The following is a 115,343-nucleotide window of genomic DNA, read 5'->3' as shown; positions in this document are numbered from 1 at the left end:
TACTAAGTAGTTACCTTCTGGGTTGCACGGTACTACATCGTCTTCTTCTTCAGACGAGATGGCTTTAACGTAGCCAGATTCCCTTAGCGTGTCTTTTAAAATGTGGTTAGAGATAACGTCGAGCTTTTTCTGTGTTTCGCCCTGTACGTTTTCTGAAAGAGTTGAACCGAGCACGCCAGCAAGTGCGCCTTGACTCACGCGGAAAGAAATTTCTTTACAGCCCGCTAGCAGTGTACGAATGAGTAGTATTAACTCAAGCGGTGCACCGTCTTGTTGCAATTGGGAATTTAAACGTTTCATTGAATGTAAGCCTTTTTTTATGTGTAGGGTGTTGTACTTGCAGTCGCTCAGCTTTCCTTACCGGCGTTTATCTGAAGCACACACAGGTTTTAAGCCTGTGGTTAGATTGTAACCGTGTTCTTTGCTAAGTGGAACATACTTACCAAAAGTCATACACACACCATACCAGTTTGTATACTTTGAATACCTGAATGTTTACGGTGCACAAAGGCTGACAGCAGCACTGCTTTGATAAAAATTGAATTATCTATCGGCCTTATGGTTCTGATACAGTACCCCAATAACATGATAATTCATTGAGAATGCGCTATGCATGTACATATTTTAGGCATTTGTGGAAGTTTTATGGGTGGTATCGCCGCCATTGCCAAATCACTAGGCCACAAAGTAACAGGGTCTGATAAAAACGTTTATCCCCCTATGAGTACTCAACTGGAGGCATTAGGCATCGAACTGACCGAAGGCTATTGCGAAAGCCAGTTTGATCCAGCACCAGATATGGTAGTTATCGGTAACGCCATGTCGCGCGGCAATCCCGCCGTGGAATACGTGCTAAACCGCAACTTACCTTACACCAGCGGTCCGCAATGGCTGCTAGATAACTTACTAAAAGATCGTTGGGTTATTGGACTTTCAGGTACCCACGGAAAAACCACCACCAGCAGCATGGTAGCGTGGATTTTAGAACACGCTGGGCTTAACCCTGGTTATTTGATTGGCGGCGTTCCAGAGAACTTTGGCGTATCGGCCCGCGTGGGTGAAAGCCCCTTTTTTGTCATAGAAGCCGACGAATACGACAGCGCATTTTTCGATAAACGTTCTAAGTTTGTGCACTATCGCCCGAAAACTTTGGTTATCAACAACCTTGAGTTCGATCATGCCGATATTTTTGCCGACCTTGCAGCTATACAAACCCAGTTTCACCATTTGGTTCGTATGGTGCCAGAAAATGGGCTTATTCTTACCCCAAACAACACCCCTGCCATTGAAGATATGTTAAAGAAAGGCTGCTGGTCTGCTCGCCAATCACTGGGCAAAGAGTGGCATGCTGAGCTACTAAAGAAAGACGGCAGTGAATTCAATGTACTACATAACGGTGTTAACGTGGGAACCGTAACCTGGTCACTTGTAGGTCAACACAATGTAGACAACGCTTTAATGGCAATAGCCGCCGCTCATCATGCAGGCGTTACCTTACCTGACGCGATTGCAGCGTTATCCTCTTTTAAAAATGTTAAGCGCCGCATGGAAGTGAAAGGTGAAGTAAATAACATCACCGTGTATGACGACTTTGCGCACCACCCTACCGCAATAGCAACTACACTGGATGGGCTGCGCAAAAAAGTGGGTAATGCACGTATATTGGCTGTGCTAGAGCCGCGCTCGAATACAATGAAAATGGGTGTACACAAAGACACGCTGGCAAATTCTTGGCAAAAAGCCGATGAGGTTTACCTTTATGAACCTGAAGGCATGGACTGGTCACTAGTCGATTCAGTAGCGCACAGCAGTGCGCCTACTCACTGTTTCAGAGATGTAGAGAAGATCGTTCAAGACGTTTGCAACGTAGCACAATCGGGCGATCATATTCTTGTAATGAGTAACGGCGGTTTCGAAGGCATTCACGGCCGTATTCTCGACGCTTTAAAAATGAAGTCCAAACTGTAAAAAATGAGAATAACGTTATATTCGATAGACAAGCCCGCTTTGCTTGTTATCAACAGAGGCTAAACCATGAAACACGATAAGCAAGTTACGCTTGCTATTACAGGTGCATCTGGCGCACCTTACGCCCTAACGCTGCTGAAATCTCTGGTTAATGCAGATTATCAAGTGTATGTACTTATCTCTTCAGCGGCCAAGGTGGTATTTGCCACTGAAGAGAACGTAAAAATACCGGGCCGCCCCGAAGACGCAGCGGCGTTTTTTACCGAGCACTGCAATGCTAAACCTGACCAAATCAAAGTGTTTGGTAAAGAAGAATGGTTTTCACCAGTGGCTTCAGGTTCGGCTGCCCCAGCAAAAATGGTGGTATGTCCGTGCTCTACAGGCACCTTATCTGCCATTAGTATCGGCGCTAGCGATAACCTTATTGAGCGCGCAGCAGATGTAGTACTAAAAGAACGTGGCCAACTCATTTTAGTGCCACGGGAGATGCCCCTTTCTTCTATCCATTTAGAAAATATGCTTAAACTTTCACAAATGGGCGCTACCATAATGCCCGCTGCGCCAGGCTTTTATCACAATCCTAAAACTATCGATGATTTGGTGGATTTTGTTGTGGCGCGCATATTAGACCACCTGGGTATTGAGCAGACACTCGTTGCAAGATGGGGCTATCAATCTTCAAAACATTCAGAGGATTAATCATGTTCGCGTTTGCAAACAGGATTTGCGCAGTAGCGCTGAGCACACTATTTACGTTGTGCATTGCATCACCCGCCTTCGGCTGGGGACAAACAGGCCATAGAGTAACTGGCGCTATTGCCCAGCAGTACTTAAGCCCTCTTTCACATGCGGCACTTATGGAGCTGCTACCACATGGTTCATTGGCTGAAGCGGCGACTCATGCTGACGAAATGCGTTCTAACCCCAGCGAATTTTGGCAAAAAACTGCTAGCCCTTGGCACTACGTATCTGTGCCTAAGGGTAAAACTTATGAAGAAGTAGGTGCACCAAAGCAAGGTGATGCAGTTACCGCGTTAAACCAATTTACCGAAACCTTAAAAAGCGACACATCCAGCATTGAAGAGAAGCGCTTAGCCCTTCAATTTATCGTGCATATTATTGGCGACTTGCATCAGCCACTGCACGCTGGAAACGGCACCGACCGCGGTGGAAACGATGTAAAAGTACGCTTTTTCTGGCAAGACTCTAACTTGCACCGCGTGTGGGATTCACAAATGCTAGATCAGCGCGACTTGTCCTATTCTGAATGGACTGAATGGCTTACACAAACCATTACCTCAGAAGACATTCGCAGTTGGGCTACTACCGACCCTATGGTATGGATTGAGGAAAGTACTGCTATTCGCGATACCATTTATCCAGATGACGCAAATAACATGAGCTACGACTACTTATACAATCATCTGCCTACTGCTAAAAAGCGTTTGCAGATGGCTGGTATTCGCATCGCTATGTATTTAAACCAGGTGTTTGAAGAAGCGAACAAGTAGTTTTAAGTAACACCGACTTCAATTCGAAGTGATCTTAGGGCTTATCAGTTCGTCTTATTGGTGCTATCGGAAACCCCGCAAATAATGAAAACACGAACGGAGGCCTTACGCCTCCGTTTTTTAATGTATTCTCAAAACAGGTAGCTTTTGGTTACTGTTTAACTTCAATCTAAATCTAGCGGTTCAGGAGAAAGAATAACGCCCGTGCTATCTGCATACAGGTGGTCTTCAGGTAAAAACGTAACGCCGCCAAAGTTAACCGGTACGTCAACTTCACCAATGCTTTCACACTCGGCATTTACAGGAATTGCAGCGACAGCCAAAACGCCAATATCTAATTCAGCAAGACTATCAACTTCACGTACGCTACCGTAAATCACAACCCCTTCCCAGTCGTTATCAATAGCGACTTGAGCAGATGATGCATCAAACAACGCGCGACGGCTTGAGCCCCCGCCATCTATCAGTAGTACTTTACCCGCACCAGGCTGAGCAAGCACACGGTCGATAAGACCTCGGTCTTCAAAGCATTTTACGGTGGTAATCTCACCACCGAAAGAATAACGGCCACCAAAGCTTGCGAAAATCGGATCTACTACGTCTACGCTGTCAGCAAACAAGTCGCATAATTCAGATGTGTTGTATTCCATTATTTTGCCTTACTAAAATTGAGAAGCGTTGAAGCTCTATGCTCGTTAGACCTAGCATAGCATTTATTCTGATGATGCAAATGGTTGATTTAGCGCGTTTCATCAAATTTTTATGTTTTGTTAAAAAAGCAGTGATTCAGCGCAGATGAGTCTTAATTGAGCACGTATTTTGCTTTACTAATCTAGCTAAAATTGTTCTGCTAAAAATTTTGTTTAATAACCACTTTCCCCGTATGTGCAAAGGGTGCATGGCAAAAAATAGAAATTGCGTTAGATGTCAAAAAAGTTTCTTTTTTCCGTCACCCACTGGTCACAGACACACTTTAGCCTGTGCAGTAATTAACCGATAGGGGACAAGGCGATGTTGATGAAATCCTTGACCAAGTACGACACTGACTTATTTTATCGCCTCTACAAGCTGACGCAAAAAAGAGACTGTAGAAGTATTGTATGGCTTTCAAAAACAGGTGACGGCTACTTATACTTTGTTATCGGTATGCTGCTTTGGGCATTTGAGCCAGAGCACGGTGAGCTTTTCCTTTACACAGCGCTGATGGCATATGCGCTGGAATTACCCATCTATGTGCTGCTTAAGAAAATGTTCAAGCGCCCTCGCCCTTGCGATTTTCTAATGAATTTAACAGCACATGTCACGCCTTCTGATAAGTTTTCCCTACCCTCAGGCCACACCGCTGCTGCAACACTAATGGCGTGTATAGTTGCGCACTATTACCCGCCCTTCGCTTTACTGGCCTACTGCTGGGCCGCGCTTATTGGGCTATCACGCGTGCTACTTGGTGTACATTATCCCTCTGACGTGGTCGCAGGCTCTCTACTAGGCGTAACTATTGCAACACTAAGTATTTCAATTCTGGGGTAGCATGAAATTATTGTATGGTGTGCAAGGCACCGGTAACGGACATATTGCCCGAGCTAGAATTATGGCGACGGCATTGGCTGAGCGTGACGACGTTAGCGTTGACTTTGTTTTTACTGGTCGCGCCCCTGAAAAATATTTTGATATGGAAGTGTTTGGCGAATACCGAACATACAAGGGGCTGAGCTTTATTACGAAAAGCGGGCGCGTAGACAAATGGTCTACCGTTAAAGATGCCAACATTCGACAGCTTAATAAAGATATAAAAGCATTCGATACCAGCGGTTACGATTTGTTGGTTAATGACTTTGAACCCGTAACGGCTTGGGCTGCAAAGAAACAGGGGCTACCTTCTATTTCTATCAGCCACCAAGCGGCGTTCACGTACGACGTGCCTAAAAGTGGTAATACTATTTTCGATAGTTTGATCATGAAGCTATTCGCACCTACCGAACTTCAACTAGGTGTACACTGGTATCATTTTAATCAGCCTATTATTCCGCCGTTCGTTTCGGAAAAACCCGTTGTGTCTTCTGGTAATGGCCACGTATTGGTTTACCTCCCTTTCGAAGATATCGAAGATATTCAACAAATGCTTGAGCCACTAAGCGACCAAGTATTCGAATGCTTCCACCCAAACATCGACGAAGCGAAAGAAATGGGTCACATCCACTGGCACCCAACCTCTAAAAAACACTTTCAAAAAGCGCTGCAGCATGCCAGTGGCGTGATTGCCAATGGCGGCTTTGAGCTATCCAGCGAAGCACTCCAGCTGGGCAAAAAATTGTTGATTAAACCGTTACACGGGCAGTTTGAGCAGCTATCCAATGTGTTAACCCTTAACAAATTGGATTTGTGCCAGACTCTGTTTCAACTTGATACCGATATTGTGGAAGAATGGCTCGAGGCGCCTGAAAACGAAGCCATTGCCTTTCCAGATAACCCGAATATCCTTATTGACTGGCTTAAAAATAAAGACTTTTCTGATACCAAAAGCCTCTGCGATACGCTTTGGAAAAACGTTCAATACGGCGATAAAACACAAGAACGTTTATTGGCTCTTGCAATTTAACACCGCAATGCGATGATAGCGGCATTTGTCGTATTCTTTGCGGGATTTTTCGTGCTTAAAAAGTCAGTTGTTTTCTTGCTAACACTCACAGCATTATGTGGCTGTGGTTATAAAGGGGCGCTTTATATTCCTGACGCGCCTGCACAAAACACCTCTACTGAACCAACGTCTTCCGAAAATGCAGAAGTCGATGCTTCGTCTAGCGCCAATACCCCATCCCCCGCAACTACTTCTGGAGAGCTGAACTAGTGGATTTTTTCGCCTACAGCCAAGGTCAGCTGCACGCTGAACAAGTGGCTGTTTCTGATATTGCAGCCCAGCACGGAACGCCGGTTTATATTTATTCACGCGCTACGTTAGAGCGTCATTGGCACGCTTTTAATGACGCTATCGGTGAACACCCTCACCTTGTGTGTTATGCAGTAAAAGCTAACTCAAACATTGGTGTGTTGAGTGTTTTAGCGAAGTTAGGATCAGGCTTTGATATCGTTTCTGCGGGTGAATTGGCCCGTGTAATTGAAGCCGGTGGTGACGCAAGCAAAGTGGTATTTTCAGGCGTAGGCAAAAAACACGACGAGATCCGCTATGCACTAGAACAAGGCATTATGTGCTTTAACGTCGAGTCAGAGCCAGAGCTTCATCGCATCAACCAAGTGGCTGGTGAAATGGGTGTACAAGCCCCTATTTCTCTTCGCATAAACCCTGATGTGGATGCTAAAACTCACCCTTACATCTCTACGGGGTTGAAGGCCAACAAATTTGGTATTGCTCGCGAACGCGCACTTGTTACTTATGAATTAGCTGCATCGCTACCTCATTTAAATGTGGTTGGCATGGACTGTCACATAGGCTCACAGCTTACCGAAATTGGACCTTTTGTTGATGCATTAGAGCGCTTACTTCTGCTCATCGATGAATTGGCCGAGCGCAACATTATTATCGAGCACTTAGATGTAGGTGGTGGTCTTGGCGTAACTTATAACGATGAGCAACCGCCTCATCCAAAAGCCTACGCACAAGCTATGGCTGAAAAAATGGTAGGTCGTGAAAACCTTAAGCTTATCCTTGAACCTGGTCGAGCTATTGCGGCTAACGCCGGTATTCTGGTCACCGAAGTTGAATTTATCAAAGAAGGTGAAGAGAAGAGCTTCGCCATTGTCGATGCCGCTATGAACGATTTATTGCGCCCAGCGCTCTACTCTGCATGGCAAAATATTATTCCTGTGAAAGAAGGAAGCACGGCAACGCCTCGCACTTATGATGTTGTAGGACCTGTCTGCGAAACCGGTGACTTTATAGGAAAAGATCGAGAGTTAGCTATCGAACCAACCGACTTACTTGCGGTTCGAAGTGCTGGCGCCTATGGTTTTGTAATGGCCTCAAACTACAATAGCCGCTGTCGCCCAGCGGAGATTATGGTAGACGGCGACAAAGCAATTGTGGTTCGCGAACGAGAAAAACAAAAAGATCTCTGGCAAGGTGAGTATAAACTTCCGTAAACTAGAGACAAACTAACAAGATAGATGCGCGTTTAATGCAGGTTCAATTTTCTAAAATGCACGGCTTGGGTAACGATTTCATGGTTATTGATAACGTTACTCAGAACGTCTTTTTCTCTAAAGAAAAAATTCAGCAATTAGCTAACCGAAACTTCGGTATTGGCTTCGACCAGCTGTTGATGGTGGAACCGCCTTACGATCCTGAGCAAGATTTCCATTATCGTATTTTCAATGCTGATGGCTCAGAAGTAGAGCAATGCGGTAATGGTGCACGTTGTTTTGCGCGCTTTGTTAAACAAAAAGGTCTCATTAATCGCAACAAAATTGTCGTAAGCACCAAAGCCGGAAAAATGGTGCTGTATCTTGAGAAAGATGGTCAGGTTACTGTAAACATGGGCAAGCCTGAGTTTGAACCTGCGAACATTCCGCTTACAGCCAACAAGCAAGAGAACACGTATATTTTGCGTGTGGGCGAACGCACCTTATTTATTGGGTCAGCGTCGATGGGCAACCCCCATTGTGTAATGGAAGTAGACGACGTTGATACCGCAAACGTTGCCGAAATTGGGCCGCTTGTTGAGAAACACGAACGCTTTCCTGAAGGCGTAAACGTGGGCTTTATGCAGATAATTAACGAGTCACACATTAAGCTTCGCGTATTTGAGCGTGGTTCAGGTGAAACCCTAGCCTGCGGTAGCGGTGCGTGTGCAGCGGTTGCAATTGGCCAAATTCAGGGTAAATTAGGAAAAGACGTACGGGTGGACCTACCCGGAGGCAGTTTACGTATACGCTGGCCTGGCCCAGATAACGTGTTAAAAATGACAGGGCCTGCCGAACACGTATATGACGGACATATAAATCTATGAGCGAATTATCAGGGCAGTCTAACGCCACGCAATTAATTGAGCCATTTAACGACACAACGGAATTGTCGAGTGCTGATGTGCGCGCGTTTTTGTTACAAAACCCTGAGTTTTTCGCCGAGCATCCCGACCTGCTTGAAAAGATTAAGCTGCCTCATGAACACAAAGGCAGTGTTTCACTTGTCGAAATTCAAAGTGATCAGCTAAGACAAAAAGTCAGGCAGCTAAATTTCAAGCTAAACCAACTGGTTACCATAGCTAAGCAAAACGAAAAAATATATCGCGTTTATACCGACTTAAACGTGCAGCTACTGCGTTGCGAAAGCGTTGCTGAAGTACAGTTTACGTTAGAAGACGTGCTGCAAGAACGTTTACAATTGTCATCAGCGGTCATTAAAAGCTTTAAGGGCCCCCACGCTATTCCTGAACTACAGCAACGTTTGTTCACAGAAAAGCGTTTTAAAAACACCAACTTTTTCTTTGGTCGTTTGTCACAGCACGAACGCCAACTTCTTTTCGGCGAAAACCCAGCGGAATCGGTCGCCTTAATGCTACTTGGTGACAACCGTGAATTAGGTATTTTGGGCATTAGCAGCAGCGACGCCAGCCACTTTACGCCAGATATGGATACCCTCTTGCTTCAACAGCTTCAGCAAGTGCTAAATATCATCCTGCCTGAAATGATGGGATATTAGGTGCTGTGTCTACGGACGCCTTAATCAGCGACTCCTGCCAACAATGGCTAGACAAGTTTCTCCTTCACTTACAGGTTGAGCGCGGGTTATCTCTTCACACCATTAAAAACTACCAGCGTCAGCTTACTGAAGTGGCAAAGCTACTCGGGCTTTACGAGTGGTCCGGACTTACACCAAGTGATATAAAGCGAGTTATGGCTGATGCAAAAATGTCTGGCCACAGTCCACGCAGCATTGCGCTGAGGCTTTCAGCATTAAGAACCTTCTGCCAATACCTTATCGACCATCATCAGCTATTCAGCAACCCCGTAGAAGGCATTCAAGCCCCTAAACAAGGAAAACCGTTACCTAAGCAGCTTAGCGTGGATGAGATGCAGCAGCTGCTTAATGCCTCACCTCGAAGCAGTGACGACGATGAAGGCATGCAGTTAAGAGATGTAGCCATGTTTGAGCTGCTTTATGGGTGCGGGCTGCGTTTGAGCGAACTTACCGGGCTTAATTTAGCCGACTGTTTAAAAGACGGTACGGTAAAGGTCATGGGTAAAGGCAGTAAACAGCGAATACTGCCACTGGGTCGACATGCGCAAAAAGCCCTTAATGCCTGGTTAAAAGTTCGGCCAGCTTACGCTTCCCCGTATGAAAGTGCGGTTTTTGTAAGTAAACGCAAAACCCGAATATCGAACAGGCAAGTCGCGAATCGCTTAGATAAAATGGCGCAAGAGCAGTCCCTATCACAAAAAGTAAGCCCTCACAAACTGCGCCATTCTTTCGCTACTCACGTATTAGAATCCAGTGGCGACTTACGTGCGGTTCAAGAATTGTTAGGGCACGCTAACTTGTCGACAACACAGGTTTATACCCATCTCGACTTCCAGCACCTCGCCAATGTATACGATGCGGCTCATCCGCGCGCGCGAAAAAAATAACGCTCACTTAAGGTTTTACCATGCAGTTTTTCCGGTCTATCAACAAAGTCGAGGCGATGACTTTCGACCTTGATGACACCCTTTATAATAACGAACCAATCATCCAAAGGGCTGAGCAGGCGCTGCAAGCGCATATTGCTAGGCATCATAAAGATGCTGCGGCACTGTCGTCACAAGATTGGCAGGCATTAAAGCGAGCAGCTATTAAAAAGGATTTGCGTTTGGCGTCTGACATGGGGCAGCTTCGCCGTGTAGTGCTTACCGCAGCACTTGCTAACACCACACCTGAAAAGTTAACAACAGAGTTGAAACACGATGGTGAACTTAGTGATGCAGTAGAAGCTTGCTTTAATTGCTTTTACGACGCAAGAAGCGACTTTGAATTGGCTGACGATGTACACGCAGCCCTTAAGGCAGTAAGTAGTCAATTACCGCTTATCGGCATTACTAATGGTAATGTAAACGCAGAAAAAATAGGGATTGATGGTTACTTTGAAACCATTCTTCACGCCAGTACAACACGCCCGATGAAACCAGCCCGCGATATGTTTGATGAAGCGGCAGCACGTTTACATATTGCGCCAAAGCACATTCTTCACGTAGGTGACAATATTATCAAGGATGTACAAGGCGCGGTTAACGCTGGCTATCAAGCCGCATGGTTTGCCTGTAACAGACCCATGACACTAGCCAACGAACCTGTAAGCGTGCTTCCCCACGTAGCACTAGACAACCTAAATGAGTTAACCCACTTCCTATGAATAATGGGGTCAGAGTACTTTAGTCGCTTAAAAGTGGGGGCAAAATGTGGGGGTCAGAGTACTTTAAACTTTTACTAAGTATAAAACGGGGAAATGTACTCTGACCCCATTATTAATGTACTCTGACCCCATATTTTAGTTGTCTTCTAGTACGTTTTGGCGCATGGATTCACAGGGGCTTTGACAAACCGGTCTCCCAACTACCTTGGCTGGAACGCCCACCACGGTAACGTGAGCTGGTACGCTATTAAGTACAACGCTGCCAGCGCCGACTTTCGAGCCTTCGCCGATTTCGATATTTCCTAAAATCTTAGCGCCTGCGCCAATTAACACGCCTTGGCGAATTTTGGGGTGACGGTCGCCCGACTCATTACCCGTACCGCCTAACGTAACGCTCTGCAAAATAGACACGTTATCTTCTACTACCGCAGTCTCACCCACCACAATACCGGTAGCGTGATCGAACATAACGCCCTTACCAATTCGCGCTGCTGGGTGGATGTCTACACCAAAGCTTGATGAGTTACGGCTTTGCAAGAATAAAGCTAACTGGTGGCGCCCGTGAAGCCAAAGATAATGCGCCATTCGGTGTACCTGCACGGCATGGAAACCTTTAAAGTGCAGTAAAGGAGTAAGGTAATCATTCACCGCGGCATCCCGCGCATTAATCGCCATAATATCGGCAATGGCTGCCTCGCTAATACCTGGCTCTAACAAGTAAGCTTCGTCAAATACCTCACGTATAGCAAGCGCAGGCATCACGTCATCTGCCATTTTGTTTGACAAAATGAAGCTTAGCGACGATTCGAAATTATGGTGCGCAAGAACACTGGCATGCACATAGCTAGATAGCAAAGGTTCGTTTTCAGCAACAATTTGCGCTTCTTGTTTGAGCGTCGACCAGAAATCGATGGGCGTGGAGAGTGCGGTCATGAGCATATCCCGTTAATGTGCTGTTAGTGAGCTGGTTGTGTGCCAATGTACGTCATTAAAAAATTGGGGCCGTGTACTTTTTCAGCTTGCCTAAAATGGCTTAACTTTTTGACTAACTCTCGCCTTGTATGAAAGTGCAGAGGTTGCCAAAGTAAAAGAGCAGAAAGTTTACCCGAGTTTGGCGTGATGCAATACCGATGTGATACCTGCCAAGCGCATAATTCGATCAATTTATCGTATTAATTCGTTATAGCTAATAACTGTATCTTTCATTTGTGAACCTTTGGGCCTGCCTTTGACGGCATTAGGCACTGTAACAATTTAATTAGAACGGTCGAAGCACCTATTTACTAAAAAGCCCGTATAACCGCATACCCTAAAATCGGTAAATAACCGCGCTTTTAATTAACGAGAAGGGCGAAAAACTGGACTGTATAAATTAACAGGCTGATGGCATAATAGCGTGCTGCTGAATGTGTAACAATATCAACTTACAGGTGCCAACTATGGATGTATCTCGACTGCTAGACGAGCTTAACGACAAACAGCGTGAAGCAGTAGCAGCCCCATTGTCTAATGCTCTAGTATTAGCTGGCGCAGGTAGTGGTAAAACCCGTGTATTAGTGCATCGCATTGCGTGGTTGATGGAAGTCGAAAACATCGCACCTTTTTCTATTCTCGCGGTTACCTTTACCAATAAGGCAGCGAAAGAGATGCGTGGCCGTATTGAATCATTAATGGGTCGCAGCCTACACAATATGTGGATTGGTACCTTCCACGGGCTTGCACATCGCCTATTACGCGCACACCACGCTGAAGCTAACTTGCCTGAAAACTTTCAGATTATCGATTCTGACGATCAGTACCGTTTGATTCGCCGCATTCTAAAAGCCATGAATTTAGATGAAAAGCATTGGGCCCCTCGCCAAATCCAGTGGTACATAAACGGTAATAAAGACGAAGGCCTGCGTCCTCAGCATATCGAGACCCATGGCGATCATATCCAAAAGACCATGCGGGAAGTCTACGCTGCATATCAAGACGCCTGCGACCGTTCAGGCTTAGTTGATTTTGCCGAGCTATTGCTACGCGCCCATGAGCTATGGGCAAAGAACCCTGAAGTGTTGGCTCACTATCAGCGCCGTTTCCGTGCTGTGTTAGTTGACGAGTTCCAAGATACCAACAATATTCAATATGCATGGCTTCGTATGCTGTGTAGCGGCGACAACAACAACATTATGATTGTTGGCGACGACGATCAGTCTATTTACGGCTGGCGCGGTGCAAACGTAGATAATATTCAGCATTTTTTAAAAGACTTTAATGAGCCTACCACTATTCGCCTTGAGCAGAATTATCGTTCTACCGGGAACATTCTGAAAGCAGCGAATACGGTTATCGACAATAATACAGGCCGTTTAGGGAAAGAACTGTGGACAGAAGATGCGCAGGGCGAGCTTATCTCTGTCTATGCTGGTTTTAACGAACTCGACGAAGCCCGCTTCATTGTTTCAAAAATTAAAGACTGGCTAAATCAAGGCAACGCCCTTAGCGACACCGCTATTCTTTACAGAAATAACGCCCAATCCCGTGTACTGGAAGAAGCTTTATTACACGAAGGGTTGGCCTATCGCATTTACGGCGGTTTGCGCTTCTTCGAACGCCAAGAGATTAAAGATGCCCTTGGCTATATGCGCATGGTGAGCCACCCCCACGATGACGCGGCTTTTGAACGTGTGGTAAACACCCCAAGCCGCGGTATTGGCGAGAAAACCCTTTCGCAAGTACGCGACACTGCACGTATGCATAACTGTTCTATGTGGCAAGCCAGCCAGCTGCTTATAAACGAAGGTGGCTTTAAAGGCCGTGCGTTAAACGCTATGCAAAGCTTTGTATTACTAATTACAGAGCTTGAACAAGCCACATTAGACGAGCCCCTTGACCAGCAGGCTGATAAAGCCATTCGCCAATCTGGTCTGTACGCCATGTACCAGGCTGAACGTGGTGAAAAGGCCCAAGCACGACTGGAAAACTTAGAAGAACTGGTCAGTGCTTGTAAAACCTTTATCGTCCCTGAAGAAGCGGAAGAAATGTCGCCTCTGGCCGCGTTTTTGGCTCACGCTTCCCTGGAAGCAGGCGAAACTCAGGCAGATAAAGACCAAGATGCTGTGCAGATGATGACTATCCACACTGCAAAAGGCCTTGAATTTCCATTGGTGTTCTTAGCTGGCGTGGAAGAAGGAATGTTCCCTAGCCAGATGACCAACGACGAACCCGGTCGAATGGAAGAAGAACGAAGACTTTGCTATGTTGGTATGACTCGCGCTATGCAAAAGTTGTATATCACTTACGCAGAAAGTCGTCGATTATATGGTCAAGATAAGTATCATACGGCTTCGCGCTTTATTCGCGAGATGCCAGCAGATTGTGTGGAAGAAGTCAGGCTTAAATCCACCATCTCGCGACCTGTACATAACCGCTTTAGCCAAGCAACCTCGCACGCCAGTTTTGAAGAAACAGGCTTTAGTTTAGGTGAGCGCGTAGTGCATCGTAAATTCGGGGAAGGCATTGTGCTTAACTACGAAGGTAGTGGTGAGCATGGCCGAGTTCAAGTAAACTTCGATGAGTTTGGCAGCAAATGGCTGGTACTTGCTTACGCAAAGCTGGAGAAAGCGTAACGTTATTAATTGGCAAGGTAGCCTAACTCTAAGTTGGAATGTATGCAGCAACACGTGCTGATCATCGAAAATGGTGAAGGCAACCTTGAACTTATCGCGAAATTAGTACGCCGTTCGAGCCTTACGCCCGTGGGCGCAACCTCGCTCACCGAAGGAAAGGCACGCTTTGCACAAGAAATTCCTGAAAGTTTTTTGTGCGCCATTGTTGCTTACTCATTACCCGATGCGCCAAAAGGTGAGGCCATCGACTTTGCCGTTGAATCTTTCATTCCTACCATAGCGACAACGGAAAACCTAGACAATGCTATTCGCGACAAGGTACTTGAGCGGGATGTTGTCGATTACATTCCCAAAGAAAATTCACAAAACTACGACTACCTGAACCGGCTGATAAGCCGCCTTGAAAAAAACAAATCTACCGGCGTTGTGGTAGTAAGCACCAATCGTGTTTTGCGCTCAAAAACGGTTTCATTACTTCAGCGACATAACTTTATTGCCTTCGAATGCTTAACTGCTACCGACGCAATGCAATGCCTCTCTGAGCATAAAAATGTGCGTCTTGTTATTACCGATAACACGCTACCCGACATGACGGGCACCCATTTTGTGGCAAGCTTGAGAAAAGCGTTCTCTAAAGAACAGCTAGCCATAATGGGCATTGCTGGTGGCAAAGGCATGTTAATGTCTGCGCACTTTATCAAAAGCGGCGCTAATGACTTCTTACGCGTACCTTACTGCCATGAAGAGTTTTTGTGTCGCGTAATGCAAAACGTGGAATATATCGAAAGTGTTGAAGAAATTCGTCGTGTAGCGAATACCGATTATTTAACCGGCCTACCCAACAGACGCCACTTCTTTTACATGGTTACGGTACAGCATCAAAATTTATCTGATGATCATGCCTTGGCACTTATCGACCTAGACTTCTTTAAGTCAATTAATGATACCCATGGCCATGACGCCGGAGACATAGTGCTAAAAGCCATGGCAGCACTTATTGAGTTTTACTTCCCAGATGAAATTATTTCGCGCTTTGGTGGTGAAGAATTTTGTATTTATATGCCTTCAACGCCTCTTGATGAAGCCTGCGAACGCTTGGAAAATTTCAGAAAAGTGGTAGAAGCTGAAGTTATCCAGCTTCCCAAAACCGATATAAAAGTTACTTGCAGTATTGGAGCAAGTGGCGCCCACACTCAGCGTGTAGATAAGCTACTAAGCCTTGCCGACAAGCAGCTGTACGCTGCCAAAAATAGTGGCCGCAACCAGGTGAAGTGCGAGCCGCCTGATGCACCTCACCAAGAGCAAGGGTCATTGCTTTAACTTTTGAGTTTTTCGTTGGCTGCGGTAATTAACCAACGAGTCGGCACTAAATAAAATAAGTGCAAGCCACACAAACCCGAACGTAACCAAACGCGACTCTTCAAGGGGTTCACCATAAAGGTAGACGGCCAGTATGAACATTAGCGTTGGCCCTATGTACTGAAAAAAGCCTAAGGTTGAATACATAATGCGTCGCGCTGCAGCGGTAAAACAAAGCAATGGCACTGTAGTAACAATGCCTGCCGCTAAAATAAGGGAGTTTAGGGTGGCATCGTTGTTAAATAGGTTACTGTATTCAGAACCAAAGAATACCCAGTAGACAATAGCTAATGGCGACAACATTAAGGTTTCAATGAAAAGACCTGGTAGCGAGTCTACCGCCACCTGCTTACGTAATAAGCCATACACGCTGAAGCTTCCAGCAAGCACTAAGGCAATCCAGGGCACGTGGCCGTAAGAGAAAATAAGAATTGCCACACCAATAACAGCAAGCCCAACCGCTACGCGCTGCAAATTGCGCAACCTTTCGCCCAAGAATAGCCGCCCCAAGAAAACGTTAATGAGAGGGTTAATGTAATAGCCCAAGCTTGCATCAAGAATATGGTCGTTATTAATCGCCCAGATGAATAAAAGCCAGTTTGCTCCTAGCAGCAGACCAGCTACGAACAAAATCTGCATAACCCGCTTGTTACGAAGCGCTGCCCCCACTTTTGGCCATTGTTTTAATGCAGCGATAAGCCCAACTAAAAGCACAACAGACCAAATTACTCTATGCATGAGTATTTCAGCGGCGGGTAATACCATTAACTGTTTAAAATAAACAGGTGCAACACCCCACATACTGTATGCGGCAATCGCGCAAATAACGCCGACTTGGGCGGCACTGGCTTGCTTGGACACGGCGGGCTCCAACGAGATTCAGGGTAAGAAGGCGCGTATTGTTTATCAGGTTAGATGAATACACAAGCCTTAGTACTTTCCAAAGGGGCAAAGGGTGTAAACTGCGCGAAATGTTCAACATAAAGACCACACTGAATATGATAAGCCATATCTTACATGTAAGCTGTGGCCTATGAGCACGCGGCCTTTACGCAATATTTAAGTATACTTCTGTAAACGAGTTAAAGAAGAAAGAGCGTTCCCAAACCCAAAAACGCCACAAAACCTACAATATCGGTGACAGTAGTCAGGATGACCGAGCCAGACAGTGCAGGGTCTATTTTTAGCTTGTCTAAAATGACAGGTACAAACACTCCGGCCAAAGCTGCAGCCACAATATTGAACAGTATGGCTAAACAAATCACCAAGCCGAGCATAGCGTCAGTGAACCAGAAATAAGCAACAACGCCTATTACCAGCGCCCAGATAACACCGTTCACCCCACCTACCTTCAGCTCTTTAACCATTAACGCCCGTAAATTGGCTGGGGTCACCTGTCCCAGTGCAAGACCGCGTACAATCAAGGTAAGCGTTTGGCTACCTGCAATGCCCCCCATACTTGCCACCACGGGCATTAACACCGCAAGTGCTACCACTTGCTGCAGCGTACCTTCAAACAGCCCAATAAACCAAGATGCCATAAACGCGGTAAGCAGGTTTATGCCAAGCCACAAGGCGCGGTTTTTCGCACTTTTTGCTACAGGCGAGAATAAATCTTCGTCCTCATCCATACCGGCCGACGCCATCACCTGGCGTTCGTAAAATTCATTGACCAGTTCGCTGGCCGAGGACACATCTAAACGACCTAAAAGTTTGTTGTTCTCATCAACCACCGGCAGCGACGCCAAACCTGAACGCTGTACGAGGAGCGACGCATTCATGGTGTCATCCGCTCCCTGAATAGTGGTCACGTTTTCTTCAGATAAATCAAATAGCGACACGTGATCTTGGGCATTAAACAGGTGACTTATTTTAACCAATGCTGAAAACTGCCCCGACCGATTCACAAGAAAGATACTGTCGCAGTGCTGAGGTATATCCCGTCTTAATAGGCGTAAACCCTCGCGCACTTTAGCGTTCGACGGCAGTACTAACTGTTCGTGGTTTACCCAGTGCCCTATTTGATTATCGGGAAATTGGGTGGCTTCTCTGAAGTACTTTCGCTCTTTGGAGTCGAGCGACTCATACGCCATATCCACAAGGCGCTTTGGCAGTGAATCAAGTAGTTCCAATAAATCTTCGGCGTCAATATCAGCAAATATCGACGCCCATTCATTGTGGGGCGTATTGTCGATAAGGATTTCACGAGGGTCGCTACGCATCTCAACAAGCACATCAAGCTTACGGTCGCGAGGAATGCCTTCCCACACCGCCAAACGTTTTTCTACGGGCAGCGATTCTAACAACGACGCAATGTACACCTCGTCTTGGCCCGCTAGGGTGGCCAACAAGGTCGCTGGATCATCACCCATACTCTCGGTAACAATCTCTTCGATTAAATCCGGTAATGGCTCTGCCATGCTACACCTCCTATTTTACCGACAACTTCCTTTACACGCATAAGCACTGAGGTTAATGGGTGGCGCAGACCTATCAATAAGAATGCTATCCCAGCATATAAGTACCTGTGCCGAAGGCGATATGATCGCTTTTTTCGTTGTGTAATTCCATTCTGCAAACCACTAGTTTACTACCCTTGCGTATAATCGACGCCGTTGCGATAAAGCGCTCGCCACGTCCTGGACGCAAATAGTCAACACGCATATCAACTGTGCCCATGGTCGGCAATCTAATCTGCAAATCTGCAAGGTGCTCTTCTGGGGTCTGCTTTATGGTCTCTAAAATTGAAACTAAACCACCGATGGTGTCTAGCATAGTCGCTGTTACGCCGCCGTGTAGAATTTTTTGCAAAGGATTGCCGGTAAGCGTAGGTTGCCAATCGAGGTGCAACGAAATCTGTGTATCTAGACCGGTACCTTGCGTAACAAATTCTAAGCCTAATAGCTGATTAAAGGGCATGTTATCACGAAAAAGCGCAATGACATGATCGATCATAATTTGGTGGTCCAATTTCTTATTATCCCTAGTCTCTTCATTGATTGGCATTGTGTAATCCACTTACTGTGACAGTACCCACAACATTACTATTGATCATAACTAGCAAGGAAATTCATCCAACCAATATTATTTAATCAGATTCGTTTATGTGACTTTACGCCCTTCGTTTGTTCCGCACCTTCACGCCACACAATTTGTTCAAAAAGCGCACGGCCCTGTTTATTTGAATGGTGATCACCCGTGTCATCGCTACATTTTAGTCTAGTTTTTTAAATTGCCCCGTGAAGCCGAGCCTAAAAACGCGTAAAATCCTGCGCCATGACAACTGCAATCGCGCCATCAGAATTAACGCCTGAAACCCAGCACGCAAAAACGCCAGAAACCGTCTTAAAAGAGGTATTTGGTTACGATGCTTTTCGCGATGGTCAGGGCGAAGTTATTCACCAAGTATGTGAAGGAAAAGATGCACTTGTTTTGCTACCTACAGGTGGCGGTAAATCGCTGTGCTATCAAATCCCTGCACTGGTGCGAAGCGGCACCGCTATTGTTGTTTCACCGCTTATTTCGTTAATGCAAGATCAGGTAGAGCAGCTAAAAGCTCTTGGCGTAAACGCCGCCTATCTTAATTCCACGCTGGAAGCCGATGAACAAGCGCGCATAAACGATGCACTCCAAGCTGGTAAGCTGGATTTGCTTTACGTTTCGCCTGAACGTTTAATGCAGTACTACTTTCAGCAGTCGCTAGCCCACGCCGACATCGCCTTATTTGCCATTGATGAAGCGCACTGCGTTTCCCATTGGGGTCATGACTTTAGGCAGGATTATCGCGCCTTGGGTCAAATAAAGTCTCGTTTTCCCACTATTCCTGTTATTGGCCTAACGGCTACAGCAGATTCAGCGACACAAGCAGACATACTAACGCAGCTAAACCTAAACGACCCGCTCGTTTACAAAGGCAGCTTCGACAGACCCAACATTCGCTACCGCGTAATGAGTAAGTACAAGGCTTTCGATCAGGTTGTCGCTTATGTTAAGCAACAAGAAGGTAGCGGCATTATTTATTGTAACAGTCGCGCTAAAGTCGATGACCTACACGCAAAGTTGTTCAGACAAGGATTTCGCTGCGCGGCGTATCACGCCGGTATGGATAACGACGAACGAGAATTGGTACAACGCCAGTTTCTTAACGACAAAATCGATATTGTGGTGGCCACTGTTGCCTTTGGTATGGGTATCAACAAGTCGAACGTGCGTTACGTTGTGCATCATGATGTACCGCGCAGTGTTGAAAGCTATTACCAAGAAACGGGGCGTGCCGGGCGAGATGGCCTAGAGTCTGAAGCTTTATTGTTGTTTGATGAAAAAGACGCAGCTCGTGTAAAGCAGTGGATAGAGCAAGGCGAAATAGCCGAACGCAATCAAATAGAGCTACAAAAATTTGCGGCTATGGAAGCCTTTTCCGAGGCTCAGACCTGCCGCAGGCAAGTACTGTTGAACTATTTTTCGCAATTTAGCGACAGCGCTTGTGGCAACTGTGATATCTGTCTAGATCCCCCTAAAATGATAGACGGTTTAGTGATAGCGCAAAAAGTACTGTCGTGCGTACTTAGGCTCTCACAACAGGCCTCTAGCCAGTACGTAATTGACGTATTGCGAGGCAAGCAGCTAAGGCGCCTCCAAGAGGCGGGCCACCATCAGCTTTCTACCTATGGTATAGGTAAGGATAAATCGGACAGCTACTGGCATAACATTATCAACCAGCTTGTGCATAAAGGGCTTATTCGCGTTGATATCACTGCTCACGCCGCATTGAGGTTAACGGAAGCCGCACGGCCCGTGCTAAAAGGCGAAGTTGCCGTTCAATTAGCGGTACCGCGACTTGAATTTAAGCCAGATAAGAAAAAGGCAAAGCAAGCGCCCGCTAACTACGACAGAACCTTATTCACACGCCTTAAGCACCTGCGCAAAGTGTTGGCTGAAGAAAACGAAGTGCCGCCGTATGTGGTATTTAGCGACGCCACTTTGGTTGATATGGCGTGTAAGCTGCCTACTACACGCAACACGTTATTAGAGGTAAGCGGTGTGGGCCAAACTAAATTGGAACGCTACGGTGAGGCCTTTATTCAGCTCATTGACGACTATATAAATCGCGACCACTAAAGGCTGTACAGCTAGCTGTAGGCTTACCCTCTCGCCGGCCGCAGGGCATGGCAGCTTATTGTGCCATTCACATTAAGCGTAAGCGTATTCACCACCTTTTTCTAACGCTGCTTTGTAAGCTTCTCTGGCATGAACACGCTTTACGTAACCTTGGATAGCGGTAAAGTCTTTAGCACGGCCGCTGGCCGCCAGCGATTCAAGTGGAAATATCATTTGTACATCAGCGCCGCTAGGCTTATCACCTGCAAACCATGTATTTTTCGCTAAATAAGACTCTACGTATCGCAAACTTTGAGCCAAGTTAGGACCATAGTAGGCATTGAGAATACCGTCTATTAGCTTATTAGTGATAGGTTTTATGAAAAAGGGTTTAGAACCTTTCTGCCGTGCTTTTTCTAGCACCAAATTGGCCACCAATGGCGGCATCAATGAACCTTCAGCGAAGTGAAGCCAGAACCAATATTGTTGAAGTGCTTCGGGATCTTGGGGAACAGCAAATGCGTCGGTAGCGTGATGGCGAACTAGATATTCCACAATAGCGCCAGATTCTGCAATTGCTCCGTGTGGCGTAGTAAGAACAGGCGAGCGACCCAAAGGATGAACAGCCCGCAGCGAGTCAGGCGCTAGATTCGTAGTGCTGTCTCGTTGATAAAATTCTATTTTATACTCTACGCCTAGCTCTTCTAAAAGCCACAAAATTCGCTGTGAGCGAGAGTTATTTAAATGGTGAAGTGTTAGCATACCTCGTCCTTAATACGCTTAGTTTAACGCTATTGTTTTTGTGTTTTACTATATACACTTTTTAGAGCAAGCGGGTTTACTAAAGCCAATAAATTGATAACTTCTATGCAAAACCTCACCAAAAAAGACATTCTACAACACGTCCTTGTTAACGAAGGCAGCGTAGAAATTCGCACTGCACTACCCGCTACCCCACTTAAAACTCAACAGTGGGCGGAACATTTTTGTACTCTTTTTAATTTCAAACTTTCAGAGACAGATTGGGGTGCGGACCGGTTTCAGGCAATTATCACCGCAAGTGCAAGCAACACAGATTTGCAGTGTATGCTTTGTATTGAATGGCTTTGCGAAGCGATATGGCTGGAACCTATAGGTACGCAGCAGTCGCCATCGGTAATTTTTAACTACCTTTTGCAAGCATAACGCGTAAATTATCACTGTACGTTGAGTTTGGCTTTTCGTTAAAACTAGTATTATTCTAAGGGTAGCATCCAAAGGATTAGAGGGCTTAACAACACATATTTCGCCTTTATAAACATCCTCTTACTATGTGGTTCAAGGAATTAACGAGTGGTAATAGCCCAGCTATTTAAGTACGTATCAGCTTTGCTCATCAGTTGGATGCTGCTAAGCCTAAACGTTTCGGCTAGCAGTCAACTTACTGTCAACGAGTCCTTTGAGCGGGAGATTATTAATCTCCATGCGCGCTTGTCTGTTGCCCCCACTAGCGCCACATATTTTGACGTTTTAAATGGCAACATAAAGGATACGTCAGCCAACGCCTCTTTTACTGATGAGCGCATATGGTATTCCACCGAACTCATTCATACTGGCTATAGCCCTATCCCATTAGTGCTTAATGTTGACCGCTTAAACGTTGACGATTTGCAGATATTTCTTCTTGATAGTAGCGAGCGAATCATCAAGTCTTATCGGTACCAAGCAGGAAAAGGTGATTATTCTTTAAAGCAGCCACTTCCCAACATCCGGCTTTCTTTTATTCTCCAGCCTTATCAAGACGCTCGCTTACTGATTGCGGTAAAAGACGAAGGGCTTAAGTACTTTCCTATCACCTTGTGGGAAAGAGACTTACTCGCACAGCATGACACCAATATGCTTACGTTACTGGGTGCGGTAACGGGGGTTATGGCATTAATTGCTCTCTATTTCCTGTTTTCTTATTTGTATCAGCGTATTGCAACACGGTTTTGGCTTACCATGTCATCGCTTGTACTTATAGCGTTGTTATTTATAACAGCAGGAGGGTTGGCAATTTGGCCAAGCCTAACTAACGGCAGCGAGCACTTCTATGCCGTCTGTTTTTGCATGTTGTTATTGTGCATCGCCAAAGTAACGCACCATCTTTTCACCCGTATTCCCGTTGCTTTGCGGTCCCTAAGTTATCTTGTACCTGTTGTGGCTACCGCTTACTGTTTTACTGTGAATACCTATATCGCGTCTATCACACTTCTGCTGTTGACCGCAGGCATGGGGCTTTATCATGTTTTACTAGCACTAGTATTTAAAGATAAAGGGAGTCGTGCAGTTAGTATCACCTATACCCTTGCCTGGCTTTCTTTTTTTGCTTTTTATGTGCTAGTAACGCAAAACCTGTTCAGTAACTTGGTTTATACCGTAGACGTTGCTATTGGAATGCTGTTCTTTCTCACTCTCGGCTTTCTGTGTTTTGGCTTTGCTGTCATTGCTAAAGAAGACGTGTTAAATCAGCGCCAGCTTTCAACGCAAGCAGAAACAATATCAAGCTTAAATCACTTCTATGACTTATTTAGGCACTCAGCGGAAGGGCACTACACCTCAACATTAGATGGAAAGCTTATTTCCGTTAATCCGGCCATGTGTAACGTATTCGGCTATGAAAACGAAGAGCAGATGCTTGCCGAAGCAGAGAACACAAAAGTGTTTTACGCCAGTGCGGAAGACAGACAGGTTTTACTCGGTGAAATATCACAAAACGGTCTTGTTACCGGTAAGGAAATTAGAGGTAGGCGACGTGATGGTAGCGAATTTTGGTTCTCCCTATCCTGTCAAATCCGAGAAAATAACGAAGGCGACTTTCTCTACGGCTCTATTGTAGATATCACCGAAAAGAAGCAGTCAGACTTGAGCCTCCAGTATTTAGCTACCCATGACTCGCTAACTGGCGTTTATAACCGACGCCAGTTTGAATCCATGTTTAAAGGTAAAGTCGTTAACGCAAACGACACACCTGTATGTTTACTGTTTTTAGATCTCGACAGGTTTAAAGTTGTTAACGATACCTGTGGCCATAAAGCTGGCGATGTACTTATTAAGGATATTGCCCGCTTAATTGAGAGCACCTTGCTTTCAAACGCACAATTGGGCCGCCTTGGTGGTGATGAGTTTGGCATTATCTATTCAGATATTGATACCGATGCCGTTTATGTAAATGCGGTAAAGATCCTTAACGCCGTGCAGGCTTATCGCTTTATGTGGGACAACCGCATTTTCAACTTAGGCGTGAGCATAGGTATGGTGGTATGCGACGATACCGACGTTGACCCAGGCCAGTATTTGAGTATGGCCGATGCAGCATGTTACTTCGCTAAAGAGCAAGGCAGAAATCAAGTTCATCGATATAATAAAGATGATGAAAGTATGCAGCGCTACCAGCGCGAGCTTGATTGGGTATCTTCTATCAACAACGCGTTAGAACAAGATCGTTTCGAGCTTTTTTATCAATCACTAAGACCGCTAAGTAAAACCAGTGATGGGCACTACTACGAAGTTCTGCTGCGCCTTAGGGAAAAAGACGGGAAACTTGTCGAGCCCGCCAACTTTTTACCCACGGCGGAGCGATTTGAGATGAATGTCAGCGTTGATAAATGGGTAGTAACGAATACCTTCAAATGGCTGTCGGAAAACCCTGAGCACCTTGCACAATTGAAACGATGCAGCATCAACCTTAACTGCCACTCACTGGCAGATAGAGATTTTACCTTGTTTATTCTCAATGCATTCGAAACCTTTAATATTCCGTACAACAAAATATGTTTTGAAGTTATTGAGTCGGTAGCCATCATTAAAATGGAAGTCACTCTTGCCTTTATGCGTACCTTTAATCGTCTTGGGTGTTCTTTTGCCCTTGACGACTTTGGCAGTGGCTTCTCTTCATACAATTATCTTAAGAGCTTACCCGTGAGCCAGGTAAAAATTGACGGTATGTTTATTAAAGATATGCTAAATGACAGTGTAGATACGGCTATGGTAGCCTCTATCAACGATGTGGCCAAAGCCATGGGTATGCAAACTGTTGGCGAATTTGTTGAAGATGAAGGCACCATGGCACAGCTAGGCAAAATGGGTGTTGATTTCGCCCAAGGCTACGGTGTTGCTAAGCCCGCGCCTTTACGAGAGTTTAAGCCCCTCTGATAACTAACCCTGATACACCCTTTGCGAAAAAAGTGATAGCACAAGCGTCAACTCGCGTATAATAAAATGGTAGACTTGCAAAAATAGAAGTCGTCCCCACTTATTGCCCACTGTCCAAAGTGTAGAAGTAACATGAGTAGCAAACAGCCTAAATACGAATATGTCAGTACCGCAAAATTACCCACAAGAATGGGTGATTTTAAAATACACGGCTTTGTTGAAGCCAGTGGTCAGGAGCACGTCGCCCTTTCTTACGGAGAGTGGAAAGAAGATAACGTAGTGCCTATTCGTATTCATTCAGAATGTTTAACCGGTGATTCTTTATTTAGTACCCGCTGCGACTGTGGTTTTCAGTTAGAAAAAGCCATGCAAAATATTGTAGATAACGGACACGGTGTATTGCTTTACTTGCGCCAAGAAGGCCGCGGCATTGGTCTTTTAAACAAAATTCGCGCTTATAACCTTCAAGATAGCGGCATGGACACCGTGGAAGCTAACGAACACCTTGGTTTCGATGCAGACCTTAGAAGTTACGACATTTGCAAGCTCATGTTAGACACACTCAATGTTAAACACGTTGAACTAATGACAAACAACCCTAAGAAGCTTGCTGCATTAAAAGCTCTGGGAATAGATGTTGTAGCAAGAAAGCCGATAGATCACGGTATTACGAAAGACAACAAACACTACCTTAAAACGAAGACAGAGAAGCTCGGTCACGCCTTCGACCCGCATGTTTTTAAATAGCTAGAGAAATTGGCGAAGCCCATAAAAACTAGCATTCATTATCTTCTAAAAGCGCCCACTGCAACAATGTGGGCGTTTTCTATTCAGCTTCGGTTAATTATCGTTCAAGCATAATGCATTCAGACTTACCACATTGTGCGCAAAAAGCAGCGGCTTTCAGCATAGCAATGTAAGGAGAATGTATGAAAAACATAACCTTATCGATAGTTATAGCGCTGTCCAGTGCGCAGGCGCTGCCTGCACTTGCTCAGTCGAATACGAACCTTGCCCAGGTTTCGTCTTCAGCTCAGCAATATTCTGATGCCGAATTAGATAGTGCACTTGCGCCCATTGCCCTTTACCCCGATACACTGCTTACCCATATTTTAATTGCTTCTACCTACCCTTTAGACGTAGTTGCAGCCGATCGATGGCGTCAAAGCAATAAGCATTTAACGCCTGAACAAGTAGAAAGTGTATTAGATGGCGTAAGTTGGGACCCGAGTGTAAAAGCACTCGCGCCATTCACCGAGCTACTTAATACCTTGGCCAGTGATCTCGAGTGGTTACAGCAGCTTGGCGACAATGTACTTATTGACCAAAGTCGAGTGTTAGATCGTGTTCAAGTACTTAGGCAGCATGCCCATAACACAGGCAACTTGGTAACTAACGACTACATTGAAGTTGAAAGAGAACGAGAAAGCAGTCGAGAAATTATATACATAGAGCCGCGCCAGAGAGAAGTGGTTTATGTGCCATATTACGACCCACATGTTGTCTACGGTAACTGGTGGCACCCAATCTCGCCAATTCGCTGGAGACACCATGTAAGCTACCATCACCATAGCAATGTATACTGGTCTCCAAGCGTTCGCCTTTCTGCCTTCTTTTTCTTTGGCAGCGTGCATTGGCACAACCGCCATGTGGTCATCCATCGCGAGCCAGTGCGCAGGTATTATCACGGCAGCCCCAGAAAACGTGTAGTAAGCCATGACTATCGCCGCTGGGAGCATAACACTGTGCATCGCCGGGCACGTTACTCTAACCGCGTAGTTCACAGTGCGCCTGCGCGCTATGAGCATGGTGGTGTAACGCGCGCAAAACATGTTTCCAATAAACATATTAGAACGACGAATCGTGCAACGCATAACGACAATAAGCGTTCGGTTAGATCTGTGGCACGTACCGATAATGCTAAACAAGCAAAGCGGACGATCGAGCCCAAGCGAGTAACGCCTCTTAGAGAAACTCGTTTGCCGAACAAGCAAAACTCTGTGAAGCGCAAACAATCGATAGAGCATGCGCTGAAACGAAATCAAACGGTGGCTAAAAGGGAAAAGCCAACGCGAGACAATACGCTTAAAGCGTTGAAACGTGACAAGCCAGCTAGAATAACGCCATCGCCACAATCTAGGAAGTATGCAAACAGAAATGGTGAAGTGCGAGGCATAGCGAAGCAAAACGTTAATCGTCAACGGATTGAAAGGACGAGTCCACAACACCGTTTAATTGCCCGTGAAAGTAGTAAACCTAAGCGTGTAGAACGAACATCTAGCCACAGATCGGTAAAACAGTCTCAGCGAGAAAGACCACAAAGGCAAATATCTCGTGTGGAGCGCAGCGTTTCGAAAGGAAATAGCTTAAACCGCTGATCTTAATAGCTAGTTTTAAACGCTCGCCTTTCAATAAACTCGTTCAAGAACGGTTAGTTAAATAGCGGCTTGCAAATTAAGAGTTTGCACGCCGCTTTTTTATTTTGTTCACTGCGCTGACGCGTGGAATCTCACTAAAGCCTCTACAAAGCGAAGAGGAGACTGGGGATCAAGGTTGAAATACAGCGAGGGTTCAATGAGCTCAAGCTCCATTATCGCCCAGTTATTACCCTGTCTAACCAAATCAACCCGCGCATACAATGCGTCACACGGCATAGCTGCCAGTGCTTTTTCAGCGATAGCCAATTGTTCACTGTCTACTGCGATAGAGTGTAAACTTCCGCCATGCTCTTCTTGTACGCGAAAGTCGCCTTTTTGTGGCACCTTCTTAATAGCATGGCTGAACTCCCCACCGAAATAAAATAACGAGTATTCACCCTCATCAACAACACTACTTAAGAACGGTTGGATCATAAAATCCCGCTGGCGAAATGTATCGTAAAGTACTCTCTGATTTACATGCCCCTCACGCCAGGCGGCAGCAGAAAGCTTGAAAGTATCATCAGCGTTAGCACTAAGCGTGGGTTTAATCACCACAGCGTCACAGCCAAATTGCGCAAACGCTTCCTCTATAACATTGTTATTGAACTCGCTTCCCCACATTGTTTCGACAATAGGAACCCCTTTACCCTGCAAGTCTTTAAGGTAGTGTTTTTCGATATTCCACTTCATCAAAGATATCGGGTTTAATAACACCGCACTCGACGCCTCAATGCTTTCTAAACAAGCTAGAAATTCTTCAGCATGCTGTTGATAATCCCACGTACTGCGAACAATAACATAGTCAAACTTATCCCAATTCGGTGAGGTGCTATGCCAAGATACCGTTTTTACAGTCCACCCGCGTTGTTCGAAAAACGGTATTAATAATTCATCATAGACGAAAAAATCTTCAAGATTATCGGTCGATAAAAAAGCGATAGCAGGCATAACTGAATCCTTAATTTACACGGGCTTCGGCGCATTAAAGTTTTGTAATAATTCAAGTATCTATACCAAAGTCAAATGGCGTAGACACCGCAATCTGCGTAGACTGGGGCGAAATTAGCACACCTATCATTTTTAACCTACACTTATTCCAAAACAACCATCGGAGATTGGCATGCAGTACCCTTGGCTCCTTGAAGGTCATAAAATTTTTCGCGTCGTAATTGCTGTTCAATTACTCATTGCTATCGCTATTGGTGTGTTTACAGGTGAACTTTTACCTGCGTTTATTTTTGGTGTCCCAATTGCAGCTTTACCGCTCGTGCTCAGTCTTCAAAACCCCTACTCGGCTATAAGTCGTCACGCAATGGCAATGGGTGTTCAGCTCCTTACTGCACTGCATATTCACCAATCTTTTGGATTAATTGAAGTCCACTTTGAAATTTTTGTACTTCTTGCCTTTCTTTCTTATTTCAGAGATTGGAAAGTAGTAGCAACAGGAACTGCGGTTGTAGCCGTTCATCATATTTCATTCTTCTTTTTACAGTCTGGCGGAGCGCCGTTGATGATTTTTGAGGAAGGTCACGTAACTTTCCCTATCCTGCTTATGCATGCTGCTTTTGCATTGTCCGAGGGTGGTGTATTGATGTACATGGCGAAGCAGGCTCACCAAGAAGGAGCAGGCGCCGCCGAACTACGCCTAGCCATTGAAAACATGCAGCAGACTGATGGCAAGCTCGATTTGTCCGTCGAGCTAAATCGCGAAAATAAAATAGTAAGGCCTTTCGCTGAACTTATTGATCAAGTGAAATCCCTCATTGAACTTGCTTCTAATTTAACTGATGAAGTAGTTAAAGGGGCTTCAAATATGGAGTTAGCAGCTAATAACATGTTTGAAATTAGTAGGAATACTGATCAAGAACTTGCCATGGTGTCGGCGTCGTCAGAAGAAATCGCACAAACCATGCAGCTATCAACAGAGCAAACTACCCTTGCTAGTGATAAAGCGTCGGCAGCGCAAAACGCGTCTCAGTCTACGCGGGACTCTATTTCTAAATCCAGTCATACTATTGACTCGTTGCGCAATACACTTAATGCGGCTGCGCAAACTAATACAGCGCTAAATGAACAATGTTCCCATATCTCTGATGCCATGCGCTCAATCACTGCTGTGGCTGAACAAACTAATTTGCTGGCACTAAACGCTGCTATAGAATCGGCCCGCGCTGGTGAACACGGCCGTGGCTTCGCCGTGGTAGCCGACGAAGTTCGCACACTTGCAATTCGCTCAAAAGAAAGTGCAGACCAAATTACTAGTATTACCGAACAGCTTGTTGCGCAAACGGCAAGCTCGGTTGATCAAATGCAAACCTGTATAGAGCTGGTCGATGATGCCGTTGTTTCAAGTGATAGCGCCACTTCGGCTATGTCTGAAATAATGCAGCAAATTCGCGAAGCCAGCGAAAGTATGACCGAAATTGCCACCTCTGCTGTGGAACAAGAAACCGCGTCAGCTTCCATTGCGCAAAGCACCGCGCGTTTAAGTGAGCTTACTTCTGAAGAGCTTGCTACGGCTGAATCCCTTGCAGGTGAAGTTGAAGTCTTGTCACAAATATCTCAGCGCATGCGCGGCGCTATTGAACGCTTTAAGCTTTAAGCCCAACACTTAAAGTACAGGCGAAGGCGTTTAGTCGCATGCATAAAAAGGCAAGTTGGATGCTACTAATATTATGGGCGGTGGGTTTACTCACCGCCTTATTAGTATATGGGCAGCGTCAACTATCAGAGTTCGATCCCAACGGCGAATTGCTGCACCGCACTACTGCGCCAGACTTTGACGCATCCCTCGTTGCAATACTAGAAAAACAGAATATCCAACCAGGCTCTATCATTCATGTGGGAACGCAGTCCCGCTGCTATTGCGATACCCTTACAACACCCCACCAATCTCAGCTTCTCTCAAAACTCGGCGACGACTTTCATCAAGTCAGGCTGAATGTGGAAGATGTGCCTGAACTGTCGGCTATGCTTCAGGCCGTGCCTGCTCTTATTGTGTTAGATAAACAAAAGCAACCTCGCTATCTAGGCCCTTACGCTACAGGCTATGGGTGCTTTACTGGCAAAAACCTCGTCGAACAAGTGGTAAGCTATACCAGGCAACTTCCCTACAGCGGTGCAGTTATCAATACTGATGCTACGGGTTGTTTCTGCTAAAACGCTGGCATAAATTATGTAACCCTCTTTGTATCTCGTAACATCAGTTGAGATAGCGCAAAAAACGGGCAAATCTTGCACGCTCATTGCTATCTCGTGAAAGCTTTACAAGGAGTCCACTATGTCTAAGCACGCCATCCTCTATCGCATGGTTACCCCAGAGCATATTTGTCCTTTTGGACTCAAATCAAAAGACCTGCTTGAGAGAAAAGGCTATAAGGTTGATGATCATCATTTAACTAACCGAAGTGAAACCGACGCATTTAAAGAAAAGCATAGTGTGAAAACAACCCCGCAAACGTTCATAGATAATAAACGTATTGGCGGTTATGACGACTTGAGAGATTACTTCAATTTAAAGCAAGAAAGTGAATTTGGATCGCGCTACACACCTATTATCGTAATTTTTTCCTTAGCGGCACTCATGGTGCTTGCCCTTATGATAAAAGGTGGCCTACCAGCAGGATTAGAGCCTTTTATATTGAATTTTATTGGAGTGGCTATGGTGATACTTGCCCTCCAAAAGCTGCAAGACTTAGTGGCTTTCTCAAACCAGTTTATCACCTATGACTTATTAGCAATGAAGCAGGTACGATACGCGTATATTTATCCTTTCGCGGAGGCGTTTGCCGGGCTTGGCATGCTTGCAGGGTTCCCTGCACTATTGGTTTCACCTGTCTCAATTTTTATCGGCGCTATTGGTGCAGTTTCAGTTATCAAGGCGGTTTATATCGATAAGCGCGAGCTTAAATGTGCCTGTGTTGGCGGAAATTCAGACCTACCCCTTGGCTTTATTTCACTGACAGAAAACCTTGCTATGCTAGGTGCGGGTATTTATATGTTTGCAAGATGGCTAGCCTAGTCTGAAAGATTGTTGAGGCTAGATAGCCCTTCGTCCTATTGAGTGTCTTCGATAGGACGACTCATGCCTTTTAGGTGTGACACTACGCTGCGGCCCAAAGCACTTAAATCATAGCCGCCTTCTAGCATACTTACGATACGGCCTTCGCAACATGTATCAGCAACGGCGCGAAGCTGTTGGCTTACCCAGAAATAGTCATCCTCTACTAGGCGTAGATGAGCCATCGGGTCTTCAGCGTGGGCATCGAAGCCTGCAGAAATAAAAATCAGTTCAGGTTGAAAGTTGCGTAATGCATCGAACCAATGCTGCACTTTTTCCCTAAAAACGTCTCCAGTAGCACCAGCCTCAAGTGGTACCGAGAGAATATTACTTGCTGAAACCGGCGAGCCACTGTGTGGATAGAAGGGATGCTGAAAACTACTGCACAACATTATGCGCTGGTCGCCGGCTACAATTTGCTCGGTACCATTTCCGTGGTGCACGTCAAAGTCGACAATGGCAACCCGTTTTAGCTCATAGTTTTGAAGCGCGTAGCGAGCAGCTATAACAATGTTATTAAAAATACAAAACCCCATAGCACTGTCGTATGTTGCATGGTGTCCGGGAGGCCTAGTGGCACAAAAGGCTTGCCGATCATTGCCTTCCATTACCCAATCGACAGCATTACACCCTGCTCCCGCCGACTCTAGCGCAGCGTTTAAGCTGTGGCGCATTAAGCCTGTGTCTTCATCTAACCAAGCCACGTTGTCTTTATTTTCTGAATAGAGCGTTTTTTCGTGATCGTTAAAAATAGATTGAGCTGCATGCTCAAACACACTTTTCACATAATATGGGTCGTGGGCTAGTTTCAAGTAGGCTTCAGCAATGGGAGTGGCGTCAGCATGCTCACACACCATATCTAATCCTGAAGAAAGCAATTGATCGTCAATAGCAAATAAACGGTCTGGCGATTCGGGATGATCCTTGCCTAAATCGTGTTTGGTGCCGTGCTTGCCGCGAAATATTTTAATTGTCATGCAGTGATGCCACGTCTAGTACTAACTCTATATCACTGGGGTCGCCAGTAAATTTCCGTTTAAATTTAGCTTGCTCGAAAATAGTGATCATGGGGCTATTATCGCCACGCACATAGGCCATCATTTTCGCAATGCCTCTTATTTTTGCTACCGTGATAAGCTCGTTTAACAAACGGCTTGCCATGCCTTTACCTTGCTGGGTTTCCCGAGTAACAAAAGCAGCTTCGCAGGTATTGTCGTTTGGGTTGTAGTAGAAACGGCCCACTGCGTGAATAGTAATGCGCGAGCCCTCTTGCCTCACAATACACAGCGCCGCATCAGAGCTTTGATCTACCGACACCAAATTACACGACTTCTCGCGAGACATTTTTTTGGGGTCGTAGTTGTAGCGCAACCTTAATGTCTCTTTTGTGTGGGAATAGAAGAATTCTTGTAGGCGCCTTTCGTCCGCCGGATTCAGCGGGCGCATATAAAACGTCTCGCCCTGAATATTGAGTTTTTTAAGCTGAATAGCTCCGAGCTCTGGGATATCTGTGGGGTACTTTTCTTGATAATGGGGCACCCAATAATGCTGACGCACTTCTTCTAACAGTGCTGCACGGAACTTGGGATGAGCCACGCGAATAAGCTCTAGGGCACGCTCTCGAATACTCTTACCTTTAAGTGACGCTATTCCGTATTCGGTTACCACATACTGTACATTACCGCGGGAGGTTACCACGCCTGCGCCTTCGCTTATACGCGGCGTAATACGTGAAATAGTTTCATTTTTTGCGGTAGAAGGAAGCGCGATAATGGCTTTACCGCCTTTGCTAATCGACGCGCCAGTGACGAAATCAACCTGCCCTCCTATGCCACTATAAAAGTCGTAGCCCAGTGAGTCCGCTACCACCTGCCCGGTTAGGTCCACTTCAAGGGCACTATTTATGGCAACCATATTGTCGTTTTTGGCAATATTAGTCGGCTTGTTGACGTAGCTACTCGGGTAAAGTTCAATATGAGGGTTGCTGTCGATTAAATCGTATAGCTGGCGGGTACCAATGGCAAAGCTGGTAACAATTTTACCGGGGTGAAACGTTTTTTTCTTGTTGGTAATAGCGCCAGATTCCAACAGTTCGATAATACTATCGGTAAGCATTTCGCTATGAATACCTAAATCTTTGTGATTACACAGGTATTTCAGCGTGGCGCTGGGTATTTTTCCGATACCAAATTGGAGCGTTGCGCCATCATCCACCAGCATAGATACATACTGGCCTATACGTTCTGCGACTGAGTCTATTGGCGGCGGCGTCACTTCTACTAGTGGCTCCTCCGCTTCTATACACGCCGTTATCTCACTTATATGAATATAAGAGTGCCCAGAGGTTCTCGGCACCTGAGGGTTAATTTGAGCAATGACTTTTTTACTTTGCCTGATAGCCGACATTGCAATATCTACAGCTGGGCCTAGTGAGCAGTAGCCGAATTCATCAGGAGGGCTTACATTGACAAGGGCTGCATCGAGCGCCAGCGTGCCATCGCTAAACAAACTTGAAATTTCAGAAAGGAATACGGGGGTATAGTCGGCGCGACCTTCATCGACAGCTTTTCTCATGGCTTCACCGCCAATAAAAAACGTATTCGCTTTAAAAAGGTTTCTATACTCTTCTTTTACCCAACGAGTATCGCCTAAGGCCAGCATATGCACCAGTTCGATGTCGCTGAACCCTTCGCTATTATCAATAAGGTGCTGAACCAACGCGTGCGGTACCGCCGCGTTCCCGCCAACAAAGACACGACAACCCGACTTTATCAGCGACGACCACTGCGGCGCTTGAGGTAAGTTAAATGCCATTTCCACCTGCCCTGTTTTAAGCAATACCCCATCATGCCATAAATACAGGCAATTTCATGTATTAACCCAACGCAGCGCTATAAGCGATTAGTCTTACCCTTACAAACTAATACGCAGATACAAAAAAGCCTACATAATCGATAGCGCGACCATGCGGTTATCAATAAGTAGGCTTATAACAGTGTTTTTAGCTTTTAATGTTTAGACATTACTTTTTTAAAGATTGCCCAACATAGATTTTTAACGAAGCGCGATGGCATAATTTAAAAAGGCTGTAACCCAGAAGCCGTTGCGCCAGCATTTAATGGCCTAGTAGCGGAATTTCTCCAACCAATTTCTGAAGAAAGGTGAAATAACGGACTTACTGTTCGCAAGGCGGTGACCATCATTTAGAAGCAGCAACTGCGCCTTTTGATGGCGGGCATACTTAAGGCTGTTCTCAATTGGCACGATATCATCGTTCCAGCCGTGCACTAGGCTAACATAGCCGTCATACGGAAAGCGCTGAACTTTATAGTTGGGCAAATAAAGCGCAGGCGCCATTAAAAATACGCCTCTTGCAGAGATCTGACTGGCAGCGGCAAGTGATACATATCCGCCCATGCTCGAGCCCACCAATACAACGTCATTGCACTTTTCAGCGATAGTTTCTTTTAAACGCTCTAGGCGGGCTTCGGGGCAGTCGAGATCTTGATAATCGATACTCTCAACACCAAAGCCCATATCGTTTGCTACATTCGAAAGCGTGGTTATCTTACTGCCCCATGGCCCGCTTTCTTTACCGTGAGAAAAAACAACGGTGGTCATTACAATATCCCTATTCAAAAAATTGAAAAGTTTTTACTCACTCTAGCGTACTTGCTTATTGCTTGTCTTCCTTATGAAATAGTTTTTCTACCATAACGTAGAACATAGGTACGAAGAATATTGCTAAGAAAGTCGCTGCAAACATGCCGCCCATTACCGCAATACCAATAGCATTTTGGCTTGCAGCTCCTGCACCACTGGCAAGTGCTAGAGGCGTAACCCCTAAAATAAATGCCATTGACGTCATCAATATTGGGCGGAAGCGCTGAGCAGCCGCGTTAGATACAGCAGTCATCAGGTCTTCACCTTTTTCGTACTGCTCTTTAGCAAACTCTACGATCAGAATGGCGTTTTTCGCTGCTAAGCCCACTGTTGTTAAGAACGCTACCTGCAAATACACATCATTCGGTAAATTAAAGATGAAAGCTGCGGTAACCGAGCCCAATATTCCTAACGGCACCACTAGCATTACCGCAAACGGTACCGACCAGCTTTCGTATAGTGCAGCTAAGCAAAGGAATACGACTAAAATTGAAAGCGCATACAGCATAGGCGCCTGAGACCCGGCCTCTTGTTCTTCATAAGATAAGCCTGACCATTCAATGGCAAAACCAGCAGGCAATTGTTCAACCAACTTCTTCATTTCAGCCATCGCTTCACCTGAAGAGATTCCTGGTGCCGCACTACCTTGTATATTTACCGACGATATACCGTTAAAGCGCTCTAACTTAGGTGAGCCATATACCCACTCAGTTGTAGAGAAGGTGCTGAAAGCTACCATCTCACCGTCGCTATTGCGCACAAACCACTTATCAAGGTCTTCTGGCGTCATACGATGAGGAAGGTCCGCCTGCATGTAAACCCGCTTAATTCGCCCTTTATCAATGAAGTCGTTTACATAGCTTGAACCCCAGGCAATTTGCAGCGCACTATTGATATCACTTAGATTTAAGCCAAGCGCAGACGCCTTTTCACTATCAATATTAATTTTGAATTGGGGAACATCACTTAAACCGTTAGGACGGACACCCGCCAATTTCGGGTTTTGCGCAGCCATACCTAACAGCTGATTACGGGCATTCATAAGGGCTTCATGGCCGTTACCACCGCGGTCTACCAGCTGCATATCAAAGCCCGTGGCATTACCTAATTCCATAATAGGTGGCGGCACAATGGGAAATGCTGATGCATCTTGAATCTGACCAAACGCGCCAAAAGCTCGCTTCATCACTGCGAAGGCCGAGTTACTTTCATCGCGTACACTCCAGTCATTGAAGTTTAAGAACGCCATACCCGCATTTTGCGCTTGTCCTGCAAAGCTAAAGCCCACTACCGCGAACATACCGTTAACCGCTTCGCTCTCTTCTTCAAGAATGTAGTCTTCCACTTGCTTAATGGATTCGAGCGTACGACCCGCGGTAGCGCCTGGAGGTGTGCTGACCAATACCATCATTCGACCTTGGTCTTCATCTGGAAGGAAGGCACCAGGAAGCTGACTGAAGATAAACACCATCCCGCCAACAAGTAAGCCGTATACAACAAAGTAACGCTTAAAACGCTTCGCCATGTGGTTAGTCGTTTTCTGGTAGCGGTCACGCCCTTTGTTAAACGTGCGGTTGAACCACCCAAAGAAACCTTTATTTTTATCGTGATCCTCTGAGTGCTGCTTCAATAACGTGGCACATAAAGAAGGCGAGAGCACGATAGCTACCAGCACAGAGAACGCCATCGCTGAAACGATAGTTACTGAAAACTGACGATAAATAGCCCCGGCTGATCCGCTAAAGAAGGCCATAGGAATAAAGACCGTTGAAAGTACCGCGGCAATGCCCACAAGCGCGCCAGTGATTTGCGACATAGACTTCTTAGTCGCTTCAGCAGGCGGCAAGCCTTCTTCTTCCATAATACGCTCAACGTTTTCTACAACAACGATAGCGTCATCAACAAGAAGACCGATAGCCAGCACCATGGCAAACATGGTCAATACGTTGATACTAAAACCAAAGGCCAATAGCACCGAGAAAGTCCCCAGTAGTACAACAGGTACGGCAATGGTGGGTATAAGCGTTGCGCGCCAGTTTTGAAGAAACAGCAACATTACTAAGAAAACCAACACAACCGCTTCGATAAGCGTATGTACTACTGACTCTATAGAAAGCTCGATGAAAGGCGAACTGTCTACCGGGTAAACCACTTTCACTGTATCAGGCAGGTTTGAGCGCAGCTCTTCAACGCGAGCTTTTACTGCTTTGATAGTGTCTAACGCATTAGCACCAGACGCTAGGCTTATCGCCATGCCCGATGCGGGTTTACGATCGTAACGAACAATAACATCGTAACTTTGCGCACCCAGCTCTACTCGGGCCACATCACGCACACGTACCTGAGAACCATCTGTGTTCACACGTAGCACGATATTTTCAAAATCTTCGACGGTTTGAAGGCGGCTTTGCGCTTGAATAGTCGCGTTAATTTGCTGATTTTCGATAGCAGGTAACCCGCCCAACTGACCTGCTGAGACATCGGTATTTTGGACCTGAACTGCGGCCTGTACGTCAGTCGGCGTTAGGTTGAAGCTGTACAGCTTGTCTGGGTCTAGCCAAATACGCATAGAGCGCTGCGCACCAAAAACTCGTACGTTACCTACACCGTTTACCCGGGAAATAGGGTCCTGAAAGTTTGAGACGAGCATGTCACTCAGGTCATACTGTGTCATCGAATCGTCTTCAGAATAGAAGCCTACGGCTAGTGCAAATGCACTGTTTGCCTTGGTAACGGTAACCCCTTGCTGCTGAACCTGCGTTGGCAGTAAAGGTAACGCGCCCTGCACCTTATTCTGAGTCTGTACTTGGGCAATATCAGGGTCTGCACCTGGCTCAAACGTCAGGGTAATTGACATGCTGCTGTTAGAACTACTTGCCGAAAAATAACGGAGATTATCGATACCCGTTAAGCTTTGCTCAATGACCTGCGTTACCGAGTTTTCAACGGTTTCTGCTGAAGCACCTGGATAAGTTGCCGAGATAGTAACCGACGGTGGTGCTACCTTAGGGTATTGTTCAATGGGGAGTGAGGTTATCGCCAACACACCCGCCATCATTGTGATAATTGCCAGCACCCATGCAAACACGGGCCTGTCTATGAAAAAACGAGCCATATTACTTAAATCCCTTGTTTGCTATCGTGAGCCACGTGAAGAGGGTTGCCATTCTGACGGGTTAACTTTCGCCCCAGGCTTTACCTTTTGATAACCAGTTACGATGACTTTTTCGCCTTCATTTACGCCGCTTATTACCACGTACTGATCACGGTATATCTTGCCGATTTCTAAGGTTCGGCCTTCGACCTCGTTGTTCTGGTTCACTACGTAAACCGAAAGCGAACCGTCTGGCTGGCGAGTCGTCGCACGCTGAGGAATCAAAAGCGCGTTTTCACGTCCAGTAATAACATGGCCCTTTACAAATAAGCCGGGAAGCAACACGCCATCAGGGTTTGGCATTTCGGCGCGAAGGGTAACCGAGCCCGTAGATTCATCTACGGTCACTTCTGAAAACTTCACGCTGCCTGTTTTTTCGTAACGCTTGCCAGTGACTTCATCTACAGTCAGCTCAACATCCATTGAGCCCTGCTTACGCATAGACTGACGAAGTGTAATGATAGATGCGCCAGATTCCTGCATATCAATATAAACAGGGTCTAACTGAGTAATAGTGGCTAACTGCTGAGCTTGGTTCGTGGTAACCAATGTGCCTTCGGTAACATATGAACGGCTAATTCGACCGCTTATGGGCGCGTACACCTTGGTGTAGCCCATGTTTACCTTTGCTACATCTACTGCCGCTTCCGCCACACTGATAGCGGCTTGGGCCTGATCTTTTTGCGCAATTACGTCATCGTATTCCTGTTTACTTACTGCATTTTGTGCAACAAGGTCATCATAACGTCGCGCCTTAGCTTCCAAGGTCTTTAAGTTTGCTTGAACACTTTTCAGATCCGCTTTTGCACTGTTTAACTGGGCTAGGTAACGTGCCTCATCAATTTGATACAGCTGCTGCCCTTTTTCCACATGTGCGCCTTCTTCAAACAAGCGCTCAGTGATAACACCATCCACCTGAGGTCGCACTTGCGATTGGCGCGACGGACTTACTCGCCCTGGCAACACCATTTCATGTACTACAGGTTGCTGTTTCAGCGTAACTACCGACACCGATGGCGCCGGCATACCTTGCTGAGCACCTTGCTGTGCTTGCTCGCCTTCATTCGAACACCCAGTAACACCTAATAGTGTTATTAGTGCTGCAGTAACATAAAAAATGCGACTCATAAATTTTCTATTTCCCAATAACTTTCACATAGAACGCGATTTGCGTTCTATACGGATAAATTAAACGTAAGTTTTGCTTCCAATGCGTCGATTCATCCTAATCCTATAACTTGGACATGAGGACAATCGGAAAAGACGTGGCATAGTTAAGCGATCATTGATACGAATCTACGCTCTTATAGGTCATATTGTGCGCATTTATCACATACAAGAAAAGTCAATGAAGCTGAAATTACCGATGTTGTCGGTCAATTACCGAAGCCTGTATACATTATGCGAATAATACGAAGCTGAAGGTCAATACACATTCTATTTAAACGAATAATAACGGCTAAGAGTCTGATAGGCGTGGATGACTGCTTGAGCATCTTGCTGTGTTCCACCTTTATCAGGGTGGGCCGATTGCAGCGAGCGTTTGTAGACACGTTTTAACTGCAGCAGCGTGACAGGCTGGTTCAGGGAAAGACCAAGCAAAGCATGCGCTTTTTCAATATCACCTTGCGTATAGCTGACAGTATCTCCCTTCAGCATTCTTTCCCAAAACGCGTTTAGCAGGTTATCGACCGTATCGCGATCAGCCTCTTCAAAATTTCCCCAGTCGAGATAATACGTTGCAAGTGGGTCAGGGCTTTCCAGCGTCGTCACACCTAAACCATTATTGCCTTGTGTCAAATGACGCTCGTTAAACTGGTTTAGCTTTATGCCAAGTGCGTGAATCTCTAACACACCTTCGTTTTGTTCTATCCAATACCGCCTCAATTGATACAGTGCATTAAACAGAATAAAGTGCGTTTTAAAAAGCATGAGCGGGTCTCGCAAAGCATCTTCTTCGAAAAGCTGATAAGGCGGCTTTTTTAATATTTCAATAAGCGCATATTCAGTAATACCCTTAGTGAACTGGCTTTTTTGCGTCGATAAGATATCAACGAGGAGTTCAGCTTGCATTGCGTACGTGTGACTGGCGTCCGGTTGTGTATACAAAACCTTAGTACCTATAACTTGATGCCGATAAAAAGACCAGTGTACAAATATGTTGTACGCGGGCCTAGTCGAATTTTTCTTTAACGAAAGTAAACCAAATTGCCGCTTTCGCTGTTAAAGTATGTTGGTCAAACTAAAAAGAATAACTTTGGAGTTCCCTTGAAAGCACTCATTGCCCTTACCAGTATTGTTGGTTTTTTGATGGTTGTGTTACCCGGACCACTATATCAGTATGCTGGTGTTAGTTTAGGCACCGCATTTACGTCACTTCGCTTTGGTGTATACGTAGGTGGTGCAGCGCTAATACTCATTATTTTACAAGTATTGATTAATCGTAAGAACGTAAGTTGGGGTAGTACATTTGTATGTGCTGTTCTTGCTTTAGTAGCCGTTGGCATGCCCGTTAGCATGATGAGTAAAGCTAGCGCCGTACCGCCAATTCACGACATTACAACCGATGTTACAAACCCACCTGAATTTGTAGCTATTGCTCCGCTAAGAGAGGGCGCTCCTAACTCTGTCGCCTATGAAGGCGGTGATGTAACGAAGCAACAGCTTGAAGCGTACCCTGAGATTAAAACTCAGCTGCTTCCTCAACCTATAAATCAAGTTTATATGGCTGCCGAAAAAGCCATAGAGGTTCTGGGTTGGGAGCGTGTTAATGAGGGCGCACTGCCAAACACACTAGAAGCCACAGATACAACGGCGTGGTTTGGCTTTAAGGACGATGTGGTTATTCGCTTAACAGTTAAAAGCGACGATACCCTTGTTGATATTCGCAGTAAGTCGCGCGTAGGTAAAAGTGACTTAGGCAAAAATGCTGAACGCATCGAAACCTTTATGGCCGAGCTCAGAAATCAGCTGGGTTATCACTAAACCAACCTGAAAAGCTCAGCAGATATATAAAAGCCTGACAGTGAATCACTGTCGGGCTATTTATTTTTATCAATCTATTAAACGGGCTAAACACAGCCGTTAAAACCAGAGCTCGGTTTTGTAGTACTAGTGCGCGAGTTTGAGTACCACAACGCCGGCCACAATAAGCGCCACGCCAAAGTAACGCGCTAAGGACGACGGGTCGCCGTAAAACATTACGCCTACTAAAAACGTGCCCGCGGCACCTATCCCCGTCCATACAGCATACGCTGTACCTATGGGTATTTGCTTTTGTGCCATCCAAAGGCAAAAACCACTGGCAGCCATGAAACCTATGGCTAGCAGAATTCCCATAATGCGGGTTTCCGCCTCTTGCGACATCTTAAGTCCTACGGGCCATCCAATTTCCAGTAAGCCCGCAACAATCAAATAAATCCAGCTCACTTATATATCCTTAAAAACAGCAGGTTTGGCTTGTCTGTAAAAGTATACTTATTCATCGAAAGCAAGATACTCAACGCACCGTAGTATTTTGCTATTCAGCGTTTTTCTTACTAAAGGCTCGCCAGCTGGATACTTACCATACCCAAAACCGCAGCATTTAAACGGTTAAACCAACGCCAAAAATTGGGCCGCTGCATATGATGGGCAAAACGTGCTGTAAGCGTACTTAAACCGATAAACCAAACGATAGATGCACCTATCGCACCACCCACAAACCACCATTTATTTTCCTGCCACTGGCTCGCCAGATTACCCATTAGCAGCAATGTATCTAAATAAAAGTGTGGATTTAACCAAGTTACTGCTAGCGCAATAAGTAGCGCTTTTTTAAACGACAGCTGCTTTTGTGCCATTTCTAAAACAAGGGCATCATTTGCCAGCGAAGACTTTATTTTGTTAAACGCGATCCACAACAAAAAAGCTACGCCAGCCCACTTGGTTACCGTAACTAGCATCGGGTACTCTTGCAGCAATAAGCCAAAGCCCATAGCACCCAAACTAATAGAGATGGCATCGCTTAGAATAAACAGTAAGACAAATAGTGTGGTCCACTGTTTTTTCATCGACTGCTCAATCAGAAAGCTGTTTTGCGCACCTACTGCGATAATAAGGGTGCCGCCCATTACGAAACCACTCGTTGCTGCCGCTAACATGCTAAATGCCTCTTAAAATAATAAATTGAATGTACGGTTCTATTGTTCGGTCTTTCGTTGCTTGGTCTTTCATTACGTGGCTTTATGCCGCCTGATATGCAGACCATTTCTGGATAGTTCTAGCCAAGCAAGAATTCAAAGTGGCGCTATTTTATACACCTTGCGTAACTTAATTAAATTAATGATACTTGTATTGAATTAGTAAAATTAATAGCTTTAACTTTCCTTTCACAGGTTTTAAAAAATGCTCGATTACGATGCGCTACGATGCTTTCATGAAGTACTGCGCTATGGTGGCTTTGAAAAAGGCGCTCAAGCGTTAAACCTTACGCAGTCTGCGGTGTCGCAAAAAATCAAACGTCTTGAACAAAGCGTTGGTGGGCCTGTTATGGTGCGAACTAAGCCTCTTCGCGCAACACCATTGGGCCAAGAACTGCTTTCGCATATACAAAAAGTGAGTGTGCTGGAAGAAGCGCTGAACATAAAAAGTGGTTTAGAAGCCTCGGCGGTACCTATCAGCGTAGCGGTGAATAACGATGTGCTTGCTACTTGGTTTTCGCAAGTTATGGCAGTATTTAGTGGTAAGCGGGCCAATCCTGTTCACATTGTTAACGCGGATCAAACTCAAACCCGAGACATTCTTCAGCAAGGCCGCGTTATGGCGTGTATTAGTCAAACAGGTACACCGGTTACTGGCGGGCAATCAATGAGACTGGGCACCATGCGCTATCAGCTTTATGCGTCACCACGGTTTGTTGAGCGATACCTTCACAAGGGCATAACGCCTGACAGCGTGATGAATACGCCTGGCCTTTTGTATGATGAGTACGATGTTACCTTACTTACTGACTATCAAAGGGAATGTTTGAATATTTCGCCTACCTTTACCACGTGTCACTGGTATCCCTCGTCTCATGGCTTTGTAAAAATGGCGCTAGATGGCGTGGTGTGGGCCCTACTCCCGACTCTCCAAGTGGCACAAGAAGTGAAAGAAGGCGAGCTTATTGCGCTTTTTCCAGACAAAGCGCTAGCGGTTCCTCTTTTTTGGCATTATGCAACGCTTGAGTCGGCTGCGCTTGCCGACCTTACTAAGGCTGTTAAGCAAGTCGCAAAGGCACAATTAAAATAACGCTACATTAAGAGCTAGTAGCATATTCGGCGTTTTTACGCTTTTCCTTGACGCTATACATCAATTTGTCGGCTTTGTTTAATAAGGTCGGCAAGTCTTTGTAGCGCTCTTTTGTGATGTAAGCTCCTACACTCGCCGTGGTGTTTATCACTACGTTTTCTGTTCTGATATCGCGCTCGGCTAAGCTTTCCTCAATGCGGGCGGCCAATCGCTCAGACTGACCTTCGCTATAGCAGTGACTCAATACCACAAACTCATCGCCACCTAAGCGCCCTACGGCGTCTTGCTCGCGACAGCGACTCATTAAAATTTTTGCAACCACCTGCAAGACCTTATCTCCTGCGTGATGTCCGTATTGGTCATTAATCTCTTTAAACTTATCAATATCAATGAAAAGCAGTGTTAAGTAGCCACCCTCTTTGTTGAAATTATTCAGCAGCGACTGCGCCACGCCTTCCCAACCGCTGCGGTTTAACACATTACATAATGAGTCTGTCGATGCGCGTTTAAATGCACTAAGCCTGTCGTCATTAAGCTTTTTAACTTTTCTCGACGTAGCGATAGCAAAAATAAAAGCCTCAATAGTTATCCCTAATACAAGAGAATATCGATATAAAAACGGCGATACTTCTGTAAAAACTAAACGGAAAAGCATGGACAAAACCATCACTGCAATCCCAAGCATTACCAAATTTGCACAATGCACTTTGCGATAGGCAGCATAAACACAACTTGATAGCGTGCACGTCATAGTAATAAGTGTAATTAGACTCAACATGCTGTTAATTTTCATGGCATCTGAGACTGGAAGAATAAGCTGAACTACAGCAAACGCGAGTGCTGCACATGCCATTCCAAGCATAAACTGGCGCTGCCAACCTTTCAGTAGCGCTTTAAAATCCAGTAGCTGATCTAAAAATTTCACGCCTGCAAAAAGGGTAATTCCAGCAAAGAGTAAATGCAGTTGGAAATTCGCAAGCAAAGCAACTTGCGGAAATACAATGTTCAACAGCCCTTCTTGGAGCAAAAAGAATACGCCAGCACTGAAAACGTAGAAGCTATACGAATACAGGCCATAGTTGCGCATACTTGCCCCCAGCATGCCTACGTATAGAGTAAGTGCCAAACAGAAGCCAATAAATAAGCTCATTGTGAGAGTGTGAATAGAAGCAAATTTATGAAAATCACCAAGCGGCGTCACCTTGACCGATACGCGGCGTTCCACCTGTCCGTTGATATCTAAATAAAAGCGGTTGTTTGAATTGTTGATTATGTATGCTTCAAAGGCACTAGGTAATCTTTCAACTTTGCGCATTTTGCTATCGTATAGCTGGTTGTAATTAATATAATTACGCGGGAAATAAAGAACATACTGCGCATCGACATTACAGGTTAGCGCAAGTCGCTGATCACCCGCTTTAAGAAGAAAGCTTGTTGAAGGGGATGCATCAATTTCGTTTTCGAAGTTACATTTAGCAAGCGAGTGGGAGCTTGCTGCACATAAAACAAGCCCTATTAATAAGCGAATAAAATTACCTGACACACGCCATGTCATAGATTTGCTTCCTACTGATACCGCAGCCAAATCCATGTAGCAAAAATATCCCTGTACGGCTATTACACTAAGATAAGTTATGCTTGGTTATATTTAGGTATAAAAACCAACACACATTAAGTTTAGTTTATAAATTTCAGTTCGCTCAAAAAAAATAATTTTATTTAACGCCGCTCAACGGCTGGTATTGCAAAGTAAGCATCTAAGTCTGATTCTTTTAACGCTTCGAGTTTGCGCTTTCTCTGAGCTCTTTCGTTAATAGTTTCTCCAAATACTTCCATGTGCAAATCGGCTATAAGGGCCTTACCTTCTTCTTTGCTGATTAAGCCCATTACTTCACCGGCGTGCATGAATCCTTGCACTCGATACTTTTCCGCCTCCACCTTTTTCCCATCTTTACTTGCCTTGTAAAGGCTCACCAGTTGCGTTTTACAGGCGTCTAAAAATAGTTGTTTTTCACTCTTGTTTTGCATTTTCGCATCCCTTTTTATTTGCCCGTATACCTTAGCGGCATTTGCTAGCTTTAGATAGCGCGTTTAGAACCAGCTTAGTGTCGCGTTGCCCTCGCTCTTAGTGCTATCGATAACTGCAACTAAAGTTCATTGGTGAGAACGCCATATACCACCTACGCTTTATCAAGTGCTGGAAGTTTAACTTTCAGGAAGTCACAGACAAACGTAAGCGAGCATCACTATGCGAGTAAAAATAGCCTTGGGAATGGTCACAGCCATGGCGTTTGCTCCCCTTGTTACAGCTAAGGGGGCGGCAAAAGGAAATGCTCATCACTTATCGGCACTAGTAGGTACCACTTACACAAAAGAGTGTGGCAACGCATTCACTTTGGGCATCGATTATGAGTACCGGCTAAGCGATTTCTTAGGTGTGGGATTTGTTGCTGAATATGCCTTTGAAGATCTAGACGCTTACACTTATTTACTCGTCGCCGACCTTCACATTACCAACAATTTTATCGCACAAATTGGCCCTGGCGTTGAATTTCACGGCAGCCATAAAATGGAAGTAGCCCGGTTAGGCTTTTTATATGAGTTCGAAGTGTCAGGCTTTACCATCTCGCCACAGCTTCATTACGACTATCACCGAAACCACAAAAGTGCGGTTGTTGCTGGATTAGCAATTGGTATGTCGTTTGATTTGAGTTAATTAAAACGAAGACAATTGAAATTGCATCGAAGACAATCTCATTGCGATTTTATAACAAAAAAGGCTTAACTCATTGAAAGTTAAGCCTTAAAGATTGTCTTCGTTTTTGGCAACTACAACCCTATTGAATTTTGCAAGCTCTGAGTCCAAGCCGCCTTAAACGCTGAGTCATTGGCGAATAGCTTGTAAAGCTCCAACTCATCTTTACGTCTTGTCAGCATGACTTCTTTGAGCATTTTCTCAAACGCTAACGCTCGATTGTGAGGATCGGGGTTATCTCGATACTTAGCTTCAAAGTCTGGGTGCTTTTTGATGCCTTCGGCAATATTAATAAACTTTACTTTTTGCTCTTCAGGTGTTGCGCTCCAACCTTGGAACCAGCGCTCATTAAAGTTTTTAATAATGTCATCAAGCGGATCGGTTTCTTGGTCGCCATCATGACCGCCACGAGGATTAGGGTTCTGAGGATCAAGCTCGGTTTCCGAATCGTCCAAGCCAATACCGTAATTAAGTCTTACACGCTCTAAACCATAAGTGCTTAAATCCACTGAATTTAAAAGTTCGTCAAGCTCATCTGAGTTCGGGTCACGAACAATGAGTTTTGGTATTAGGAATTTCAAGAACCAGAACAGCTTTTCCCATGCGACAATCTCGAAAGGCATGATAGAAGCCATTTGACTGTATATTTTCACAAACTGTTTGGCTTTTACTTTAAAGTCGATCTTATCGTTATCATCAAGTTCTAACTCTGCATTAAAACGATTAGCTGCAACGTCGATGATGGGGCTTAGCACTTGTGCATCCTCATCGTTAAAGTATCGAGTTACAAACTCTTCTACTTCGGGCCATTCATATACCGCCATATCATCCATTTCATCTTTGAGCTCATGCAATACATTGACATCGGTCGCTTCAGACAAGGTAGTTGAGGTATAGAAGGGGTCAAATGCCGCTTTGATGTCATCAACGGTATTGAAGAAATCAAGCACAAACAAGTCTTCAGTTTTTTTACCCAGTTTAGGTGCTGAGCGATTTAAGCGAGACAGGGTTTGCACACACAACACGCTGGTCAGCTTTTTATCAACATACATAGCACTGAGTTTTGGCTGATCAAAACCGGTTAGATACTTGTTTGCAACGATAAGTAAGCGGTATTCGTCGGTATCGAACTTGTCCTTGGTTTCAGTATCAGCAAAACCGTTCATCTGTGCTTCAGTATATTCAATACCATCCACTTCTTTTGTGCCAGAGAAGGCAATAATCGCTTTAAATGGATTCCCTTGTTTTTCAAGCAAACGAGTGATGGCTTTGTAATAACGAATAGCCGTTTCAATGTTTTGCGTTACCACCATACCTTTAGCTTTGCCTTTTAGCTTTTTAGTATTCACTACCTGCGGAATAAAATGTTCCAACATGATCTCAGCTTTGGTATCTATCGTTTGCTGGCTGGTTTCTACATAGGCTCGTAAGCGTTTTTGTGCTTTTTTGCTATTAAATTCAGGGTTTTCTTGGATCGATTTCTCAATCTCGTAATAGCTTTTATAGGTTGTGTAGTTGGCAATAACATCAAGAATAAATCCTTCCTCAATCGCCTGTTTCATTGAGTACAAGTGAAATGGCTTAAAAGAACCATCCGCTTGTTGTTGACCAAATTTCTCCAAAGTGGTGTTTTTGGGCGTTGCAGTAAAGGCTAAGTAAGATGCATTGCCACGCATTTTACGTGAGCGCATGGCCGCTAAGATCTTATCCTGTGCATCTTCGGCTTCTTCTACCTTAGATTTGCCCATAGCACGGTTCATATTGTCGTGGGCTGAGCCAGATTGTGAGCTGTGAGCTTCATCAATAATGACGGCAAAACGCTTATCACTTAAATCCGCTATACCATCAATAATGTAAGGGAATTTTTGGATAGTGGTAATAATGATCTTCTTACCATTCTCCAATGCTGATTTTAGCTCTGATGATTTAAACGCAGGTGCAATGATATTCTTAATTTCAGAAAACTCTTTAATATTATCCCTAAGTTGTTTATCCAGTAGCTTTCTGTCTGTTACCACAATAACCGAATCAAATAGCGGTTGGTCAATACCTTTGCTACCTGGGATATTAGCCGCTAACGGGTAAGTCTCTATTAGCTGATACGCAGCCCAAGTGATCGAGTTAGACTTACCAGAGCCTGCCGAATGTTGAATCAAGTAAGTTTGGCCAACACCATGAGTTGCCGCATGGTTAATCAGTTTGCGAACCACATCCATTTGATGATAACGAGGGAAAAACAGCGTTCGTTTTTTTAAATCGTCTTTGCTTGAGCCATCTAATCGAACAAAATGTTGAATGATATTGGCTAGGCTCTCTTTAGTGAATACTTCTTCCCACAGGTAACTGGTTTTATGGCCAAACATGTTGGGCGGATTGCCTTGGCCATGGTTATTACCTTTGTTGAAAGGTAAAAAGAAGGTGCTTTTACCAGCAAGCTTAGTGGTCATATACACTTCGTCGGTATCGACGGCCATATGCACTAAACAACGGCCAAACTGTAATAACGGCTGACTAATATCTCTGTCGTTACGATATTGCTTTTGGCCATGATAACGGGCGGTTTGTCCCGTCCAATGGTTTTTAAGCTCTAAAGTGACTAATGGGATACCGTTAATGAACAGCACCATATCAATCTCTTGAAGTGGATTAGCTATCGAGTAACGCAACTGACGAGTCACGCTAAAAATATTAGCAGCAAAGTTTTCCTTCACTTTCTCGCTGCTACTGGCTAGAGGCGCTGGGTACATTAGGTTGAAAAAGGCATCATCGACATTTAAGCCTTTTTTCAATAAATGTAATACGCCGTGTTTTTTGATCAGCCTATCAAAACGTTCGAGCACCTTACGCTGCCAGTCATGAGGGCTAGTTCGTTTAAGCTTTTCTAACTCTTGCTCTTGTGTAGTTTCTAAAAACTGCCAGAACAGCTTGGTATCTAGAGCATAATGCATGTCAAAATCAGACGGCTGACCGATTTTGTAGAACTTATTGCCAAAATCAGGTATTGCTTCGCCTACACCGCCTTTTAGTTCTTCTAAACAGGTTCCTGTAAGCGCTTTTTCAATTGCTGCTTCTAATGCTTGTTCGTTAGTTTTACTGACCATAAATCCTCCCTGTTAAGCCACGCCTGGTACTTTGATTTTGCCAGTGACAGCACTGTTAATCAGTGTAGTTTTGTATTCTTTAAGTTTGTTGATTTGTTCCTTAAACATAAATTCCGAGCGTTCTAATTTTTGAGTCTCCTCGTGAATATGTTTTACTATTTTTGCTTGCTCGTTTGGAGATGGATAAGGAACGTAAATAGCTCCAAATTTGTCGAAATATAGCCTAAGCCTAACATCCATAATCCCTCTAGAATGTTTCTTGAGCTCTCCTGAACATTGCTTAGTTCTAAACAAATAATGATAAAAGTATGGAGCCATCTCTACAGATGGACGCAATATGTCATATGCTGGGCTTGTCACACCGTCATATTCGGATATTCCTATCGCCCCCATCCACGCAAGCAACTTATTAACGATAAAGTCTCCTTTTTTAACCAACCAATACCCATCCGTAGTTGAAGCTTTATTGCCTTTTTCTTCTAATTCCTTTCTTGGCTTAACTCCAATAGCTGCATATATAGATAGAAGCTCATGGTTATTATTCTTTTCAGATGCTTCCATCACTAGCTCGAATAAATATTTAACTTTTCTTACTTCCCAATGCTCAGGAATTTCGCCAACCCAATCGACACCTGAATCTTTCATCGGTACATTGGGGTTTAGACCTCGGGTGACAGCTTGCTGGATAATGATTTGCTTGCGCTCTTTTAGTAGCTCAATTTGCTTTTCTTTGATAGCAATGGCTTCATCAATTTGTGCTGTTTTCTTATCAAGGAAGTTGGCAATAGCAGTTTGTAAATCCTTGGGTATATCAAACACTGGAAGCCTGTAGAAATCTTGAAAACTTAAATTTTGTCGTAGCCCAGTGCCAAATTTATAGAGCACTTTTGTTGTATCAAGACTATGTAAGTAGTAATACAAAAACTTAGAATCAAAGCGTTCATTAATTTTTAAATTCAAATATGCACTTGTAATAATGCCGTGATTCTCGGCTAAACCTGTTCTAAGGCTTGTTTTATCATTCTGTAAATCCATACAACGAATGATCAGGTCACCCGGTTCAACAATTTGATAGGTTTCAAAAGACTCCGGTACTAAACCAACTAACTTTTCTTTAGGCTTAACAATAATCTTACCGTAGCTTAAAGATAAAACTCGGTCTTCTTTCATACCTTTATTGTCACGCTTATTTTCGCTATAAGCATTGAGCCCGGGAGTTAGATTCCACTCGCTAGGTATTTCACCTAGCCACTCGACACCGGAATTTTTGTAAGACTCATATTTTTCCATTAAGGTTAATCCAGCCATCCTTACTCTCCTTGTACTTCGGCTACATCAACACCTAAGATATCCGCTATCAAGCCTTCAGCCTTTTGCTCTAAGGCAATAATGTCACTTGCAACTTCATCCATTGAACGCAATGCTTTGTGTTGATAAAAGTACTTGTTAAAGCTGATCTCGTAACCTATTTTGGTGCTATCAAGATTTATCCACGCTTCTTCAACATGTGGTTTCACTTCGTCTAGGAAATACTGGTGAATTTCACTGTTGTCGGTGTCTTTATCTTGGTTGTAAGTTAGAGCTACGGATTCGGCATCACGTAAATCTGAGCTGGATTCATAGGTGATAAATTCAAGCTTTTTACCATCGACTGCATAATATCCAAAATCCGCTAAATCCGATTCGTCACACCCTAAGTGGTGAAGTAATTCATCTAGCTTTTCTTGCTTAAACTTAACAACCTTTTTAATCACTTTTTCAGCGCTTTCATCGTACCAGCTTACGGCATTTACGATGGTGGTGAAGAAGCCTTTGCGTTTACCTTGTGGAATTGAAGCTAACACGACTGGAGCAAGCTTTTTGAACTCGATTTCGGCATCGGCTTTAAATTGATTAAAGTCGTTATATTCGTCGGTAATGACTTCTGCTAACTCTTTGGCTAGTTCAACTAAGAGGCGACCATTTTCCCAGGTATTTTGTGCAAACAATTTGGTTTTAGCTTTTGCGTTTAAGCTAATGTCGTTATCTTCACACCAACTTAGAATGGCTTTTTCATTGGCCTTTAAGTAGCCTTTTTCATATACCGAGTTGCCATGTACATCGTATATATGCTCCATCACTTCACGTAGTGATTTTTCAAAACGAAGTGGCGCAATCAATTCTGGTTTGAATTGCGCTGATCGTCTATCTGGCCGTTCGATGTTGACTTTGTAATAACCAAAATCAGCGTTATCGAATACTTTAGCAGCAATACCCATTGGGTCGTTGTTATCATTAAGCTTACGCTCAACATTGGCTGCATCTAGATAGGTTTGGGTAATCTCTTCAATGTGCTCTGGGGCGAATTCACAGTTTTTATTGCCCAAGTTTTTACGCAGTTTTCTAAACAGTAAGCTGGCATCAATTAATTGCACTTTGCCTCGACGTTCAGCTGGTTTGTTATTGCTCAATAACCAGATATAAGTGGTGATATCAGTGTTATAAAACAGGTTATTTGGTAACTGCACGACGGCATCGAGCATATCGTTTTCGATGATGTAACGACGAATGTTACTTTCACCAGAGCCAGCATCTCCAGTAAATAAACTCGACCCATTGTGAACAGAGGCTATACGAGAACCTAGCGGACTGTCGGTTCTCGATTTCATTTTGCTGATCATTTCCATCAAGAACAGCAACTGACCATCCTTTGAGCGTGGTGTAGCATCGACAGATGAGCTTGTGCCCCAATAATCTTTCAGTTCAACGATAAAGCGAGTATCGATAACATCTGAGCCATCTTTGATGTACTTTTGGTCAGTAGACCAACTCTTTCCGTATGGTGGGTTAGATAAGCAAAAATCAAAACGTTTATCGGCAAATTCATCGATTTCTAACGTTGAACCGACTTTGATGTTCTCTGGGTTTTTACCCTTGATCATCATATCTGATTTACAGATAGCGTAGGTTTCATCGTTAACCTCTTTACCGTATAAATAAATATCTCGGTTTACCCCCTCAGTAGGGTATTTTTCTAAGATGAAGTTTTCCGCCTCGGTTAACATACCACCACTACCACAGGCAGGGTCGTAACAGGTAATGGTTAGTGGCAAGTCTGACTGAATTGGGTCGAACACCAAGTGGGTCATTAGCTCAATTACTTCACGAGGAGTAAAGTGCTCACCAGCTTCTTCGTTGTTTTCTTCGTTGAACTTTCGGATCAGCTCTTCAAACACGTAACCCATGCCCAGGTTCGATAAACCTGGCATTTTGTTACCATCTGGATCTTCTTTGTCATCTGGCGTTAGGTTGATGTATGGCGATACCAATTTTTCTAACACATCAAGCAACACGTCTTTGTTGGCCATGTGCTGAATTTTGTTTTTAAGCTCAAAGCGCTCGATAATTTCTTTTACATTTGCGCTGAAGCCGTTTAAGTAATCTTCGAAGTTAGCCAACAGAATTTGACGGTTGTTAGTAGCAGTTTCTTTAAGACTAGTAAGGGTCCACTTTGAGACGTTGTAAAATGGATATTTTGTGATCCTAGTAATTGGGTCGTCATCTAGCTCAGTGGCTTCCATATCTTCAATTTGGAATTTAACCTCGGCTAATACCGCTTCTTTTGAAGGTTCTAATAAGGTATCTAAGCGACGAAGTACCACCATAGGTAAAATAACGTCACGGTATTTACCACGAACATAAACGTCACGAAGGCAGTCGTCTGCAATAGACCAGATAAATGAAACTTTTTTATTGTGTACGCTGTGATCCATAAAGGGTGCTCCTTGTTCTTTTTATAGGTGAGTTCCCTTTTAAGAACTCACTTTATCAATTCGTTTTAAATTAGTTAACCCAGTTTTTATGGTTTAACTGTTTGATTTCATGTTCTATTTCAAACAACTGGTTATGAAGCTGTTTGACTTTATTTCTGCGTTGGTATGCTTCCTCGGTTTGCTGCTGAGAAAACACTGGAATGCGCATATTTTTTAAGTCTTTAGTGCCAATCATGGTTACAGTAACGCCTGTTGCCATTGATTCGAGCTGCAATTGTCCCATCGGGGAAAGTAAGTATTGGAATAGCGCCACCGGCTCAATATCTGATACACGCTTATTAATTCTCACTATGGTAAAGGCCTGACTTGGCATCGCGTTTTCTGACGGTAATTCTTCGACAAAGGCAATTTTTCCCACCGAGCCTTTGTTGACAATCAATATGTCATTTTTTTGCAGTATTTGATTTTGAGCTCGTTTGACGTGAGTGTTGGTTGCGACCTTTTTCCCCTCACCAAGCAATTCGCCAATGTCGTTAAGGTTGGTCAAGCCATATTCATAAAATGTGGCATCCCCATCCATTTCATCCTTTATCGCCTGGGTACTGATTAACTCCGCAAAGTCACTCAGCGCTATCGTGTCGTGGTTATCTAAAAACTGATTTAGCTGTTTTTGCTCAGAGGAGAGCACATAGCGAGACGGCAACAAATTGAAGTCATTATTACTAATCTCTTCTGGGCTAACGTGTACCGCCAAGTCTAGTAGGCTAGATGGATTAGCGTACCCTAGGAAAGCGTCTTTCTCGCTCCGGTATAGACATATAATATCCGAAATGTTGTTAAGGACATTTTGCCTGCCGTCTTTTTTAAAGAAATGCTCACTTGATGCGTCAATAAATAACACGTGTTTAGCTTTTTTACGCTTATCAAAAACTAAGATATTGACTGGTATTGCGGTGGTGTTAAAAAGCTTATCAGGTAATGCGATAACTGCATGTAGCATTCCTTGTTTAATCATGTCTTGCTTGAACTGTTTCTCGCCAGCGGCAGTTCTTGATAAAAAGCCACTTATTACAAACGTGACCAATTGTTCGCTTGTTTGGGAAAGCATGTGACGAAGCTGCAATACTTCACCCATCAATGACTGTTCAGGAAAACGCCCAAACATATCAGAACTTGCTGTATCTTTTGGGTATTTCAGGCCAAATGGCGGTAAAGCAATAGTATGACTAAATTGCCGCAGTCCATTTTTGCCGATATAAATTGGGAAGGTAACAGGATTCGAATCTAACCATTCCTGATGATAGTTAGCATCTTTTAGGTCTGCGCTCAATTTAGGGAACGCAATATCATTGATAGTCGATGGTTCGTAATAAACGTCATTACCACTAATAGATAACTGCTCTGCAAAACGGTAAGAAGCAGTGAATGGGCAGTATATGTCTTTCATTTCCCCTGTTAGCAAATCACAGGCAAGAGCCACCAATTCATTTGGTAACTGCGTTCCAAAATTATCGTTATTTAGCGAGAGCTCGAAAGCAATTTCAGCGACATCGTAGTAGGTAATTAACTTTCTATCTAATGCGCCTGATATTTTGTCTACTAAAGCGTTTAAGGCGTCATCAGTAAGCTTTAGCTGTTTCCTAAGAGTATATTTGTATCCATCGCAAAACTTATAGATGAATTGCTCAAACCGCTCCGAAATATCTTCGAAGCCCAGATAGAGTTCCTCTTCACCTAGCTTTTCTTCTTTAGTCATTTTGAGCCAAAGGAACAAGCCTTGGGATACAAGGGAAGCATCCCGACTGTCTAGTCCTGATTTTTTTCGAAAGAACTCTATGACTGAGTGAAAGATTTGTTGTTTCACGATGATTCCTTAGACTATTAGTGAGTACGGCTTTTTGAACGCTTGTAGCTATTCAGGTCATATGTGGTAATTTCATGACCATCTTCTTCAACAAGAACAAGACCACCTTTGTTTTCCATTTTCTGCATAAGCTTTTCGATTCTCTTGCATTCCGCTATAGCATCACGCAGTGCCTTTTGATTAAGAATGGTTTTATCACCACTATCAATTCCGAACTGCTTCACTACCTCCAGCATTGCCTGCTTAATACCGCGCTGGTTCATTCGCTGATGTATATGTCTTGTCTTCGCCATGCTCTCACCTCCGTACTGTTGATGTTGTAAATATTATCACCAGAAACCCAAATTACAACAAAAATAAAATAATTTTTTTCTGATTATTTTATTTTTGTTTGTCTTAAGTTGGTAAGAGGGGGGACCATTCGGCCTATGTGTCGTACGTAGTTAGGGATGCTGCAACGCAATTTTTTAGGACCAAGAATGACAAAAAACGACTGATAGCAGTTAACTCGATATATTAAGTTACTGGCTAGTCCTTTCTAATCAAAGTGTTACATTTTTTGCTATTTTAGAAATTCATCTTTTATTAAAAATTACGATTTTTGACAGGAAGTTAAATAACCGTATATTATTGTTTTATAAAGATAAAATTGATCTCTCGGTTGGTTTTAGCTACGCTATTTATGATTCAATAACGGATAGCTAGAATGCAAAATCAATTCTCAAAACACGCTTTAATCTTTTCCCTATGTATTCACTTTTCGAGATAAATTCATGGGAAAGAAATTCAAAGGTTGCACGTTAGCGCGGCAAGACGGTTGGTATAAAGCGCATCGCGAGAGCTTCAACCCAGGGCGAGTGTATGAGCCTTTTTTACGCACTGATGATGTGCCGAGTCACGGTGTTAAAAGCAAGGTGCCGCATTTTCGCGATACCACGCGGTTAGTACATGTACTCTCACTCAACGAGCTGTGGATGTACCTGCATCTGGCCAATAACCCCTTCGTGATTGATGTCTATGAGCAATACGCCATTCCGCTCGATACATCGTTAGCTATTGCTGACATGCTTGAAGTAAAGCATCCCGTCTACGCTGATACGCGTGTACCTATCATCCAAACCATTGATTTCATAGCGCGAATAATAAATCCGGAAACCGGTGAAGAGTCATTGAAAGCGTTTCCGGTGAAGCAGCCGGAGGACGCTCAAAAGCTGAGAACCGCTGAGAAGCTTGCCTTGCAAGAGGGGTATTGTCGTCTCGAAGACATTGAATACGAATTAATCACAAGCGACGTCCTTCGCACCGTGCATAGCCAAAATTTAGATACCTTGTACCGCCATCGCGAGTTGTCCGTGTTTCTTGGGCGTGTGGCCAAGCGCTGGCTGCCGAACTTTTTCGGTGCGCTGTCTGATGATCGACATGCGCGAACGGCCCACCTGGTTGAACGAGCGAGCACTGCAACAGGGGTGAATTACGACACCGGCATATCGATTTTTTATAACGCGCTGTGGCACAAGCAAATCCGCTTCAATTGGTCGCAGTACTTACGCTTGGAAAAAGCCGCATCGGATTTGGGGCTGGGTGCACATGCTGCCTAGTACCACATCGGCTGCATCGATGCTCGAAGTGAATCGCGTTGTGGTGCGTGAAGATGACAGTCTCCCTTTTACATTAGGGGATAAGACCCTTGCGGAAGATATGCTCCTCGTACAAGTCGATGTAGGCCTTGATGAAGCGTTTGTCATCAACATCGAGTCGACGCCCAAAATGCCAATTCGACTGCCATACCAGGCCCTTTTACATGCCATTAATGAAGGAGGCTTGGATGTCGTAGATATGGCGTGGGATGACAAGGTCATGCGAGCGTTCGACCAGCTTACCCAAAACGAGCAAGCGAGAGCGCAATCCCGCTACGCCTTAATTGCCTCGCTCATTGATGATTTAGAGGCCGTGATCCGAAACAGTCACGGGGACGGCGCGTTTCAAAGAGTGATTGAGCAAAGCGGTCGTTCGAAGCAATACGTGTATGACTGCTTTTGCGGCTATCTATTTTACGGTCAACGCCGAACGGCGTTGGCTTTGCCCATCGGCAAAAATATCTTTCATAAAGCCAAAGCGTCCCGAGATATCAGAGTAAAACAAGGGCGACCCAATCAGTTCGTGGCACGAGGAAAAATCCTTGATGAGCACGATTTCAAAGCCTTTGCATGGGCACTTAAAAAATACCAAAGTCGTAATGGTCCCTCCTTGGAGCGTGTGTTTCTCGACATGCAAGGCAAGTTCTACTTTGCGTCACGTACTCGCACTGCAACGGGTGTTGCTACGACTAACAACAGTCGCTTTCATGTCGAACTCAAACCACGTACTGAGCGCCCTACCATCGCGCAATTTACGTATTGGGTAAAGAAGCAGTGCGGCGGTAACTTACCGAAGCGTGACCGCAGGCGACGTAACCCGATTGAACACAGTAAGGACCTAGCAGGGCGTACTGGTGACGCGTTTGGTACGGATGATGGTTTTGGCAAAACCTTTGAGCTGGATGAAACCCCATTCGATGAAGAAGCGGTATCGCAATTTGATGAAACCCGTCAAACCAAGATAGGCAAACCTACCTTTTATTTTGTCGTTGACCGCTTCTCGCGATACATCACCGGGCTCTATATCACTACAGAAGCGCCATCGTTCAAGACCGTGCGCCAAGCTGTGTTTAATGCCGCGATAAACAAAGCGAAATTTTTAGAAGAGTATGGTTTTGAGCCCGGTGAAGTGAAGTGGGAATTCCACGGCATTCCGACGACTCTGTTTGTGGATAACGCGGAATTTCGTAATCGCAAATCAGAAGCGGCGGTGAGCGATTTGGCGATGAAAGTGCAGTTTGCTAGGCGTGGACGTGGCGATGATAAACCCCATGTGGAGCAACTTTTTCGTGTGTTTGCATTGTGGTTTAAAGGCTTAAGTAAAGGCCAGCAATCTAAATCGTTGGCCGATATCGCAGCACAATTAGCGCGTAAGCATGCGTCGCTCAATCTCACTGAGCTCTACATCATCGCCATTATTTACATTAACTATCACAACAATCATAGGCGACTCAAAGACTATCAATATTGCAAAGAAATGTTGATGGATGACGTAGCACCGATCCCCGCCAAACTGTGTGAATGGGGGCAGCGGTATCGCCCCGGACATACGATGAAATATGACGAACGGGATCTCTATCGAGCGTTGCTGCCGGTGGCCGTGGTATCGGTACATCAGCGCGGTATTTATTTTGCTGATGTGGGGCTCTGGTACAACTGCGAGTATGTGCTCGAAAGTGGGCTGCAAGACAAGCTCGTCAGTCGTAATCGCGTCGTAAAGTTGCGTGCCCGCTACAACGAGAACTTAGTCGATGTCATCTTTCTTGAAACTGATAATGGACTTAAGCCAGCAACGCTTGATGTGCGCTGTCAGGCTTTTCAAGGGCTCTCATGTTATGAGGCGACACTACAGCGTAAATCCATGGCACGAGATGATGAACTAGCAAAAGATGATGAAATAGAGTTTGCATTGGGCGTGTCGCAGGCTATGCAACGCATCTTAAAAAATGCTCAGAAAGAAAAGCAGCCGGGCGTCATGCCCACTACAGCCACGCTCAAAGACAACCGAAAACTAGAAGCCATCTTGAATCGCTATGCCGACATCAACAAGTTTCTCGCTGCTGTACAGCTAGATCACGTGCAGATTGAGCCTAACGCGCTGCCTGAGAAACCGGATGGCAAAAATATTTACGATGAATTCGAGGAAGATGATGATGCCTAAGCGTCGCCCTGTTACAGTTGCAAAAGCGCATTATACCCCGACTGATGTGGCGATGTATGCGGGTAATCCGCTGATTGAAGCATTGCCACCCCGGCTAGGCTCTAAACTGTTACGCCAACGTTTGACAGTGAAGCCCAACAGCCCGCATGTGGGGCACTTGAGTTTAAGCGAGCGCGAAGAGTCTATACACACGCTGTTCGACATCCGTTTGTTATCGCAGCAGCATTTAGACTTGTACTACGACATGTATTCCATGATCCGCTATGGCTATGTGCATCGCAACCCCGTGCGGGCGGAAGTCGTCGCGTGGAGTTATGATATCGCCGACCCCAGCGTTGAGCAGAAAGAGGTGACGCAGCCATTGCTAAACGATGCGTCGGCACCGACGGTGGCAGATGCGCTATTCTTGACGGGCTTCTCCGGCAATGGCAAGTCAACCATGACCGAACATCTGCTGCTCAACCTGTTTCCACAGGTGATTGAACATACTGTCGCTGACTTTGATGAGCCACAAGTGGTGTACCTAAAGGTGGATATGCCCCACAACGCGTCGCGGGGCGGATTGATCTCGCGTGTACTTACCGAGTTAGATCGGGTGCTTGCAGCAACGTCCTATGGCGATCCGCGTTATCGGGACGTGATCAAAAAGAAAAATGGCGACCACATTAAGCTCGATGCGATGGTGGAAGTGCTTATCACAGCGTGTAATCGCCACCATCTCGGGCTTATTGTCATCGATGAGTTTCAGAACGTGAAAGTCGCGTCATTGCGCTACCGCAACGAAATGCTGCAACTATTCGATGAGCTAGCGAATCAGCTTTTCATTCCCAGCATCAAAATTGGCACACCTGATACATTAATGATATTTGATAACGCCCGGCATAAGCGTCGCCTGGGCAAACCCTTTGAGTTAAACCGGTTAAACGAGCCTAAAACCTGGGAGCGCTTATTGACGATGCTGTATGACTTTCAGCCGCTGGCCCACCCCATTACGCGAGATGACAAGATTGACGCCGCCTTATTGCACTTAACCGCAGCGGTCCCTGCGTTTGTTCTGGGCTTGTGGGAAGCGACGCTGATCAAAGCCATACGCACCGGTAAAGAGAAAATTACGCTGACACTGATTAAACAAGCGTGCCGTGAACGTTTTCCGCTATTAAGTACTGCCACACGCAATATCCATCATAACCGTAGGGGCGGTTATGCCGATTTACTGACCGTGCAACAGTACTTAGCGGAAGATAACAACGCGTTGGCGCTCAAGCATTTAAATCAGTTTGCTGAAAAAGCGGAGGTAAAAGGCGAAGCGGCCAGTGATGTGATTAAGAACATTGATAGTTCGTTTAATGCTGCTGAGCTCAATGCGAAGGAGCGCAACAAGCTCCTGGATATTAAGAAAAAGCTGGTTGAAAAAAGTCAGGCGGTATTAGGCCCACAGACTATTGAGCATAAAGCCACATGAGGTGGTTATCGCTTTACCCGGGTGAACATATCTACAGTGGCCTCATACGCTATCGCATGCGTATGGGGCAAGGTGTCATGAGTGATAAGCGATTCTTCGCACACAATCATTTGCCGTATCAGTGGTTTCGCTCGCAAGTGCCGCTTAATCACCTCATGCGCGAGACGCTGGAGAGCATTGCACCGAAGTCTGATGAGCAGTTCACTTTGAGGCTGAATCACACGCCGTTTGCGCCGTGGTTATTGTCATTGCCCGACGGCATGGCCCCGCAAGAGCTAAAAGAGGCCAATCATCGCCCCAACACCGAAGAAAACCCGTTTCAAGTGGACCGGCGCTGGAAGTATTGTCCTAAGTGCACACAGGCGCAAAAAGCCAAATGGGGGGTGAGCTACTGGCGTGCTGCTCATCAATTACCTGGAGCACTTGTCTGCGATGAACATGGCTCGCCACTGCATAGCCACGATGCACTGCGTTATCTTAATTTCACGTTGCCCGACAAATGGACTGGCACCAGCACCCCCGTCCCAATGACAGATGAGTGGCAAGTCAGTTGGCAGCCGTTTATTTACGCTATCGCACGTCGCCTTCAATGCCAGCCGACGTGGGGCGTTGAACTACGCGACAGTATCTACGAAGTCTTGAAACTATCGAAACCTCTTCGGCGAGGTGATCGCACGGTCGTGAATGCCCTGTTTGCGCAAATGCGCAATGATTTAGGCGAGGGGTGCCTGGCCGGGCTATTTACCGCGTATGCCCGGCAGTTAACCCGTCCGACGAACGTATTGTGGATCACGCTCTCGCCTTTCGGGCAGGCTAAGGGGCTTCGCCATCCCTTGTATTGGCTGGCTATTGTGTTTTGGCTAAGGGAACAGCTACCCGCACTCAAGGATGAGTATGAAAACGGTGTTACTACAACCTTATGAAACGCTGTTTAGCTGGCTAAGCCGCTCGCACATCCGCTACGGTGCGGGGCCCGTGGCTCGCACGTATCACGCATTGCTAGGCAAAACTAAGGTGCGGCTGCATCCTTATCTCCCTCAGGGGCTTAGGGATTTTTCAGCGCTCACCGATAAAGGCACGGACACATTACTCTCACAGCATACGCTGTATCCGCTGTTTCGCTTTTTTCATGCCGATGAGCAAGGGCGTCTTAAACATACGTTACTGACTGGCGAGGGCTCTTCGACCCATGCGGCAAACATCCCTCATGCCCGGCTGCATATCCCGTTACATCACAAATATTGTCCGCTGTGCGCCCGAGAACAGCGTCAGAGGCTGGGCTTTGCCTATTTTGATACCAGGCACCAGCTTCCCGGCCTTATCGCTTGTGAGCGCCACCAGATCACTTTGACCGGTGTGCTGTGCGGAGATGGGGCGCTAGACAGTGCCATTGCCCTACCACAAGAAAAGCGCCCAGTATCTGCGGTGTCCGTTATCACATCTGCCTTCAGTCAATTTTGCATCGCGGTTAGCGAGCAGTGCAGTACCTCCGTGATGCAGCCTTACCAGATGGATAACTATCGTCACCTCCTCGACAGAAAAGGCTATATCACACGTCACCACCAACTGCGCTTACAGCAAGTCAAGCAGGCCTTAGGGGCGCGTTATGAGATGTTGCAACTCGATAGGGGCACCGAGTCTCTGCGTGATTATGCGTTTTTAGGGCCGCTGCTGCGCCAGCGGACAGGGTATCCAGCGCATCCTTTGAAACACCTTCTTCTCGGGTTTTGGCTCTTTGATGGTGCGTCAACAGGGTATCTAAAGACTATTACACCGGTTGAGCAACAGGTGCTGCCGCTGGCGGATACCGCCAGTCTCGAGGCTAAAACGCTGGCGTTACTCAAACAGCAAGTGAGTTTTGCCACGATTGCGAAACGCCTGGGTAAATCACGGTGTTATGTACGGCGTATCGCGCAGCTCAACCAGGTAAGCTATCAGCACAATGCCCTCATGTTCGATGCCCGCGTGCGGCATCGTGTGATCATTCAAGCCTTATTAGGGCGTCATCGACGTACCATCGCCAACAACCTTGGTGTGGGAATGGGTTATGTGGAGCAAATGATTGCAAATACCCGGGGGCTTCGTCAATGGCGACAAGTCCTCACCCACAAGCATAAACGCGTAAAGGCGATCTATGCAATTGAGCGGGCACGAATAGCCCATCCTGATTGGCTACAAAAGGATATCAAGCAACAGGAAAGCCAGGCTTTTTTCTATCTGTATCACCATGATCGGGAAGCGCTCAAACAGTGCCTGCCACCCCGTCAAGCGCCGACACCACCGCCTTTTGATTGGGCCAAAGAAGATATGCGGCTTCTCGCAGCGCTCCAGCAGCTTACTGCGCCGTACCCGCAGTCGCTCAGTGCCGCAGGCAGAGCGATAGGCGACAAGGGGCACTTACGGAAAAACCTGACCAAGTTGCCGCGTACCCATGCGCAACTCGTTGCATATCAAATCATTGATAAATAATGACTTTGTGGTCAAACCAGTCACTCTCTGATGCCGGAATCAATGACTTAGCTTTTTTTTTAAAATTGTTACTGTAAAAAAACAAAAAAGGGTCCTACAGATATAAATAAGGTAATACGAAAGAGATAACGCCCCTTAAATTGATAAGCAATCGGTGTGATAGGGCTTTTATTGGCTAATGAGTAGGAGGGATTTTTATCCATTTTGCATGAGATAGATAAGTGAAAACAGCACATGGTGTAAAGCAGGCGACCAACTGGAACACGGCCAAGCGAAGCTTGAGAAAATAAGAAAGGGTTGAAACCAATAAACCGCCCCCAAACCCATTTTTTTGAGGGGGGACTACCTCAGGATGAAAAGCATGACACGTTGGACAACCACGCGTATTGATAACCACAGCCTCGCCCGTTTTATCGGTCCCCATCCCTATGTGGTGCTGTCGTGTCACGCTGCTATTCCCGCGCCTCATTTATTTCTTTTTTTACGCCTGATGCGTGAGCTCAATACACTCGGCGCAGATGATTGTGAATTTCACGTCTTTTACATTGATGTTGATGAGAGAACTGGCATTCCTACACCACAGGTGGAAATCATAGGGAGTCAGAGTAAACAGGGCTTATTCGAGGCGTTAGCATCACGTTATGAGAAAAATTACAGGCAGACTTAATTCTTGCCGAGATGATCGGGAGCAAACTGCTTTACTCCCGCGCTATAGTCTTCGATTAAACCGCTTCAGCATTTAATTGCGCCTGATATTCTCTTGCTAACAATGGCAAATCAAGCATGCTATACCTAACATTCGAAGAGACTGGGTAAGTGGAGTAAACAAAATCTATAAATTCATTGAAATACATTTTGCTGGTTTTCTTGATAATCGCATCAAGAATATCAATCTCACCTGAAGCTAAGTGTTGGTCAACGTCGTTGCCATGGTAAGAAATAACAAATTTATCTGAACCATAGACAGTTTCTTCTCGTTCGATAAGAAAATCATCATCAAACTTGGCAATATCAGTAATATTATCAACGTAGGGCCCGTAATGATTGAAAAGCCATTTTATGTCAGTCATTTGGGCGTCATTGATTAAGGACGAATACCAATCAGCCAGATATACTAGCTTGGTTAATCGCGCTTTAGATAACTCACTTTTATGAGGATAGTTAGAACAAAAGTAAGCCATAATTGCTTTTATCTTATTCACTCTTTCCTCCCACAGTCCTTTTCAGTTCGTTAAGTAACTCAAGCTCTATGTCTTGACGATGTGGTGCTCTCGCTGACTTATCTAAACGGATCGCACTCTTAATAAAATCAACCATGTAGCTTTGATATGTTGAACAATAGCTTGTAATTTGATTAACCTTTTGAGAACTAAACGCTTTCTTCCGTTCAGACTCTATGACTATTACCCCGATGGGCTTATCAGCCTCCGAAATAGCAATGGCAACAAAACTACAACTTTTTAGACATAACGCGTCGACTTTTGTTTCATCATAGCCGTAAACTCTGTGCATGTAACTCTTATATTCATCACTGTCTTCACTATAGGGTGTACATTTATCAATATCAACATGGACACCGTGTTGCCAAGCTTTACTAATAACACCTTGGTTTCGAGGGAATTTCTGTCTGTGAACTTCGGCGTATAAGGGATTCTTAGAGTGCCGAGCCAGTAGATAAAATTCTTTGTTCACATAGTAGTAAATGGTCGCACGTTCGTGAGTTTCCAGCTTCAGTTGCCTCGAGCTTCCTTTGAGCCATGTTTCCACCAGTTTAATCTGCAATTCTAATAGTTTATTTTGTAAGTCATTCGTGTCTTCTGAGGCGCTTTCGAGTTTCTGCTCCAGTTCACTTACCTGTGCATTTTCTTCTTTCAACCTCTTATTTTCTTTATCGAGATTAGACAAATCTTCAAATGTGCCTTTCCCCCCATAGAGGATCAATCCAATACCCAAAGTAATGGCATAGCTCCATGGGTTACAGTAAACGGGGTCATATCCCTCATACCCAGCATAAAAAGATGCTGCCACACTTATAATCGCTGAGCCGATGGCAGCAAACGCGATATACCACCATTGCCCTACTTTGACAGAAACATCTTTGATTGTTCTGGAGTTTCCACTAAAGCCAAATCTTAAATTAGATGGGCTTTTGTCGAACTGACGCTGATTTTTGCGATTTTCCTTCATCATTAATACAGAATTGCCTCTCACTAGGTTAAAAGTATCATTTTTAGCTCTCAAGCCGAAGTACAATGAATCCAAAGTTGGAGAATTCGAGAAGCTCAATGAGTATTTTGATAAAAACTACCTCAACGTGCGAAAAGAGAATAGAACCGTCAAATACATCACTTACCCCCTCGAAAAATGTCCTTATTTGCGAAGTTTAGTCATTAAACATAATGTCTTCTTATGCGCCATTAGGCCCAAAATCGCGGTTGGCGGTCCATTTCCCCTGAACGTGTCATTTATCGCACTTTTCTAATCAATTCTCGGGATAAACGAACGCTAACCATCATGGAGTAATCGGCTCGTCAAGAATGCCAGCGCTGCTTGTTGATTGAGATACTGTGACGGCAAGTCCACCGAGCGGGCAATGAAACCGGTAGGCACATGCAGAACTTCTACCCCGACATGGGTGGCAGCCAAGCGGGTGGTTGGCGATGGGATGATCGTAAAGACCAAATCAGCGGCAAACGACGACGGCATCGGCATGTCCTTACTTTCGCATGCGCTCGACCGTCAGGCCGTGGGCCTGGGCGAAGGCTAGGACTTTGCCTTCAGTCGCGACCACATCATGCTGATAGCGACAGCAGAAAGCGATCCAATGTTGTTCCGGTTTGAAGACTGCTCGCACATCATTCAAGCCATGATCAATGCCATATTGAGTGGTATCGATGGGCACAGCCTCATGGGCGTGAAAGTGTTCCTGCGCAAACTGGGTCAGCAGAGGGTGAGGCTCCGTGTCTGCATCCACCTTCCATACATAATTACAATACACTGTCATGGTGTCTCCTTTATGCTGGGTCGAGGGGAAACCTCACTGACCCGGATACGTTGCACGATCACGTGTGCCGCACGCCACTTTGCCAGCTCGCTGTCCAATAACACCCGTTGTAATGAGCGCACGCAGCCCTCTTTGAGTGGATGCAGTATCGAGATCTCCCCATTTGAGGCCGTCCAATGATAGCTACTTTCTTTCGTGTGGATAGGTACAGCACCTTGTCTTGCGCAGTGAACGCTAATCGAATTGTCATTGAAGAACGTCACGAGACAAACCTGGATAGCGTCATTGTCAGCGGTTAGTGTGTAAAGTAGCCAGCCATCGGGGTAAGTGAGCATGTCATACTATCGTGTCAGTGGTATCTCTCTTTACGCTAGTATAAGGTAAGGATTAGATCAATAGTCTTTTATAAACAATGAGTTAGTATCACTTTGATACTAACTCCCGCACGGGCTGTGGTCTGCTGCTATGTGCTTGTAATTACGCTAGAACTTCACATAGATTCGGATAATCGGCTGGTCAATAGGCCCATTTTGAGGTCACGACTGACGCGTTGTAAGAGGAGAGAGAAGGTGGAACCACAAGAGCATGGTGTGATCGGGACGGTGTTGTGTTTGCAGGTGCGACCGTTGTATCAAGATGAATTTGAGTCTCGCCAAGGGATGACCATGCATTACAAACCGTTGTTCTGCCGCGTGTTGTTATCGAAGGCATTGCTCGATGCCTTTTCTCACGTGCGCGAACTGCTAGACTCTCATAAATTACTCGATGCCAGTGTGGCTGTGCAGGACATTGTATGGTTTTTTGATCACACACAGCGTTATCACATGGAGATAGCAAGCACACTGCATGTGACTGCGAATACTGTTTACTTCACAGGTCGGTTACCGGGACAACAATCAGCCTTCTTTCGTTCTTCATCGGTATTACATCATGACCTTATCGGCCCACCGCATGCGCTTAAGCCGATTTTGCCTACTGCCTTGAACGGAGAGCGGGCGCAATCGTTGATCTCGCAAATAAAGGCGAACGAGATTTTGCTGCATGAGACCTATGAGGCACAGAGTTCGAAAGATGCATTGTTCGAGGCACTGTATGACGTACATAGTAAACCTGTACTACATGATCCAGAAGCCATGACGAGCATGTTGACGACACTCTCTGAGCAGGAAGCGCTGTTAACGCAAAGGGTGAGCGAGTTAGAAGATGAAATCCAGCGTCTATCAACATTACTTCTGAGAGACTGCTTAGGTGTATCACTGGGTGACTGGATCTATTGTGATACCGGGGCATATTTGGGACGCCCGATCAAGTTAGTGATCAACCGGGTCGACTATTATCAGGGACGGTTACAATTATCCGGCACGCTGATCACCAAGAAGAATGAACGGGGTAAAAGGGAGGAATGCATTGTGCTGGAGATCAGTGCCGATGAACATTGAATATAAGATGAGAGCTCTGCGTCGAGCCAAGAAGAAACGGCCGATGTTGGTTTACCACTCGCGCCAGGTAGGAGGCATTGATGTCCCAGCGAGCCAGGCAGACAACGTCTTCAAGCTAATAAAAACGCTCTTCAAACAATTCAAAATGGCTGGATTTGACATCCAAATTAGCCACTGGGGAGAGATTTTTATCGTGGAGCCGACAACCTACATCCCGATAACTGTATCAGTGAATTTAACCCACGACGATAAGGCATTGGCGACGCTTAAACAGGCGATGGATGCAGGCGTAACACTGAAACATTGCCCGGCTCCGGCATTATTATTATCTTTTCGGGCGTTGCGTCGTGGCACCCGATATCGTCGCTACCCGATTGAGCAGGCAAAGGGGGCTGAAACAGAGTGGAGCCTTACCTGTGTTGAGCGCATTAAAGATGCCGTAATGGGCTTAACGCGCAATATTCCCAGTGAGCCTTATGAACAATACTTGTCTATCACCAGTGAGGACGTCGTTTGCTTGATTAACTACGGGGCACAAGTCTTCGGGCCGCATGCCCAACTTGGTCATTTAGCCAGGAGTAAGGCGTTACGTCTGTACAAAACGATTGTACTCGAACAAAACAAGCTCATCATCGAAGGCTATGGACTGCACAAAGATGTGTTTTATCTCGATAAACGAAGTCAGTCCTTTTTAGCGAAGTACATTAGTCAAGATGAGCGCTTAGTCCTAGAAAACTGAAGCAATGTTGTCTGGGAACCATCATTAAGTTTGATGAGCTCTAACCGCGGGCCGTTTCTAAGCGCCCCATCTTGTTGGAATAGGCTTAGACTGCTGGGGCAAATATGAACCAGCTAATACCGTTGAAGCCTCCATCGTATTCGAAAAGTAGCGCGTCAGGAATATTGATCGCCGCTGCTATTTCGGCTGGCGTCAGTGACTCAGGATTAGCAACGTTTTGTCGGTTAAGCACGTCTAGGATACGTTCTGAGATATATCCTTCCCCTTCACTTTCAAAGTATGTGTATAACACAGTGTCATCTGCTTCAATATTAGTAAGTTCTTCTTCACCGTAAATACAAGCGCCTGAAAAGGGGGAGTACAAGTTTATATCTTGTGTTTTCAGTTTGATAAAAGCCAATGGTTTGCCCTAAAGAAAATGTAAAACCGATTTATAACACAGGCTTTCCGTCAAAATTGTATGAATCACTTACTTCCACGTGCAAGTGAATAAAGTTTGGGCGCGAGTGATTAATGAGTGAGCACCTGAGGCTTATTTACAATTTGCTATTAGGTTAGTTTCTTTACAGTATTAATATTGCTCATTACAAGGAGGAAGCAGTATGGAAATACTTTCGAATATTTCTGGAACACATCATGAGCGTATCAAAACGCTAATTCAACAAGGAGGCGACCGGCTTCTTATTACGTCTCCTTTTTTGGCATCAGATATGTTGGGTTTCTTGGATGGATTTGATTTTCATTCCTTAAAAAGTGTTGAGTTCGTCACGACTTTCAAACCACAAGATCCTGAACAGCTTACCAAACCTAAACAATTGCTCGACATTCACGAATATTTCAGCGCAAATCACCCAACCGTGAAAGTAAAGATCCATGTGGATAACAGTCTCCATGGTAAAACTTATGTGCTGACAAATCAGAATGAGCACAGCGCAATCATCACGTCTGCTAATTTTACTAATAATGGGTTGAAAAATAACCATGAGTGGGGTGTGTCTCTATCTCATTCAGAGCAACTAGACAATCTGGTTGATGAGATTTTTGATGCTATAGAATATAGAGAGCTGACCGTCACACAGCTAAGAAAAGCCTTGCAATTTGCAGAGCAATATCAATCGCAAAAAGCATGGAAAGTGAACATACCTGAGGCCAATATCGACATTCTTCCAATCGTCTATTCTTCAGAAGCTACTTCTGACAAAGAGCCGCTTTATTTTTTGAAACCAATCGGGACAAGTGACTATCCAGTTTTGCTGGAAGAGCGAACTGACTATTCCGACCTACATCAGAACCTGCATTTTTCCAAGAAGAAGCCGAAAGGAGTGACTAAAGGTGATGTAGTGATTACGACAGGCGTCGGGTGTGGGGCACTATTAAGCTACTTCAAAGTTACAGGAAGCTTATTTTATGTCACTGATGAAGAAGTCGCTAACGAGCCCTGGAAAGAACGTTGGCCGTGGTATATGGAAGGTCAGAATCGAAGCCCTCATTTTGGTGCCACTTGGTGGAAGCATAATATCAAGCGTAAAGATGCACTAGAGGAGTTCCGTCAACGCTATCCTAAGACACCGGTAACGAGCTCTGGCAACTTTTCTTTGGGAACGCTAAATTTTGGCAATGATAAGGTTCAGATAACCAAAGAGTTTGGCGAATTTCTTATAAGTAAAATAGAAAACTGCATAGAATAGATTTCAGCCATCAGAAGTGAATAAGAAGGAGAATCAAGTTTATGGAGACGGCACAGCTTTCTGATACCTTTTGGGGTGATAAACTTTATCAACAACGTGCTCGTGAAGCTCTACCACTGTTAGTGCGACAAGCAATTGTCGGGGAAACAATCTTTTATTCTCAGCTGGCTTTCGAAATGAATATGGCTAACGCGAGAAACTTAAACTTTGTATTGGGCTGTATTGGCAATACCCTAATTAAATTAGGGAAAACGCATGATTTAGAAATACCGCCGATACAATGTCTAGTGGTCAATAAAGATACGGGAATGCCGGGTGAAGGTGTTGGTTTATTTATCTCTGGAGGTGATTTTCGTGCATTAAATACAAAACAGAAGAAGGTTGTTGTTCAAAGCCAACTAGCCAAAATATATGCATTTCCGGATTGGTTCCAAATTTTAAAGTTACTAGGTTTGCGGGTCCCGGAATTTCTTGAAATACCCTTAACGAATATCAGAAACGGGGGCGGTGAAGGGGAACGTCACAAAGCGTTAAAGCGATACGTGGCTGAAAATCCAACTATCATTGGTTTGTCGCACGCTTGGCCTGTAGGCCGAGAAGAGTTTTTTCTACCATCGGGGGACTCAGTTGATGTGATGTTCACTTGGAAAAAGCAACTCGTTGCGGTGGAGGTTAAATCTAAGATTTCGAATACCGAGGATTTAATCCGAGGAATGTTTCAATGCATAAAATATCAGTCGGTAACAGAAGCGATGCTCAGCGTCCAAGGTCAGCCGCAAAATGTACGAACAATTTTGGTACTCGAGTCAAAATTGCCTCCCAGTCTCAGAAAGGTTCAGCACATGTTGGGAATCGAGATTATAGATGACGTTGGACTACCTTAAAGTTCGTTTAAATACGTCTTCGTTTTAATTTGAGATTTGAGCAAGTTTTTAAGGCTGTTCCAAGGCAGCTACGTAGCAGCTTTGCCTTCGTTTTGGTTAGCTTCATTCACGTTTTAAACCACCTGCCCTGCTGCCCAGCCGCTGCTCCAAGCCCACTGAAAGTTAAAGCCGCCGAGCCAGCCGGTAACGTCAACCACTTCACCTATGAAGTAAAGGCCTTCGACGTTCTTGGCCATCATGGTTTTTGACGAAAGTTCGTTGGTGTCTACGCCGCCAATGGTGACTTCCGCTGTTCGATAGCCTTCAGTGCCGTTTGGCTTTATTTGCCAATTTTCTAGCGTGTCAGCAATAGCATCGCATTCGCCGTGGGTGAGCTGTTTTACCGGAACATTGCGCCAGTTATGATATTCGATAAAGCTTTGCACCATGCGCTTAGGGAATACTTTATTTAAACACGTAGCAAGTAAGGCATCGGGGGTTTCAGTGCGCGCTGTTTGCAAAAGCGCCGTGGCGTCGTCATTGGGTAGCGTATTGATGCTTAAGCTGTCACCCGCCTCCCAATAACTTGAAATTTGCAGCATAGCAGGGCCGCTTAACCCACGGTGGGTAAACAACATTGCCTCTTTAAACGTAGTGTCGTTGCAGCTGGCATATACATCAACTGCGATACCGCTAAGCTCTGCCAGTGTGTCTTTGTCTTTATCGTGTAAGGTAAAGGGCACAAGTGCGGCCCGTGTGGGTAACACGTTGAGGCCAAATTGCTCGGCAATTTTGTAACCAAATGGCGTCGCCCCCAGCTTTGGCATACTTAAACCACCGGTCGCGATAACTAAAGACTCACAGCTATATTCGCCGTTCGAAGTAGTTAGTAAGTACCCACCTTCAACCTTTTCTACGCTTGTAATTTCACAGCGAGTAGTTATGGTAACGCCTGCTTTTTTACATTCGTTAAGCAATAAATCGACGATATCTTTGGCGCTGTCATCACAAAACAATTGGCCTAAGGTTTTTTCGTGATAGGCAATACCATGCTCGGCAACCAAACCTATAAAGTCCCACTGGGTATAGCGGCTTAATGCCGACTTACAAAAATGTGGGTTTTGCGAAAGGAAGTTTTCTGGCCCCGCGTACATATTAGTGAAATTGCAGCGCCCACCGCCAGACATAAGGATCTTACGGCCAACTTTTTTGGCATGGTCAAGTACTTCTACACTGCGACCTCGCGCGCCTGCCTGTGCCGCGCAGAACAGCCCTGCTGCACCTGCTCCAATAACAATAACATCGCGCTTAATCACTCTGTATTCACCTTACATCAAGCTAAAAATACTCACGCCCATTCAAGCGTAGGTTAAGAGTTCGGGATTATACGTAATAAGCCTTGCTGCACAACGCAAAGCCTAATCTTACTGTAAATTTAATCTAATTCTTTAGTAGAAAATTATGGGTTTTAATACTTTTTAACAATACTAAAAGATTTTTAATTCACCTATAACTACGCACCAGAATTGAGGTGCAACTCAATTTGAACGAACAAACAAACGAACAAAACAAGCAGTAACTACTTCACAAATTACAGAGGATTGTATCCATGGAAGAGTTCTTAGCATCACTCGATATTAACGAGTACCTGCCTGCAGCATTAGCTTGGGCAACGAACATATTACTTGCTTTGGCAATTTTAATAATTGGCTTATGGGTAGCGAGTAAGGTGTATAACGCTATTGTCGCTATTGCTAATAGCCACCCTCAACTTGATGACACACTATTTAAGTTTTTTGGTAGCGTAGCACGCTATACCATTCTTGCTTTTGTTGGCATAGCGGTACTTAATCGCTTTGGCGTTCAAACAGCATCTATTATTGCTCTGTTAGGTGCTGCCGGTCTTGCTATTGGTTTAGCACTCCAAGGCACGCTTTCCAACTTGGCTGCAGGTGTTATGTTGCTTATCTTCCGCCCCTATAAAGTTAATGACTTTGTCGATGCGGCGGGCAAGTTCGGTAAAGTAACTGAAATCGACTTATTTACTACTATTTTGCAAACCTTCGATAATAAGCAAATCATTATTCCAAATAGCCAAATTTGGGGTGAGCAAATTGTTAACCACTCTCACCATGAAATTCGCGGTGTAGATATGACCTTTGGTATTGCCTACAACGAAAACATTGATGCCGCTCGTGCTGTTATCGATAAAGTGTTGGCAGACCACCCGCACATACTTAAAGACCCAGCACCATTTGTTGAGGTATCTACCCTTAACGATAGTTCAGTCGACTTTATTGTGCGTCCATTCTGTCACGGCGAGCATTACTTCGACATCCTGTTCTCAGTGCCAGAGCAGATTAAGAAAGCGCTAGATGAAGCTAACATTGAAATTCCGTTCCCTCACCGTAAAGTGATTGTGGTAAACGAAAACGCATAGCGCGCAGGTAAAAAATAACGTCCTAGTAAGCAAAAGGGCAGCCGATTGGCTGCCCTTTTTATGTTCTGATTTTAAGTCAGCTAAAAACGAATTACGCTCTATCTTTTTTAGGAAACACGGCCAAAGGGTGCGTAGTAATTAACTGAACAAACGCACGAGTATTTGGCTTAATGGCATTCTCGTGACTTACGCGCACTTTCAGTTCATCACCGCTATCTAGCACAACAGCATAAAGGCGGCTTTCGCCCTCATAACGCACCCACTTCACCGTACAGTTAGTTTTGCTATGGGCTGCATCTAAACTTAAATCATCAGGGCGTACGAGCAAATCTACATTGCCGTTAGCACCTTGAAGCGGTGTGCCTGGCACCTTGCCGATTTCTGTCACGACCGTTTTGTCTGTATTTACTTCATTAGCATCAAATGAGGCACTTAAGAAGCTTGCCTCGCCCATAAACCGCGCTACAAAGCGGCTTGCTGGCGAAGAATAACAGGCTTCAGGGGTGTCTAATTGCTCCAACACACCTTTATTTAATATGCCCACTCTATCACCAACACTTAACGCTTCCTCTTGGTCATGGGTTACCCAAATTGCGGGCACGCCGGCCTTTTTAAGCGCGTCGCGAATTTCCCAACGCAAGCTGTCTTTTAACGCTGCATCTAAGTTTGAAAGGGGTTCGTCTAGCAGTACAAAAGAAGGTTCATGCGCTAGGGTACGGGCTAGCGCAACACGCTGCTTCTGCCCGCCTGAAAGACGTGCAGGTTTAGCATCGCGGAAATTATCTAGACCTAACAGTTTCAGCCAATGATCGGCAAGCTTAGTGTCTTTTAAACGAAAACATACGTTTTGCTGAACGGTAAGATGGGGGAATAGCGCAAAATCTTGGAACACCATGCCAACGTTACGCTTTTCAGGTGGCACGTGTTTGTTTGCTGTACTTTCCCAATTACCTAGGCTCATAGCGCCTTCTGAAATAGGGATAAGCCCTGCCAATGCCTGCAAAATAGTAGTTTTACCGCAGCCAGTTGGCCCCACCAACATCAGGATTTCGTCTTGCCCAAGCTCAAGATTTAACTTGTCGACAACGCGGGTAGACCCATAATTCACTGACAAATTACTTACACTAAGCATTACGAACGATCATCCTCGGTAACAGTAAACTGGGCTTTTCTTTCGCCCGACAGCATGAGAACCAGTCCCACGCCAGATAATAAAACCAGTAGAAGCCCTGGTACGGCAGCGCGGCCAAAATAACCCGCTTCGTACACACGCCACATGTAAGTGGCTAAGGTTTCAAAGCCTGTAGGCCCCAACATTAATGTAGCGGGCAGTTCACGCATGGCTTCCAAAAACACTAATGCAGCCCCTGCAATCATACCACGAAGGGTTAAGGGCAGCGTAACTCGTATAAAGGCCTCTCTTGGGCTAGCGCCAAGTACGCGTGCAGCTTTCACTAGGCCCGAATCTATATTCTCGGCGGTACTTCTAACACTTCCCACCGCTAAAGGAATAAAACGCAGCACATAGGCCATAACCAATAAACTTAAGGTTTGATACAACGCAGGCAAGTACTTAAGGCCCACGTACACCAGCGCTGTTCCCATAACTATACCTGGTACACCAAAGCCGAAATAAGTAATACGCTCCATAAAGCGACCAGCTTTGCCTGCAATAGCCGCGTGAGCAACCGGAATGGCAAGCAGCACGGCTACAATAGCGGCGATAAAAGAGGCATGTGCTGAATTCCATGCATAGCTTAATTCAAAGCCACCTGTGCCCTCTCGCACTAACCACAGCGTGAAAATAGCTAGGGGAAGTACAATAGCCATAAATACAACAGGCATGGTCGCAAGCAACATTAGGTTGCGCTGCCAGCGTGCAGGAAATAAGGATAAGTGCTTTCCTGGGCGTTCTTGCGCCCCACCTATTCGGCTTTCTATAAACAGAATAAGCCCAACAATGACCATAAGCTGCAGGCTAAGCATGGCTGCCTGGCTTAAACCAAAAGCGTTGTATTCAACAAAGATAACGCGAGTAAAGGTGTCAAAGCCCATTATTGCGGGTGTGCCAAAATCAGATAACGCGTAAAGCGCAGCAAGGAGTGCCCCCGCAGCAACGCTGTTTACTACGCGCGGTAGCACCACACGCCATAAGCTAGCACCTAACGACAGACCTAGCGTACGCGCCGCGTTAACCAAGCTGGCATCTAAACTCAGCAAGCTTGAACGGGTTGTCATCATCACAAAAGGATAGGTGTATAGGCTCATGACCAGAGCCGAGCCCCACAAACCGCTAATTGGCGGCGTGCTAATACCTAAAACGTTCTCTATCTCTCCGCCAATACCAAATGAGAAGTACATGGCGAATGCGCCAATATAACTAGGCAACGCCAGTGGCGCAGCCAATAAGATAAGCCAGAAGCGCTTAAATGGCATTTGCACATAGGCAGTTAAAAAAGCAAGGGGGACACCTATAAGCACCGAACCAATGATAGTAAGCACTACCAATGAAATAGTATTGCCTAGTACACGAAGGTTATGGGTATCGAAAAGCTGGGCACTGTCTTGAGCTAAAGAAAATAAAACGCCGACGGGCAATAAAGCCATCAGCGCAATAAGTAGTGCCAGTGGATACGACTTTGGCCAGTTTGTCACAGTACGCCAACTTCCCTCATAAGGTTAAGTGTTGGGCGTAAATCAGCCAGTTTACGAAGGTCCATTTCGGGTGGCGATAGCGTACTTAGTTCCGCTAAGCCTTGTGGTGGTTCAACTCCTTGAACCAAAGGTATTTCGTATGCTTCGCGAGCAAGATAAGACTGCACTTCGTGCGACAGCAGATATCGAATAAAGTTAACCGGCAAATCACCGTCGCTCAACGCAACGATACCTGATGCGTTAACTAAGCAGCCTGCATCACCTTTGCTATAAGCAAGGGCCACATTCGCGTTTGGCTTACCTGATTTAAGTCGAAGGGTGTAGTAGTGATTTGCAAAGCCAATATCTACTTCGCCACGTTCAACGCCCATCACTACACCGAGTTCGCCAGCGTACTTTTTCGAGTGCTTATTAATGCCTTTAAGCCACGCTTTGGTCGCTTTATCGCCTTCCAAAATACGCATAGCGGTAACAAAAGACTGGAACGACGAATAAGCCGGCGCCCAGCCAATTTTTAAATCGCTATCGGCTAACGCCATTACGCTTTCTGGGATTTGTTCGGGCTTAACACGCTCGGTGTTATACGGCAGTGTGCGCACACGACCTGTTACCGGTGACCAGCTCGGGTATTGAAAATCTTCGCGAAGCTGTGAACGTAAATCATCAGGCAGCGACTTTGCAGCGCCTGCGTCAGTCACAACGCCAATAGACCCTGTATCTACAGCCCAAAACAAATCAGCGCGTTTCACGCCCGCTTTTGTTTCAGCAACAATGGTGTTTGCCAATGCTGCTGACCCGCCGCGCCGAACCTTCAGGTTCAGCTTGGGATTGCGCTTTTCAATTGCTTTTAGAACATTTTCGTACAGACCGCCTTCACCACGCCCTAAATAAAGGGTGAGATCGCCTTCTAATTTAGGCAAAGACTCTACTGACACGCTGCCAGTTTGGGTCATAGCGTGGGCAAAACTAAACGGCAAGCCAGTTAACGCACCAGCTGCGGCTAGCCCTTGCAAAAATGTTCTACGTTGCATACCCCTTCCTTAAAATACGTCTTTACGACTTTTCTCTACTTCAACTAACAGTGTACGAGCGCGATCAAGTTTAGCCTGCATAGATTCTACAACTTTGCGTACCGCATCTACGCCATTATCTTTCGAAATAGCTTGCGGAAGCGTTACGTTAAAATCTTTTTCTAGGTCTTCAACCAAGGCTGCGTCTTTCGCAATCAAGTCACCCTCTACACCTTCAAAACGTTGAAGATAGGTGTCGTGCACTAGTGTTGTTGCAACCTCGTGAAGCTGCTCTGCATATTTAGCAACAACGCGATCAAGACGTGTTTTAATATCGTCGATAACTGCAGGGCCTGTGGTAGGTTCTTTCTCAGTGGTTTGAACTTTTCCAACCAGACCTTTCTTCTGATATTGAGACGCAAGTTTAACTGCGCCTAGCGCCTGCCACAAGGCATGATTTAGCTTCTCTTGTTCTACGCGCACATCAGCAATAGGCTTACCTTCATCAATAGCTACCTTTACACCATAAATACCTTGCCAAATAGAGGCATAAATAGGCACGTATTGGGTTTCAATGGCAGAGTGAAAGTCTACTTCTTCCCAGTACTCGATTAGCGCGTCTGTTTTAAGCGATTTATCTTTTGCTTCATACGCATCAACAACACTGCCAAACTTACTTTCTAACCAATGTACTTCTTCGGTGTACTCACCAATATGTGCATGTAAATTGTTTACGTGATCACCAATTGCACCGTTTGCAAGCGCATATGAAGAAAACATCGAGAAAGTAACGGCCGAAGCCAGTACTAAGGCGCTTATTTTTTTCAGTGTTATTGTCATAATTTTTTCCTAAAACGTTTGTCTTTTCGCGCAAATGATACTTATTATCATTAAGCAAGTAAAGGTAACTAAACGAGGCTACACGCTAAGTAACGCAGTGCATCGGCCTTACGTTAGCCTTTAGTTTCTCTACGTTTTTGATCCACAATAATGCAGGTTAAATGATTAACCCTCGCTGAACATATTGATATTCAACGCAATTAGCAAACTGCTAGATCATAGTTGCGTTACATTTTAATGAAAATGACCGCCAAGTATACGCATATCTAAATTAATGAATATTCACAAAAAACTAAACGAAAAAAGCCCGCAACCTCTGTTGCGGGCTCTCAGTATTTACAGCGCCTTTCGTGAAATTAAAGGCTATCTAACATGGTTTGGGCATCGCTTACGTCAAAACGACCAGGGTCTTCAACGTTTAGCTTTTTAACTTCGCCATCTTCTACAAGCATAGAATAACGTAGTGAACGTAAACCGCCGAAATTGCCCGTGCTCATGTCTAGGCCAATTTGCTTGGTAAAGAAACCATTACCATCGGCCAGCATAGTGATTTCTTCGGCATTATTCGCTTTGCCCCACGCGTCCATTACAAATGCATCATTAACACTTAAACAAATAATGCTATCAATACCTTTGGCTTTAAGCTTATCAGCAAGCGCTACATAGCCTGGCAAATGCGCTTGAGAACAGGTCGGTGTGAATGCACCGGGTACCGCAAACAATACAACGCGCTTATCTGAAAACAACTCGTTAGTTCCTGGGTTGGTTATCTCGCCATTTACTAAAAGGCTAAAATCTACTTCAGGCAAAGTGCCCCCAACTTGTATCATGCTACTCTCCTAGATTTTTTTGACACAAATACACATCAAATCTGTGCTTTTTGCTTTCAATAGCCATTGATGCTTTTATTCCTGCCAGCACGTCTGCACTGTTTGGGCGTTTTACCACTACCCGGTGCGTGGCTAGCTCTAGTGCTGGCGGTAACAGCGCATCTGCGTCTGGGTCATGACCAAGCAGTTGCTGAAACAGCCGCATTTCCTTTTTCACCAAGGCTGACTTCTTTTTATGTGGGAACATGGGATCTAGATAAATAGCGTTCACATTCTCACCAGTGAAGTATTGCATTACCTCAGCGCTATTTCCATGTTGAAGCGACATTTTAGCTGCAAGTTCTGGAAAACTAAGTGCTAATCTGCGAATACCGTCTTCAAGTAAGGCGGCAACCACAGGCGAGCGTTCAATCATAGTGACTTTGCAGCCCACGCTAACCAACACAAAGGCATCACGCCCAAGTCCTGGCGTTGCATCTACCACATGCCACGCTTCATTACCTTTAAGGCCAATGGCTTTAACAATAGGCTCTTTGCGCCCACCGCCGTGCTGTTTACGGTACAAACTAGCTGGCGAAGCAAAATCTACCTCTACCGGGTTTACTTTTTTCTCGCCTGCGTCAGCAAGGCCCAACACACCATTTTGTACCTGTAAGTACAAGCCTTCGACAGGCTTTTCACTGCTACTAACAACAGGAAAACCCCATTTTTCGCTAATTGCGCTAATTAGCCTAGCGTCTTCGCTATTTGCGTTAGCGCTGACGCCGTTATCGCAATCAATCAAAGGCACACTCTTAAGCATGACCGTATTGCTCCTTATGCCCTATCCATCTATTAATGATGGCTTGGGCGTGAGACGGGTATTTATCCCAAAGGGTATAGGCAATTTCTTGAACTTTTGGAATAAGTGCAGCATCGCGAACCAAATCTGCTATTTTAAGCTCTGCCATTCCGGTTTGTTTCGTCCCCATAAATTCACCTGGGCCACGAATTTCTAAATCGCGCTGTGCAATATAAAATCCGTCATTAGACTCTCGCAATACGCCTAGTCGCTGAGTAGCGGTTTTCGATAGCGGGCTTTGGTACATAAGTACACACTGACTTTCTACCGCCCCCCTACCAACTCGGCCTCTAAGTTGGTGAAGCTGTGCTAACCCCAATCGTTCTGGATTTTCAATAATCATAATACTGGCGTTAGGTACGTCTACGCCAACTTCAATAACCGTAGTCGCTACTAGTAAATCCAGTTTACCGTCTTTAAAGTCGGCCATAACCTGCGCTTTTTCAGCGGGCTTTAACCGCCCGTGTACCAAACCAACTTGTAAGTCTGGCAATGCGGTACGCAGGGTAACTGCGGCATCTTCAGCGGCCTGACACTCCAATACTTCCGACTCATCAATAAGCGTACATACCCAATAAGCCTGTCTGCCATTATCTTTACAAGCCTGACGCACGCGTTCTATCACATCGGCCCTGCGCGTGTCTGGTAGCACAACGGTTTGTACCGGCGTTCTGCCCGGTGGCAATTCGTCTATGACCGAGGTATCTAGGTCGGCATAGGCTGTCATGGCCAGCGTTCTTGGAATAGGCGTTGCCGTCATGATCAACTGGTGAGGGTAGCGACCTTGCTGTTCGCCCTTATCTCGAAGGGCCAAGCGCTGATGCACGCCAAAACGGTGCTGCTCATCTACGATAACCAGTGCTAGCTGCTGGTAGTTCACACTTTCCTGGAAAATAGCGTGAGTACCCACCAACATTTGAATATCGCCAGCTTCTAAGCGCACCATAACTTCATTACGGGCTTTACCCTTAAGTTTTCCTGCTAGCCAGCCTACTTCAATACCCAGTGGTTCTAACCAGCCACGAAAGTTGTTCGCGTGTTGTTCAGCCAATAGCTCAGTGGGGGCCATTAACGCCACCTGGTGGCCAGCCCCAATGGCTGATAGTGCAGCCAATGCCGCAACTAGGGTTTTGCCCGACCCTACATCGCCTTGTACAAGGCGCATCATAGGCCGCGCATGCTGCATATCTTTTTGTATATCTTCGACTACCCTTGCTTGCGCGCCGGTAGGTGAAAACGGCAGCTGAGCGAGCATTTTATCGATAAGCGGCTGATTTACACTAATTGGAATACCGGGCTGTGCGTCAGATAGCTTGCGTACTTTCAACACACTTAGGTGGTGTGACAATAACTCTTCCAAAATTAACCTATACTGAGCAGGGTGCAGCCCCTCTTCCATTTCGTGTACGTCTACATCTGGTGGCGGGCGATGCACCAAATGAAGCGCTTCATTAAGGCTAATTTGGTCATCGTAAATGCCGTCGGGCAGTAGGTCGGCCAGCGCGCCTTTATCTAGAAGTTTTAAGGCCTGGTCGGTTAGATTACGTAGGGTTAACTGCTTAACACCGTCTGTGGTGGGGTAAACTGGTGTCAATGATTCTTCTGTAGGTGGCGCGTCTTCATCCACTAGCTTAAATTCGGGGTGCATCATTTCAATGCCCCACTTGCCAGTACGTACTTCACCGAAACAGCGCACCGTGTTTCCCGGCGTCATAATTGAACGCTGCACGGCACCAAAATGGAAAAATCTAAGGGTTATAGTACCTGTGCCATCACTTAGCTTTACCACCAGCATGCGTTTTTTGCCGTACTGAATGTCGGCGCTCATCACCTCGCCCTGCACGCTTACATGGGTAAACGGTCGGCACTCAGCCACGCTGTAAATACGGGTTCTGTCTTCGTAGCGATGAGGAAGGTGAAACAGTATATCTTGAAGGGTAAACAAGCCTATTTTATTAAGTTTTTCTGCCACCTTTGCGCCCACGCCTTTAAGCGCAGTTATGGGTGTAGTGGCCAGTGCTTGCATCAAGCGACATCCTTCTTTTGAAACATAAATGACTTAACCTTTGAAAAGGCACAAGCTGGTGTTATTCAACATGTTATAGGAAAAGAAGTGTAAAGGATTGTTGAGGGGTTGGCGAGTACGCTTTAGGCCAGTTTTTTACGCTGGCCTATACAAAAGTGACAGTAAAAGCAAAACTCGTACATTAGTTCTTAGTCGGCTTCTAGCGCGCTAGCTTCTGCTTTAGTAATTTGCATTTCTCGCCACCAGCTATCGTCAGCATCCACTTCACCTATAGCGTTAATAGCAGGCAGTGGCAAACCTTTGCGCTGGCATAGTTTGTACAAGCGAGGATAACCGTTTTGAAATGCCAAAGCCTGACACTCTTCTTCCGGCAACTGCTGTGTATTGTACATACCCGCAATAGTGCGTTGGCGCTGTGCTTCATAAAGAACCAAAGCTGCGGCTACCGATACATTTAGCGATTGCACCATGCCCATCATGGGAATAACGATGTCTTGATCGGCAATGGCTTTCGCCTCATCAGAAGCACCATACTTTTCCTGACCAAACAAAATTGCGGTAGGTTTGGTGTAATCGACATCACGAAAATCTACCGCGGTGTCAGATAAATGGGTAACCAACACCTGCATGCCTTGGCCTTTTAACTCAGCCATCGCATCGCTAATACCATCGTGGTTGGTTTGACGCACCCATTGCTGGCTGCCCATAGCCGTACCACGGCGAAACTGGTATTTCTTTTCCCACACGGTGTGAACGCGATGAATGCCTACTGCGTCACAAGTTCTTACTATTGCCGAAACATTATGAGGCTTGTGCACATTTTCAAGGCATACCGTTAAATCGGTTTGTCTTTTTTCCAACACATCTCTAATGCGCTGGTAACGCTCAGGTGACATGGCTTACTCCGGCAATTCCATTACACCATCAATTTCAATTTGTGCACCTTTAGGCAATGCAGACACCTGAACGGCAGCGCGCGCTGGGTAAGGCTTATTGAAGTAACGGCTCATAATTTCATTAACCGTTGCAAAGTGACCTAGGTCAATAAGAAAGATGTTCACTTTCACTAAGTCGTTTGTGGTGCCGCCAGCAGCGTCACACACCGCTTTGATGTTTTCAAAAACTTGTACCGCCTGGGCTTCAAAGTCATCAGAAACCATTTCCATTGTTTCAGCAACAAGTGGAATTTGACCCGAAAGATAAACAGTAGTACCAGCTTTTACCGCTTGGCTGTAAGTACCAATAGCAGCAGGTGCCTTATCGGTCTGAATAATAGACTTAGACATAGTAGTTCCTAAATTTTGTAGTAATTAGTGTCGTGATTGACTATGACGAGACACTTTTTGAACTTCCGGCATGGTGCGAATCTTCTTCATTACGCGCGCCAAGTGCACACGGTTGTGCGTGGTAAGTTCTAGGTCGATAAAGTAGATATTACTCTCTTTTTCTTCAGTTTGCAGACCAATGATGTTGGAATCGCACCCTGAAATAGTGTTCGTTAATGTTGCCAGCGTGCCCTGATGGTTTATCAGTTCTATACGCAGAGACGCTTTGAACTCACCTTGCGGATTGTCGTCCCATTGCATAGGCAAGACGCGCTGCGGCTCTTCACGGGTAAGCTTACGAATATTGTTACAGCCAATTTGGTGAATGGTCATACCGCGGCCGGGGCTCAATACCGCTACAATTTCATCGTCAGGAATGGGGTGGCAACAGCGAGAATAGTGAACAAGAAGCCCTTCTGTGCCGCGAATAGCTACATTACCTTTCTTATCTGATAAGTCTGTTGTGCTCTCACCTAATAAACGGCGCGCTACAATTGCACTTAGCTCGTTACCAAGGCCAATATCTACTAACAAATCATCAAAATTAGCGTGCTTGGTTTCGGCCACCACACGTTCGATATCTTCGTTTGGAATATCGTCTAGTTTTACGCTACCTAAGGCATGACGCAGTAGACGGTTACCCATGTTCACCGCTTCTTGAGAATGCTGCTTACGCAGATACTGGCGAATTCGGGTACGCGCGCGGGCACTCACTACAAAGTTTAGCCAGTTCGCATTCGGCTTCGCTTTCGGCGAGGTAATAATTTCCACGGTTTGACCGTTTTCAAGGGGCTTACTTAAGCTGAAGTTTCTGCGCTCAACCCGCACACCTACACAGGTATTACCTACATCAGAGTGTACCGCGTAGGCAAAGTCCACAGCGGTTGCGCCCATTGGCAGTTCAATGATTCGGCCATCTGGGGTGAATACATAAATTTCGTCAGGAAACAGGTCAGTCTTAACCGACTCGATAAATTCAAACGATGAACTGGCCGATTGTTGTAGCTCGAGCAAGCTTTGCATCCACTTGCGCGCACGTAGCTGTGCAGTAGTGCCGTTATCACCAGGCTCTTTATAAAGCCAGTGGGCCGCTACCCCTTTATCCGCCATTTGGTCCATTTCCTGAGTACGAATTTGAATTTCAACAGGAATACCATGAGGACCAATTAATGACGTGTGCAACGACTGATAGCCGTTAGTACGAGGTATAGCGATATAATCTTTAAAGCGGTTTTCAATTGGCTTGTATAAACCATGCATAGCGCCAAGCGCGCGATAGCAGCTGTCCACCGATTTAACGACTATACGAAAAGCATAGATATCCATTACCTCGTTGAACATGAGTTCTTTATTTTTCATTTTTCGGTAAATGGAATACAGGTGCTTCTCGCGGCCTAATACATCAGATTCTATCTCGTAGGCATCAAGGCGCGTGTTAAGCTCTTCGCGAATATTTTCGATGATTTCTTTACGATTGCCACGTGCCTGACGCACGGCAGATTTCAATGCGCGATGACGCATGGGGTACATGGCCTGGAAACCTAAGTCTTCAAGCTCATTTTTAATATCGTGAATACCCAAACGGTGGGCAATAGGTGCATATATTTCTAGCGTTTCGCGAGCTATGCGACGGCGCTTATCTGGTCGAAGCGAGCCCAGCGTGCGCATATTGTGCGTGCGGTCGGCAAGTTTAATAAGAATAACCCTGATGTCTTGCACCATGGCCATCATCATTTTGCGGAAGTTTTCCGCTTGCGCTTCTTGTTTAGTGCTAAAGGCAAGCTTATCTAGCTTACTAACCCCTTCTACCAATTCGGCAACGGTCTCACCAAACGCTTCAGCTAAATCTTCTTTGCTGTAATGGGTATCTTCAATAACATCGTGAAGAAGCGCCGCCATAATCGTTTCGTGATCAAGGTGCATGTCGGCAAGAATACCCGCAACCGCGACAGGGTGAGTAATGTACGGGTCGCCACTTGAGCGCATTTGTCCATCGTGCGCTTCTTGGGCTAGCACAAAAGATTCCTGGACCAGCTGTACGCGCTCTGCTGGCAAATACTCTAAAACTTTCTGCTTTAAACCTTCAAACAAATACACAGTGAAGCGTGACCCTTATCTAACGTTACAACCCTAAGAATACGTTTAATTGTGCAATAAGCCAATACACCAAAAGTAAAGCGCCAGTGCTTTTTTCAAAGCACTGGCGCCAAAATATCGATAAAACCGTTAAAAAGAGGTCTTATTGATCAGATAGAATATTTGCTACTGATGCAAATTCAGCGTGTTCTTGCTGCTCTTGTGCTTGAAGTTCTGCTTGTTCAAGTGTCGATGCAGTTACAAGACCTTCTTCGATTTCACGAAGTGCTGTAACAGTTGGCTTGTCGTTTTGAACGTCAACCATAGGATCTTTGCCTTCAGTGGCAATTTGACGTGCACGGCGTGCAGCAACAAGCACTAGGTCAAAGCGGTTACCAATTTTATCTACGGCATCTTCTACAGTTACGCGAGCCATGTATTTCTCCGAAAATTAGGTTGAGCAAGTTATTCAAAAAACGGCCGCGTAGTATACACAGATACGTAGCGCGATCCTAGCATTTTGTTTGAATTTGAAGCAGTCAGATCGTACGAAATATGCAGCGATCGCTGTAAATTAAAACAAAACACTTATTGTTTGGTTAAGCTTACGCGCTACCGAGCAGTTCGTCCAATAGCACTTGATGACGCATCTGCTGTTTTACTGTACGCAAACGCTGCGCTGTCACAATGGCTTCTAAGTCACTCAATGCAGTCGCAAAATCATCGTTAATGATCACGCTATCAAATTCACTAAAGTGAGACATCTCTGCTACTGCTTGTGCCATACGCCCTGCAATCACTTCTTCACTGTCTTGGCCGCGGTTATTTAAACGCTGCTCTAATACATCGAGTGACGGTGGAAGAATGAAAATACCACATGTGTCTGGCATAAGCTTTTTGACTTGGCGAGCGCCCTGCCAATCAATATCTAAAAACACATCAATACCACGATGCAATGTTTGCTCGATAGTCACACGAGATGTGCCGTAATAATTGCCAAACACTTCCGCATACTCAAAGAATACACCCTGTTCGATAAGCGCTTCAAACTGCTCTCGGCTTACAAAATGATAATGTACTCCGTCTACTTCACCCGGACGCGGTTGACGCGTGGTATGAGATACAGACACCTGCATAGGCGTGGCTGCATTGCCTTCATACTTTTCCATTAGTGCCTTGATAAGGCTTGATTTTCCTGCTCCTGAAGGAGCAGCAAGAATAAATAAATTGCCGAGTAGTGAAGCCATAGGATATTAAAATTCTATCAAAATGTGGTTATTTCAAGTGGCAATGATAGCATATGAAGCCATTGCGCCGTAACTGCGATTATCTGGTTTATCCATTGATGGTGCATACTCTTTAGTCGCAGACCGGTGTTAGCAAAATAAATAACAATAATAATTTTCTAAAGATGATGGTGGTAGAAAAAGTACTCTGACCCCACGCTTTTTTGGAAAAGACAGAGATTGCCCGTGAGAAAGGATAACCATTGGTAATAGGGTAACAACAAAATTAGGAAACAAAGAATGACTCAGCAACTTCTGCCGTGCGTAGAGATAAACCCATCCACTACGCCTGATGCCTGCGTTATCTGGCTACACGGTCTAGGCGATTCAGGCCACGGTTTTGCGCCTATCGTGCCTGAACTAAAGCTTCCTGAATCAATGGCCGTCAAATTTCTATTCCCCCATGCACCTGAACGCCCCGTAACCATTAACGGTGGAATGCGTATGCGTGCATGGTACGACATAAAATCACTGGACTTTGAAAGCCGTGCCGATTTAGAAGGCGTAAAAGAATCAGCTGCCCAAGTAGAAGCACTTATTGAAGCGCAAATTGAAAGTGGTATTCCTAGCGAACGCATAGTACTTGCTGGGTTTTCTCAAGGCGGGGTAATTGCACTTCACCTAGCACCTCGATATGCCCGTAAGTTTGCTGGCGTTATTGCACTATCAACCTATATGAGTGAGCCATCGCTACTTGCAAGTGAGGCAACAGACACAAATCGTGAAACGCCTATTATGATGGCGCATGGCGAGCAGGATGAAGTGGTACCCGTATTCATGGGCAATGCGGCATTTAAAACGTTAAACGAAAACGGTTTTAAAGCCACATGGCAAACCTACAACATGCAGCATAATGTATGTATGGATGAGCTAAGCGATATCAGTGATTGGCTTCAGAAAGTTCTAAACTAAGTTTCACGAAGCATTATTCAGTGTGATAGTTAGCTATAAAAAAGCGAATTATCACACTTATCTAATTACCACACTATGTCGAGCGCCTTTGCGGCTATTCCCTTATATTCACGCGTTGCGTTCATACTTTGCATTAAGATTCCAAACAGGACGTTTCAAACATCCCTCTATTCTGCAACGCGGTTTCTCCCCCCATTTTTAGCTTTATAGAGATTATCATCAGCGTGCTTTAAGCTAGCGTGCAGTTTGTCGTCAGTAAGCGCGGTAGCCACGCCAAAACTGGCGGTAATGTTGTGATTGATATCCCCTTCTATAAATGGATTTTCTTCAACAACCTTTCTCATTTTTTCCGCAAGTTTTACGCCTTGGCTCAAAGGCGCTAGTGGAAAGAGTACTAAGAACTCTTCTCCGCCGGTACGCGCAACAATGTCAGATGCTCTAACAGCACCTTTGATAATGCTAGTGAAGTGGATTAGCACCTCATCACCAATATCATGACCATAGGTGTCGTTAATCTTCTTGAAATGGTCTATATCGACAACCACTGCGGTAAGAGGGAAATAGGCGCCAGGGTCTTTCATGGCACGTTCAAAAAAGACGGTTTCTAAAAAGCGTCTATTTGGCAATTTGGTTAGCGGGTCTGTGTTAGCTTGCTTCATGCGCTCTAAGTTTTCACGCAGCATTTCTTTTCGGCTTTTGTGCCAGAAATTTTCGCCAATAAAGGCAACGCAAATAAAACAGAATGTCGCAATTAAAAATCGTGAAACATGCTCATCAGGGTATTTTGCAACAATAGCGTCTTGGTTATACAGCATATAAATCGACAACCCTATGGTGACTGCAACATAGAGCATAGCGGGTTTAAATCGCACCACTATTATTTGAATAAAAAGTAGTGGAAATATGAAGTACAAGCCCGTGTTGTTCAGCCCGCCGGTATAAACCAAGGCATTGATGGTAAAAAGAACAATAAGCCCTGCGAAATAATAAAACACATCACTTTTCGGGAAAATATGTGAAAGCGCAACGTTGAGGTAAATAACGGTGGCAGATGTAGCTAATACACTAACCAACAATGGGTTATTGGTACCAAAATTGAGCCATGCCATAAATGCGATTATGGTGCCACCAACATAGGAAATGAAATACAACGTCAGTTTGCGTCTTTTTACTTCAGCTTCGTCTTGTTGCGCGTTTCTTAGTAATTGTCCAATTGGCGTGTTGTCCATCTAACAACTCTACTCCCCAAATTTATAAGCAGACACTTCGTCCAACTACAGCATAGACGTATATTTGCACAAAAACCAAGTAGAAAACTGCGCCTAATTTCAAACATTAACCCAGAAAATGCGTATACTACGAAGTATCTCGTATAACGTTGTGTTACAGCGTTTAAGTTTCTTTTTTTACAGAGTTTGGAATAGCCATGAGTCACCTCAACACTACCCGCACCGTTCGAATTGCTACTAGAAAAAGCGCGCTAGCGCTTTGGCAAGCAGAGTATGTGAAGGCAAAATTAATGGAGCACTATCCATCAATGACCGTTGAGCTTGTGCCTATGAGTACGCAGGGCGATAAAATTTTAGATACGCCATTGGCGAAAATTGGCGGTAAAGGACTGTTCATTAAAGAACTTGAAATAGCCATGTTGGAAGGCCGTGCTGATATCGCGGTTCACTCAATGAAAGACGTCCCAGTAGAGTTTCCTGAAGGTTTTGGTTTACACGCTATTTGTGAACGCGAAAACCCGTTTGATGCCTTTGTTTCTAATGACCACGATAGCCTAGATGCGTTGCCACAAGGTGCAGTTGTCGGCACATCTAGCCTTCGCAGACAGTGCCAAATTCGCAAATATCGTCCAGATCTCATCATTAAAGATTTACGCGGTAATGTGAACACGCGATTAGCAAAGCTAGATGCGGGTGAATACGACGCCATTATCCTAGCTTCCGCTGGCCTTATTCGTCTTGAAATGGAATCTCGTATTCGTATGCCGTTGCCTGCCGACATTTCGCTGCCGGCTGTAGGCCAAGGTGCAGTAGGTATTGAATGCCGTAACAACGACGAAGAGCTAATTAACTTGCTACAAGCGTTAAATCATACCGATACCAATACCCGTGTTACCGCAGAGCGCGCCATGAATGAGAGATTGGAAGGCGGCTGCCAAGTACCTATTGGTAGTTTTGCTACCCTAGACGGCGACGTACTAACCTTAACTGGTATGGTTGGAAGACCAGATGGCTCTGAGCTGCTGTTTGCGTCTGCTACTGCGTCACGCGAAAAAGCCGCAGACATAGGTATTGAAGTAGCAGAAGCGCTATTAGAGCAAGGTGCCGGGGAAATTCTTAAAGCACTTTATAACTAAGTTATACGTAAAAGAAGCGCGCATTTCTGCGCACATAGAAATGCGCAGCAAACTTAAAAGGATGAGAGTTCGATAATATGCTTCTGTTCACGCGCCCACTGCCAAAATTAAAAGCGAGTGCTTCGGCTTTCGAGCAAGCGGGCATTAAAGCGGTAGGGGTAGCCACCTCTGACATTATTGATATCTCGTCTGAACGAAAAGCCGCAGCAGAATATTTAGCTTCAAATACAGTAAACGCAATTATTGTTACCAGCGTATACGCTGTGAATAGTGTTATTTCGGGGCTGCGTGACATAGCCTCCCCACTCCCTTTAATTATTGCTGTTGGCGATGCCACTGCGCGCAAACTGCAGGCAGGCCTTGAAACGTTTTCTTCGGCGAACGTTGTTACTCCAAAGGTCCATACATCCGAAGGTATACTGGCAATGCATCAGCTTAATGAGGCAAACTGTAAGCATGTCGTTATTATTAAAGGTGAAGGTGGACGAGAAGCCATAGCAAAAGGATTAGACGAAAAAGGTATTTTAGTAAATAGCTTTTGCGTTTATAAAAGGGAGCAACTTACACGCCCAGTTTACACAAAACGTTGGAAAATGGGCGAAGTTAGCGGCATTATCGCTACAAGCGAAGCAATGGCACTGCAACTGATAGAACAATTTGGTAACGCTTTGTTAGCCTTTAAATGGTTAACAGTGAGTGACCGAGTCGCCCAAACCCTTAACAGTAAAGGTGTTAAAGAGGTAGCGGTTTGTCAGCGAGCCACCGATCAGGCACTCATCGCCTGGGTAAAGGATAACTGGGAGTATTGAATGGCCAACAATAATGAAAATAGCCCACAAAAAGAGGAACTCGTAAAAGTGGAAGCTGAAAAAGAAGTAATTGAGTCTTCTGCCACGCAGAGTGAATCGACTGAATCTGGAGCTAAGAAAAAGAAATCATCAGGCAATGGCCTGCTATGGTTCGTTGTAATCATTTTGTTCTTAGCCGTAATAGGCATGGCTGGCGCGGGCTATTGGTATTATATGCAGCAACAGTCAGCTAGCGCAGATTCCGCCAACACACAGCAAAGCAACACGGCAAAGTTAAACAATATAGAACGAGAACGTAGCGACATCTTAGCGTCGCTAGAAGACGTGTCGCGAACGAATAAAGCCTTACAAGATACGGTAGATAAACTTAAGTCTGAGAACGAGAAACTTAGCCTACAGGCCGAGTCTACCCTTCAACAGCTTAACAATATGGAAGGTCGCCGCCCAGCTGACTGGCTAATTGCAGAAGCTGACTATTTAGTTCGTATGGCGGGTAGAAAGCTTTGGCTGGAAAACGATGTTCGCACAGCAATTTTGCTATTGGTCAATGCAGATAAGCGCTTAAAGTCTTTGGCTGACCCGTCGGTACTACCCGTTCGCGCTAACCTAGCTGAAGATATTCAAACGCTACAGCAGCTAAACCCTGTATCGCAAAGCTCAGTAGCGCTTGCCCTTACTGGCATGATTGCGCAAATCGATAAGTTGCCATTGGATACCTTCGAAAAGCCTGAAGATGCTAACGCAGAAGACACCACCTTGTCAGAGTCGGCTGACGACTGGCAGGACAACCTTGCGAAGGTGTGGCGTTCGTTGGTAAATGATTTTCTTACCGTTAAAACTATTGAAGGCCCGGTTGAGCCAGTACTGTCATTAGAAGCACAGTTCTTGGCAAAAGAGCAGCTTCGTCTGCAGCTTATGCACGCTCAAACTGCCGCGCTTCAAGGCGATGCGGGGCTTTACAGTCAATCGCTTCAATATGCACAAACGCTGCTTATTGAAAAATACGACACCGAGAAAAGTCAGGTAACCGGCTTTGTTGATGCACTACAAAACCTGATTGCCACCGATATTTCACGCCCAATTCCTACAGAGCTAGCGTCACAAAAACCGCTAGAGCGTTTACTGGATAGCCGTGTTAAGCAGGTGTTTGGACAAGGAGCAAGTGCACTATGAAATGGTTAGCTATTGCCCTTGCGGTATTAGCCGCATTCGTTGTTGCGCTTATTGTTGGTCCAATGATACTTGGCGATAAAGGTTACGTACTTATTTCTCTAGGCAGTACAGCTATTGAAATGACCGTGATCAGCTTTTGTATTTTGGTCATTGGTGCCGTTATTGCCTGGTATGTGTTATCCCGTTTTGTTTTGTGGGCGTTAAGCTTAATTACAGGCTCACATAAATGGTTCGGCACTTTAGGTGAACGCAAGCGCAAGCGCGCATTTTACGATGGCTTGCACGCCATGGCCGCAGGTGATTTTGATTCGGCACAAAAAGCATTAGGCAAAACCACCAATGGTGATTTTGAAGGCGTAAACTATTTGGCTTCAGCGCAGATTGCGTTTGCCAACGACGACCTAGCTAAAGCCCGTTATTTTCTGGTTCAGGCCACTGACTTTCCGAAAGCGAAAGTAGCCGCAACGGTAATGCATGCACGCATTGATGTGGCTGAAGAAAAGTTCGAGGCGGCACTCGAAAAGCTTAACGAACTAGACGAGCAAGATCGTGACAACAAGCAGGTTGTGCAGCTAAAAGCGCAAATTCTTGCCAAGTTAGGTAAGTGGCAGGTGCTTCAAGAGAATCTATCGGGTTGGCGTAAAGCCTTGCCTAAAGCTGACTACACCACGTGGAGCCAGCGTATTGCTAAAGGTAAGTTTGCAGAAATTGCCAGTAAGCAAGGTGCCGTTGAGCTTAAATCATACTGGGACACCCTGCCTCGTAAATTACGTCACGACGACGCCTATCGTGCTGCCTACATTCAACAGCTTCTTGACCAAGGTATGCATGCCGACGCTCAAGATTTGTTAGTTGAATGGCAAAAACGCGGGCCGAACAGCACGCTATTCCCGCTGTTCACGCAGCTTAATATTCCTAATGCATCACCATCGTTACGTTTACTTGAAAGCTGGATAAAGCAAGACGAAGAAAACGTTGAGCTTTATTCCACGCTAGGCCAAGTGGCGTTCAACTCGGGCGATGATGTGTTAGCTGAAAAAGCCTTGCTAAAAGCTACCAAAATGGAGTCGCGCAAAGAAGACTTATTGCTGCTATCTGCCATTAGTGAACGCAAGCAAGACACAGCCACCGCCCTTCAGCTTTACAAAGAAGGACAGCAACTAGCTAGCTAAATGAATATTCGTTTAGCTTTCTGGTAGTACTTGTAATCCAACTAAAGTTGAAGATATAGTAAAAGGGAATTCTCGATTAGCGCTGTTTCAACAGCAAACAGCGCTAATTGAAACAAACAACTTGTCGGAGTGCTTCACTGGTAACCCAGTAAGCTGAGACCGCGAAAGTGGGATCCGTAGAACCTGATCAGGCTAGTACCTGCGAAGGGAACAAGAAAATACAATGTGCACTATGTTAAGCAACAGTTTGGCATTGTGAAGCAAGGTTAGATTACTTAGTGGTTTGTTTGTCACTTTCATAACGGGCACAGAGCGTTAACTTTGAGATAAAGCATCAAATTTCAATGATGCCATTTCTAACTCAAAGTAAATTGCTTAAGGCCTTAAGAACAAACGACAGTAAACAGTAACGGGCTCATTCTTAGTTTCTTTACTTTCAACCTCGCTACAGTAGAAGGTTCCGCCCTTCAAACACTTACACACTGTATTCTCCTTCACTCCTGACAAGCATTTTTAGAACCTAAATTTACAAGGTAAAATGCTATGTCGAACAGACGCGAACAACGCCAACAAGCTCAGCAATTCATTAATGAACTAGCGGGCGAAGCTTACCCCAATTCAACGCGCCACTACGAGTGTGGCAGCCGCGACGATATCCGAGTGGCCATGCGCCTTATCCACCAGCATGACAGCCTAGTCGGTGGCACCGAAGAAAACCCTATCTTAGAGCCAAACCCACCTATTCCGGTGTATGACACCTCAGGGCCCTACGGCGACCCGCTAGAAAATATTGATGTTCACAAAGGCTTAAGCCCACTTCGCCAAAAGTGGATTGAAGAGCGCAGCGATACCGTTGAGCTTGAAGGCGTTTCATCAAGCTTCGCGAAAGAGCGTGAAAACGACATCTTTACTGAAGATTTTCGCTTTATCCGCAGCCGCAAACCGTTAAAAGCGAAAGCGGGCAAGAACGTCACCCAGCTTCACTACGCAAGACAAGGCATTGTTACCCCTGAAATGGAATACATTGCCATTCGTGAAAACATGGGCCGTCAAGCCATTAAAGATGCGGAGCTAACGCAGCAGCATAAAGGAGAGCACTTTGGCGCGAATTTGCCCGATACCATCACGCCTGAATTTGTTCGCCAAGAAGTGGCCGCAGGCCGCGCCATCATTCCATGTAATATTAATCACCCCGAACTAGAGCCAATGATTATCGGCCGCAACTTCTTGGTGAAAATTAACGCGAATATTGGTAATTCGGCAGTTACCTCGTCAATCGAAGAAGAGGTAGAAAAGCTGGTGTGGTCAACGCGCTGGGGCGCCGATACCATCATGGACTTATCTACCGGTAGAAATATTCACGAAACCCGCGAGTGGCTGCTGCGAAATAGCCCGGTACCTCTTGGCACCGTTCCAATTTACCAAGCGCTAGAAAAAGTGAATGGCGTAGCCGAAGATTTAACCTGGGAGATGTTTAAAGACACGCTTATCGAACAAGCTGAGCAAGGTGTGGATTACTTCACCATTCACGCAGGCGTGTTGCTTGAATACGTTCACCTTACCGCAAAGCGAGTTACTGGCATTGTATCGCGCGGTGGTTCAATCATGGCGAAGTGGTGTTTGAGTCACCACCAGCAAAGCTTTTTGTACGAACACTTCCACGATATTTGCGAAATTTGCGCGAAATACGATGTAGCATTGTCGCTAGGTGATGGCTTGCGCCCTGGTAGCGTGGCCGATGCCAACGACGATGCGCAATTCTCTGAGTTACGTACCCTTGGTGAGCTGACCAAAATAGCTTGGGAATACGATGTTCAGGTAATGATTGAAGGCCCAGGGCATGTGCCAATGCACATGATTAAAGCGAACATGGAAGAGCAGCTTAAGCACTGTCACGAAGCGCCGTTTTATACCCTTGGCCCGCTTACCACAGACATTGCACCTGGCTACGATCACTTTACCTCAGGTATTGGCGCCGCCATGATTGGTTGGTACGGATGCGCAATGCTGTGCTACGTAACGCCTAAAGAGCATTTGGGTTTACCTAACAAAGAAGACGTTAAACAGGGGCTTATCACGTACAAAATAGCGGCGCACGCTGCCGACCTGGCGAAGGGCCACCCCGGCGCGCAAATACGCGACAATGCTATGTCGAAAGCGCGCTTCGAGTTTAGATGGGAAGATCAGTTTAACCTAGCATTAGACCCTCATACTGCTCGCGCTTATCACGATGAAACCTTGCCGCAGGCCTCTGGCAAAGTTGCGCACTTTTGCTCTATGTGCGGCCCAAAATTCTGCAGCATGAAAATTTCTCAAGAAGTACGTGATGTCGCTAAGCAAGCAGAGCAGCAAGAATTTGAAAAAGAAAAAGGCATGAAAGACATGGCTGATGCGTTTAATCAGTCGGGTGCTCAGCTTTATCACACTGCCGATAGCAAGGTTGAGTTGCCATGATAAACAGCCACCTAACCAAACCCGTACTAGAGCCGCCTAGCGTTAGGTTGCCGGTGGTATGGTGCATAGGCGGCGTTGACTCAAGTGGTGGCGCGGGTATAACCCGCGACGCTATCACGCTTGCCGATTTAAGCGCTCATGCCTGCGTGCTCACCACACAAATTACTGCGCAATCAAACCAGCAACTGCTTAGTAAAGACAGTATGAGTGCATCTGCGTTAAACCAGCAGTGGCAAGTGCTTTACGAAGATACGCCGCCACGCGCTATTAAAATTGGCGCTATCGCAAACGATGAGCAAGCACTTTTACTTTGCGCACGTATTCAGTCGTTAATAAAGCCTCGCCCGTTTGTGATATGGGACCCTGTGCAGGCTTCTTCATCTGGCGGTATGTTAAGCGACTTAAGCGAAAGCGTTGTTGACGAGTTGCTGAACACGGTTGATTTGGTTACCCCAAATATTGACGAGCTCACTTGGCTGTCTAATTTGACGGTAAACGACGATACCAGCTTAGCGTCAGCAATAAACCGGCTTATTGGAAAAGGGGCAAAGAGTGTTTACGTTAAAGGCGGCCACGCCGCGTGGCAAACTCAGGTATATGACACCTTTGTTTGCGCCTCGCACACCCTTCACTTTAGTCAACCGATAACCAACAACGGTAAACTTCGGGGTACTGGCTGCATGTTAGCAAGTGCGATTGCGGCTTTTCTTGTTAACGACTATTGCATTGAAGATGCGCTCACCCTAGCAAATGCCTATGTGTGTGAAGTAAGGCGAAAGACCCTTTGCGAGCCTGATACGGACGGCGCTAAGGCGCATAATAATGGGGCTGATTTGCCCACGTACTTCCCACGAACTAACGGTTTCCCCACACACGCCGCAAGTTTTCCAAAGGTAAATTTTCACCAAGGTAGCGCTGTTTTTTACAATAAAGATTTATGCCTAGAAAATTTGTCGAACAGCGACCTCCCCTCAGAAAGTGCGCAAGGTAGTATAGCCCACTTCCCTACACTCACTCATACGAACCTAGGCATATACCCCGTAGTAGATAGCGTTCAGTGGATAGCGAGGCTTTGGCCAACGGGCGTAAAAATCATTCAGCTAAGGGTGAAGGAAGGGTCACAACAAGACATTCGCCAACAGATAAAAGAGGCCATTGAGTTAGTGGAACACACCAACTGTCAGTTATTTATTAACGACTATTGGGAGTTAGCCATAGAGCTTGGGGCTTATGGCGTACATCTAGGTCAAGAAGATCTCGACACTGCAGATTTAAACGCTATTCGCAGTGCCGGACTAAGACTGGGCATTTCAACTCATGGATTCGCTGAGATTCAGCGGGTTCGCGCACTGAAGCCTTCTTACATTGCCCTTGGCCATATCTTTCCAACCAATACTAAAGACATGCCATCTAAACCCCAGGGTGTAGAGCGCTTGGCAAAATATGTGAAGCTGTGCGAAGGCATACCCACCGTTGCCATTGGCGGTATTAACTTATCGCGTATAAGTGACGTGGCTAAAACCAAGGTTGACGGTATTGCCGTGGTGAGTGCCATCACTCATGCGGAGCATCCGCTGCAAGCATACCAAGCGCTGGCACAGGAGGCGGGTTTTGCTTGAGCATCAGGACATACAGCGTTACAGCAGGCAGCTCTTGCTCGACTGTATCGACCAAGACGGCCAGCTTAATTTAGCAAACGCACACGCTGTGGTTGTTGGGTTAGGCGGCCTAGGAAGCTTAACAGCCCGCTATTTAGCTGGCGCAGGTGTTGGCAATATTACCTTGATAGACGGTGACACTGTCGATATCAGCAACTTACAGCGCCAGGTTAGCTACAACGAAATGCACTTAGGTGAACTTAAAGCCAAGTCGCTGTATAACGAACTTCGCAAAGTTAACTCTAACTTAAACATTCATTTTAAAAGCAAGTTTGCTGATAGTAATAACTTACCAACCTTAATTTCATCTGCCACCTGTGTACTGGATTGCACCGACAACATTACGGTAAGACGGCAGATCAATGCGGCCACCTATCGCGCCTCTATTCCGCTTTTTATTGCGGCCGCCAGCGGCCTTACATGGCAAGCACTTAATTTGCCGCAAAATTCGAACTCCTGCGGTTGTTACGAGTGCCTAGTAAATAAGGTGTCCGTGCGTGAAGACTGTTTGAGCAAAGGCGTACTTGGCCCTGTTGTTGGTATGGCCGCTTGCCATCAGGCAACACAAGCTTTGTTGTTTTTAGCAAAAGGTTTCCAAGCCGACATTAAGTGGGGGCACTACCTAACTGGGAATGCAGGCCTAGGTTCGCTACAAAGCTTTGAATTACCCCCCTCTTCTACTTGCGAGGTTTGCAATGACGCAAATTAAAGTAAACGTAAACAATCAACCTATGAACGTGATATCGCCCATATCGCTTAGCGAGTTAATTGCCCTTAAACAACTGAATGACGACGGTACCGCCATTGCTAGAAATGCGGCCATAGTGAGTAAAAAAGAATGGTCGACCACTTATCTTAAAGACAACGACACCGTTGATATCTTCACCCTAGTTGCAGGAGGCTAATATGCTAACGCTTGCAAACCACACTTTTTCATCACGTCTTTTAACCGGTACAGGAAAGTTCAGCAACGCCATCACTATGAAAGACGCAGTGGCCGCTGCACAAAGTAACATTGTTACCCTAGCAATGAAGCGCGTGGCGAGTAATAGCGGGCAAGACGAAACGCTAAAGGCACTTCGAGAGTTAGGAGTTACCCTGCTGCCTAACACATCGGGGGCTAAAAATGCCCAAGAAGCGATATTTGCCGCAGAACTTTCTTATGAAGCGCTAGGTAGCCCATGGATAAAGTTGGAAATTCATCCCGACCAGCGCTACCTGCTGCCCGACCCAATCGAAACTCTTCAGGCCGCCGAAACTTTGGTAAAAAAAGGGTTTAACGTACTGCCTTACTGTGGCGCAGATCCCGTTTTGTGTAAACGCCTAGAAGAAGTAGGCTGCGCTGCTGTTATGCCGTTAGGTGCACCCATTGGTAGCAATCAGGGCTTACAAACTAGGCCTTTCTTACAAATTATTGTTGAACAAGCCTCTATTCCGGTCATTGTAGATGCAGGTATTGGCAAGCCTAGTGAAGCCATGGCGGCAATGGAAATGGGCGTAGATGCGGTGTTGGTGAATACGGCTATTGCCACTGCCCAAAACCCTGTTGCCATGGCAGAGGCCTTTGCAAGCGCTGTAGCTACTGGTCGAAAAGCGTTTGAAGCAGGGCTTGGTGCAACATCTGATTTGGCGCAGGCCTCAAGCCCACTTACTGCGTTTTTGGAGCCAACACTATGAAGGTGGCACAGGCATTAATGCAGCAAGATTTGTCGCATTTTGCTTTATCGATAAACAGCAAAACGGCGAGTGACGTAGAGCGAGCATTAGGTAAAGAATCACTCTCACTCGATGATTTTATGGCGCTGATCTCTCCTGCTGGCGCAAGCTACTTAGAAGCCATGGCTAACCGAGCGAAATCACTAACCCGTCATCGCTTTGGCAATACCATGCAGCTTTTTGTGCCTTTATATTTGTCGAACCTGTGTGCCAACGAGTGTACCTATTGCGGCTTTACCATGAGCAATAAGATAAAGCGCAAGACCCTATCTATAAGCGAAGTGCTTACCGAAATCGAAGCTATTAAGGATATGGGCTTTTCTCAGGTGTTGCTGGTTACTGGCGAACACGAAACCAAAGTGGGCATGGACTATTTCGAGCAAACCCTTAGCGCCATTCGCGACAAGGTAAGCTACCTTATGATGGAGGTACAGCCATTAAAGAAAGAGCAATACGAAACCCTAAAACACCAAGGTTTAGATGCTGTTTTAGTGTATCAAGAAACCTATTCGCCCCAGCACTACGCCAGCTACCACACTAGAGGTAAAAAGCAGGATTTCTTATGGCGATTAGAAGCCAGCGACCGTATTGGGAAAGCGGGGATAGATAAAATAGGCATAGGTGCGTTACTTGGTTTAGGTGACTGGAGAGTTGATAGCGCTATGACCGCTCTTCACGGTAAGTTGATACAACAGTGCTATTGGCAAAGCCGTGTATCTATTGCTTTTCCGCGCCTTAGAAGCTGCGAAGGTAATAGCACTGGTGGCAACGCGCTTACCAATAACAAACTACCTAACGAACGAGACCTGCTGCAGCTGATATGTGCTCATCGCATCTTTAACCCGCAAGCAGAATTATCCCTGTCGACCCGCGAGTCGGCGGTATTTAGAGATGGCGTAATGCCGCTGGGAATCACATCAATGAGTGCTGCGTCGCAAACTCAGCCTGGCGGCTATAGTGAACCCTCTCAAGCGTTAAACCAGTTTGATATTGATGACAGTCGTTCGGTGCCTGAAGTCGTCAGCGCAATAAAATCGAGGGGATTAGACCCGGTTTGGAAAGACTGGATGGCTTTTTAATTTAACTAGATTCACTTAACGAAAATTAAGCGCACTATTCAAATTCTTTGTAAAGAAAGCGATCTTTTCGGCAGGCCTAACCTATTATTACTATCGTATATGAAATAAGGGAAGGTCTATGCTACGAAACGTTACATTATTAACCACAGGCTTGCTGATATTAAGCGCATGTGGTGATCACGGGTCTGATGGTCACTCGCACGACCAAGACGCCAATACTGGCTCACGTATAGGTACATTTTTCAGTGAAGACATCCAAGTTGCCGAAGAACTGGTGCCTTGCACGTTATCAGATAAAACTGAAACGCAGTGTTATTTAATTACGGTGCCGGGTAAACGTGAAATTGGGCACGATTTAGGCCCTTGGTGCCCTAGAAATATTGAAGACTCTGCCGAAGACAGCGGTATTTGGCTAGACAACAACAAGGTATACGATGCAGATGGCGAATTTATTGCAAATCTAGCCACATTCTACAGCGACGACAAATGGCAGCTGTACAACCCAGAGACCGGCGAAGTAAAAGTTACCGATAGCAAAGATGCGTGCCTTGCAGCTGCCCGTCCTGATGTAGACCCAGAATACCAAAATTATTGTGTTGAGTGCGCCCCTGAGTATTTCGAAGACGACATACCTACACAACAGTATGTTATTCCCGCCTTCCCCCAAAAATTAGATAAAGCTGCAAAGTTCGATGCGCATGGCGGAATGGGCTTAGCGTTTAATGGTGTGAAAATGGATGCTCCCGCACCCGTAGATGCCATTTTAGGCGCACATACGCTAGCGCCCTTTGACGACTGTGGCGGACACGTTAACCCGTTTGTAGGATATCACTACCATGCTATGACAGACTGCGCCGCGCATGAGGATAGTTCATCACCAAATGGTAAGCTGCTTGCTGTCGCTTTCGATGGTTTCACCGTATTCGGTCAGCTAAATAGTGACGGCAGCCAACCTGAAGGGTTAGATAGCTGTGGCGGGCATTCTGATGAAATCGATGGCTACCATTACCATGCAGCAGACCCAGGCAAGAATAAGATACTTGGCTGCTTTAGTGGAGCCCAAGGCTGCTCTGTAGAGGGCGATACGTACAACTGCTCTGTTAAACCAAAAGGGCCTCCACCAGGGGGCGAAGGGCACGGCGAAATGGGGCCGCCACCTAGAGGCTAAAAACCCGGCTACTACCCTCAAGTGGATTAGTTTTTTTAAGGCAAAACAAATAAAAAATTTGTTTTGCTTTCATGTAAAACCCTCCGTAGAATCCGCCCAAATTTTAGCCAGACATTTTCTTATGTGTCTGGCTTTTTTGTCTTATTTATTTCATATTAAAGTTATCAACACTAAAGGGCAGTGCGTTGGATACCGTTGAATTTATTCAAATTCGTAGATTTATAGTGAAGCTAGGCAAAATGCTGCACAAGTACGGTACCCCTGCGTTCCGTCTTGAAGCTTATCTAGGTGAAGTCGCCAAGTATTTAGGTGTGCACGCATCATTTATTTCTACCCCTACGTCACTCACTTTTGTAATCTGGAGCGACCGCCACGAAGATGAATACAATCATGCCGCGCGGTTACTTCCGGGCGAACTAGATATGAATGCGTTGTCGCTAACTGATGAGCTTGCCAGCGAACTGTTGTCGGGCAAATTAACATTGAGCGAAGCAGATAAGCGCTTAAATGAAATAGATGCCATGGGTAGCCCTTATGGTAAATGGGTTACCGGTGTTGCCTTTGCTATGGCCACCGGCGCATTTGCTATGCTTATGGGTGCAAGCTGGAGCGAAATTGGCTGGTCGGCCGCGCTCGGCATTGTGGCTTACTTATGGACCCTGTGGGCACTGCAATCTAAACGCGTAAATTTAATGCTAGAGCCGGTCACCGCGTTCGTGGGAGGCATTCTTGCCTGCGCCATTGGTCAGTACGTTGACCCAGGTATCAATATTCCGCTAGTTGTGCTTTCGTCGGTCATTGTATTTGTGCCGGGGCTTGCGCTGACTATGGGCCTTGCAGAGCTTTCATCTCGCAATATGGTCTCGGGTACGGCCCGTACAATGGACGCCATAATGCAGTTATTTAAACTGTATTTCGGTGCATTCTTGGGTGTTTCGGTAGGTTTCAGTGTGTTTGGTGAAAACGTGTATACCCCTGCTGAATCCCTGCCTTATTGGGCTACCTGGCTTGCGGTATTTTTACTATGTATTGCACTAGTTGCCATTTTCAGAACCCGAGTTAAACACATTCCGTGGGCACTGGCAGCTGCGTTTATTGCTTATAGTGCTACCGCATGGAGCTCTGATTACATGAGCCCTGGGCTTGGTGCGTTTGTGGGTGCATTTGCCTTAGGTATTTTTGCCAATGCATTTACGCGCATAGCCAATCAGCCAGCGACCATTGTGGCTATGCACGGGCTTATTGTGCTGGTGCCGGGGTCTAAAACCTATATTGGTCTGAATTCGTTTATGACCGGCCAAGACTTTGTAAAAGCCGATCATCTAGGTCAAGAAGTGTTTCTTATATTCATGTCGCTAGTGGCGGGGTTAATCTTTGCTAACGTAGTGGTGCCCACTAAAAAAGCACTGTAACAACACGTCACGAGCAGCCTAAAAGAATCAAGCTTATGCTGCGCTGTAACGCTGCCTTGTTAGTGCTAAGTTTCTTTAAACAAGGGCAGACAAAAGCAGCGCAACTAAAGGCAGTGTAAACAAAATCAGTGTAGTGGGCAGCGTAGCTAAAAGCGCTATTTAAGTAGCTTGATCAACGCTCGCCCTAAACGAGCGTTTAGCGCACCGGCGGCAATGGCTTCAGCCGAATTCTCCATAAACTTGGCCGACAAGCTGCCGCCAATTTGATTGGCTACTTCATCGGTAGCCAAGTCGAATACGCCCTGCGCAGCAATATTTTGTGCCAGCACTTTTAGCAGCTTCCAATTCCCCACTGTGCTTGGCCTTAGCCCATATACACGGGCCATACGCCGAATGGTACGAAAGCTAATCCACACGACCGCAAAAGTTTGAATTAGGTTGTTTGGGCTTATAAATGCCAAGCTTCCTGCCGTTACCGACTCTTTATTTAGCACCTTATGCGCTTTTTCCTGCACCGGTTTCAAAACCGTATCTTCGTACAGCCCAAGACGTTCTGGCCCCGTCATGTCTTCTAGAAGCTGCTGCTGATAGCGTTCGAAACAATGGGCTGCGTAAGACCCTCTAGAAAAGCGTTTGCCGTGTTGGGTCAATACACGGTCTATTTCTTGTGGCGAGGATGGTGTATCCACTGAAGACTGTTGGCCCGCTGAGGGCTGTTGATCCGCTGAAGGTTTTTTTCCCGCTGAAGGCTTTTTACCCGCTGAAGGCTTTTTACCCGCTGAAGGCTCACCTTTATAAGCCAGTAAATCACGGATAACACCGGCGTCTTCCATCGCTGTGTTTACTTGCTTGTAGCCTCGCCACTCTTTAAAGCTTAAAAAGCTAAAGCAGCTAACAAAACCCACCAGCAGCGCACCCACAACGCCTGTTCCAATGGGATGCTCAGACATGTTCGCGGCAAGAGTTGTATAGGCTTCAAAAACAAAAAAGCCAATTAACGACACTACACCAAACCCTAGAGTTGCAGCACCTAACGAAAAACCGTCTTTCTTAGCTTCAACTTCCCATACATCTTCACCAACTTGCTGCGGAAGCTTGGTTTCAGGCTGCGCGATATCTAACGTTTGTGTTTTAACTTTAGTTTTGTACTGAGGCTTGTTCACTTCACTACTATTTTGCTCGCCCTGAGACGCAGTTTGAAATTGGGTGTTTGCTTCATCTGGCTGATCGCTGTTCGCGCCATAAAGCGCTTCGCTTCTTTCGCTTCTAGAAATGGACGAACTGGGCGACTTGCTAAGATCGGACGAGCTAGGCGGCTCAGGGATTTCGTCAAATTTATAAGGTCTATCACTCATTATTGCTCTCCTTTGCCCAGTAAAAACTGAAGCAATCTGTCTACACCCTTACCCGCTAAAATACGTGCTTTAAAATCGCTAGGCACACTTACATTAGGTACTGGGAAGTGGCTTCCCTCTTCCATATCTTTTAGTGTGCTGGGTATGGCTTCAAACGTAGATTCTACATAGTGACCATCAGTGTCTTTATAGCGAATAGCGTCTTCATTGCTGCCGTCGTCGGTGACTTGCATGCTAGACACTAAAAAGTGCTCGAACTGGATAGGTTTTCCATCGAACCGGGCTCTGGCCCCTTCGGTAATCTGGGTAAGCAAATTAAGTAAATTACCGCGCTGACTTACCGGCACTAAGTCAGACTTCGTGGCCACAAATGCCACTTTACCTATTTGCTCTTTTTTCAAAATATTGCGTGAAAACCACGTACTTTGCCCATACACAAAGGTATCGGCTAAATGGCTTAAGGTTTCCTTTAACTGATACAAATGCTGCCTGCTATGGTTTAGTCCTTCAAACAAGTCCACCAGAATTATTTGTTTATCGGTTTCTTTAAAAATGGACTGTTTTAACGGCGTTAGCCAAGCACTTTGAAACTTCAAAAAATGCTTATCAAATATTTTAAACCACGGGTGCGACACATCGCTGGTAATACTAGAGGGCAGAGGCGTAAAGCCAAAAGCCTGCCAATCAAAGTCGCTTGATTCCAATAAAAAGCTGCCCGGCTGTAGCAAAGATATACCGTTAGCTTTAGCTTCAACCAAATAATCACGGTAGGCGTTAACAAGCAGTTGAATGCGCTGCTCTGTGGGCTCTTGTTCAAAGTCGAACTGATTAACAAAGGCTTTCCACTGGCTTGCAAAGTACTGTTGCGGCCCGCTGCTAAGCTGCGCCCACGCAGAGTCTGACCAATGGGCATAGGTTTTACTTAACATGGGAATGTCAGTAACCCACTCGCCCGGGTAGTCAATGAATTCAAACACCACTTCGGTATGGGGCAAAACATGACGCTTAAGTGAAGCGGTTTCTTTTAAACGAACCACTAACTTAAAGCCAAATGCTTCTTCAGTAGCTTTAGGCCACTGGCCGTTTTCCAGATCAGCAATATTCTCTAGATGCGGGAAGGGTTTATAGCCCTCAATGGGGTCAACGCGCATATCAAGCACATGGGAAGGCGGCAAATATCGCAGCAAAGGTAAGCAAGCATAACCCTCTTCACTACGGCTTTTCAGCATAGTGATAAGGCTGGTAAATAGCATGGACTTACCGCTTCGACTAAGCCCAGTAATAGTAAATCGGTGCGTTTCTTTGTTAAACGCACTACTTAGTTTGTCGCCGGTTAGCGACGCTATTTCCCGAGTTTTGTCAAAAAGCGTAGCGATATTTTTCTGCATTATTGTTTTATATTCTGCCTTTGCAGCTCCTATACCTTTGAGCCTATCTCAACAAACATAACGTGCCGAGAGGGCTGCACTTACTTTGCTATAAAGTTCGCAATATAAGAGTAATGAGGTTTTGTACGTGTAAAAGCAAGGGCAGTGCCATTTAAACACGCCGCTTAGGAGGAAAAGCCAGGTTACCCTTAGCCTGCAAGTTAATGCTCGTGCGTTTGGTTGAAGAGCTTTTTCTTTATACGGTTTTTGCTGGAGTGCCAGTGGTTCTTAGGTTTGCGAGGTGCGTTCTCGATAACATGCTCAAAATCAATATCTGACTTTTTAGTTGGCGGTACATGCGCACAAAAGAATGTATCAATTTGTGACTGCGCCAGCCTTTTTAGGCTTTCACGATATTGATTAGGGTGACATAGCGGATACGGTGGTACTAGCTCACCTTTCACCTGCACTAAAACATCGGCGATATAAGCCTGCTGAGTAGGAATGTGCTGAAGTGTTAAGTCGTGATCGGTATGACCCGGCGTGTACATTACCTGCCAATCGGTAAAACCCGGCAACCGTTGATTGTCGGCAAGCGTGATATCTGGCGCTAATATTGGGTTATACCAAATAGGCATTCTAGGCTTGCCAATGCGGTTTGCCACCCACCAGGTTAGCAGCAAATCAATAGCGTGAGCGGTACGCCCGGCAAAGCCCGCATACCATTTAATCGCTTTGGGGTGTGATGCTACCTGTGCCCCTGTGCGCTTGCGCAATTTAATGGCGCCACCGGCGTGATCGGGGTGCATGTGAGTAACAACAATAAGCTTTAGGTCTGATAAGGGACGACCCAATGTTTGCGTGATGTACTGACACACCTTGTCTACATCGGCTCGGCTACAGCCATCTAGCAATAGTATACCCTTGCTGTCTTCAACCAGATAAATATGCTGAATATAGCCTGCTAATGTGTGAATTTTCATTACCGCTTCCTTTTCACCCGAACCTGCAACGCTTGCTAAAAGTACTTCCCAATAAGCCTAAGCACTTACTTCTACTTACCCATGTATTACCCATATATCCTAGCGCTTTTTACTATGAAAGTTGCCAGCCATTGCTACGCAAAACCTTTTGTTAATACACTCATTTCATTAGTGTTGCTTGGAACGAATCCTACCAAAACCTATCTGGTATGACCAGATTCAGCAAACAAGTGTAGCATCAAATCCCGTAGCCACATCAACCCTGGCTCGCCTTCTTGTTGGCTATGCCAGTAAAGGTGTGTTTCCAATGCGGGTATTTGATAAGGGAGTTTGGTGCTAATAAGGTTATCGTCGCTTACCGCATCGGCCACCGAACCAGGCAGGGTTAACAGGGCATTAGTGTTAGCCACTACATCGGCAGCCGCGCGATAGTTTTGGCAGCGCCACAGCGAGGGCCGACTTACGCCCAATTGTTGCAGGGCAATCTCTTCTACTGACGCCCCTTTAGCACGATTAGATACGGTAATGTGGCGGGCCGCCACATACTTTTTTTTATCTAAACTTTGTGCCAATGGGTTTTGCTTATTCATCAGCACTTTGTAGGTATCGCGACGCAATAACGAGTGTGAAATAGGCGCGGCAACCGCACGGCCAATATCAATAACTAAGTGAAGATTCCGATTTGATAGGTCTGCCAACATGGTATCGCGATGTAAGCGAGTGCTTACTATTTCAATGTTGGGTGCTTGTTGTTCTAAGGTTGAAAGCAGTACAGGCAACACGCCTAGCTCTAACGACTCCTGCATGGCAATAACGAAACGTTGATGACTGTGTAGCGGGTCGAAATCGGCGAACTCCCCTAACGCCTTTCGAATATCGCCCAAGGCTTTTAGAATAGCGGGCGCTAGTCTTTCACAGGCAGCGGTAGGCAACATGCTTTGCTTTTCTTTTACAAAAAGCGGGTCGCCTAAAATATCTCGAAACCGGCGCATGGCATGACTGACTGCCGACGGCGTAATGTGAAGTGCCTCGGCCACGCGGGTCATGTTTCTATACTGCCAGAGTGCTTCGAAAACCTTTAGTAGGTTCAAATCTAGCTTTTCAAATTGCCTATTTTCTACCACCTACGCCACTATGAATAAAATTCACACCATTTAAGGATTATATTTCATTTCATTCACCTAGCAAGTTTATCTACTATGGATGCATCGAATAGTTTTTGCACGACGGCAATCCAAGCCTAAGCATTTAGGCTTGCTGCTGTTAAGCGACGTTAAATGCGCGATGCAAATCACAATACGCAATACTCAATGCGCAAATAGTAAGTGCATAAAAATATAAAGAGGTACCCTATGGATTTTTCACATAACGACAAAACAAAAGCCTTGTTAGAAAAGCTGGATAACTTTATTGCCGAGCATATTGCGCCAATCGAGAATGAAGTTTACGACTTTCATCATAAAGAGAATAACCATGGCGACTGGAAAAGCTGGAAGCTGCACCCTGGTACTGAAGCACTCAAAGCTAAAGCACGCGAAGCGGGCTTAGCGAATTTGTTTCTGCCCGATGCAGAGCTAGGCCAAGGCCTTACTACACTTGAATATGCGCCAATGGCTGAGCGCATGGGTAAATACTTGTTTGCCCCTGAAATATTCAACTGTAATGCGCCAGACACCGGCAACATGGAAGTGCTTTATCACTTCGGCAACGATGAACAAAAAGAAAAGTGGCTAAAACCCTTACTGGCTGGCGAGATTCGTTCAGTGTTTGGCATGACTGAACCTGACGTTGCATCGTCTGATGCCACCAACATGGCGGCAACCATCATTGAAGATGGTGACGACGTAGTTATTAATGGCAAGAAGTGGTGGTCGACAGGCTTAGGGCACCCTAACGCAGCCTTCACGATATTCATGGGTTTATCGAACCCCGACAACGACAAGCACAGCCGCCACAGTATGGTAATAGTGCCGCTAGACACACCAGGAATTACTATAAAGCGTATGCTAGATGCCTACGGCGATTACGATGCGCCATACGGCCACGGCGAAATGCACTTTGATAATGTGCGCGTAAGTAAAGACAACATTGTAATGGGTTTAGGCAAAGGGTTTGCAATAGCACAAGGTCGCTTAGGCCCTGGCCGTATTCACCACTGCATGCGCGCTATCGGCATGGCAGAAAAAGCATTAGAGCTTGCGCTTAAACGCGGTCATGAACGGGTTGCTTTTGGTAAGCCTATCATTCGCCTAGGTGGTAACCTAGAGCGTGTTGCCGATGCCCGCATGGCAATAGAGCAAGCGCGTTTGCTTACCCTTCACGCGGCGTGGAAGATAGATAACCTTGGCGTTAAGCACGCTATGACAGAGATCTCAGCCATTAAAGTGGTAGTGCCAAACATGCTACAAAGCGTGGTGGATATGGCATTACAAATTCACGGTGGCGCAGGTATGTGTAGCGACTTCCCATTAGCCCGTTTTGCAGCTGGCGCAAGAGCCCTTCGCTTAGCTGACGGCCCTGACGAAGTGCATAAAGGCATGGTGTCTCGCTTAGAGCTTAAAAAGTACCAGTAATAAAAAGCCATAAAAAAATGCCGCTTCTTGTTACAAGAAGCGGCATTTTATTTTGTTTATAAACTAACTCGTTGTTTAGTTTGCTATCGGCTTAGTAAGTATAACGTGCCTGTACGTACCACATACCACCGTTGAATCCAAACGGGCTAGACTCAGAGTAAAGCTGACCTAGGCTTCCTGCACTTGGATTTTCTTCTGGGTATTCGTCGAATAGGTTGTTCACACCAATAACAAGATCAAGGTTTTCGCTATAAGAGTACTTGGCTTCTACGTCTATCAAGATAGCTGCATCAATACCATCTACACCATTACCTGTATCGTCCCAACCACCGTAGTAGTTAGCGCGAACTAGAGTGCGAAGTGCACCTTGGGTGTGTGTCCATGAAATATTACCGCGAAGGTTTGGCAGCAAGTCTTCAATTGCAGCAACACGGCCTTCACCAATTGGGTTAAGCGTACCTACATCGTCCACTTCGGTTTCGTTGTAGTTTGCTGCTAGCGTAATGCGTGAATTACCTTCCCATAAATCGAAGCTGTAGTTACCTACAATGTCGATACCGCGCGTTGTGGTGTCGAAGCTGTTAGAGAAGAAACGGAACTGTGACAAGTCATCCAGACCGATAAAGTCTGAACGGTCGATAATGCCCGACGCATCAAGCTCGGTAAGCGCTTCAGATACGCTTGCGTAGTCTGTACCACCACCAGCAAAGTTAAGCGCATCTAGGAAGTTAACGTTAGCACCTAGTGCAACACGGTTTTCCATTTCGATGTTGTAGAAATCGATGGTCCAGCTCATGTCTGCCACATCAATTGACGCACCAAAAGAGAAGTTAACCGCTTCCTCTGGCCCTAAGTCTGGGCGACCATTACCTTGGCTTTCAATAAAGTCAGCTGCTAGCTGACCTGCCGCCGATGACAATGGCAATGTACCTTGGTCAATTAGCACGCCGTTTACGTTTTGCGTGGTAACGTTAGTAATGCTTGCTTGCCCCGCTGTTGGCGCGTGGAAGCCAGTTGAGTATGCACCGCGTAAACGGAAGTCGTCAGTTACGTGGAATATACCTGCAAGTTTAAAGTCGGTAGTATCACCAAACTCACTGAAGTCTTCGCGGCGTACCGCTGCTTGCAGAGTTAGTTGATCGGTAACATCAGCTTCTAAATCCACATAAACCGCAGTACTGTCTTGCGACGCGCTAGTATCACGAGGGAAGCCACCAAAACCGTTAGAGCTAGACGAGAACCCTTGGCTAGCTAGTGGGCCTAGGGCGTAAGACGCTTCATCACCGGCAAATAAGTCAAATTCTTCTTTACGGTATTCTGCACCAAACGCTACGTTTAAGTCAGACGCCAAGCCTACATCTACACCGTACACAAAGTTAAGGTTAACTAGGGTTTCCGTTTGCTCCTGACCACCAGGCACAAAGTCGCGTGGCGTATCTGGGCCTAACGAGGCGTTGATGGTGTTTCGAATAAAGAAGTCTGTACGGTTAGAGCCACGCTGCGCACTGAAGTCATAACCCAAGCCGTTACCAATTTCTAAGTCGCCACGTACACCTACGGTAAATGCCATGTCTTCGTTGTCGCCACCAAAGCGAGGTACAAAGCCCGTTGGAATAGTTTCAATGAACGAGAAACAGTTATCGTCAGCCTGTACTTGCGCTAGGAATGTAGGATCTGGGAATACATTGCCTTCACCGCCAATTGGAATACCGTCAATACAGCTTCCACCTACGCCAACACCGTCAAGGTCGCCTACAAGCACAGAGTGTACGCCGTCTGGGTCGGCTAAACCTGTTAGTGGGTCAACCAATGGGCCTGCGTATACACCGCCGCGCTGGCTACCTTCTGTTACAGGGTTACGGTAGAAGAAGCCACCGGTAACTGTACGTTTACCGTAGTTACCAAATAGGTAAAGCTCAGCTTTGTCGTTTAGCTCATACGCTGAGTTAATGAATAGCTTGTAGTCGTCTTCTACGTCTGGCTGGCCCCAATACTGTGGCACTTCATTGGTATAGGTATTGATAGTAGAAAAGTCAGACTGGCTTAAGTAACCCGCATCAACCATACCTTGTACGTCGTCGCGCACTACTGAACGTACGGTACCTTCAACATCGCGAATTTCACCCGTTATGTTCACAAAGCCGTCTGCACCTAGCGAGAAACCGGCATTGGCAGAAATAGTGTAGTTGTCGCCATCACCTTCATAGGTAGAGCCATAGTTTGCACGGAACTCAAAACCTTCATCATCATCGCGAAGTAAGAAGTTAAGTACCCCTGCGATAGCGTCTGAACCATATTGCGACGATGCACCGTCACGAAGTACTTCTACTTGTTTTAGCGCTAGCGAAGGAATTGCTGAAATATCAACACCCTGTGCGCCGTCAGAAATACCACCACCTAAGAAAGAAATGATAGAGCCGCGGTGACGACGCTTACCGTTTACCAACACCAACACGTTATCAGGTGATAGACCGCGCATGTTAGCCGGGCGCACAATAGTAGCTGCGTCACTGATTGGCTGTGTGTTTACATCGAACGACGGTACGTTAGTACGCAGCATGTCTTGCACGTCGCTTGAAGAGTTTTGACGGAATTCATCACCAGTAATTACGTCTACTGGAACAGGTGAATCAGCCGCAGAGCGATTGCTCATACGCGTACCGGTTACAATGATATTTTCAACATCTTCTGCTTTTTCTTCTGCATCTTGCGCAAACGTAGGCGCTGACATCGCCGCAAAAAACGGTAATGAACTAGCAATAATGGCTGAGGTTATTCGATTAAGTTTTTTCCCCTTAGGGAAGTTACCTTGATCCACTGTGTTTCTCCTTCAAGACTTGTTGTTTTTTATATGGTTTTAATATTTTTATTATTGGCGTGAGCAATACTTATAAGTGGCTGCAGTAAAAATGTGTGACAGCCAAACTAAAAAGCACCGCATAATTAGAACAGAACAACTAAAAAAACTTATTGAAAGAGATAATTATCACTCATAAGGAGTAATTTATATTAGCCTTTAGGATAATGCTGCTATTGAATATTTTAGAAGAATGGGGTTAACACCGTATTTAACGGTAGAACTCGCTAAACGTAGAAGGATTAATGATTCTTAAGGTTTTGTAATTAGGGGAGTTATTAGACAAGCGGTAGCTAACCGTAAACGATTAGCTACCTTTGCCAATTAATAGCGCTTTAATTAAAAGCTATACGAAGCACTTAGCTGCGCGTTAATACCTGCGCCGTAGTAACCCACCGTATGTAGGCTGTTAATGTACTTCTTATCGAATATGTTATTAATGTTCATGCGAACGGTTAGGTTTTCAGAAAAGGCTTGTGATGCATACACATTACCTAAGAAATACGCACCTTGTTCAACGTTATAATCAACATTGCTTATTTCAGACTGCCAGCGACCACCAAAGCCTACTTCTACCTCTGGTGCTTGCGGTACCGTGTACGCTAGCTGGAAGGTTACTACGTCGCGTGGTGCCCATAGGTTAGCATCGTTACCTTGCTCGTCTTCTACGTCGATAGCGGTATAAGACGCGTTAACACGCAGAGCATCGGTTACTTGGCCGGCCACTTCAATTTCAAAACCATCAGACTTTACCGATACGCCTTCGTAGTAAAACTGCAGGGTTTCTGGGTTAGTGCCAGCGTAAGCGGCTAGGTTGTCTTGCTCTGCAGTAAAGTACGCGAACGTTGTTAATAAACGGTCGTCGAACCACTGCGCTTTAACGCCTGCCTCAAAGTTTTGACCTTTAGTTGGGTCTAGGTACTGGCCGTTAATGTCGTACTGTTCTTGCGGCTGGTACACATCTGAATAACTTACATACGCGTTTACATCTTCTGTTACCGCGTAAGTAGCACCAACGTAAGGGCTGGCTTCGCTTTCTGAGTTATCGATAACCGCGCCTGCGTTTTGCCCCGTACGCTCAAAATCAATAGCATTGAAACCAGCAATAACATGCATTTCATCGGTAACGCTGAAACGCGCAGAACCAAAATAACGGGTTAGGTTTTGCTCAATGTTTGAGTACTCGGCAGCCGCTAGCCAATCAGGCTCGGCAATAGCATCTAACGCATAAGGGAACGCAGGCGTTGGGCCAAATGCAGGCGTAGTAGCATAGTCAAATGAGTGAGCATAAGACACATCGTCGCTCGTAGCGTGACTTACGCCAAAGTTCACTTCGTGATTGCGGCCAAATAGCGAAAAATCACCAAACACACGGCCTTCTACAAGATGAGAATCGCGCTCAGAGTCGTAACGACCCGGCCAGCCAACTAGGCCTAAGCCTGTGTCTTTATCAATAGCGTCGTAGGCGTAAAACAGTTTGCTTTGATCTTCAAAGTCGCGGTAGTTATAGCTAAGCAAAAGCTGCCAATCGTTATCGAACACATAGTCTAGCTCTACAAACGCATTGGTAGTTTCGGTATCCCATTTCGTCCATTCTTGTGCTGTGGTATCGCTAATGTCCCACTCGGCTTGGGTGCCATCGGTGTAGTTAAATACTAGGCCGCCCCAGGTGTTGCCGTCGGTATTAGCATCTTGGTAAGACAACCCAAAGGTTACGGTAGCGTTATCGGTTAACTGGCCGTCGATAACACCGTAAACAAAGCTGCGATCGTTCTCTAATCCATCCAAGTGCGACTCTTTATCTTCAACACTTGCTACTACGCGTGCTGCCCAGCTGCCATCTTCAGTAAGCAGCATTGAATAGTCGCCCTGAACACGCTTAAAGTTGTACGAGCCTATGCTTGCGCCAATTTCACCGCCCTCTTCATTAGTTGGGCGCTTGCGCACATAGTTAATGGTACCCGACGCATTACCCACACCGGTTAAAAGACCGTTGGCACCACGAATAACTTCAATTTCTTCATAACCGTAAGCTTCAACAGAGCCAGTAACAATGCCCCAGTCGTTCGGCAAGCCCACACCGTCAATTTGAGTGTTTTTAATTTCAAAACCACGGGCCGTATAGTTGGTACGGTTAGTTTCCCATTCTTCTACGTTAATACCTGGCGCTAGCTTTAGCGCATCATTAATATTAAACGCACCAAACGACTGCATTAGGTCTTCAGAAAGAATGCTAATAGACTGCGGCGTTTCGCTAATTTCCATGGTTAAGCCCGTTGCACCGCGGCTAACGCGGTTTTGACGAACGCCAACAATACGAATTTTTTCAACGTCTGCTTCTTTAACTTCTACCGTATCGCTTTGCGTAGTTTGCGCATTTACCGACAATGCAAACGCGATAGGCGTTAGTGCAAATAAACTGCTTAATTTCATGGCTTTCTCTGTTATTGGTTTTGAAGGGTTGGTTTTTTTCGAGCGGGAGTATAAAACAGCTTAAACTTAATTTAAATGATAATTGTTATTATTTACTAAACAATCATTATAAGCACTGTTAGAAAGGAATATTTGAGTTTATTAGGTAAATGATTTAGAAATAGAAACTCAATGGACTGGCAACAAGTTAGCGGTTTTGACCCAAAATATAACGTACTACTCAACCAACGCTTCTGCTCTTGCGAAACAATATGACAGCATACCCTTCGAGTCTGTTCACAAAGACTGGTTAAAGGCAATACCTAAAGAAGGAATGGTGCTAGATGTAGGTGCTGGTTCCGGTCGCGATGCTCGTTATTTAGCTGCAAAAGGCTTAGGTGTAGTCGCAGTTGAACCCGCCTCTGGCATTCGAGAACTTGCACAAGCCTATACGGTCTCTAGTCCTATTCACTGGATATCCGATTCATTACCTGAACTAACTGAAGTTTTTCGCCTACAAACAAAATTTGACCTAATCCTTCTAAGTGCAGTTTGGATGCACATCCCGCCATCGTCCCGAGAACGGGCCTTTAGAAAACTATCTTCGTTACTGAAACCCAACGGTAAGCTAGTTATATCTCTACGCCATGGCAGTTGCGCTGACGAACGCACTATGTACCCTGTTTCAGCAGATGAACTGGCTAAGTTTGCAAGTCAATTCGGACTTACCTATCGACTGCTTACCCCTGAGAATTCGGACGATGCGCTGGGTCGCACTGACGTTCAATGGCAAACGGTTTTACTTACACTTCCCGATAACGGTACAGGTGCATTTCCGTTAATTAGAAACATCGTAATAAACGACAGTAAATCCTCAACATACAAGGTTGCACTTTTACGGACACTACTCAGAATAGCCGAAGGACATCCGGGCGCGGTTATAGAACAAACGAACGAACACGTAATTCTGCCTGTTGGATTAGTAGCCCTTTATTGGTTGAAGCTTTATAAACCGTTAATCGATAAATTCGAAATGCAACAAAGCAGCAACTCTAGTAGAGGGTTGGGATTTATTAAAACTGACGGTTGGCAGCAGATTACAGCTTTTTCTAGTAATGATTTTTACATCGGCGCGCACTATTCAGATAGTGCAACAGTACAAGCGATTTACCGAACTCTAAAAGACATCGCTTCGACTGTAAAAAACATGCCCGCTAAACACACCACTTTGCCTGGCACTGATGTAGGTGTTTTTCACGTAGAGCTTAATCAAACTCGAAAGCCTAAAAACGATTTGTTACTAGACTTCGAGTTTTTGTCATCGTTGGGAAAGTTCTATGTACCCGTGCATATTTGGGATTCATTGACTCAGTTTAGCGTATGGATAGAGCCGACATTGATTAACGAGTGGTCATCTTTAATGGCAGGTTATGGTTTAAACAAACAAAGGCCGTTTACTAAAGTCGATTATCTTAATGCCCTTCGATGGGAAGACCCAGAACGTTCCACTTCTAAAATTCGAAAACGGGTTAATGAGTTACTTACTAATGAAGGCGTTGCATGCTGCTGGTCTGGAAAGCGGCTAAAACTTTCTGGCTATGCTATCGATCATGCATTTCCTTTTGCGCGATGGCCCAATAATGATCTCTGGAATTTGTTACCAACCCAATCGGGTATAAACGCTAAAAAATCTGATAAATTACCCACAGGATTGAAACTTTCCAACTCTCGGGAGTTAATCGTTTCTTGGTGGAAACAAGGCTGGCAAAGCAATCAAACTGAGTTTTTTAGTCAAGCCAATTTAGCCCTACCTAACCTTAAGCCAAATAACACCAACTTTGATGACGTGTTTGAAGCGTTCGCTCTGCAACGTGACCGAATTAAAGCGCTGCAACAGTTGGAGGATTGGCGATAACATTGGAAGATAGTTTATTGAAGCTTACTTCTAAACCAGCGTCTAAAATCACTGTTTAGCGTTGCGATAT

At 45.4% G+C, this 115,343-nt stretch carries 98 protein-coding genes and 1 riboswitch (2 of these 99 cut by a window edge); of the genes, 50 read left to right on the top strand and 48 right to left on the bottom strand.

Translation table 11 applies throughout. The features are described from left to right. Nucleotides 1-300, bottom strand: partial view of a class 1 fructose-bisphosphatase gene (locus tag ACYTPF_RS14050; RefSeq protein WP_136783141.1) — the 5' end (the start) only. The gene continues 678 nt to the left of window position 1, outside the view; the window shows 300 of its 978 coding nt (coding positions 1-300); its start codon is at nucleotides 298-300; its stop codon lies beyond the left edge, outside the window. Between the two features lie 309 nt (nucleotides 301-609). Here ACYTPF_RS14050 and mpl point away from each other — a divergent pair, with 309 nt between their 5' ends. The 3 genes from mpl to ACYTPF_RS14035 all read left to right on the top strand — a co-directional run bounded on the left by mpl (nucleotide 610) and on the right by ACYTPF_RS14035 (nucleotide 3,479). Continuing rightward, entirely contained in the window at nucleotides 610-1,968 is a 1,359-nt protein-coding gene (gene mpl, locus ACYTPF_RS14045) for a UDP-N-acetylmuramate:L-alanyl-gamma-D-glutamyl-meso-diaminopimelate ligase (RefSeq protein ID WP_461852651.1), read from the top strand. Between the two features lie 66 nt (nucleotides 1,969-2,034). Next, a complete protein-coding gene (locus ACYTPF_RS14040) occupies nucleotides 2,035-2,667 on the top strand; it encodes a flavin prenyltransferase UbiX (RefSeq protein WP_461852650.1) in 633 nt (210 codons plus the stop codon). 2 nt (nucleotides 2,668-2,669) lie between these two features. After that, the gene (locus ACYTPF_RS14035) at nucleotides 2,670-3,479 is read left to right on the top strand and encodes a S1/P1 nuclease (RefSeq protein ID WP_461852649.1); all 810 of its coding nucleotides are present in this window, start codon (nucleotides 2,670-2,672) and stop codon (nucleotides 3,477-3,479) included. 164 nt (nucleotides 3,480-3,643) lie between these two features. Here ACYTPF_RS14035 and rraA read toward each other — a convergent pair whose 3' ends face one another. After that, nucleotides 3,644-4,129, bottom strand: a complete 486-nt coding sequence (gene rraA, locus ACYTPF_RS14030) for a ribonuclease E activity regulator RraA (protein ID WP_179982013.1) — start codon at nucleotides 4,127-4,129, stop codon at nucleotides 3,644-3,646. A 367-nt stretch (nucleotides 4,130-4,496) separates the two neighbouring features. Here rraA and ACYTPF_RS14025 point away from each other — a divergent pair, with 367 nt between their 5' ends. Genes ACYTPF_RS14025 through ACYTPF_RS13990 form a run of 8 tightly spaced genes read left to right on the top strand, consistent with a single transcriptional unit; the run spans nucleotide 4,497 to nucleotide 10,822 of the window. Continuing rightward, the gene (locus ACYTPF_RS14025) at nucleotides 4,497-5,009 is read left to right on the top strand and encodes a phosphatase PAP2 family protein (RefSeq protein ID WP_179982012.1); all 513 of its coding nucleotides are present in this window, start codon (nucleotides 4,497-4,499) and stop codon (nucleotides 5,007-5,009) included. Between the two features lies 1 nt (nucleotide 5,010). Further along, complete coding sequence (locus ACYTPF_RS14020; protein ID WP_269917602.1) at nucleotides 5,011-6,078, top strand: MJ1255/VC2487 family glycosyltransferase; 1,068 nt, start codon at nucleotides 5,011-5,013, stop codon at nucleotides 6,076-6,078. Between the two features lie 51 nt (nucleotides 6,079-6,129). Continuing rightward, complete coding sequence (gene lptM, locus ACYTPF_RS14015; RefSeq protein WP_232091082.1) at nucleotides 6,130-6,327, top strand: LPS translocon maturation chaperone LptM; 198 nt, start codon at nucleotides 6,130-6,132, stop codon at nucleotides 6,325-6,327. Then, the gene (lysA, locus tag ACYTPF_RS14010; RefSeq protein ID WP_461852648.1) at nucleotides 6,327-7,577 is read left to right on the top strand and encodes a diaminopimelate decarboxylase; all 1,251 of its coding nucleotides are present in this window, start codon (nucleotides 6,327-6,329) and stop codon (nucleotides 7,575-7,577) included. The genes lptM and lysA overlap by 1 nt, the downstream gene beginning before the upstream one ends. Nucleotides 7,578-7,612: 35 nt before the next feature. Then, a complete protein-coding gene (gene dapF / locus ACYTPF_RS14005; RefSeq protein ID WP_136783148.1) occupies nucleotides 7,613-8,443 on the top strand; it encodes a diaminopimelate epimerase in 831 nt (276 codons plus the stop codon). Continuing rightward, nucleotides 8,440-9,135, top strand: coding sequence for a DUF484 family protein (locus ACYTPF_RS14000; RefSeq protein WP_423078642.1), 696 nt, complete (start codon nucleotides 8,440-8,442; stop codon nucleotides 9,133-9,135). The genes dapF and ACYTPF_RS14000 overlap by 4 nt, the downstream gene beginning before the upstream one ends. Nucleotides 9,136-9,140: 5 nt before the next feature. After that, the gene (xerC, locus tag ACYTPF_RS13995; protein ID WP_423078641.1) at nucleotides 9,141-10,061 is read left to right on the top strand and encodes a tyrosine recombinase XerC; all 921 of its coding nucleotides are present in this window, start codon (nucleotides 9,141-9,143) and stop codon (nucleotides 10,059-10,061) included. A 20-nt stretch (nucleotides 10,062-10,081) separates the two neighbouring features. Next, nucleotides 10,082-10,822 (top strand): HAD-IA family hydrolase, encoded by a 741-nt coding sequence (locus ACYTPF_RS13990; protein WP_461852647.1) that lies wholly within the window; start codon nucleotides 10,082-10,084, stop codon nucleotides 10,820-10,822. A gap of 135 nt (nucleotides 10,823-10,957) precedes the next feature. Here the strand turns inward: ACYTPF_RS13990 and cysE are convergent, their stop codons facing one another. Further along, on the bottom strand, nucleotides 10,958-11,755 hold the full coding sequence (cysE, locus tag ACYTPF_RS13985; RefSeq protein WP_179982004.1) for a serine O-acetyltransferase: 798 nt from the start codon (nucleotides 11,753-11,755) through the stop codon (nucleotides 10,958-10,960). Between the two features lie 506 nt (nucleotides 11,756-12,261). On the opposite strand from cysE, the gene uvrD reads away from it, so the two are divergent. Together uvrD and ACYTPF_RS13975 are read left to right on the top strand one after the other, a co-directional pair. Next, nucleotides 12,262-14,433: a DNA helicase II gene (gene uvrD, locus ACYTPF_RS13980; protein WP_118490711.1), complete on the top strand. Its 2,172-nt coding sequence runs from the start codon at nucleotides 12,262-12,264 to the stop codon at nucleotides 14,431-14,433. 42 nt (nucleotides 14,434-14,475) lie between these two features. Then, entirely contained in the window at nucleotides 14,476-15,753 is a 1,278-nt protein-coding gene (locus ACYTPF_RS13975; RefSeq protein WP_461852646.1) for a GGDEF domain-containing response regulator, read from the top strand. Here the strand turns inward: ACYTPF_RS13975 and rarD are convergent. The 3 genes from rarD to ACYTPF_RS13960 all read right to left on the bottom strand — a co-directional run bounded on the left by rarD (nucleotide 15,742) and on the right by ACYTPF_RS13960 (nucleotide 18,798). After that, nucleotides 15,742-16,653: an EamA family transporter RarD gene (gene rarD / locus ACYTPF_RS13970; RefSeq protein ID WP_461852645.1), complete on the bottom strand. Its 912-nt coding sequence runs from the start codon at nucleotides 16,651-16,653 to the stop codon at nucleotides 15,742-15,744. The two genes, ACYTPF_RS13975 and rarD, sit on opposite strands and share 12 nt — an antisense overlap. A gap of 221 nt (nucleotides 16,654-16,874) precedes the next feature. After that, nucleotides 16,875-18,212 (bottom strand): magnesium transporter, encoded by a 1,338-nt coding sequence (locus ACYTPF_RS13965; RefSeq protein WP_461852644.1) that lies wholly within the window; start codon nucleotides 18,210-18,212, stop codon nucleotides 16,875-16,877. 85 nt (nucleotides 18,213-18,297) lie between these two features. Beyond that, a complete protein-coding gene (locus tag ACYTPF_RS13960; protein WP_461852643.1) occupies nucleotides 18,298-18,798 on the bottom strand; it encodes a thioesterase family protein in 501 nt (166 codons plus the stop codon). Nucleotides 18,799-19,068: 270 nt separating this feature from the next. Between ACYTPF_RS13960 and recQ the strand changes: the two genes are divergently transcribed. Then, a complete protein-coding gene (gene recQ, locus ACYTPF_RS13955) occupies nucleotides 19,069-20,910 on the top strand; it encodes a DNA helicase RecQ (RefSeq protein ID WP_179981999.1) in 1,842 nt (613 codons plus the stop codon). A 72-nt stretch (nucleotides 20,911-20,982) separates the two neighbouring features. On the opposite strand, the gene ACYTPF_RS13950 is transcribed toward recQ, so the two are convergent. Next, nucleotides 20,983-21,651, bottom strand: coding sequence for a glutathione S-transferase (locus tag ACYTPF_RS13950; RefSeq protein ID WP_461852642.1), 669 nt, complete (start codon nucleotides 21,649-21,651; stop codon nucleotides 20,983-20,985). 105 nt (nucleotides 21,652-21,756) lie between these two features. On the opposite strand from ACYTPF_RS13950, the gene ACYTPF_RS13945 reads away from it, so the two are divergent. The 4 genes from ACYTPF_RS13945 (at nucleotide 21,757) to ACYTPF_RS13930 (ending at nucleotide 27,440) form a co-directional block, all read left to right on the top strand. Then, nucleotides 21,757-22,074, top strand: a complete 318-nt coding sequence (locus ACYTPF_RS13945) for a hypothetical protein (protein WP_461852641.1) — start codon at nucleotides 21,757-21,759, stop codon at nucleotides 22,072-22,074. Nucleotides 22,075-22,221: 147 nt separating this feature from the next. Then, entirely contained in the window at nucleotides 22,222-25,062 is a 2,841-nt protein-coding gene (locus tag ACYTPF_RS13940; protein WP_461852640.1) for an EAL domain-containing protein, read from the top strand. A gap of 132 nt (nucleotides 25,063-25,194) precedes the next feature. Continuing rightward, nucleotides 25,195-25,809 carry a GTP cyclohydrolase II gene (gene ribA, locus ACYTPF_RS13935; protein ID WP_461852639.1) on the top strand — a complete coding sequence of 205 codons (615 nt, stop codon included), beginning with the start codon at nucleotides 25,195-25,197 and terminating at the stop codon, nucleotides 25,807-25,809. Between the two features lie 182 nt (nucleotides 25,810-25,991). Then, nucleotides 25,992-27,440 (top strand): DUF3300 domain-containing protein, encoded by a 1,449-nt coding sequence (locus tag ACYTPF_RS13930; RefSeq protein WP_461852638.1) that lies wholly within the window; start codon nucleotides 25,992-25,994, stop codon nucleotides 27,438-27,440. A gap of 108 nt (nucleotides 27,441-27,548) precedes the next feature. Here the strand turns inward: ACYTPF_RS13930 and ACYTPF_RS13925 are convergent, their stop codons facing one another. Further along, nucleotides 27,549-28,430, bottom strand: a complete 882-nt coding sequence (locus ACYTPF_RS13925) for an ATP-grasp domain-containing protein (RefSeq protein ID WP_461852637.1) — start codon at nucleotides 28,428-28,430, stop codon at nucleotides 27,549-27,551. A gap of 172 nt (nucleotides 28,431-28,602) precedes the next feature. On the opposite strand from ACYTPF_RS13925, the gene ACYTPF_RS13920 reads away from it, so the two are divergent. The 3 genes from ACYTPF_RS13920 (at nucleotide 28,603) to ACYTPF_RS13910 (ending at nucleotide 31,503) form a co-directional block, all read left to right on the top strand. Continuing rightward, nucleotides 28,603-30,084, top strand: coding sequence for a methyl-accepting chemotaxis protein (locus ACYTPF_RS13920; RefSeq protein ID WP_179981993.1), 1,482 nt, complete (start codon nucleotides 28,603-28,605; stop codon nucleotides 30,082-30,084). A 59-nt stretch (nucleotides 30,085-30,143) separates the two neighbouring features. After that, entirely contained in the window at nucleotides 30,144-30,641 is a 498-nt protein-coding gene (locus ACYTPF_RS13915) for a DUF6436 domain-containing protein (protein ID WP_461852636.1), read from the top strand. A 121-nt stretch (nucleotides 30,642-30,762) separates the two neighbouring features. After that, nucleotides 30,763-31,503 carry a MauE/DoxX family redox-associated membrane protein gene (locus ACYTPF_RS13910; RefSeq protein WP_461852635.1) on the top strand — a complete coding sequence of 247 codons (741 nt, stop codon included), beginning with the start codon at nucleotides 30,763-30,765 and terminating at the stop codon, nucleotides 31,501-31,503. 35 nt (nucleotides 31,504-31,538) lie between these two features. Here ACYTPF_RS13910 and ACYTPF_RS13905 read toward each other — a convergent pair whose 3' ends face one another. The 6 genes from ACYTPF_RS13905 to ACYTPF_RS13880 all read right to left on the bottom strand — a co-directional run bounded on the left by ACYTPF_RS13905 (nucleotide 31,539) and on the right by ACYTPF_RS13880 (nucleotide 40,468). Further along, on the bottom strand, nucleotides 31,539-32,519 hold the full coding sequence (locus tag ACYTPF_RS13905) for a histone deacetylase family protein (protein ID WP_461852634.1): 981 nt from the start codon (nucleotides 32,517-32,519) through the stop codon (nucleotides 31,539-31,541). Beyond that, complete coding sequence (locus ACYTPF_RS13900; RefSeq protein ID WP_461852633.1) at nucleotides 32,509-34,356, bottom strand: GNAT family N-acetyltransferase; 1,848 nt, start codon at nucleotides 34,354-34,356, stop codon at nucleotides 32,509-32,511. Before ACYTPF_RS13900 ends, ACYTPF_RS13905 begins: the two co-directional genes overlap by 11 nt. 309 nt (nucleotides 34,357-34,665) lie before the next feature. Continuing rightward, nucleotides 34,666-35,163 carry an alpha/beta hydrolase gene (locus tag ACYTPF_RS13895; RefSeq protein WP_118490741.1) on the bottom strand — a complete coding sequence of 166 codons (498 nt, stop codon included), beginning with the start codon at nucleotides 35,161-35,163 and terminating at the stop codon, nucleotides 34,666-34,668. A gap of 55 nt (nucleotides 35,164-35,218) precedes the next feature. Beyond that, nucleotides 35,219-38,320, bottom strand: coding sequence for an efflux RND transporter permease subunit (locus ACYTPF_RS13890; protein ID WP_461852632.1), 3,102 nt, complete (start codon nucleotides 38,318-38,320; stop codon nucleotides 35,219-35,221). Between the two features lie 21 nt (nucleotides 38,321-38,341). Beyond that, a complete protein-coding gene (locus ACYTPF_RS13885) occupies nucleotides 38,342-39,487 on the bottom strand; it encodes an efflux RND transporter periplasmic adaptor subunit (protein ID WP_179981987.1) in 1,146 nt (381 codons plus the stop codon). A 309-nt stretch (nucleotides 39,488-39,796) separates the two neighbouring features. Further along, complete coding sequence (locus tag ACYTPF_RS13880; RefSeq protein WP_461852631.1) at nucleotides 39,797-40,468, bottom strand: DNA-J related domain-containing protein; 672 nt, start codon at nucleotides 40,466-40,468, stop codon at nucleotides 39,797-39,799. 159 nt (nucleotides 40,469-40,627) lie between these two features. Between ACYTPF_RS13880 and ACYTPF_RS13875 the strand changes: the two genes are divergently transcribed. Continuing rightward, entirely contained in the window at nucleotides 40,628-41,344 is a 717-nt protein-coding gene (locus ACYTPF_RS13875; RefSeq protein ID WP_461852630.1) for a DUF1499 domain-containing protein, read from the top strand. A 126-nt stretch (nucleotides 41,345-41,470) separates the two neighbouring features. Here ACYTPF_RS13875 and ACYTPF_RS13870 read toward each other — a convergent pair whose 3' ends face one another. Both ACYTPF_RS13870 and ACYTPF_RS13865 read right to left on the bottom strand, forming a co-directional pair. Next, entirely contained in the window at nucleotides 41,471-41,788 is a 318-nt protein-coding gene (locus ACYTPF_RS13870; protein WP_118490751.1) for a DMT family transporter, read from the bottom strand. A gap of 110 nt (nucleotides 41,789-41,898) precedes the next feature. After that, nucleotides 41,899-42,501: a LysE/ArgO family amino acid transporter gene (locus ACYTPF_RS13865; RefSeq protein WP_179981984.1), complete on the bottom strand. Its 603-nt coding sequence runs from the start codon at nucleotides 42,499-42,501 to the stop codon at nucleotides 41,899-41,901. A gap of 244 nt (nucleotides 42,502-42,745) precedes the next feature. Between ACYTPF_RS13865 and ACYTPF_RS13860 the strand changes: the two genes are divergently transcribed. Beyond that, on the top strand, nucleotides 42,746-43,630 hold the full coding sequence (locus ACYTPF_RS13860) for an ArgP/LysG family DNA-binding transcriptional regulator (protein ID WP_179981983.1): 885 nt from the start codon (nucleotides 42,746-42,748) through the stop codon (nucleotides 43,628-43,630). Between the two features lie 7 nt (nucleotides 43,631-43,637). Here ACYTPF_RS13860 and ACYTPF_RS13855 read toward each other — a convergent pair whose 3' ends face one another. Then, entirely contained in the window at nucleotides 43,638-45,221 is a 1,584-nt protein-coding gene (locus ACYTPF_RS13855; protein WP_461852629.1) for a GGDEF domain-containing protein, read from the bottom strand. Between the two features lie 128 nt (nucleotides 45,222-45,349). Continuing rightward, nucleotides 45,350-45,658, bottom strand: coding sequence for a hypothetical protein (locus ACYTPF_RS13850; protein ID WP_461852628.1), 309 nt, complete (start codon nucleotides 45,656-45,658; stop codon nucleotides 45,350-45,352). Nucleotides 45,659-45,878: 220 nt separating this feature from the next. Here ACYTPF_RS13850 and ACYTPF_RS13845 point away from each other — a divergent pair, with 220 nt between their 5' ends. Next, complete coding sequence (locus tag ACYTPF_RS13845; RefSeq protein WP_461852627.1) at nucleotides 45,879-46,346, top strand: hypothetical protein; 468 nt, start codon at nucleotides 45,879-45,881, stop codon at nucleotides 46,344-46,346. Nucleotides 46,347-46,459: 113 nt separating this feature from the next. Here ACYTPF_RS13845 and ACYTPF_RS13840 read toward each other — a convergent pair whose 3' ends face one another. The 5 genes from ACYTPF_RS13840 to ACYTPF_RS13820 all read right to left on the bottom strand — a co-directional run bounded on the left by ACYTPF_RS13840 (nucleotide 46,460) and on the right by ACYTPF_RS13820 (nucleotide 55,395). Further along, nucleotides 46,460-49,486 (bottom strand): type I restriction endonuclease subunit R, encoded by a 3,027-nt coding sequence (locus ACYTPF_RS13840; RefSeq protein WP_461852626.1) that lies wholly within the window; start codon nucleotides 49,484-49,486, stop codon nucleotides 46,460-46,462. A gap of 12 nt (nucleotides 49,487-49,498) precedes the next feature. Further along, nucleotides 49,499-50,794, bottom strand: coding sequence for a restriction endonuclease subunit S (locus tag ACYTPF_RS13835; RefSeq protein ID WP_461852625.1), 1,296 nt, complete (start codon nucleotides 50,792-50,794; stop codon nucleotides 49,499-49,501). A gap of 2 nt (nucleotides 50,795-50,796) precedes the next feature. Further along, complete coding sequence (locus ACYTPF_RS13830) at nucleotides 50,797-53,238, bottom strand: type I restriction-modification system subunit M (RefSeq protein WP_461852624.1); 2,442 nt, start codon at nucleotides 53,236-53,238, stop codon at nucleotides 50,797-50,799. Between the two features lie 70 nt (nucleotides 53,239-53,308). Next, the gene (locus ACYTPF_RS13825) at nucleotides 53,309-55,102 is read right to left on the bottom strand and encodes an N-6 DNA methylase (protein WP_461852623.1); all 1,794 of its coding nucleotides are present in this window, start codon (nucleotides 55,100-55,102) and stop codon (nucleotides 53,309-53,311) included. A gap of 17 nt (nucleotides 55,103-55,119) precedes the next feature. Then, the gene (locus ACYTPF_RS13820; protein WP_461852622.1) at nucleotides 55,120-55,395 is read right to left on the bottom strand and encodes a hypothetical protein; all 276 of its coding nucleotides are present in this window, start codon (nucleotides 55,393-55,395) and stop codon (nucleotides 55,120-55,122) included. 480 nt (nucleotides 55,396-55,875) lie between these two features. Between ACYTPF_RS13820 and ACYTPF_RS13815 the strand changes: the two genes are divergently transcribed. From ACYTPF_RS13815 to ACYTPF_RS13790, 6 genes are all read left to right on the top strand, one after another. Then, complete coding sequence (locus ACYTPF_RS13815; RefSeq protein ID WP_461852621.1) at nucleotides 55,876-56,700, top strand: TnsA endonuclease N-terminal domain-containing protein; 825 nt, start codon at nucleotides 55,876-55,878, stop codon at nucleotides 56,698-56,700. After that, on the top strand, nucleotides 56,690-58,900 hold the full coding sequence (locus ACYTPF_RS13810) for a hypothetical protein (protein WP_461852620.1): 2,211 nt from the start codon (nucleotides 56,690-56,692) through the stop codon (nucleotides 58,898-58,900). Before ACYTPF_RS13815 ends, ACYTPF_RS13810 begins: the two co-directional genes overlap by 11 nt. Then, entirely contained in the window at nucleotides 58,854-60,362 is a 1,509-nt protein-coding gene (locus ACYTPF_RS13805; protein ID WP_461852619.1) for an AAA family ATPase, read from the top strand. The genes ACYTPF_RS13810 and ACYTPF_RS13805 overlap by 47 nt, the downstream gene beginning before the upstream one ends. Next, nucleotides 60,359-61,285, top strand: coding sequence for a TniQ family protein (locus tag ACYTPF_RS13800; RefSeq protein WP_461852618.1), 927 nt, complete (start codon nucleotides 60,359-60,361; stop codon nucleotides 61,283-61,285). Before ACYTPF_RS13805 ends, ACYTPF_RS13800 begins: the two co-directional genes overlap by 4 nt. Next, nucleotides 61,257-62,831, top strand: coding sequence for a TnsD family Tn7-like transposition protein (locus ACYTPF_RS13795; RefSeq protein WP_461852617.1), 1,575 nt, complete (start codon nucleotides 61,257-61,259; stop codon nucleotides 62,829-62,831). The genes ACYTPF_RS13800 and ACYTPF_RS13795 overlap by 29 nt, the downstream gene beginning before the upstream one ends. 361 nt (nucleotides 62,832-63,192) lie before the next feature. Beyond that, nucleotides 63,193-63,498, top strand: a complete 306-nt coding sequence (locus ACYTPF_RS13790) for a hypothetical protein (protein ID WP_461852616.1) — start codon at nucleotides 63,193-63,195, stop codon at nucleotides 63,496-63,498. Between the two features lie 55 nt (nucleotides 63,499-63,553). On the opposite strand, the gene ACYTPF_RS13785 is transcribed toward ACYTPF_RS13790, so the two are convergent. The 3 genes from ACYTPF_RS13785 to ACYTPF_RS13775 all read right to left on the bottom strand — a co-directional run bounded on the left by ACYTPF_RS13785 (nucleotide 63,554) and on the right by ACYTPF_RS13775 (nucleotide 65,835). Continuing rightward, nucleotides 63,554-64,012: a Panacea domain-containing protein gene (locus ACYTPF_RS13785; RefSeq protein WP_461852734.1), complete on the bottom strand. Its 459-nt coding sequence runs from the start codon at nucleotides 64,010-64,012 to the stop codon at nucleotides 63,554-63,556. A gap of 13 nt (nucleotides 64,013-64,025) precedes the next feature. After that, complete coding sequence (locus ACYTPF_RS13780; RefSeq protein WP_461852615.1) at nucleotides 64,026-65,021, bottom strand: hypothetical protein; 996 nt, start codon at nucleotides 65,019-65,021, stop codon at nucleotides 64,026-64,028. A 526-nt stretch (nucleotides 65,022-65,547) separates the two neighbouring features. After that, the gene (locus tag ACYTPF_RS13775; RefSeq protein WP_461852614.1) at nucleotides 65,548-65,835 is read right to left on the bottom strand and encodes a hypothetical protein; all 288 of its coding nucleotides are present in this window, start codon (nucleotides 65,833-65,835) and stop codon (nucleotides 65,548-65,550) included. Nucleotides 65,836-66,404: 569 nt separating this feature from the next. Between ACYTPF_RS13775 and ACYTPF_RS13770 the strand changes: the two genes are divergently transcribed. Together ACYTPF_RS13770 and ACYTPF_RS13765 are read left to right on the top strand one after the other, a co-directional pair. Continuing rightward, nucleotides 66,405-67,274 carry a hypothetical protein gene (locus ACYTPF_RS13770; protein WP_461852613.1) on the top strand — a complete coding sequence of 290 codons (870 nt, stop codon included), beginning with the start codon at nucleotides 66,405-66,407 and terminating at the stop codon, nucleotides 67,272-67,274. Continuing rightward, entirely contained in the window at nucleotides 67,264-68,013 is a 750-nt protein-coding gene (locus ACYTPF_RS13765; protein ID WP_461852612.1) for a hypothetical protein, read from the top strand. Before ACYTPF_RS13770 ends, ACYTPF_RS13765 begins: the two co-directional genes overlap by 11 nt. 85 nt (nucleotides 68,014-68,098) lie before the next feature. Here ACYTPF_RS13765 and ACYTPF_RS13760 read toward each other — a convergent pair whose 3' ends face one another. Next, nucleotides 68,099-68,413 (bottom strand): hypothetical protein, encoded by a 315-nt coding sequence (locus ACYTPF_RS13760; RefSeq protein WP_461852611.1) that lies wholly within the window; start codon nucleotides 68,411-68,413, stop codon nucleotides 68,099-68,101. A 202-nt stretch (nucleotides 68,414-68,615) separates the two neighbouring features. Between ACYTPF_RS13760 and ACYTPF_RS13755 the strand changes: the two genes are divergently transcribed. Together ACYTPF_RS13755 and ACYTPF_RS13750 are read left to right on the top strand one after the other, a co-directional pair. Beyond that, nucleotides 68,616-69,701 (top strand): phospholipase D-like domain-containing protein, encoded by a 1,086-nt coding sequence (locus ACYTPF_RS13755; protein WP_461852610.1) that lies wholly within the window; start codon nucleotides 68,616-68,618, stop codon nucleotides 69,699-69,701. A 41-nt stretch (nucleotides 69,702-69,742) separates the two neighbouring features. After that, entirely contained in the window at nucleotides 69,743-70,585 is an 843-nt protein-coding gene (locus ACYTPF_RS13750; protein ID WP_461852609.1) for a hypothetical protein, read from the top strand. Between the two features lie 113 nt (nucleotides 70,586-70,698). On the opposite strand, the gene ACYTPF_RS13745 is transcribed toward ACYTPF_RS13750, so the two are convergent. Beyond that, nucleotides 70,699-71,880, bottom strand: a complete 1,182-nt coding sequence (locus ACYTPF_RS13745; RefSeq protein WP_461852608.1) for a BaiN/RdsA family NAD(P)/FAD-dependent oxidoreductase — start codon at nucleotides 71,878-71,880, stop codon at nucleotides 70,699-70,701. A 293-nt stretch (nucleotides 71,881-72,173) separates the two neighbouring features. Between ACYTPF_RS13745 and ACYTPF_RS13740 the strand changes: the two genes are divergently transcribed. Next, a complete protein-coding gene (locus ACYTPF_RS13740; RefSeq protein ID WP_461852607.1) occupies nucleotides 72,174-73,004 on the top strand; it encodes a mechanosensitive ion channel family protein in 831 nt (276 codons plus the stop codon). Nucleotides 73,005-73,095: 91 nt separating this feature from the next. Here ACYTPF_RS13740 and ACYTPF_RS13735 read toward each other — a convergent pair whose 3' ends face one another. The 12 genes from ACYTPF_RS13735 to gmk form a co-directional block, all read right to left on the bottom strand. Continuing rightward, nucleotides 73,096-74,136, bottom strand: a complete 1,041-nt coding sequence (locus ACYTPF_RS13735) for an ABC transporter ATP-binding protein (RefSeq protein WP_461852606.1) — start codon at nucleotides 74,134-74,136, stop codon at nucleotides 73,096-73,098. Beyond that, nucleotides 74,136-75,659 (bottom strand): ABC transporter permease, encoded by a 1,524-nt coding sequence (locus ACYTPF_RS13730; RefSeq protein ID WP_179981976.1) that lies wholly within the window; start codon nucleotides 75,657-75,659, stop codon nucleotides 74,136-74,138. The genes ACYTPF_RS13735 and ACYTPF_RS13730 overlap by 1 nt, the downstream gene beginning before the upstream one ends. After that, nucleotides 75,656-76,690, bottom strand: a complete 1,035-nt coding sequence (locus ACYTPF_RS13725) for an extracellular solute-binding protein (RefSeq protein WP_461852605.1) — start codon at nucleotides 76,688-76,690, stop codon at nucleotides 75,656-75,658. Before ACYTPF_RS13725 ends, ACYTPF_RS13730 begins: the two co-directional genes overlap by 4 nt. Before the next feature lie 9 nt (nucleotides 76,691-76,699). Continuing rightward, a complete protein-coding gene (locus ACYTPF_RS13720) occupies nucleotides 76,700-77,509 on the bottom strand; it encodes a hypothetical protein (protein ID WP_461852604.1) in 810 nt (269 codons plus the stop codon). A gap of 356 nt (nucleotides 77,510-77,865) precedes the next feature. Beyond that, complete coding sequence (locus tag ACYTPF_RS13715; protein ID WP_136783182.1) at nucleotides 77,866-78,339, bottom strand: peroxiredoxin; 474 nt, start codon at nucleotides 78,337-78,339, stop codon at nucleotides 77,866-77,868. Between the two features lies 1 nt (nucleotide 78,340). Continuing rightward, complete coding sequence (locus tag ACYTPF_RS13710) at nucleotides 78,341-79,141, bottom strand: class I SAM-dependent methyltransferase (protein WP_461852603.1); 801 nt, start codon at nucleotides 79,139-79,141, stop codon at nucleotides 78,341-78,343. After that, on the bottom strand, nucleotides 79,134-81,206 hold the full coding sequence (gene recG, locus ACYTPF_RS13705; protein ID WP_461852733.1) for an ATP-dependent DNA helicase RecG: 2,073 nt from the start codon (nucleotides 81,204-81,206) through the stop codon (nucleotides 79,134-79,136). The genes ACYTPF_RS13710 and recG overlap by 8 nt, the downstream gene beginning before the upstream one ends. Before the next feature lie 188 nt (nucleotides 81,207-81,394). Beyond that, nucleotides 81,395-82,102 (bottom strand): tRNA (guanosine(18)-2'-O)-methyltransferase TrmH, encoded by a 708-nt coding sequence (gene trmH, locus ACYTPF_RS13700; RefSeq protein WP_461852602.1) that lies wholly within the window; start codon nucleotides 82,100-82,102, stop codon nucleotides 81,395-81,397. Between the two features lie 3 nt (nucleotides 82,103-82,105). Next, nucleotides 82,106-82,492 carry a RidA family protein gene (locus ACYTPF_RS13695; protein ID WP_025257011.1) on the bottom strand — a complete coding sequence of 129 codons (387 nt, stop codon included), beginning with the start codon at nucleotides 82,490-82,492 and terminating at the stop codon, nucleotides 82,106-82,108. A 24-nt stretch (nucleotides 82,493-82,516) separates the two neighbouring features. Beyond that, nucleotides 82,517-84,628 carry a bifunctional GTP diphosphokinase/guanosine-3',5'-bis pyrophosphate 3'-pyrophosphohydrolase gene (gene spoT, locus ACYTPF_RS13690; RefSeq protein WP_179981968.1) on the bottom strand — a complete coding sequence of 704 codons (2,112 nt, stop codon included), beginning with the start codon at nucleotides 84,626-84,628 and terminating at the stop codon, nucleotides 82,517-82,519. A 142-nt stretch (nucleotides 84,629-84,770) separates the two neighbouring features. After that, on the bottom strand, nucleotides 84,771-85,043 hold the full coding sequence (gene rpoZ / locus ACYTPF_RS13685; RefSeq protein ID WP_179981967.1) for a DNA-directed RNA polymerase subunit omega: 273 nt from the start codon (nucleotides 85,041-85,043) through the stop codon (nucleotides 84,771-84,773). Between the two features lie 169 nt (nucleotides 85,044-85,212). Continuing rightward, nucleotides 85,213-85,854, bottom strand: coding sequence for a guanylate kinase (gene gmk, locus ACYTPF_RS13680; RefSeq protein ID WP_179981966.1), 642 nt, complete (start codon nucleotides 85,852-85,854; stop codon nucleotides 85,213-85,215). Nucleotides 85,855-86,133: 279 nt separating this feature from the next. On the opposite strand from gmk, the gene ACYTPF_RS13675 reads away from it, so the two are divergent. Next, nucleotides 86,134-86,805, top strand: a complete 672-nt coding sequence (locus tag ACYTPF_RS13675; RefSeq protein ID WP_179981965.1) for an alpha/beta hydrolase — start codon at nucleotides 86,134-86,136, stop codon at nucleotides 86,803-86,805. Between the two features lie 167 nt (nucleotides 86,806-86,972). Here the strand turns inward: ACYTPF_RS13675 and ACYTPF_RS13670 are convergent, their stop codons facing one another. Then, on the bottom strand, nucleotides 86,973-88,034 hold the full coding sequence (locus ACYTPF_RS13670) for a GGDEF domain-containing protein (RefSeq protein ID WP_461852601.1): 1,062 nt from the start codon (nucleotides 88,032-88,034) through the stop codon (nucleotides 86,973-86,975). A 197-nt stretch (nucleotides 88,035-88,231) separates the two neighbouring features. Here ACYTPF_RS13670 and hemC point away from each other — a divergent pair, with 197 nt between their 5' ends. The 12 genes from hemC (at nucleotide 88,232) to ACYTPF_RS13610 (ending at nucleotide 101,811) form a co-directional block, all read left to right on the top strand. Beyond that, the gene (gene hemC, locus ACYTPF_RS13665; protein ID WP_461852600.1) at nucleotides 88,232-89,170 is read left to right on the top strand and encodes a hydroxymethylbilane synthase; all 939 of its coding nucleotides are present in this window, start codon (nucleotides 88,232-88,234) and stop codon (nucleotides 89,168-89,170) included. 77 nt (nucleotides 89,171-89,247) lie between these two features. Then, entirely contained in the window at nucleotides 89,248-89,979 is a 732-nt protein-coding gene (locus ACYTPF_RS13660) for a uroporphyrinogen-III synthase (protein WP_179981962.1), read from the top strand. Then, nucleotides 89,980-91,152 (top strand): uroporphyrinogen-III C-methyltransferase, encoded by a 1,173-nt coding sequence (locus ACYTPF_RS13655; RefSeq protein ID WP_461852599.1) that lies wholly within the window; start codon nucleotides 89,980-89,982, stop codon nucleotides 91,150-91,152. Next, nucleotides 91,149-92,324 (top strand): heme biosynthesis HemY N-terminal domain-containing protein, encoded by a 1,176-nt coding sequence (locus tag ACYTPF_RS13650; protein WP_461852598.1) that lies wholly within the window; start codon nucleotides 91,149-91,151, stop codon nucleotides 92,322-92,324. The genes ACYTPF_RS13655 and ACYTPF_RS13650 overlap by 4 nt, the downstream gene beginning before the upstream one ends. A gap of 115 nt (nucleotides 92,325-92,439) precedes the next feature. Beyond that, a riboswitch (TPP riboswitch) is annotated at nucleotides 92,440-92,551 on the top strand. A gap of 316 nt (nucleotides 92,552-92,867) precedes the next feature. Then, the gene (thiC, locus tag ACYTPF_RS13645) at nucleotides 92,868-94,778 is read left to right on the top strand and encodes a phosphomethylpyrimidine synthase ThiC (protein ID WP_461852597.1); all 1,911 of its coding nucleotides are present in this window, start codon (nucleotides 92,868-92,870) and stop codon (nucleotides 94,776-94,778) included. Then, the gene (gene thiE, locus ACYTPF_RS13640; RefSeq protein WP_461852596.1) at nucleotides 94,775-96,397 is read left to right on the top strand and encodes a thiamine phosphate synthase; all 1,623 of its coding nucleotides are present in this window, start codon (nucleotides 94,775-94,777) and stop codon (nucleotides 96,395-96,397) included. The genes thiC and thiE overlap by 4 nt, the downstream gene beginning before the upstream one ends. Next, complete coding sequence (locus ACYTPF_RS13635) at nucleotides 96,390-97,145, top strand: HesA/MoeB/ThiF family protein (protein WP_461852595.1); 756 nt, start codon at nucleotides 96,390-96,392, stop codon at nucleotides 97,143-97,145. Before thiE ends, ACYTPF_RS13635 begins: the two co-directional genes overlap by 8 nt. Beyond that, nucleotides 97,132-97,341 (top strand): sulfur carrier protein ThiS, encoded by a 210-nt coding sequence (gene thiS / locus ACYTPF_RS13630; protein ID WP_179981957.1) that lies wholly within the window; start codon nucleotides 97,132-97,134, stop codon nucleotides 97,339-97,341. Before ACYTPF_RS13635 ends, thiS begins: the two co-directional genes overlap by 14 nt. A gap of 1 nt (nucleotide 97,342) precedes the next feature. Then, nucleotides 97,343-98,113, top strand: a complete 771-nt coding sequence (locus tag ACYTPF_RS13625) for a thiazole synthase (RefSeq protein ID WP_461852594.1) — start codon at nucleotides 97,343-97,345, stop codon at nucleotides 98,111-98,113. Next, entirely contained in the window at nucleotides 98,110-99,231 is a 1,122-nt protein-coding gene (gene thiH / locus ACYTPF_RS13620; protein ID WP_461852593.1) for a 2-iminoacetate synthase ThiH, read from the top strand. The genes ACYTPF_RS13625 and thiH overlap by 4 nt, the downstream gene beginning before the upstream one ends. 118 nt (nucleotides 99,232-99,349) lie before the next feature. Continuing rightward, nucleotides 99,350-100,399, top strand: a complete 1,050-nt coding sequence (locus ACYTPF_RS13615) for a YHYH protein (RefSeq protein WP_461852592.1) — start codon at nucleotides 99,350-99,352, stop codon at nucleotides 100,397-100,399. Nucleotides 100,400-100,584: 185 nt separating this feature from the next. After that, on the top strand, nucleotides 100,585-101,811 hold the full coding sequence (locus tag ACYTPF_RS13610) for a threonine/serine exporter family protein (RefSeq protein WP_423078600.1): 1,227 nt from the start codon (nucleotides 100,585-100,587) through the stop codon (nucleotides 101,809-101,811). Nucleotides 101,812-101,966: 155 nt separating this feature from the next. Here ACYTPF_RS13610 and ACYTPF_RS13605 read toward each other — a convergent pair whose 3' ends face one another. From ACYTPF_RS13605 to ACYTPF_RS13590, 4 genes are all read right to left on the bottom strand, one after another. Continuing rightward, complete coding sequence (locus ACYTPF_RS13605; protein WP_461852591.1) at nucleotides 101,967-103,166, bottom strand: DUF697 domain-containing protein; 1,200 nt, start codon at nucleotides 103,164-103,166, stop codon at nucleotides 101,967-101,969. After that, nucleotides 103,166-104,554, bottom strand: a complete 1,389-nt coding sequence (locus tag ACYTPF_RS13600) for a YcjX family protein (protein WP_461852590.1) — start codon at nucleotides 104,552-104,554, stop codon at nucleotides 103,166-103,168. Before ACYTPF_RS13600 ends, ACYTPF_RS13605 begins: the two co-directional genes overlap by 1 nt. A 200-nt stretch (nucleotides 104,555-104,754) precedes the next feature. After that, entirely contained in the window at nucleotides 104,755-105,516 is a 762-nt protein-coding gene (locus ACYTPF_RS13595; RefSeq protein WP_461852589.1) for an MBL fold metallo-hydrolase, read from the bottom strand. Nucleotides 105,517-105,716: 200 nt separating this feature from the next. Continuing rightward, complete coding sequence (locus ACYTPF_RS13590) at nucleotides 105,717-106,640, bottom strand: LysR family transcriptional regulator (RefSeq protein ID WP_461852588.1); 924 nt, start codon at nucleotides 106,638-106,640, stop codon at nucleotides 105,717-105,719. Nucleotides 106,641-106,868: 228 nt separating this feature from the next. Between ACYTPF_RS13590 and ACYTPF_RS13585 the strand changes: the two genes are divergently transcribed. Continuing rightward, entirely contained in the window at nucleotides 106,869-108,089 is a 1,221-nt protein-coding gene (locus ACYTPF_RS13585) for an acyl-CoA dehydrogenase family protein (protein ID WP_461852587.1), read from the top strand. A 91-nt stretch (nucleotides 108,090-108,180) separates the two neighbouring features. Here the strand turns inward: ACYTPF_RS13585 and ACYTPF_RS13580 are convergent, their stop codons facing one another. Both ACYTPF_RS13580 and ACYTPF_RS13575 read right to left on the bottom strand, forming a co-directional pair. Continuing rightward, the gene (locus ACYTPF_RS13580) at nucleotides 108,181-110,907 is read right to left on the bottom strand and encodes a TonB-dependent receptor plug domain-containing protein (protein WP_461852586.1); all 2,727 of its coding nucleotides are present in this window, start codon (nucleotides 110,905-110,907) and stop codon (nucleotides 108,181-108,183) included. 378 nt (nucleotides 110,908-111,285) lie between these two features. Continuing rightward, nucleotides 111,286-113,379 carry a TonB-dependent siderophore receptor gene (locus ACYTPF_RS13575; RefSeq protein WP_461852585.1) on the bottom strand — a complete coding sequence of 698 codons (2,094 nt, stop codon included), beginning with the start codon at nucleotides 113,377-113,379 and terminating at the stop codon, nucleotides 111,286-111,288. Nucleotides 113,380-113,575: 196 nt separating this feature from the next. Between ACYTPF_RS13575 and ACYTPF_RS13570 the strand changes: the two genes are divergently transcribed. Beyond that, entirely contained in the window at nucleotides 113,576-115,273 is a 1,698-nt protein-coding gene (locus tag ACYTPF_RS13570) for a methyltransferase domain-containing protein (RefSeq protein ID WP_461852584.1), read from the top strand. A 14-nt stretch (nucleotides 115,274-115,287) separates the two neighbouring features. Here ACYTPF_RS13570 and ACYTPF_RS13565 read toward each other — a convergent pair whose 3' ends face one another. Continuing rightward, on the bottom strand, nucleotides 115,288-115,343 hold the 3' end of the coding sequence (locus tag ACYTPF_RS13565; protein WP_461852583.1) for a DUF4124 domain-containing protein. The gene runs 1,078 nt beyond the window's last position; 56 of the gene's 1,134 nt are visible here — the last part of the coding sequence; its start codon lies off the right edge, out of view; its stop codon occupies nucleotides 115,288-115,290.

The organism is Alteromonas sp. HB246098 (assembly GCF_054890645.1).
Note: the sequence above shows the minus strand (reverse complement) of the source record. Positions and strands in the feature narration are given on the sequence as shown.

Excerpts from the sequence above, each read along its gene's own strand:
- mpl (WP_461852651.1), top strand. The coding sequence starts at position 610 with ATGCATGTACATATTTTAGGCATTTGTGGAAGTTTTATGGGTGGTATC.
- ACYTPF_RS14040 (WP_461852650.1), top strand. The coding sequence starts at position 2,035 with ATGAAACACGATAAGCAAGTTACGCTTGCTATTACAGGTGCATCTGGC.
- ACYTPF_RS14035 (WP_461852649.1), top strand. The coding sequence starts at position 2,670 with ATGTTCGCGTTTGCAAACAGGATTTGCGCAGTAGCGCTGAGCACACTA.
- rraA (WP_179982013.1), bottom strand. The coding sequence starts at position 4,129 with ATGGAATACAACACATCTGAATTATGCGACTTGTTTGCTGACAGCGTA.
- ACYTPF_RS14025 (WP_179982012.1), top strand. The coding sequence starts at position 4,497 with ATGAAATCCTTGACCAAGTACGACACTGACTTATTTTATCGCCTCTAC.
- ACYTPF_RS14020 (WP_269917602.1), top strand. The coding sequence starts at position 5,011 with ATGAAATTATTGTATGGTGTGCAAGGCACCGGTAACGGACATATTGCC.
- dapF (WP_136783148.1), top strand. The coding sequence starts at position 7,613 with ATGCAGGTTCAATTTTCTAAAATGCACGGCTTGGGTAACGATTTCATG.
- ACYTPF_RS14000 (WP_423078642.1), top strand. The coding sequence starts at position 8,440 with ATGAGCGAATTATCAGGGCAGTCTAACGCCACGCAATTAATTGAGCCA.
- ACYTPF_RS13990 (WP_461852647.1), top strand. The coding sequence starts at position 10,082 with ATGCAGTTTTTCCGGTCTATCAACAAAGTCGAGGCGATGACTTTCGAC.
- cysE (WP_179982004.1), bottom strand. The coding sequence starts at position 11,755 with ATGACCGCACTCTCCACGCCCATCGATTTCTGGTCGACGCTCAAACAA.
- uvrD (WP_118490711.1), top strand. The coding sequence starts at position 12,262 with ATGGATGTATCTCGACTGCTAGACGAGCTTAACGACAAACAGCGTGAA.
- ACYTPF_RS13975 (WP_461852646.1), top strand. The coding sequence starts at position 14,476 with ATGCAGCAACACGTGCTGATCATCGAAAATGGTGAAGGCAACCTTGAA.
- ACYTPF_RS13965 (WP_461852644.1), bottom strand. The coding sequence starts at position 18,212 with ATGGCAGAGCCATTACCGGATTTAATCGAAGAGATTGTTACCGAGAGT.
- ACYTPF_RS13960 (WP_461852643.1), bottom strand. The coding sequence starts at position 18,798 with ATGCCAATCAATGAAGAGACTAGGGATAATAAGAAATTGGACCACCAA.
- recQ (WP_179981999.1), top strand. The coding sequence starts at position 19,069 with ATGACAACTGCAATCGCGCCATCAGAATTAACGCCTGAAACCCAGCAC.
- ACYTPF_RS13950 (WP_461852642.1), bottom strand. The coding sequence starts at position 21,651 with ATGCTAACACTTCACCATTTAAATAACTCTCGCTCACAGCGAATTTTG.
- ACYTPF_RS13945 (WP_461852641.1), top strand. The coding sequence starts at position 21,757 with ATGCAAAACCTCACCAAAAAAGACATTCTACAACACGTCCTTGTTAAC.
- ribA (WP_461852639.1), top strand. The coding sequence starts at position 25,195 with ATGAGTAGCAAACAGCCTAAATACGAATATGTCAGTACCGCAAAATTA.
- ACYTPF_RS13930 (WP_461852638.1), top strand. The coding sequence starts at position 25,992 with ATGAAAAACATAACCTTATCGATAGTTATAGCGCTGTCCAGTGCGCAG.
- ACYTPF_RS13925 (WP_461852637.1), bottom strand. The coding sequence starts at position 28,430 with ATGCCTGCTATCGCTTTTTTATCGACCGATAATCTTGAAGATTTTTTC.
- ACYTPF_RS13920 (WP_179981993.1), top strand. The coding sequence starts at position 28,603 with ATGCAGTACCCTTGGCTCCTTGAAGGTCATAAAATTTTTCGCGTCGTA.
- ACYTPF_RS13915 (WP_461852636.1), top strand. The coding sequence starts at position 30,144 with ATGCTACTAATATTATGGGCGGTGGGTTTACTCACCGCCTTATTAGTA.
- ACYTPF_RS13910 (WP_461852635.1), top strand. The coding sequence starts at position 30,763 with ATGTCTAAGCACGCCATCCTCTATCGCATGGTTACCCCAGAGCATATT.
- ACYTPF_RS13905 (WP_461852634.1), bottom strand. The coding sequence starts at position 32,519 with ATGACAATTAAAATATTTCGCGGCAAGCACGGCACCAAACACGATTTA.
- ACYTPF_RS13900 (WP_461852633.1), bottom strand. The coding sequence starts at position 34,356 with ATGGCATTTAACTTACCTCAAGCGCCGCAGTGGTCGTCGCTGATAAAG.
- ACYTPF_RS13895 (WP_118490741.1), bottom strand. The coding sequence starts at position 35,163 with ATGACCACCGTTGTTTTTTCTCACGGTAAAGAAAGCGGGCCATGGGGC.
- ACYTPF_RS13890 (WP_461852632.1), bottom strand. The coding sequence starts at position 38,320 with ATGGCTCGTTTTTTCATAGACAGGCCCGTGTTTGCATGGGTGCTGGCA.
- ACYTPF_RS13885 (WP_179981987.1), bottom strand. The coding sequence starts at position 39,487 with ATGAGTCGCATTTTTTATGTTACTGCAGCACTAATAACACTATTAGGT.
- ACYTPF_RS13865 (WP_179981984.1), bottom strand. The coding sequence starts at position 42,501 with ATGTTAGCGGCAGCAACGAGTGGTTTCGTAATGGGCGGCACCCTTATT.
- ACYTPF_RS13860 (WP_179981983.1), top strand. The coding sequence starts at position 42,746 with ATGCTCGATTACGATGCGCTACGATGCTTTCATGAAGTACTGCGCTAT.
- ACYTPF_RS13855 (WP_461852629.1), bottom strand. The coding sequence starts at position 45,221 with ATGGATTTGGCTGCGGTATCAGTAGGAAGCAAATCTATGACATGGCGT.
- ACYTPF_RS13850 (WP_461852628.1), bottom strand. The coding sequence starts at position 45,658 with ATGCAAAACAAGAGTGAAAAACAACTATTTTTAGACGCCTGTAAAACG.
- ACYTPF_RS13845 (WP_461852627.1), top strand. The coding sequence starts at position 45,879 with ATGCGAGTAAAAATAGCCTTGGGAATGGTCACAGCCATGGCGTTTGCT.
- ACYTPF_RS13840 (WP_461852626.1), bottom strand. The coding sequence starts at position 49,486 with ATGGTCAGTAAAACTAACGAACAAGCATTAGAAGCAGCAATTGAAAAA.
- ACYTPF_RS13835 (WP_461852625.1), bottom strand. The coding sequence starts at position 50,794 with ATGGCTGGATTAACCTTAATGGAAAAATATGAGTCTTACAAAAATTCC.
- ACYTPF_RS13830 (WP_461852624.1), bottom strand. The coding sequence starts at position 53,238 with ATGGATCACAGCGTACACAATAAAAAAGTTTCATTTATCTGGTCTATT.
- ACYTPF_RS13820 (WP_461852622.1), bottom strand. The coding sequence starts at position 55,395 with ATGGCGAAGACAAGACATATACATCAGCGAATGAACCAGCGCGGTATT.
- ACYTPF_RS13815 (WP_461852621.1), top strand. The coding sequence starts at position 55,876 with ATGGGAAAGAAATTCAAAGGTTGCACGTTAGCGCGGCAAGACGGTTGG.
- ACYTPF_RS13810 (WP_461852620.1), top strand. The coding sequence starts at position 56,690 with ATGCTGCCTAGTACCACATCGGCTGCATCGATGCTCGAAGTGAATCGC.
- ACYTPF_RS13805 (WP_461852619.1), top strand. The coding sequence starts at position 58,854 with ATGGCAAAAATATTTACGATGAATTCGAGGAAGATGATGATGCCTAAG.
- ACYTPF_RS13800 (WP_461852618.1), top strand. The coding sequence starts at position 60,359 with ATGAGGTGGTTATCGCTTTACCCGGGTGAACATATCTACAGTGGCCTC.
- ACYTPF_RS13795 (WP_461852617.1), top strand. The coding sequence starts at position 61,257 with ATGAAAACGGTGTTACTACAACCTTATGAAACGCTGTTTAGCTGGCTA.
- ACYTPF_RS13790 (WP_461852616.1), top strand. The coding sequence starts at position 63,193 with ATGACACGTTGGACAACCACGCGTATTGATAACCACAGCCTCGCCCGT.
- ACYTPF_RS13785 (WP_461852734.1), bottom strand. The coding sequence starts at position 64,012 with ATGGCTTACTTTTGTTCTAACTATCCTCATAAAAGTGAGTTATCTAAA.
- ACYTPF_RS13780 (WP_461852615.1), bottom strand. The coding sequence starts at position 65,021 with ATGATGAAGGAAAATCGCAAAAATCAGCGTCAGTTCGACAAAAGCCCA.
- ACYTPF_RS13775 (WP_461852614.1), bottom strand. The coding sequence starts at position 65,835 with ATGACAGTGTATTGTAATTATGTATGGAAGGTGGATGCAGACACGGAG.
- ACYTPF_RS13765 (WP_461852612.1), top strand. The coding sequence starts at position 67,264 with ATGAACATTGAATATAAGATGAGAGCTCTGCGTCGAGCCAAGAAGAAA.
- ACYTPF_RS13755 (WP_461852610.1), top strand. The coding sequence starts at position 68,616 with ATGGAAATACTTTCGAATATTTCTGGAACACATCATGAGCGTATCAAA.
- ACYTPF_RS13750 (WP_461852609.1), top strand. The coding sequence starts at position 69,743 with ATGGAGACGGCACAGCTTTCTGATACCTTTTGGGGTGATAAACTTTAT.
- ACYTPF_RS13740 (WP_461852607.1), top strand. The coding sequence starts at position 72,174 with ATGGAAGAGTTCTTAGCATCACTCGATATTAACGAGTACCTGCCTGCA.
- ACYTPF_RS13735 (WP_461852606.1), bottom strand. The coding sequence starts at position 74,136 with ATGCTTAGTGTAAGTAATTTGTCAGTGAATTATGGGTCTACCCGCGTT.
- ACYTPF_RS13725 (WP_461852605.1), bottom strand. The coding sequence starts at position 76,690 with ATGCAACGTAGAACATTTTTGCAAGGGCTAGCCGCAGCTGGTGCGTTA.
- ACYTPF_RS13720 (WP_461852604.1), bottom strand. The coding sequence starts at position 77,509 with ATGACAATAACACTGAAAAAAATAAGCGCCTTAGTACTGGCTTCGGCC.
- ACYTPF_RS13715 (WP_136783182.1), bottom strand. The coding sequence starts at position 78,339 with ATGATACAAGTTGGGGGCACTTTGCCTGAAGTAGATTTTAGCCTTTTA.
- ACYTPF_RS13710 (WP_461852603.1), bottom strand. The coding sequence starts at position 79,141 with ATGCTTAAGAGTGTGCCTTTGATTGATTGCGATAACGGCGTCAGCGCT.
- recG (WP_461852733.1), bottom strand. The coding sequence starts at position 81,206 with ATGCAAGCACTGGCCACTACACCCATAACTGCGCTTAAAGGCGTGGGC.
- trmH (WP_461852602.1), bottom strand. The coding sequence starts at position 82,102 with ATGTCACCTGAGCGTTACCAGCGCATTAGAGATGTGTTGGAAAAAAGA.
- ACYTPF_RS13695 (WP_025257011.1), bottom strand. The coding sequence starts at position 82,492 with ATGTCTAAGTCTATTATTCAGACCGATAAGGCACCTGCTGCTATTGGT.
- rpoZ (WP_179981967.1), bottom strand. The coding sequence starts at position 85,043 with ATGGCTCGCGTAACTGTAGAAGATGCCGTAGATAAAATTGGTAACCGC.
- gmk (WP_179981966.1), bottom strand. The coding sequence starts at position 85,854 with ATGGCTTCACTACTCGGCAATTTATTTATTCTTGCTGCTCCTTCAGGA.
- ACYTPF_RS13675 (WP_179981965.1), top strand. The coding sequence starts at position 86,134 with ATGACTCAGCAACTTCTGCCGTGCGTAGAGATAAACCCATCCACTACG.
- ACYTPF_RS13670 (WP_461852601.1), bottom strand. The coding sequence starts at position 88,034 with ATGGACAACACGCCAATTGGACAATTACTAAGAAACGCGCAACAAGAC.
- hemC (WP_461852600.1), top strand. The coding sequence starts at position 88,232 with ATGAGTCACCTCAACACTACCCGCACCGTTCGAATTGCTACTAGAAAA.
- ACYTPF_RS13660 (WP_179981962.1), top strand. The coding sequence starts at position 89,248 with ATGCTTCTGTTCACGCGCCCACTGCCAAAATTAAAAGCGAGTGCTTCG.
- ACYTPF_RS13655 (WP_461852599.1), top strand. The coding sequence starts at position 89,980 with ATGGCCAACAATAATGAAAATAGCCCACAAAAAGAGGAACTCGTAAAA.
- ACYTPF_RS13650 (WP_461852598.1), top strand. The coding sequence starts at position 91,149 with ATGAAATGGTTAGCTATTGCCCTTGCGGTATTAGCCGCATTCGTTGTT.
- thiC (WP_461852597.1), top strand. The coding sequence starts at position 92,868 with ATGTCGAACAGACGCGAACAACGCCAACAAGCTCAGCAATTCATTAAT.
- thiE (WP_461852596.1), top strand. The coding sequence starts at position 94,775 with ATGATAAACAGCCACCTAACCAAACCCGTACTAGAGCCGCCTAGCGTT.
- thiS (WP_179981957.1), top strand. The coding sequence starts at position 97,132 with ATGACGCAAATTAAAGTAAACGTAAACAATCAACCTATGAACGTGATA.
- ACYTPF_RS13625 (WP_461852594.1), top strand. The coding sequence starts at position 97,343 with ATGCTAACGCTTGCAAACCACACTTTTTCATCACGTCTTTTAACCGGT.
- thiH (WP_461852593.1), top strand. The coding sequence starts at position 98,110 with ATGAAGGTGGCACAGGCATTAATGCAGCAAGATTTGTCGCATTTTGCT.
- ACYTPF_RS13615 (WP_461852592.1), top strand. The coding sequence starts at position 99,350 with ATGCTACGAAACGTTACATTATTAACCACAGGCTTGCTGATATTAAGC.
- ACYTPF_RS13605 (WP_461852591.1), bottom strand. The coding sequence starts at position 103,166 with ATGAGTGATAGACCTTATAAATTTGACGAAATCCCTGAGCCGCCTAGC.
- ACYTPF_RS13600 (WP_461852590.1), bottom strand. The coding sequence starts at position 104,554 with ATGCAGAAAAATATCGCTACGCTTTTTGACAAAACTCGGGAAATAGCG.
- ACYTPF_RS13595 (WP_461852589.1), bottom strand. The coding sequence starts at position 105,516 with ATGAAAATTCACACATTAGCAGGCTATATTCAGCATATTTATCTGGTT.
- ACYTPF_RS13585 (WP_461852587.1), top strand. The coding sequence starts at position 106,869 with ATGGATTTTTCACATAACGACAAAACAAAAGCCTTGTTAGAAAAGCTG.
- ACYTPF_RS13575 (WP_461852585.1), bottom strand. The coding sequence starts at position 113,379 with ATGAAATTAAGCAGTTTATTTGCACTAACGCCTATCGCGTTTGCATTG.